Origin of the sequence: Enterococcus termitis (assembly GCF_001730305.1) — a bacterium.
Lineage (GTDB): Bacteria > Bacillota > Bacilli > Lactobacillales > Enterococcaceae > Enterococcus_L > Enterococcus_L termitis.
On record NZ_MIJY01000006.1, the window covers coordinates 1 to 98309 of the forward strand.

The following is a 98309-nucleotide window of genomic DNA, read 5'->3' on the forward strand; positions in this document are numbered from 1 at the left end:
TGGAAAAGGGACAATTGATGACTACATGAAGATGGCGAAATCTAACTTTAGTAAGGGCAGTGGCGCTGTTGATGATGTGGCTAAGAAAGCCAGTGGAGCTGTGGATGATATTCCTAAATTGCCAGAAATTGAAGTTAAGTTTAAAAGGAATGCTAACCATGATTCAGAAGAATTTATTCGTCAATTGAAAAAACAACAAGATGGTATGAATCAATTAACAGTTGAAGAATACTTGAAAAATCGACAACAATATTTAGATAAGGGAAGAGTACCAGAAGCTTCGGTAGCACAACAGACAGCTAGACAAGAGGCTTTAGCTGATAAAATTGCGGAATTAAGAAATCAAGGAATGTCTAGAGCAGAAGCCAAAACACAAGCAGAGGGCTGGATGAAGGATCAAGCTGCTTTACATGACCCCGACATGATTGCTGGCGGAAATCCAACAAATATACAAGGGTTAGGTGATTCTAAAATTAACTCTTCTTTAGGAAGTCAGTGGCGAACTAGAATTAGTGAAGTAGATAGACAAATTCAGGAAATAGCAAAGAATATGACTCCTGAACAATTGAAAGAAATTCGAATAAACGTTAAATTAACTGAATAGGAAGTGAAAAATTGGAAAATATAATTGAAGATTTTAAAAAGCAATCAGATGTTGAAGATAGAATTATAAAAAAATATCAAGATAAAGTTCCCAAAGAAATTATTGAATTCTGGAGGGAATATGGTTTTGGAACTTTTTTTGGTGGTTATCTAAAATCTGTTAATCCAGAAAATTTTGAAGAAACATTGAAATTAGGAAGTCAACGTTTTCATGATGGTATTGTACTATTCGCCACAGGGATGGGTGATTTAATTATCTGGTCAGATAATTATGTTAGGATTTTAAATTTTAGACATGGAATCATCGATACTATAATGTCAGGATTTACTTTTTTCTTTGATGATATATTTGATGTTGACTTTAGAGTAGAAGAGTTGAAATGGCTACCTTATCCACAAGCTACAGAATTATTAGGATTTCCTGAATATGACGAGTGTTTTGGATATGTTCCTATACTGGGGATTGGAGGGGAGGAAAAGGTTGAGAACCTTGAAAAGGTTAAGCTAATGGAATATTTACAGATTATTATTGAATTTATGGGACCAATAGCTTAAATAATCTGTTCCTGTTATAAATAATAGAATTTAGAAATAGAATTAAATAAAAAAGGCACTTTACTATCTGATTGGAGTCGGATAGTAAATCCTTGAATAGTAAGCTAGAACTCACTAATCAAGTTGCCAGTAGCTAACAAAAGCTAGCTGTATTTATTGTACAAAAATTCAAGAGACTTTTCTATTTATTTTGAATGTTTATTAATTGTACAGTAATTTCAGCTAGACAATGTGAAATTTATTGAAACGGTATTAGTGAGCAAACAACAGCTGATACCGCTTTTTCGTGTATCAAAATTGGAAGGATTTTTCAAAAATGAATTTCCGATAAAAAGAAATATTTAGGTGAGTTAGTGAATAATATTAACGGATTTGGTTCCTTATCAATGATAGATATTTTATCTTTAGAAGAAAAATTTGATATTGTATTTCCAGATGACTATAAAGAGTTTTTAGAAAATTATAACGGAGGGTTACCTAAGAAAAATTATTTAACCACTCATTTAGCCAATACAGGAGAAAAAATAGTTTTGGGTTCATTGCTTGGAATAGTTGAAAAGGAAAATTTTGATTTAGGAACTTGTTTTTTGAATATGAAGATGAACTTCCATCTTTTGGTCAATTAAAGGATTAAAATATGGAGATGACGTAGTTAAAGCAGTTGCGACAAAACTAAAAAATATTCCAGTCCCACTCATGGATGAAATCGCCCTTGCAGGTGGAGGAAGCGTTAAAGTTCTTGGAAAAGGGACAGTTGATGACTACATGAAGATGGCGAAATCTAACTTTAGTAAGGGCAGTGGACTTGCGGATGATGTGGCTAAGAAAGCTAGTGGGGCTGAAAGTAGTCTAAAATATAAACATGCAACTTTTGAAGGAAGTTCAAAAGTTGGTGGTGTTCAAAAAGGTATAAGTGGAAAAGTTTATTTATTATCAAATATTGATTCCACTATGGTTTACTAAGTAACTGAATTGACAAATTTAGAGTTTATGAAAAAAGGGAGAGCGCCTATTTAGATATAACAATAAAATGGTAGGAGGAATTTGTTTATGAAAGAATTATTACCAATTGGTTCCGTAGTAATGTTAGACGGTGCTACAAAACGGCTTATGATATGTGGAAGAATTCAAGAGGAAGTTGAATCAGGAGTTACGTATGATTATTCTGCTTGTTATTTTCCAGAGGGAATTATTAATCCAGACCAACTATTCTTATTTAATAATGATGCTATAGATATGGTGTATTTTGTCGGGTTACAAGATGTAGAAGAATTTGAATATAGAACTTACATTAATAAAAAATTGGAAGAGAAATCCAATGATAACAAATAGACTTATCCAAACTAAAGCTAATTTTGGAAAAATGTATGAACTAACAGAAGCCAATAGAATTGTAGGTACAACTAAAATACCAATTAACTTAAGAACACAGATTAATGTTTCAATAGCAAATAAAAATTTTAAATTACAATTTTCTATCATTAAAGATGCATTGAGTCGTTTCAATTATTCTAAAAACGTGAAATTACTCCCCTTTCAAATATACAATGAAAATAATGTGTTAATAGGTTCATTATGTGAAAGAAGAACAAGATGGTTGTTTGGTTATACTTTTTTTGAATTAAATTACAACGATGAAACGTATTATTTCTATGCAATAGGACTAGGTAAAAAAGGGTTAAAAATACCATTGTACGATTCTAACGATATTCAAGTGGGTCTGATTGAAAAAGACAATGTATCTTACGATAATAAGAGCACCTATACAATATATACATTAAACAGGCATTATCAAATGTTGGCATTCCTCTTTGCAGTTTATTACGATAATGCGTACTATTCTCCAAATGAAGTTGCGTACAAATCAAAAGAGGTTAATTATGAGTATACGTTAAATAAAGAATTGAAAAGCAAATACAATCCAAAATTTATAGAATGAAGGTTTTGATATGAAGAATAAGTATAAAGTTTTTATTTTAGCCTGTATAACTCTTATTATTATGGTGGGGTGTTCAGGATCAAAAGAGATTCAGAAAAACTGGAAAGCTGAAGATGCGGCAGGTAGTGCGTATTCATTAGAAATTAAGGATAAGGAAATTACTATATCAAATAACAAGGATACTGACAAATTGGACTACAAACAAAATGCCGTAGGGACTTCAAATGGAGTTAAATATTATGGGTTAATGATTGATAATGAGAAATATTCTATAATATTTCCAGAAAAGGGGAATACCGAACTAGCATTATTTTTGAAGATAGATAGTGATGACTATCTAAATGGCACTTTAGTTTATGCTATGAACATCAAAGAACAACCAAGTTACAAAGATTATGCAAAAAAATATTTAATAAAGTAAATGAGAATTTTTTTCTTAATCACCTGAAGAAATAAGTTAAAAAGAGAGGCGCAGTAGTGTTTCTCTTTTTTAGATAGTTAAAGTGATAGACCTCTTATTGTGGCCTTACGGTGAAATTCCAGGGAATGAACCTATTTTGATTTCTAATATGATGATCAAACGAGTGATTGCGGAAAGTCTGACAAATGAACATGAAGAAGCGTTTGCTTTCGATGGTTTACGTGCGACTCAGGTAACAAAACAACAAGTTTCAACAGCGTACATGAAACCTGAAGATACAATTGCTTATTTTGAAGTGTTGTCTGAGCTTTCAGAACAAAAGTAATAGGATAAACGCATGGAAAGGAGTGTATTATGGGATTTTATGTTGATACAGCAGAAATGAAGAAAGCAGTAGAAGAGTATCAAAAGCTTTCTAAGACAGCGCAAAGTCAATTAAATACTGCAAAAAACGCAATGAATGGTATAATTAACAGTAACGCCATGTCTGGTAAAGTAAGACAAGCTATATCAGCGGATATCAATAATAACCAGAATGCCGTACTTGTTGGGTTGAAAAGTAGTTATCTAGCTGTTGAAATGGAGTTACACCAAGCATATCAGGATTTTAAAGGGACAACAGGCGAATCATCCGATTCAGCGGTCCTTAGCGAAGAAGTTCTAATCAAAGCAAAATCAGATATTGACAAGATGAAACAAACCTATCAAGAACAAGTGAAAAGTTTCCAGTCAGTGTATAGCAGTATTTCTGATTTAATTTCATTATCCGCCTCAAAAAGTGACTTTAATCAAGTAGCGGATGCGACGAAGAAGTATGCGGATGAAATCATAAAAAAAGTCAATCAGTTCGACAGTAAGCAAGGCAATTCGGCTAATGAAGACATGATTCAGTCTTTAAACATACAAATTAAATCAGCACAGAAAGTCGGAGGATTAAGCTATACCGATCCTCGTTTCTTGGCTTTTGCGAATAGTACTGCCTTAGCAGACAATGTTCAAGCGTTTCAAAAAAATGTGACCGAAGCAGATAAATGATATTAACAGAGGGGTTACTTTTACAGCATTAGGGAGTGTATTGCAGACATCAGGTACTACAATAGCTGGAGAACATTTGGAGAAAGGTGTTCAAAAAGTTGGGTCTATGTATGGAGAAAAGGTATCAAATTCTATTTGGGCCAATAGATACTCAATAACGATGCCGGACGGACGAATTATGGGGCAGACCTCTGGGGCAACATTAGCTGCTCGAGAAGCGGCAGAAAGTACAGCTAACAGTATTGCCAAACATGCGGGAAAAGGTTTAACTGAAGTGGCTGGCACATTCGTTGGTGTAGGGATAGATATGTGGCAAGGAGATACTGCAGAAGAATCTTTGGGTAAAGAAATTACAACTGGGATTGTGACAGGAATTGGTGTAGCTATTCTAGGAGCAACTCCGATTGGTGCGGGTATTGGAGTGACGATTGGTGTGGGTGTAATTGTAGGTATGGGTAATGATTGGCTACGGGACAATTTTGATGGAGTAAAGGAATTTGAAGATAATGTTGGGAGCGCTATTGTATCAGGATGGAATACTGTATCAAATGGCGTAAGCGACTTCTTTGGAGGTGTATTTTCTTGATAAAGAGTATTGAGGGTAAATTATATAACCTGACATTTGAAACTAACAAAATTATTCGTGGGTTTTGGTTGTTAATAGACGATGAAGGGGAAGAATTCATTATACAACAAAATTTTTTCTTATTTGGTTTTAAGCAGTTTAAGTTTAATAGAAAAGTTTATCAAGCTACAGATTCACTTAAGAAATACTCGATATCTGGAAAAGAATTAATAATAAAAACAAAAGAAAAATCTGATAAAAGTTATCTAGGTTTGGCTTTAGTAATTCCTTTAATGGCTATTTTTCGAAATGTAATACCATTAGATTTATTGTGGGGTGCAAGTAACTTGCCCATTAGTTATTTAACTGGAATACTGAATCTTATTTTATTTTGGTTGGTATCATTTTCTTTACTCAAAATAACTTTCTCTTTGAGAAAATCCAAATTCCAAAAAAAATTAAAGAAACTTAATATTGAGCTACATGAAGTTGGACAAGGGTACAGTAAAAATCCATTACAAACTACCCAAGAATTTTTGAAGTGGTGGTGAGCGTAGTGAAGATGATCTCAGGAGTTAAATCCATCATAACATTTATAGGATTAAGTATATTCTTAGTGATTTTCACGGTAATTATACCATTTATCGTGCAAGAGAGATTAATGATTTTGTTGACTTTTATTTTTTTAATTTTAACTATATTCAACGGGAAAATTAACTCAAATCAAAAAATTAAGTACAATATAACCCTTAGGAAAGATGAATAATAGTCATTATGATGTTACTATTCGTTTTATTGGTACTTTTTCAGGAGTGTATCGAAAAAGAAAATTTATGATAAACATAAAGAAAATTAAAAATAGGAAATTGAATCTGATTGGTGTTGATATGAAAGAAATAAAGAATGGAAATCTCTATTCAAAAAATAATTGAATATACAGTAATAAGACAGAAGAAATGTTATGGACAAGACAAGTTTATTACCAATAGGAAGTGTAGTTTATTTAAATGAGGGCATTATACCTTTAATGATTGTTGCAAGACAACCAATAATTCGCATTGATAATGAAGAATGCTATCTAGATTATGCTGCTATAAATCAAATGACTGGTTTAATAAACGTACAGGAATTTGCGTACTTTAATAATGAAGATATTAGAGATGTTGTATATACAGGGTATGTAGGAGAAAATGAAGAAAGAACCTTAGCTGCTTTAAAAGAATGGGTAATGAAGAATAAAAATGTCTCTAAAGGAAAGGTTTCTGATGTTATTGCTAACTGATTTATTTATCAATTATTGTTCATTTTTAATCTCTGTAACAGAACCATAGTTGAAAGTATGATTGTATATCTATTTATGTATATTTAGGTACAAAAATATTACATTCAAATTACAAGGTCATAGAAATAGTCAGGAAATTGATTTTGCAGATAATTATGAAAAGAACATAGAAACAATTACTTATCCAAAACTAGTTGTTGAAGATTAAAATAAGTTTTAATGAAAGGCGCATATTGGGGAATAGTCCAATATACGCCCTTGTTGTAGTGTGTATTGTGTTCTCTTTATTTGAATATTTCCGTTTTACCAATAAATGGTACCGCGCCTACTGCTTCCTCTATGGGAGCTGTCTATGCTTGAGCAGTGGAGCAGCAGGTTTTGTTGTTGGAAATGTATTAAACTCAGTTTGGGATGAATTAGCTCATTCTAAAGATAATAAGTTTTTCAGTTGGGGTACACTTTTTGGTAATTAACTATAACCGTTAATATTTAAGATTGGAGTCTTTTTCTATGAGAAGATATATTTGGTTGGGAGATAGTAAATATGGTGGAAGCGTATATTGGGATAAAAAAAGAGATGTCGCAGTTAGAGACGGAAGTATAAAAGTATCTGCAAAGAAAAGCAAATCAAATAGCTATCTAATTGGTGGAATATTTGTTTGTCTTATTATATTTAGAGTGATTACTTCAATTTTTAAAATGAAATTTATTAGTAATGAGATTAATAGTATTAGTATAATAGTGTTTACTATCTTTTTTGCAACTACATTAACGTTATTCATCAATCATATGATGTATGGAAACAGCCAAAGTTATACTGATACTAGCATTGAAGATGCGATGCATGCAATTAGAAGTACTGGATATTTGAAGAATCCATTGATTTTTATGCTCTTAGACAAAAGGCTTCATTACATGGTGTTAGTTTTAGTTATATTGTTTATTTTTTGGGGACTATCTCAAGTGATTCCTGATCTTAATAGCTTACAAGAATTTATTCGTATACCAACTATGATTTTATTTATCAGTATACCCGTTTATATGGTCTACCTTGTAAATTTTAAGAAAGACAATAGGTTGAAATTATGATTATAATAAAAGAACTTTTTCTTTCCCTAATTTTAGGAGTAGCAATCGCAGGATTATTAACTGTAATTTTAGTGAATAATCCAAAAATATGGTATAAAACAGCTAAAAAAATCAAAAGAAAACAGAAAGACAAATAAAAATGAAGTCTTAAATTATCGAGTGAGGAGAAATTAGTATGAATAATAAGATTTTACCATTAGGTACAATAGTGAAACTAAAAGATGGAGACAACTCTGAACTAATGATAATAGCAAGAGGAAGTCTTATCGAAGATAAAGGAAAAGAAGTCTATTTTGATTATGGTGCTGTATTGATTCCACAAGGAATGCTAGCTCCAGAGGCCGTTTATTTTTTCAACAAGGAGAATGTTGAAACAGTAGTTTTCGAAGGGTTCAGAAATGAAAAAGAAGAAGAATTTGAAGAGCAATATGATAACATGATTCAAAATTCAAGTTATCATAAAGGGTCTATATAATTCAATAGCTAACAAAATTTAATTAATAAGAGAGTTTTTTTGTTTGTCGTAGTATTATAAATAATATATTAAGTATTTTGAAATATATATAATAAAAATTATATTACAACAAAAAGCAGCGTAAGTACCGTTAAAGTCTCTACTCCATATAATAAACTGGCAAGCAAAGAAATGCTTTAGGAGCACGCTAAAAGAGAAAGTAAATCGTAGTAGTCACTAGTCACGTTCTGGTGATTGCTATTTATTTGAAGAAGGTATATGAAAAGCAACGAAAAACGAAAGAAAAAGATCTGAACTCGATGACGCCATCAGAAATGATTGCGAAGTATGGGGTGGATGATCCAGATGTGAAGAAACGGATAAATGATATTAATAGAGGGGTTAGCTACACGGCTTTAGATAATTCAGTTAAAGGATTGGATTACGGTCACGCATTAAGTGAGGGCGTTTTTCAAGGACTTAAAATGACTGGTAAAAACATGAGAGTTGATGCCTTACAAATGGGAAGCAGAAGTATATCTCCTAATGAATTATCGCGAATAGGCAAACGAGCACGGGTCTTAGAAAGTGCGGGAGATGACCTAATAACTGTCTCTAATACTGTTACTGGTAGCAAAATTTGGAAAGGTTTAGGAATTTCTGGAACAGTAGCAGGGGCAGCGTTTGACTATAATGATCAAATGACAAAATATAATGATGAGGGAAGGGCAATAAAAAATACAATAGCTCATTCGGCAATCGGAGCAGGAGGAGCTGCCGTTGGTGGGCAAATTGGTGCTGTGTTAGGGACTGCAATTCCTATACCTGTAGTAGGAACTATAATTGGAGCCGGTGCTGGTATGTTGATTGGCTCACTTGGATCTAAAGCGTATGATTGGGTAGAATCTGGAGCTGCTAAAAAAAGTTTTGATAAAAAGGCGGAAAAAATATCAGAGACAATCAATAATGTCAAAGAAAATGCAAGTAAATGGTTTTCTAATGTTGGAAAATCATTAGGAGGAGCTTTTAATTGAAAAATAAAACAGTACCGTTATTAAAGATTGATTCTGATAAAACTGTCTACTTTGACTTATCTACACGTGAACTATTCATTCAAGAATTCGTAGGTCCATACACTGAAAAAGCAGGGAAAAGTTATTCCAAATCAAATACCTGGATAATAAGTATGCTAGGAGGAGTATTGATAATTCCGCTAATGGCTAAACAATTTAATCTAATCCCTTTTCTTCCAGCTTATTTAATAGTTCTTTGTCTTTTTGGAGTGGGATGGGTTTTAGGAAAAATTTTAGCTAATTTGTTGGTAGAGAAGTCTAAAGGAAAACGGATAAAAAAAACTTTTAAAAAAGAAGAAGTAACTAAGGTAGTTAAAAACTCAAAAAATTTGAAACTATTGGCTTGGGTAGAGATGATATTTTTAATTGGATACTGTATGTTTTTTTTGTACTCATTTCTTATTGAGAAAATTTCAACACAAGATTCAATAGAATTGCTTATATTAGGGTTTATAACTAGTCTTATGCATCATTCAGTTTATCCAATTGCACAACAAAAAGCATTTAGAATTTTAAAAAAGCAAATGAAAGCAGGTATGTATGATGAGTGAGAACAAGATATATTGCCAATTGCTTCTATCGTAAGCTTAAAAAAAGAAGATATTCTTTTAATGATTGTTGGTAGAGCTCAACTCTTCAATCAAAATAGTAAAATAGGATACTTTGATTATTCAGCAACATTATACCCACAAGGAATAGATGGAAGCCAAGAATTTGTTTTCTTAATATAGAAGATAGTGATGAAGTAATATTTGAAGGTTATAGAAACAGTCAGGAAATTGATTTTGCAGATAATTATGAAAAGAACATAGAAATAATTACTTATCCAAAACTAGTTGTTGAAGATTAAAATAAGTTTTAAAGCCTCTTTGTCAACTAATGGAGGTAAAGAAAAAGTTTAATTAAGTGGAATTTTATTAAATAAACAGAATAGAGAACCACGTTTAAAGCAGATATAAAAGTAAAAATGGCGAAATTGTTTTATAACAAAAGAACAAATTCAATTAGAAAAAAATAGCTGATGGGGTTGTTCTTTTTTACTTGTCGTTATATGCTATATAAGTAAGAATTATCGATTCTTTGGTTAATGATATCAAACAGAAAATATGTAGTATAAGAACAATCGATTAGGGAGCAATTTATGCAACTCAAAAAGCAAGTATTCTAAAATTAAAAAAAGGGAATCACTAAAAGGAGAGAATAGCAAATGAATGAAAAAAAAGTTCAACGTAAATGGGCATTAGTAGTGGCAGTATTATTAACATTGGCTGCAATCAACCAATTAATAAAAGGAATGGATCTATCTGATTCTTATGGTGCAGGAAGCCTTGTAAGCTTAATAGTATTTCCAGCACTATTTTACTATCTAGCTTTTAAAAAGAAAAAGGAAAAATAATAAAGTTGATAAACTAAAAGAATGATCCAATCAGAAAAATAGGGCTCTTTGCCAACTAATACTGGCGAAGAAAACCCAAAGAATTAAAGCATTTCACTTGATTCCTAGAGGAAATTTCCTCTAGTTTTTTCTGTTTGCTTGAAAAAGAATCGTGCTAAAACATAAAGAAATTTTAAAATTGAAATTGTAAAAATTATAAAAGTCATAAGCAGTTCTTCTCAACACTTTAATATAGTTATTTAAACAGTCCAATGGTCTATATATTAGAATATGGTAATTCTAGTGCATTTTTAAGTTCGTTTCGACTCTTTTTTTAGTAGAAGTGGTTGTGATGAAGAAAGGCGTTTCTTTTCTGGATATGGTATTTTAAAAAGATCCGACTAATGAGTTGTATAATATGAAAGCGATCGAGAATAATCCGCACGCTTGGAAATAGTTTTTGACGAGAGAAAATAGAGCATATATATCATAAACATGTTGAATGGTTTTAGTCGACTTAATTCTAAAGGATATCGAGGTGTCTTTTCTATTATTTGGTATTAAAAAAGATGCTGGTGATTTCTCGCCAACATCAGAAAGTATAGAGCCTGAATACTCTGTTCTTTTTTAATTTTCCTTCTATTATCGAACTATTGAGCATTTCTTTATAAATTAGGCATTCTCCTTTATTAAACAGTTGAAATTAGGTATAATGAAGGTCAGTATTAGTCAAGGGAAAAGGATGAGTGCTATGAGTAATCAAAATACTTCAGATTTAATTGAAGCTTATTTAAAGAAAATTCTTGAAGAAAGCAGTAAGATTGAAATTCGCAGAGCGGAGATGGCCCATTTATTCAATTGTGTTCCTTCCCAGATTAATTATGTAATCAACACTCGTTTTACGATTCAACGTGGATATTCCGTTGAAAGTAAGCGTGGCGGTGGGGGCTATATCAGAATTGCTAAGGTACAAATTTCCGATAGTGACCAGCTGCTAAAACAAATGGCTCAATTTACTGGGAACGAACTTTCAGAAAAAGATGCGCTGATTTTTATACAAAAGCTATATGAAGAAAAAGTTATTACGAAAAGAGAAGGAAATCTGATGTTGTCTGTACTTGGAAAACAGGTTTTAGGCAAAGCAGGACCAGATGAAGATTATTTACGTGCTCAATTGATGCATTCGTTTTTAGAACGTTTGAGTTACGAGGAGGAATGATAGTATGGATGAATTATTTACAGAAAGTGCCAAGGCAGTTTTAGCCATTGCACAAGAAGAAGCAAAATATTTTAGGCATCAGTCTGTAGGCTCAGAGCATTTGCTTTTAGCATTAGTCTTGGAACCAAACGGAATTGCTGGGAAGTCGTTGCGACAGCTGAATGCAAATAAAACAGATATTCGTGAAGAAATCGAACAATTAACGGGATATGGAACAGTTAAATCATATCCTAAAGGAACGTATTTACCATATTCTCCTCGTGCAAAACAGGTTTTTGCGTATGCTGGAGATGAAGCGAAACGCTTAGGAGCACCTAATATAGGTACAGAACATATTTTATTAGGTTTACTTAGAGATGAAGATATCTTAGCCTCTCGTATTTTATTGAACTTAGGGTTAAGTTTATCCAAAATGCGTCAGCTATTAATGAAAAAAATAGGGATTACAGATCCGCAAATGAGTGGAAATGTTGGACGTCGCCGAAATAATCAAGCGCAAAAAGCTGCCCCTAAAGGAACACCGACTTTGGATTCTTTAGCGCGTGATCTGACTAAATTAGCACGTGAAAATGACTTAGATCCTGTCGTTGGTCGTTCTCAAGAGGTAAGACGGTTGATTCAAATCCTTAGTCGTCGTACAAAAAACAATCCAGTTTTAGTCGGGGAGCCAGGTGTCGGTAAAACGGCAATCGCTGAAGGATTAGCTCAAAAGATCGTTAATGGTGAAGTACCTGAAGATATGCAGCAAAAACGTTTGATGATGCTTGACATGGGCGCACTAGTTGCAGGTACAAAATATCGTGGCGAGTTTGAAGATCGTCTGAAAAAAGTGATCGATGAAATTTACCAAGACGGTGAAGTGATTCTATTTATTGATGAGTTACATACATTGATTGGTGCAGGTGGAGCAGAAGGTGCTATCGATGCTTCTAATATTTTAAAACCAGCGCTTGCTAGAGGTGAGTTGCAAACAATCGGTGCGACTACATTGGATGAGTATCAAAAATATATTGAAAAAGATTCTGCTTTAGAAAGACGTTTTGCTCGTGTTCAAGTGGATGAACCGACACCAGAAGAGGCAGAAGAGATTTTGAAAGGGTTACGTTCTCGATATGAGGAGCACCATGGTGTTGAGATTACGGATGATGCGTTGCATGCTGCAGTTCAGTTATCTGTCCGTTATATCAATTCTCGTCAATTACCAGACAAGGCGATTGATTTGATGGATGAATCGGCAGCTAAAGTACGTTTAGATTTAGCTGATGAGCCTTCTGAGATCAATGATCTACGTTTGGAGTTGGCTCGTTTGGTTCAAGAAAAAGAAGAAGCGATCCAATCACAATCTTTTGAGAGCGCAGCAAGATTACGTCAAAAAGAGAAAAAATTAGCTAGAAAACTAGAAAACATTTTATTATTAGAGCAAAAAGAAGCTTCTGGCTATGCAAATCGAGTGACAGAACAAGATGTCGCCAATGTTGTTTCACAATGGACAGGAGTTCCGTTGCAGCAATTAGAGAAAAAAGAAAGTGAACGTCTACTTGAATTAGAAAATATTTTGCATCATAGAGTAGTCGGTCAAAACGAAGCAGTACAAGCTGTTTCTCGTGCCATTCGAAGAGCCCGCAGCGGCTTAAAAGACCCTAACAGACCAATTGGATCGTTCATGTTCTTAGGACCAACAGGAGTAGGGAAAACAGAGTTAGCAAAAGCATTGGCTGAAACGATGTTTGGCAGTGAAGATGCCCTTGTCCGAGTAGATATGTCTGAATTTATGGAAAAATACAGTACAAGTCGCTTGATTGGTTCGCCTCCAGGTTATGTTGGCTATGAAGAAGGTGGTCAATTAACTGAAAAGATTCGTCAAAAACCATACTCAGTAATTTTACTTGATGAAGTAGAAAAAGCACATCCAGATGTATTCAATATTTTGTTACAAGTATTAGATGATGGGCATTTAACCGATTCTAAAGGTCGGAAAGTGGACTTTAGAAATACAATCTTAATCATGACTTCCAATATCGGTGCGACAGCTATTCGTGAAGAAAAAAATGTTGGCTTTAATGTAACAGACCTATCAAAAGACTATAATGCGATGCAAAAACGAATTATGGAAGAATTGAAAAAGGCGTTCCGTCCAGAGTTCTTGAATCGTGTAGATGAAACAGTTGTTTTCCGTTCGTTAGATCAAGCCGAGATTCATGAGATCGTCAAAATCATGAGTAAGTCGATCGTTCAACGCTTGAAAGAACAAGATGTGAATGTGAAAATCACGCCAGCAGCTATTGAAGTGATTGGTAAGGTCGGTTTTGATCCTGAATATGGTGCTCGCCCAATTCGCCGCGCGTTACAAAAAGAAGTAGAAGACCGCTTGAGCGAAGCGTTACTTTCTGGTCAGATTCATTTAGGCGATAAAGTAACTATCGGTGCAAGTAAAGGCAAGATCACACTGAATGTGAAAGCATCTAAGCCAGAGCAGGTATTACAAGAAGTATAAAGATAAATGTCAAGATACCGAGACGTTGTTTCAAGACACGTTTCGGTATTTTTACTTTGGGCTGAGTACTATTTATTTTGTGAAAAATCAGCGTTAAAATGAAGAGAGGCTATTGGAAAGTTTGTGAACCTGTGCTACTATAAAACAGTTGTTAGAAGAATATATAACAATACATAAAAGGATTTAATAGGTGATTTTAGGAGAATAAGAACTGTTCAGCTTTTAGATTGTCCAGCTTCATGGGCTAGCCCTTTAGAAAAAAGATAAAAATGGTATGCGGCCAAAAGCGCCACCTTCCATTTTTCCTATTTTTCAGTCAGGGCTAAATGAGCCCATTCAGCTTTTAAATTATCCAGCTTCATGAACCAGCCTCTCGGAAAAAAGATAAAATTAGTCTGTGACAAAAAACGTCACATAAAAATTTTCCTATTTTTCATTCGATGCTAACCGGGTTCATTCAGCTTTTATAAGGAGGAAACAATATGATTGAACTTATTGCGACGGCTGAGTCTGTAGCGCAGGCGGAGGCTTTATTGGCAGTAGGCGTGGATACTTTATATATAGGAGAAGAAGCGTTTGGCTTACGTTTGCCGACCTCTTTTTCACGGGATGAGCAGCGATCGATTACTGAAATGGCTCATAAAATGGGAAGAAAAGTAACGGTTGCACTTAATGGGATCATGCATCCTGAAAAAATGAAAAAAGTTCCTGAGTATCTAGCATTTTTAAAAGAAATTGCAGTGGACCAATTAACGGTTGGAGATCCTGGTGTTGTTTTTGTTATGCAGCGGGATGGGATTGATATTCCTTATATCTATGATGGGGAAACATTAGTGACAAGTTCTCGTCAAATTAATTTTTGGGCGAAACGAGGTTCAGTCGGTGCAGTGTTAGCGAGAGAGGTTCCTTTTGAAGAGATGAAGGCAATGAAAGATAATTTGATGGTACCTGCAGAAGTTCTAGTTTATGGTGCAACGTGTATCCATCAATCTAAGCGGCCTTTGTTGCAGAATTACTATAATTTTACTAAAAATAATGAATCTGCCTCCAAAGAACGCGGCTTGTTTATATCTGAGCCTAAAAAAGAAGAAACACATTATTCAATTTATGAAGATAGCCATGGTACTCATATTTTTGCTGACAATGATGTTAATCTGGTGGGAGAGCTAGATAAGTTATATGAAAATGACTATATAAAATGGAAGCTGGATGGTATCTATGCGCCAGGAGAAAATTTTGTAAAAACAGCAGAAATATTCGTAGATGCAAAAGAGAAAATTAAAGCAGGTAATTGGTCCAATGACCACGCTCAAAAAGCGATTGAGCAAATTGAACAACTGCATCCTGAAAATCGTGGTTTAGATATCGGATTTTTTGATTTAGATCCAGATGAGATAAAATAAGGAGAAAAGAAAAATGACAAACGAACGAACATTGAAGCGTCCCGAGGTCTTAGCACCAGCAGGGACGCTAGAAAAATTGAAAACAGCGATCCATTACGGCGCAGATGCCGTTTATATTGGCGGAAATGCGTATGGTTTACGAAGTCGAGCAGGTAATTTTACCAAAGAAGATATGATCGAAGGCGTTGCTTTTGCGAAAGAGCATGGTGCTAAGGTGTATGTGGCCGCAAATATGGTCACTCATGAAGGAAATCAAGAAGGAGCTGGAGACTTTTTCAGAGAAATCCGTGACGTTGGTATTTCTGCGGTAATCGTTTCAGATCCGGCATTGATTGAAATTTGTGCATCAGAGGCTCCTGGTTTGCCGATCCATTTATCGACTCAAGCATCTGCGACAAACTATGAAACATTGGAATTCTGGAAAAATGAAGGATTAGAACGTGTTGTCTTGGCTCGTGAAGTTTCAATGGAAGAAGTGGCAGAAATTCGTAAAAATACGGATGTCGAGATCGAGGCATTTATTCATGGGGCGATGTGTATTTCATATTCTGGTCGCTGTACACTATCAAATCATATGTCTATGCGTGATGCGAACCGTGGTGGATGTTCACAATCTTGTCGCTGGAAATATGAATTGTATGATATGCCTTTTGGTGGGGAACGTACGAGTTTGACAGATAAAGGTGAGGTTGAAGAAGAATTTTCAATGAGCGCAGTGGATATGGCGATGATTCAGCATATTCCTGAGTTGATTCAAAATGGTGTAGATAGCTTCAAAATCGAAGGTCGGATGAAATCGATCCACTATGTTTCAACTGTGGCAAATGTTTATAAAAAAGCAGTGGATACATACATGGAAGATCCTGAAAACTATGAATGTAAACAAGAATGGATCGATGAATTGTGGAAAGTAGCACAACGAGAGCTTTCAACTGGTTTTTACTACCATGTGCCGACAGATGAAGAACAATTATTCGGCGAACGTCGTAAGATTCCTCAATATAAATTTATTGGTGAAGTCATGGCATATGATGAAGCAACAAAAGTAGCGACGATCCGCCAAAGAAATCATTTTAGCGTCGGTGATGAGATTGAATTTTATGGCCCTGGGTTCAATCACTTCCACCAAACTGTAGAAGTTATGTATAATGAAGAGGGCGAATCTATCGATCGTGCACCAAACCCAATGATGATTCTAACAATGCCCGTGGCACAACCTGTGGCTGTTGGGGATATGATTCGTAAGAAAAAATAAATACTGATAACTAAGAGTGTGCAGCAAAACTGTTTTTCGTTTTGAACACACTCTTTCATTAAAGTATTCGATGAGAGGAGTTTTTGAGTTTATGGTAAAGCAATATGATTACATAGTGATTGGCGGTGGCAGCGGCGGTATTGCTTCTGCAAATCGTGCTGGTATGTACGGAGCGAAAGTTTTATTGATCGAAGCAGGAGAGATTGGCGGAACGTGTGTCAATGTGGGCTGTGTGCCTAAGAAAGTTATGTGGCAAGCGAGTTCAATGATGGAAATGATGCAACGTGATGCTGCTGGTTATGGTTTTGATGTAGATGTCAAAGCTTTAGATTTTAAAAAATTGGTTCAAAATCGTGAATCTTATATTGATTTTCTTCATGGAGCCTATTACCGTGGTTTAGATAGTAACAAGGTAGAAGTTTTGTCTGAATATGCGACGTTTATTGATGAACAAACAATCAAAGCCGGAGATGAAACATACACAGCTCCGCATATTTTGATTGCAACAGGTGGTCGCCCGAAAAAACTAGGTATTCCAGGTGAAGAGTATGCAATTGATTCTAATGGATTTTTTGCTTTGGATGAATTACCAAAAAGAGTCATTTTTGTTGGCGCTGGCTATATTGCTGCAGAGCTTGCAGGTACAATTCATGGATTAGGTGCTGAAACGCATTGGGCTTTCAGAAGAGAACGACCATTACGTGATTTTGACGAGATGCTTTCAGATAAAGTTGTCGAACACTATCAACAAGATGGGATGCATATTTATCCCAACTCAACACCTAAAGCGATTGAAAAACAAGCAACAGGAGAATTGGTAATCACGTTTGAAAATGGCACAGCGATCACAGCGGACAGTATTGTTTTTGGAACAGGTCGTCAACCGAATACAGAAAAACTTGGACTGGAAAATACACAGATCGAATTAACAGAAAAAGGCTACGTAAAAGTAGATAAATTCCAAAATACAACACAATCTGGTGTATATGCTGTGGGTGATGTGATCGGTAAGATCGATCTAACACCAGTGGCGATTGCGGCTGGTAGACGATTATCAGAGCGTTTATTTAATGGCAAAGAAAATGAATATTTAGACTATGAAACGATCCCCACAGTTGTGTTCACTCATCCGCCGATTGCAACAATTGGTTTGACTGAAAAAGAAGCGATCAATAAATATGGTGAAGAAAATATCAAGGTTTATAAATCTACCTTTACGCCGATGTATTTTGCACTGGGAGAGTATCGTCAAAAATGTGATATGAAGTTAGTGTGTGCTGGTGAAGAGGAAAAAATCGTTGGACTTCATGGAATTGGTCTTGGTGTGGATGAAATGCTACAAGGCTTTGCTGTAGCGATCAAAATGGGCGCAACGAAAAAGGATTTCGATAATACAGTCGCAATCCATCCAACAGGCTCAGAAGAGTTCGTAACGATGAGATAAGAGAACTAGGAAGGGACAGCACGTTTGTTTAATAGAAAAACGAGAGTAATTGTCTTTGCAACTTTTTAAGATATAGATAACAATAGATTATGATAGAAAAAAATAGAGTAGGTCAATCACAATGGAATGGATTGAACTACTCTATTTTTAGTTTGTTCTTGCTAAAATTGCTTGTGTAATCGATAGTAGTTGCTGTTTAGCATCTGTAGTGTCAGGTAATCGATCAATCCCTTTCAGGGCTTGCTGTGTATATTTTTCTGCAAGTTTCTGCGCTTTGGCTACACCACCAAAAGAATGTACCAGTTCGTAGATTTTATCGGTTTCACTGTTGGTCAATGCTTCTCCCTTTTCTAGATAAGGCAGTAATGTATCTCGTCCTTCTTCTAGGGCATATAGCAATGGTAAGGAATAAACCCCTTGTCGAACATCTTCAAGCACCGGTTTACCGATCTGTTCAGGGCTTTGAGTGTAATCCAAAACATCATCTATGATTTGAAAAGCGATACCGATGCTTTCGCCGATTTTTCCGCAATTTTTTGCGAATCGTTCAGACGTGCCGCTTTCGTAAGCGCCCACGAAGCAACTTAATGAAAAAAGTTCCGCAGTTTTTCCAGAAATATTTTCTAAATATTTCTCGATCGTCATGTCAACATTGTAACGGTTATCCATTTGACCTAATTCACCGCTTAGAATTTTTTCCATGCTTCTAGAGTTCAGTTGAATACTTTTTAATGAAGAGGAGTAGTCTGCTAAGAGTTTGAAACAGCTGACAAATAGATAATCACCCGCATAGACAGCAGTGCTATTGCCAAACTGTGAGCGAATAGTCGGCAAGCTACGTCTGATATCCGCTTCATCTACGATATCATCATGAATCAAGGTTGCCGTGTGTAATAGCTCGATAGCTGCGGCTAAAGCTACAGCTTTTTTAGGGTCTCTTTGTTCACCGAAACGGGAGAAGAGCAATTGATAGGCTGGACGCAGTAATTTTCCTCCAGAGTGAATCATGGACATGACTGCCTGTTCAACGTCTTTGTTTTTTAGATTGACGGTACTTTCCATCAATTTTAAGGTGTTGTTTAATTCTTTTGCTAGTTCAGGGTATTTTCCCCACATTGGATGAATGTTCATAAGATGACTCCTTTGATTGTACTCAGTCAGAACAAATTGTTATTGGAAGTATTGACTCCATTTATGTTTGGTTGTTGATTCATAGTTTAATTGAAATTGGCGTAATGTCTGTACATGACGCAGTAAATAATTGGCTGCGATACCAATGGCGATTCCAGATAAAAGCCCGATAAATGAAAGAAATGGCAGGTAAAGCATTGGACTCCAAGATTGAGCGAAAAAACAAGTCGTTAATAATTGACCGACATTGTGTAAGAACCCGCCTGCAGCACTGATTCCGATGATACTGACACGTTTTGGTCCCAGCTGCATGATGATTAGCATACCCAAATAACTAAGCAAGGCGCCACTTGCGCTATAAAAGAACGTAGATATTGTTCCGCCAAGTAACGTTGTCAAAATCAACCGCATGCAAACAAGAAAGAAACTGTCTCTTTTTCTCATTGTGAAAATGGCGATGATCGTAATCAAGTTGGCTAAACCAAGTTTTGCGCCTGGTGCAAAAGCAAAAGGATAGGGAATCATATTTTCAATCAGTCCGATGATTACACCTTGGGCAACGAGCATGGAAATGTAAATATTTTTCTGTAATTTATTCATAATTTCGCGACAGCGATCAATAAATCAAACTGCCATCTTCACTCCCATCAGAAGCCTCTACAGTGATAAATAAATTATGTGGCAAACAAGCAATCGGTGTTTCTCCTGCTTTAGATATCCAACCTCGTTGGACACAGATTTGATCGCCGCAATTTGTTTCCACTATCCGGATTTTATCACCGCTGACCTCAATTAAGTTATAATCACCATCTGCTGCTTCATATTTGTATGTATAAGTAGGGCCGTCTTCCTTTAAATCGAAAACTTTGATTACTTCACCATCTACTTTTAATATCGCTTGTTTTGTTGCATCTTCTTGTGCAGTATTTTGTATACCAAAAACAACAAGGGGCAAGAAAGAACTGAGAGTTAAAAGGACAATAATGATAATATCCCAAGGACGCAAATAGCTATTTTTAATAAATTCTTTTACATTCAACTCTTCCCTCTCCTTTATAGTTTTTAGTTGCTTTCATTTTAGCATAATGATAAAAGAAAGCCCTAGGAGTAAACCTAGAACTCTCTTAGATTTTGTTATAGTTGTTATAAAAGTTTATTTACTACCGTATCTGGACTTAGGCGTTCCGTACCACCATTTACCTAGAGTGCGTTGTAACCAAGGGATAACCCAGCGGTCTAAACCAAGTGCACGACCAGAGCCGTTCATCAAGGCGAAGGCAACAAAGATAAACCAGATGTTGACCCAGTAGAACATACCTGATAAACAGAATGCTACAGTTAAACCAATTGTTGCGGCACTACTTAACCAAGTGAATAATCCAGCGATCAAGGCCAAAGCAATCAAGACTTCGACGATCGTCATGAATTTTTGCATAAACAATGCGACATCTTGGTTTGGCATCATGAATTTCATTACACTTTCAAACCATTTTGGCATATGATCGAAGACTTGCATTGGTTCTTCACCATAAGCGTAGCTTAAGCCAAAGTGCGCTGCTTGCGTAGCTGCTTCACCAGTTGCTTCGGCACCTGCACCACTTGCGGCAGTTGTTGTTTCAGCTGCTGCAGAAGCGCCAGTCGTTACTTGTTCTTGTAACCATGGGAATGGGAAGACAACTTTATCTGTGAACCATGAACCATCACCAAACCATGTACTAGGTTTTAAGTAGTCACCAGTTCCGACGATTTTCTTCATGGATTCTACTAACCAAACCATACCGTAGAATACACGTAATGGTACGCTCCATAAAACATTGCCATAACGAGAAGAATGTCCGCGTGTGACATTACGATCATCTTTGATATGGAAGAATTCGTGCATGATATATTGGAACATATAATAACCAGAACGAATGTCAAAGAAATATTTCAAGTTGACGATGTGTTTCATGATAATTGCTAAGAAACCGCTAAGATGAATCTTATCAAATAAGTTAGCAACGCCCCATTTAGAGCCAACAGAAACCATGAATCCTTGATAATTACCTTTAAATGCGTGTTTTTCGCCGCCTTTAATATCTGCAACGATGTTTGCAGCAGCAGTATGACCTGTTTGCTCAGCTGCTTGTACGATTTGAGGTGTAGGTGTATTTGGTGTTTCTTCATAATAAACCAAGTCACCCACGATATAAATATTTTTATCTTCGTAGCCTTTTGCTTGCATAAATTCATTCGCAACTAAGCGATTTCCACGTGCCGCTTCTAACCCGAAATCAGCAGCGTCAGAGGTTGCTTTTACACCAGCAGTCCAAATCAATGTATGTGTAGGAACAGTAGATCCATCTTTTAATTTGATATGATCTGCAGCTACTTCAACGATTGGCGCATTAAGCAACAATTTCACATTTTTCTTCTCTAAATAACGTTCAGCTTTAGCTGCGTCGTTACGAGATAACATGTTTAAGATTGTCGGCATTGCTTCAACGACCATTAATGTAAACTCATTAGGATCAAGTTTGAAGTCTTTAGCAAGACGATCTTTCCAGTCAATCAGTTCACCGATCATTTCGATACCAGTAAATCCTGAACCGCAGACTACAAAAGTAAGCATTGCTTTGCGGATTTCTGGATCTGGCTCAATCGCTGCCTTTTCAACAGTTTCCAAAATATGTTCGCGAATTTTCAGAGAGTTTTCAAAAGACCACAGAGTAAATCCGTGTTCTTTAACACCTGGAGTACCAAAATCATTTGGCTCGCCGCCCATACCGATGATCAATTGGTCAAATTCGTAAGAACCTAACTTTGTTTGAACGACTTTTTTGTCTTTATCGATACCAGTTACAGTGTCTGTTACAAGTGTAACGTTCTTTTTGCGTGAAAATAAACGTTGTAAATCGTATTGAATCGCTGACGGTTCAACACGTCCTCCTGCTACTTCATGCAACTCAGTCATCATGGTGTGGTAAGAATGACGATCGATTAAAGTAATCTCAACGTCAGAGTCTTTTTTTAATTTTTTTGCTAAAAATTTAGTTGCTGAAACTCCAGCATACCCAGCTCCCACAACGACAATTTTTTGCTTTGTCATTGATAATCCGCTCCTTAAAAAATGAAATGAAAATGATAATAATTACACAATCGATTTCATTATATAGCCTGTTTGCGGTTTTGTCTAATACCAATTCCTAAATATAGGAAATAAATTTTTCTTTATTAAAATCTTGTGAAAAAGGAGTAAAAAAAATTCTTTCTTTTATCACTTTAATTGACATAAGTATAATTTTATATAGAATGTAAATTATATCACAAACAAAAATTTGTGGAACGTTATAAGAAAAGGAAAAGGTGAACTAAAATGAAAATGAGTAAAATTGTTAAGGGATTTACAGCTATTGCACTTTCATCACTTTTATTAGCAGCTTGTGGTTCAGATGATAAGAAAGATACAGCAAAATCATCCGATTCAGAAACATCAAAAACTGCTGAATCTTCTACAGCAGCAGAAAAAGAAGCTGGTGCAGATTTACAAGACGGTACGTATAAGCTAGAAGAAAAGAACGAAAAAAATGGGTATCGTGCAACATTTGAAATGACTGTTAAAGACGGTAAAATCACAGAATCTAAATACGATAACATCAATGCTGATGGCAAATCAAAAACTGAAGATAAAGATTACGAAACAAACATGAAAGATAAAACTGGCGTTGGCCCAGCTGAATTCATTCCTGAATTAAACGAATCTTTCGTGAAAGCTCAAAGCGCGAGCGGTGTTGAAGTTGTAACAGGTGCGACTCACTCTAGTGAATCATTCCAAAACTATGCACAACAATTGATCCAAGCTGCACAAGCTGGTGACACTAAAACAATCGAAATCGACAATGGTGCTGACCTTAAAGACGGTACGTATTCATTAACAGAAAAAAATAACTCAAATGGTTACCATACAACATTCTCAATCGTTGTTAAAGATGGTAAAGTAACTGAATCTAACTACGATAACGTAAATGACGAAGGCAAATCTAAAAAAGATGATGCTGACTACAACAAAAACATGAAAGAAAAATCTGGTACAGATCCAGAAACATACATCCCAGCATTAAATGAAGAATTCGTTAAAGCAATGGGCGAAGACGGCGGATCAGCTGCAGATGTAGAAGTGGTAACTGGAGCAACACACAGTACACATTCATTCGTAATGTACGCACAACAATTAATCAATGCTGCTGAAAAAGGCAACACTGATGAAATCGTTGTTGACAACATCGTAATGAAAAAATAATTCTTTCACAGAATTAAAATCATGAAACAAATACGTGCAGAATTCAGAGATTAAGTCTGAATTCTGCATTTTTGCTGCAAATACACTTCGCTTTAAGCACTATACTCACTAGATGATTAAGACTTTATAAGGCGTTATCGAGATAAAGGATGAGTACACTCAAGAGAGACATAAAGACCCTGTGAGGATAAAACGCAGTAAAAAGTGATGACTTTCACAAAAAAGAAACGAGAGTGAACCGTCAAAATACATAAATAAAAAGAAAATCCTTTTCATTGTTCAAAAAAAGCGCTACTATAAATGAGAAAATTTTTTCTATTTAGAAAGAGGGATACGATGAAAAACAAAAAGGCATTACGCATCTTATTTACTGGACTATTTCTAATCTTTTTAGCAGGCTGTAACTCGAAAACGGAAACAGCTAAAATAAATAAAGAACCTTATTCAGATCAACAATCTTTACTTGGCACGTATGTTCAAGTGCGGATTTATGATGACGGCAAAAAGGATGTTTTGGAAAAAGCATTTGCTCGGGTAAAAGAACTTGGAGATAAAATCACCGTCAATGAAAAAGGGTCAGAAATCGATGCAGTTAATGAACAAGCAGGAATCAAGCCTGTCAAAGTTTCAGATGACGTATATCCGTTAATAAAACGCGCATATGAGTACAGTGAAGACTCCTCAGGTGGTTTTGATATGGCAATTGGTCCAATCACCCAGCTGTGGCATATCGGCTTTGACGATGCACGTAAACCGTCTCAAGAAGAAATCGATCAAGCGTTAAAATTAGTTGATTATCATAAAGTGAAACTAAATGATAAGGATCAGACAGTTTACCTTGAAGAAAAAGGAATGGAACTGGATCTAGGTGCAATTGCTAAAGGGTATATTACAGATGAAGTAGTGAAAGTTCTTAAAGATAATGGAGTAACTACAGCGATTGTCGATTTAGGTGGGAATGTATTTGTTCTCGGTCATAGTCCTCGCGGCAAAGATATGGACTGGAATGTAGGGATTCAAGACCCAAATAAAGCACGTAACACAGTGATCGGAACGATTCAAGAAAGTAATAAAACTCTTGTGACTTCTGGAATTTATGAACGTTATTTAAAAGTTGATGGAAAAACATATCATCATTTATTCGATCCAAAAACAGGCTATCCCTTTGATAACGATATTGCTGGTGTGACAGTCATTACTGATAAATCAATCGATGGAGATGGTTTATCGACAGCAGTCTTTTCAATGGGTGTAAAAAAAGGACTAGAATTTGCGGAAGGCTTGAAAGATGTTGATGTGATTTTTGTAACAAAAGAAGACAAAGTCTATGTAAGTAAAGATATTGAAGATATTTTTGAGTTAGGAAAAGAGTCAGGTTACACGATGGGTGATCGTAAGGATCTGAAATAAGGAGAACGAATATGTCGTTGAAAGTATTTTTGCAAGTAGTGGAGATTCAGACGAAATTGGCTAGTCTGTTTCCATTTGCAGTTGGGGTGCTATTTTCTGTAGCGTATTTTCATCAGTTTCATTTAGGGCACACATTACTGTTTTTTATTGGTATGGTTATTTTTGATATGGCAACAACTGCTATTAATAATTATATGGATTTTCATAAAGCAAAGTCTCAAAAGTACAAATATGAAGAGAACATCATAGGTAGTTCAGGCGTTGCGCCGATGCTTGTTAGAAACATGATTTTTGGCATGATTAGTTGTACTTGCGCTATCGGTGTTTTTCTAACTGTTAAAACAGGTTGGTTATTTTTAGTGATGGGCGGAATTTGTTGTTTTATTGGTATTTTTTACACCTTTGGGCCGATTCCGTTATCAAGAATGCCTTTGGGCGAAGTTTTCAGCGGTTTTACGATGGGGTTAGGCATATTTGTGATGACCATTTATTTGAATGTTTTGATTAATCCTCCGTTTTATTTACAACTGGACTGGACAAAGGGACTCTTTGCTTTGACGGGCAGTTTATGGTCAGTTTTTGCGATTATTTGGGCATCTCTGCCGATGGTTTTTACGATTGCCAATATCATGCTGGCAAATAACTTACGAGATCTAGATACAGATATTGAAAATCATCGTTATACGTTGGTCTACTATATTGGTCGTGAGCATGGCGTGGTTTTATTTCAAGGGTTGATGCTAGCTTGTTATGCAGTTATCTTGATTGGCTTGCCATTTGGGCTATATCATTGGCCTATATTACTGGTATTTTTATCGTTACCACAGGTTTTGAAAAATCTTACATCATTTAAAAAAGAATTGCCGCATCCAAAAAGTTTCGGTTATTCAATCAAAAACTTGATAGCCTTTAATGTCAGTTATTTAGCAGGTTTGCTAGCAACAATTCTATTGGAAAGCATCAAATAAGATGGGTTTGAGAAATAAAAATAAAGAGTGGAACAGAAGCGACCTTGAGTAATACGCTTCTGTTCCACCTTTTTTATGATAATAAATTATTTACTCTTTTTTTCTTGTTTACTTTTGATGAATAAAAACAATGTAATTAATAATAGAATGGCAATCCCTGCGATTGAATAGTAAATCGTTTTTCTCTCACCAGTGTTCGGGAATAATCCTTTTTTCTTCTCTTCTTTCTTTTCAGCGGAAGATGCTGTCGTGCTAGTAGAAGTTGAATTTTCAGTTGCAGCCGCTCCAGCAAAAGCTTTGTCATCTAATGTATAGACATGAGAATAATCTCCAGATTGAGGAGTAAAAGCTGCGAAACTAAAGCCATCTTCATAGGCAAGTGTGAAATACCCTTCAGCATCTGTTGTTACTGAACGACTAGGATCAATCAAAGGATATAGCTCTTTGATGGTTGTAACAGTCAGTCCCAACCGGCTAGGTACACTATAACCATAGATAGAAACTCCAGCGGCTGTTCCTCCATTAAGGGCTGTAACTTTTCCTTTCACTTCTTTGCTATCTGAATCATAAGAGACAAATTGAACATCATAGGTAGGTGCTTCTGGAATGACTAGGTAACTCATGTCTAACGTTACCGCTTGCTTCTCGCCTTTGCCTTCCTCTAAAGGATAGACCATAAAACGAACTTTAACTACATTTTTACCGAGTGTTTTCGTTGAAGGTTCTTCTAAAAGTTTCAAATCTCTGAGAGCTGCTCCGTGAGAAGAAGCGTCATCATGAAGCATATCTGCCGTCACAGTATCGCCTTGATAAACGACTAATGTTGAATCGAGATGATCCCCATAAGCGGTTTGTGTCGAGCTTGATGTTTCAGTTGCTCTAGAATCTTCTGTTAGGGAAAAACTACTATCAGCGGTTTTTGTGAGTTCATTCTCTGTACTTTGAGAAGACTCAGCGATCGATGAGCTTTCAACAGTGCTCTCCGTGGCAGTCGATGAGTCCTCTGCAAAACCAACAGTGGGGAATAAAAGTGATAAGGCAACAAAATAAAAAACAGCTTTTTTCATAAACATTCTCCTTTTTGTAACATACGTATTGTTCTCGATATGAATGTAACATAAATGAAATAAATGACAACGTATTAAAAGGAGACTTTATATTTTCTTAAGGTTTTCTTAATGTTTAGAAAAGGCATAGATTTTATTTAATCATTGTTAAACTAATTTCACCTGAAGAAAGAATTTTTTCAGCGCCGTTTGAAAGCTTGACGATCAGTTCGCCGCGTTCGTTAATTGCTATGGCTGTTCCTTCATATTCAGTGCCAGCTTGTGTAAAGTATACTTTTTTATCTAAAACAAAAGATTTTTGCCGATATTCGTCTAAAAAGTCTTCTGAGGGTAATTGTCCCACTATTTGATAAAACTGATTCCAAATCGCTGCAATCAGTTCATTCCGTGTGCATGTAGGTGAACTGCTGGCAAAAAGAGAGGTTGCTTTCTCTTGTAGTTCCTTTGGAAACTCATTTTGGCTAAGAGAAAAATTGATGCCCATGCCGATGATTACATTTGAAATTTGCCCAGATTCTACGTCACTCATCGCTTCAGACAAAATACCACCGATTTTCTTTCCGTTTAAATAAATATCATTGACCCATTTGATTTCAGTTGTTACTTGAGCTAATTCATCAATTGCTCGAGCAGCTGCTACAGCCATGATAACTGTGTATTGAGCCATTTCTTCAAAGCGCTGGTTTGGCCGTAAGAGCATACTCATATAGATACCGCTGCCTGCTTTTGAAAAGAAGGGTCTGCCAAAACGCCCTTTTGGCGCTTCTTGGATATCGGCTACGATCAATGTGTTATTGGGGGCACCATTTATAGCAGCTAGCTTTGCGTCTTTCATCGTTGATTCAGAAGAATCAAGTACAGTGATGGAAAGAGAAGGTACAGCTGAGTCCAAAGCGAGATGAATACCTTCGGCAGATAAAAGATCAGATCGTTCATAGCGGTATCCTTTGTTTCGGCTGCTGACAATGAGATGCCCCTCTTTTTTTAATTCATTGATAGCTTTCCAAATAGCTGTCCGTGATAAGGAGAGTTCTTGAGCCATTTCTTCTCCAGAAAGAAAAGCTGGTGCTTGTTTCATTAATAAGGTTAGTACCTGACTTTTAGTAGACATAGTTTTCGCTCCTTTATAGTGATTTCATTGTATCTGATGTAGAAGAAGCCGGTCAACCACAATCCGCCTGTAAGAGGAGGAAAATATCCTTCTTAAGATGTATGATTTCTTGAGAAAAGCTTGCTATACTAAAAGGGTAGAGCAGGATGAAGCATTGTTTCTGCTAAAAGTTACTGGAAATTATAGAGATGGAGTGGAAAAAGAATGGAAAAGCAACAATATGTTTGTGATAAATGTGGGAATATGCATTATGTTTCTGATCAATTTCAGGCAACAGGAGGAAACTTTGCCAAAATATTTGATGTTCAAAACAAGAAATTTATTACAATTAGCTGTACACAGTGTGGCTTCACTGAACTGTATCGTGGTCAAACCTCTGATGGTTGGAATATACTAGACTTCTTGATTGGTGGTTAACCTACAGAGAAGAAGGTAGTTGAGCAAATAAATCTAGGTGTCATCTGAAATAGATGACAGCTGGATTTTTTTTGTTTAAACCAATACTGTTTTAAGTGATTCTGGGGTTTCGGGCAAGCTGAAAAATATTGTTTACTCCTGTGTTGCTTTATAGCTCTGTATATGTTTTCTATGGAAAGACAAAAATCCCCCTCGTAAAGTACTTTATAAGTCTTGCCCATAGAAACATCAAAGACAAGTACATAAGTCATTTTCTCATCTTCTTTCTTTTTTTTGAAAAGTTCTTCACTGTGTCATTTCGTTCCTAATTTCCTAAACACGAGCTCGAAGCCCCGACATACTTGACCCAGATTTTAAAATGATAGTAAAGGAGACTGCTTTTTTGTAGGGATTAGAAGTCCAAGAGAGCATGATCTCCCTTTCTCTTCTTAATCTATCCCCCTAAAAAGGAAAATAGAGGGTAAACTTATCGACGGATTAGTTTACCTTCTAATATTAATATATTTTTTATATTAGATAACAGTTTAGAGAATGGTCAGCTTTTTAGCTAAAATCTCCCATTCCCGCTCTAAAGGAACACTGGAGAACTTAAAAAAGGTACAGCCGATGTCCGATGAAGGCAGAGGAAAGTTACAAATACAAATATCGATATCCAGTCGTTCGATTAAATTATTGTCGATAGGCTGGTTGAATACAAACGACAGCTCCGCTGTTTTCGGTACATATTTATGCGCTAAATATTTATAGTAGGCTGTTTCAGCAGAAGTTCCGCTTAGCGCAAAGAGTATTTTACTGCTGCGATTCACCTTTGCTTCGGTTAAGGAAGCCAAACTGATCGCTAAGTCTTCTTTATATAAGAAATCATGATTATCTTTCAGGATAGACGTCCAAGTAGCAATTGTTTTTGGGTATTTCTTTTCCATCAGGGCTTTGAATTTAGAATCGTTTTTTTGAAATAATGGTGACAGTTCCTGCAACGCTTTTTCATTGACTAAAAAAGCTTTGATAATCGCTTTTAGCTCGACATTCATTGGATAGCTTAAGCCGGAAAGCTGGAAAAAGCTAGTCACTAAATGCTCAAAATCCTCTGTTGCCTGTAAAAAGCTAGTTGGTAAAAAATGACTCTTTTCATCATAAACGATTGTGTCTAATGAAATTAAAAAGGCAAAAATAATCTCTGAATCGGTGATCAAATTAAATGAATCTGGGTGTACTGCTTTTTTTGCGGCTGTTTTTAGCATTAGAAATGTATCTCTGTGACGATATTCCTCTAAAATATGAGCGTCGAGATAGACTAATTTTTGCTGTCTAATTCTTTGTTCACTAACGGTCATCCAGCGAACAAAACGATGATAATCAACATTAAGGACTAATCCATAATTGTGCAGCAGGTTTCTTAAGATTGCGTACAAGTCCATATGTATACTTTTTAGATAAGAATGTTGATTGTATTCAGCTACTTGTTCAAAGAAATGAAAATAAAAATACCTGATATTGACTTCGTCGCCAAGTATTTCGAGTGGCGAAAGGTTTAATGTTAAATCAAAATCCTCTAAAACGTCCTTTAAAACAGATAAATATTTGCGGAGAGTAGATTCTGCAATGAAAAATTTCTCAGATAAATAATCGATCGTCTCACTTCGGCCGTAAAAGGTATCTTCCACGATAGAAAATAAAATATTGTTCTTCACTTCATCTTCGATATAACTCAAAATCGGATTCATATCAGTAGAGATATTTAGAATCAAGGAAGAGTTTTCTAGAATCATTGAGTCTGGAAACAGCTTGCTCAAGGTTTGAATATCTCTTCTTAACGTTTTTTGAGAAACTTCACACGCTTCTGCCAATTCCGAAATTAGAATGGGCAAATCTGACTCTAATAATAAATTCAAAATGGTAATCTTTCGTTTTGTAGATGTATCCAATAATAATTGATAACCTATTTCATTCATATTAATTCCTCCAACATCATCATATTCTAGAATCATAACAAAAAAAATAAGGCGAATTTTATCTGAAATTTCTCCTATTGTAGAAAAACCATAAAAATAATTCTCATTTTTATATTAAAAAAATGAATTTAAATTAAATAATAATTAAAAAATGGTGAATTTTCGGTTTGGTTGGGCTATTTTAGGTTGTTTAGCTTTGTCCTTGAAGTAGACAAACCTAATTTGTGAAAAAAATGAGAATATAATATATTTCTTGTGCACAAATAAAAGAAAGGAGAAATTAATTTATGTATAATTTGGCCATTTTTAATACCAGAGATTATTCTATACCACCATCTACCCAAATACGTGATTGTTATTTTTCTGATGAAAACCAACTTTTGGAGCATTTAGATAGTCTTCATGGTGTGCTGATCTATAGTTCAGAAGACAGTCAAAGTCAAGTTCTTGAATTGATCTTGTCTCTCAAAAAGCAATCTTTGCTACCGATCTGGGTAAAATCGAAAACAGAAAATGAAATTAGCAAAAAAATTAATCTGGAACTCGGTGTGTTAGGTAACCTAGACAAAAATATATCTGATGATGAGTTGTTTGTCATTATTGAAAATACGTTAAAGCTGATTCACAAATCAGACAGAGAAAACATAAACGGACGAAACACCAGCAATGAGTTAGAACTTAACTCTCTAAATTGTAGCATGAAACTACCGAATAAGTCCGAAGTCAGCCTTACACGCTTGGAGTATAGGATGGTGTCTTTATTAGCAAGCAGAGTCAACCAGGCATTTACATATGAAGAGATTTCTAATCATGTTTGGGAAGGAAATGAGAATGTAGATTTTTCCATGAAAACCTATCGTGTAGCCAATGTAGCTTTCCATATCAGAAACAAGTTAAAACAAGGCGGTGTAGATCCTAAAATTTTACGTACTGTTCGTTCCGTGGGTTATCTTCTTGACTCGAGTCGGGGAAGCAATCTTTTAAAGGAGGTGATTGCGTATAATAGCTAATATTTTAAGAAATAGGGAGGGAAAATGAATGAAATGAACAGAAAAAAAAGACTAACGTATAGCATTATTTTAACGGTGTCACTATTGTGTTCAATTACAGTTGGTTATTTCTACGTCTCTGCTACTAAGCTCTTTGCTAGTACAGAAGAAATAGAGGAGTTAGTTGATCCGAATGAAGCTGTTCGGCTAGATCTAACTAATGAAGATGAAGCGTTAGAACAAATCTCAGAAGTAGAATTACCGAATACGTTTATTGAAGAAACTGAAAATGATTTGACTGAAGAACCTGAATCAACTGTTTTTATTGGAGCAACAGCTGAAGTTTCAACTTTTGAAGAATTACGATTGGCTGTAGCAAACTCAGAAGTCGGACAAATCGAAGTTCAAAACGATTTAGTTCGTAGTGGGACAGGTGCAGCAACTGCAATAGGGACTCTAAATAGAAATTTGCTAATCAAAGGAAATGGATTTTCAATCAACTTTGGTGCTGACAACGGAAGTTTAACTCTAGGCAACTTAGCAGCTGAGCAGGAAGCTCTTTTACGAGTGGAAAATGCTTCATTAGTAAAAACAGGAGCAACCTCCATTTTTAATGCGAGTGGGACCGGAGCAGGTTGGCATTTGGAACTTGAAAGTGTCAGTACAGCGACAGGTAACGCGGCTAGGTTAGCTTTAATTCCAGAAGGACGCTTAACGTTCACCGGAGGAACGAATATATTTGCGCAAACATTGACAAATGTATTTGTTCAAACAAAAGAAGTCTATGTCAATAACCAAGCCGAGGTAACGATTACTCGAGGAAACTCAGCAGTTTTCTTTTCAGCTGCAACAGTTGCTGATTCAAAAATTGTGATTAGTGAGAATGCGAATGTTTCAATTACAGTGGCTAGTGGAACTGCTAATGTGATTGACATGAGAGGTCCAAATCCTTCAGTTGTCGTTTCAGAGGAGTCCACGCTGCTAATAAATGCACCAGGAACAACAGCTTCACCGTCGAATACGGCAAATAATGCGATTATTATGACGGGGACACAATCGACTTTAGAAGTGCTTGGTAATTCTAAGCTGACGTTGACAACAACTAATGCGAAACGAGCGATTGGTTTAGTCGCTGCTGAAGCCAAAATAACAATCGACTCGAGTGAGTTAACTGTGAATGCTGCGACCGGACGAAGTATTAATGTGGCAGGAACAACTCCTCAAGTTTTAATCAATAATAAAAGCTCATTAAACTTGGTTAGTACTGGAAACGGACAACAGATTGTTTTGGATGGAGCAAATTCACTGTTCCATCTAGGTTCACAATCAACAGCAAATTTAACCACTGGATCAGGTAATGCACAAACGGTAGTAATAGGAAGTTCAGCTGCTAATCCGACATTACGAGTTGATGGAGGTTCTAGTTTTGAAATGACTAGCCCGGGTGCAACTACGGGAAGCGCTTCTGCTACAGCAAACAATGGGATTATATTGACTGGGACTACACCTAGTGTGGAAATTAAAGACGGTTCAAAAGTTAGATTGGGAACGACAGGAACTAAAAGAGCACTATTTCTTAATGGTATTTCAGCTAATTTACAAGTAGAGAGTTCAACCATTGATGTAACTACTGGTAGTGGTATGGGCATTCATTTGTCAGGTAATGATAGTAATGTAGATATAAATAGCAAATCTACTGCTAATATTGTTTCCGGAGCTGCGAATGGCCTAACTCTCCACGGAGAAAGACCAAGTTTAAGAGTCGCTGACCTTGGAACGGAGCTAACTGCAAGGAGTACAGTAAGTGCTGGATATGTCAATGCGGTGATCTATCTTGGATCAGCAACAGCAAATTCACTTACCTTAGGTGCTCGTGTAGAGATTACTGATGGCGCTCAAGTTCAAGCGACTAGTAATGTATCTTCTGCAATGGGGATTCAAAGTCGAGACGGAAATTTCCTTTTGTCTGATGATGCTAGCCTGAAGCTAAATAGTGGTGCTTCAACAGGTGAAGCAGCAGTGCTACGTTTCTTATATTTTGGAAGTTATAAATTCACCATTGATAATGCGTTGTTAGAAATTAGTAAAAGTGGTGGGAATTCTCCAGGAATTCGTATGTACGGCGGGAATAATCACATAGAGGTTAAAAATGGCGGGATGTTTCGGATAAATAATCCTGGTAATGGTACTGCCAATGATAATGCGAATCAAGGAGTCCTTTACACAGTTAATAATGCACCGAATTCTTTTACCGTTAGTGATCCCGGCTCATCCGTTATCATTAATGCTACGACTGGCCCGTCTATTGATATGGGTACTGCCGCAGGAACAATTGATGTATTGAATCAAGGATACTTTCAGGCGTCAGGACGAACAAGTAGCGCAAGTGGTGGAATTTTTAATGCTGGTAACTTGAGAGTGACATTTGATAATCCATTGTATATGAATTTCCGGAATAATCGTCCCTCTGGAGGAAATATCTTTAATGTGTCTAATGGCTCGACGTTAACTGCTACAAATAGTGATTTGGCAGTTTGGCGCAATGGGGCGGACTTAGATGGCGATCCGAATATTAACTATCGGACACTTGACTATTCGTTTAGCGGTCAGAATTTCAATACATTAGCTTCTACCAATAATCCGGATATTTTAAACACAGCGAATTTTGGAACTACTGGTTTAACAGCATACTCTCGTTTAAGTTCAAATAATGCTCGTTGGGCAATCGCTGATGAATTACGAGTTCCAACGAATGCGGATAAGAAAATTTATGGGCATATTAGTATACCAGTAGGGCTCTACGAATCGCGCTCAGCTTGGGATGATGAAGCAGAAGTATCTGTTGAAGTGACAAAGTCTAATGGTTCTAGTCAAATTTATAGAGCAAAATCTGTGGGTCATACTGACGAGGATCCTGGAATCAGCATTTATGGTGAAGAGCGCAGAGGGGGATTATTTGAAATTACCCTAAATGACTATTTAGAAGCGGGAGATAAGGTTGAAATAAAAGAGGTTCGCTTGACCAGTGGAGAGTTAACACCTGGGTTTGAGAATACTATTTTAAGTGACCCTAAAGTTACGTTTCCAATAGTTCCGCCGACACCTGCAGTATTTGACAATGAAATAGTGCTAAGTACAGCTTCCACGATTAAAGGCTATTCTGAAAATAGAGATGCTGTAGTTACTGCAACTCATAATGGACAAGCTATTGATACTTCAGATGTATCGATTGATAGTTCAGGGAACTTCGAAATCTCACTAAATGGGCTAACATTGTCTGAAAATGATGAAATACAAGTGTTTTTAAGAGATAAAGCCGGTCTAGCAGAAACTGCTGGAGTCGTTAATCCACCTGCCACCAACAATGAGATTGGTAATATCAATCCCGCAGAAGAGTTGGTGTTTCATGATGCGACATTTAGTCAGGCAACTGTTCTAACGGTAACAGAACTGGTAGATGCTGTCTTAACTGTAGAATTTACTAATGAGCTTGGGCAAATACTTCCCGGATATACGATTACAATTGATGGTTTGATTGGGGATGAAATTGATTTAACGAAAGAAGAACGTGTAGTTAAACAGTTAGAAGAATTAATGAATGCTGGATATGAAATCGCTGAACGTCCTGCAAATGAAACAATGGTCATTTTAGATAGTACCGAAGTAACTGTTCAATATAAACTTCAAGGGATATTAAGCTTAGCATCAGCACCAAACGCGCTTGATTTTGGTTCACTAGCATATAATGCAACAACTAAGCGAGTGGAAGACCCGTCCATTGATCAACCATTAATCGTGACCGATACACGTGCAGATACTGCTAATGGATGGACGCTAACTGCATCTTTATCCAGTCCTATGCGAAATAGTGACGGACAAGAATTGGTTAATGCTTTACGTTATGTATACAAAGGGCAGGAGACGATTTTAGATGCTAATGACCAGACTGTTTACTTAAATACGAATGGCTCAGCTGGAAGTTTTGAAGTGAGTGATAGCTGGGGGAACCAGTCAGGTACTGATGGTGTGAAACTTCAAATAGGTTCATCGGATACGATTCATACAGGAAATTATGTTGGTGTGATTACGTGGAAAGTAATGGCTGGTCAGCCATAAAAGGAGAGAAAAAAATGAAGAATAACAAAATAATCATTCTATTCTGCTCCTTGATGGCGCTAGTCAGTTTAGCGATATCACCACTAATGGTCCATGGAACAGAAGGAACAGGCGGACAAGTTAACACAGGTGGGAAAATTTCATTTTATGAAAAAGAAACAACACCTGAAGAAACAACTCCAATAGTACCGAATAAACCAGAATTACCTGCTGACAAAGATACAGGCACAGCAGAAAAACCAGCTGGGAACTTACCAAGTACTGGGGAATTGATTGGTAATTTCTGTTTTATCGGAATTGGCTTAGTGATGCTTTTCCTTCTTCTGATTGTATTACGCAGATGGACAAAGGAGGAGAAATAGATGAAGCGACAAAGTATCAAAGTTGTAAATAGCATTCTCCTTATGTTAGCAGGAATGACTCTTTTTAGTCCCACAGCTAAAGCAACTGCGGATTCCTTAGGGCAATCAGGTACTGTTAGTGTTGAAGGAAGTTCCATTTCAAATCCAATTGATCCAGAAAATCCGGATGATATCGCTGATCCAGGAGAAGGTCCGTCAACAGAAGGACCGTTACGAATAGATTATGTATCATCTCTTGATTTTGGACAAGCACAGCTATCGGATACCAACCGTACCTACACAGCACTAGCGCAACAATTTTTAGGTGAAACTGGACCAAGAGGTAGTTATATCCAGATTACGGATCAACGAACAATTTCAACTGGCTGGACTCTTCAAGTGAAGCAAAACCACCAGTTTCGAAACACGGTGATTCAAGAAGCCAGTGAACAAGAACTAAGCGGTGCTGTCCTTTCCTTGGATAAAGCCTGGGCAAACAGTAATAGCATCAGTGGTTCACCAACAGTAACTCGAGAAACGATTGCGTTAAATTCGATTGATACAGCTTACGAATTAGCCACAGCAACAGCTGGAAATGGCCGCGGAGTTTGGACGATTGCCTTCGGTGCTTCTGAAACCAACAGCAACGATATGGAAAATACTTTGTCACCAGTGGTAGATGCAGCAGGAAATGCTGTGAAGGATGAGTTTTCCGGCAAACCGGCCTACCATAACTCAGCAATCAGTTTAATGATTCCAACTGCAACAAAAATCTACCCGGTACAATACGCCACAGAAATAACTTGGATATTAGCCGAGTTACCTTAAACTTGTGATACTTCTGGATTCGTCCAGGTTATCAAATAAATTATAGACAAACATACTAGGAGGAAATATACTATGAAATTCACAACATTATCATCAGCAGCGATCGTCGCTGCCCTAACAATCGGAGCATTAGCACCGACAGTCGCATTAGCAGATACAACAGAACTAGATTCGACTGGTACAGTAAAAGTTGAAGAAGGTGGAGACGAAGAAAGCCCAGGCATTATCGATCCAGAAAACCCAGATGAAATCTTACCGCCAGTTAATCCAGAACCAGGTGAAGTTGTAAACCCAGATTTAGGTGCATTGATGATTGAACGTACATCAAACTTAGATTTTGGTACGATCAAAACATCAGCAAACGAAGTAACAGCATTCGCTGCACCAGCAAGTTTTGGTGAAGGTGAAGAGGCGACAACACGTGGCGCTTATGTTCAATGGCGTGATATCCGTGCCGGAGGGATTTTTGGTTATACTGTAACAGCAGAATTGAGCCAACAATTTACAGGAACTGGGACAAATAAATTAACAGGTGCAACTATTGATTTCAGTAACGGATTTGTAGCAGCACAAGGCGATAATACAAATTCAATTCCATCAAATACAGCAACAGCTTTCCAATTAACTGAAAGCAGTGGCGCATTCGATGTTATTACTGCGGATCAAGAAGAAGGAAAAGGTCGTTTCCTTATGGCTTTTGGTAAAAATGAAGATGGAACCGACGGCAACTCTGTGAAATTGACAATTCCTGCTGCAACAGCATCAAACATGGCTGAAGATGACTACGTAGCAAAAGTAACATGGAAAGTTGTAGCAGCACCTTCTGATACCCCAGAAGAAACTCCAGAAGTATAATTTTTTATTTCAGCTATACTGAAAGTAAGCTGACGAGATTTCTCGCCAGCTTACTTTTAAAAAAATAAATGCTCACATACATAGAAAAAACTAAAAAGACATGAGGTTAAAAATATGAGAAAAAGAATAAACGTAATAGGAATTGTTTCATTGATTGTATTGATGCTTTTACCGAGTGTCCTTTTTACAACGCCAGCGCATGCTGATGATAATGATGATCTGGCCGGAGCAACAGGTTTTACTTATAGAGTACATTTTCCCGACAATCAAATGGAAGACAATATTGGCTATTACAAACTAAAAATGTCAAAAGGACAAGAACAAACTGTAAATGTGACATTGACCAACCCGAGTGCAGAGAAATTAACAGTCAATGTGGGTTTGAACGGTGCTGTGACTAATCAAAACGGGGTGATTGAATATGGTGATTCAGATATTGAGAATGATGCTTCACTGAAGTTTGATTTTGCGGATATTGTAACTGGACCGGAATCTGTTGACTTAGAAGCGGGTGAAACAAAAACACTCGAACTAAAAATTCAAATGCCGGAAACTGGAATCGAAGGTGTGATTGCAGGGGGTATCCAATTAATGAAAGCGAATCAAGAGGATAATATCTCGAACGAAGGCGGCTCACGAATTATTAATCAATACGCCTATGTTATTGCGATGTTACTTCAAGAATCAGCAGGTACGTTAACACCAGATTTGAAATTAAATCAAGTATTTGCTGGACAAAGCAATTACCGTAACGCGATTTTCATTGATTTTTCCAACATCATCCCCGCATTTTTAAATGATATGACAGTAGAAACCCAAATTAATGCAAAGGGAAATGAAGCTGTTTTATATGAACGTAAACAAACGGCAATGCGCATGGCACCAAATTCCTTTATCCAATTTCCAATCAGTATGAACGGAGAAAGAATGATTTCTGGTACCTATATAGCCAATATTTTAGTGACTTCTGGTGATCAAAAGTGGGCATGGAAAGAAGAGTTCGAAATCACACAGGAAGACGCAGACAAATTTAATGAACGGGATGTCGGTTTAGTACAGGAAAAAGGCTTTAACTGGCAGTTGATTGTAATGATTGTTGGTGCTGTCTTAGCATTAGGTGGGGTAGTTTACGGATTGATCGTATTTCTACGTAAAAAGCAACAAAAGAAAGAGCAAGCAGAAAAACAAGCACGAAAAAAGAAAAAAGCGAACGGAACCAAGAGTAAAAAGCGACCGCTAGATGAATAGGGGCTGAGGCAAATGTCTATTTGGGAAACTATATTTATAGGAGGAGTTGCAGCAGCAATTTTGGCACTTATCGGCAGCCTCCTCTTCTTGCTTCAGTACTTTACACAGAAGAAAAAAATTGCCAAACTACCAAAGAAAAAATTTAAAAGCAAAAAGAAAAACAAAAAAATTGTAGGACAAAGAAAACTCCTTCAAAAAAAGAAAAAACGCAGCTTGAAACTAATGATTTTCTTAATAATCGTAAGTGTGGCGTTTGCAAGTGCTTCGGGCTATCTTTCTTACTATCAATCAATGAATCTAACCACAGATGACTCTGATTCTGTTGTCAAAGGCTATTATTTGCTTCGAGACTTTGAAGAGCAGCTGATTTTAGCAAGAGATCAAGGCGATGAAGAAGAAAAGCTGCAGCAAAATATCCGTTATCTTGCTACAGCCATGGCTAGTTATGGAACGAAAAAAGCTAGTACGGTCAATTCTCAAGAAGGTCAGCTGATGTTGAATCGTTATTACAATGCCACAAAACAATTAGGGATGAATGCAAGCACACAAACGAAGAATTTTTATAACAATCCTACATTAGTCGAAGAATTTTTGAAGGATATTGCTAAAGCACAAGAATATGAGCAAGCTGCATTTGCCTATTACAAGGTCAACGAAGACGCATTTTCAGAAGAAAAATGATTTGAGTTGTTTGCGATGAAAAAAAGAAATAGTGAAGAGAACAAACAAAAAAAGAAAGAAACATTAGCCAAATCTAATAAGAAAAAACGAACTTCAGATAGTTTTACTAAACGAAAGAAGAAAAGCAAGGGCTCCATTCAAAAAAAGAAAATACAGAGAAGAAAGCAGATATTACGAGATACAATCTTAACCGCAGTGATCACACTTCTGATGACAGTAGTGATCGGTTCATTTTTTTTCAAAGTAATTACCGTTCAAGGGTTTGGCATGATTCCTACTTTAAGAAATGGAGATATTCTACTTGTTCAAAAGAATAATGAGTTTCAGCGGTTTGATCTTGCTGTGTTTGTTAATGAAAAAAATAAGACTCAGGTTCGTCGAATCATTGGCTTACCGGGTGAGAAAATTGCTTATAAGGAGGATATCTTATATGTGAATGACCAGCCGATAGATGAAAAATTTATTGTTGATGAAGTGAATGAAAGTCAGCGCAACGGGAAAAATTTTACTGAAGATTTTACGAGCGAAGACCTAACTTCGACAAAAATAATTCCAGATGGCTATTACTTAGTCCTTGGAGATAATCGATCATATGCGACGGATAGTCGAGTGTATGGGTTGATTTCCCTGGAAAATATGATTGGAAAGATATACAGCTGATGAAGTTTTTAAGATGTTTAATAGATAAAAATGTTAGGGTTGTGATTTGTTAGAAAAGAGACTCTTATTCCAGCAATAACTGAAGAAGTAACTACTGGAATTGATGAACAGCGAAGCTTGACCCCAAAATTAAAGATATAATGGACTTATGCCGTTTGTATAAGTCTTTTTTCTTTTGATAGAGTTTCTTAGAGTATTAAAATGTAAGTGCAATACTAAAAGGGAGGGGCAAACAGTTTCTTCTGATGATGTTGATGAATGATCTTTATTAGATGGTATTCATTTAAAAATATTGGAAGAGGAGATGCTATCGTTGACAATTTTGAGTGCATCACCTATACTAAGAATTGTAACAACGACTACAATCGTAGTTGTTAAATTCTTCCACAACATTTGCTTGGAAAATAATTATAGTAAGTTTGAATGCTGAGTGACAGTTGATAGGTGTTATTTGTTGAGATGTTTGTAAGAAATGAACACATATAAAAATAATAATGGAAATTGCAGTGAGCAGATTCTTAAAATAGCTGTGGTTAGAGTGGTAATTGTTCATTTTCTTCTGAAAAAGGCGGAAGCATTTCAGACGGAAGGTCAGAGGAACATCTGAATTTTTGCTAAACTAGTACACATTTGCAGTTGAGTTAGTGCAGTCACTCGGAATTTACTAAAAGGAAAGAAGGAGTCAAATATGAGCAAAAAGGATAGTAAAAAAATGGATCATTCACATCACAACATGAATGATCACTCTGAGCATTCGGAAAAAGAGATGGCAGGCATGGATCACTCTATGCATATGGGGAATTTTAAACAAAAATTTTGGTTATCATTGGTGCTGGCAATACCGATTGTCCTAATGTCTCCAATGATGGGAATGGAGTTACCTTTTCAGTTTACGTTTAATGGGTCTGAGTGGGTTGTTTTAGTCTTAGCGACGATTCTTTTTTTCTATGGCGGTCAACCATTTTTGAGTGGTGCGAAAATGGAGCTGAAGATGAAAAGTCCGGCAATGATGACGTTAATTGCTATGGGGATTTCGGTGGCGTACTTCTATAGTCTGTATTCTTTTGTTGCGAATGAATTTCTTGGAGATCACGTGATGAATTTCTTTTGGGAGTTAGCAACGCTTATTGTTATCATGCTTTTAGGTCATTGGATAGAAATGAATGCTGTATCAAATGCTAGTGATGCCCTACAAAAATTAGCAGAATTACTGCCAGACGAAGTGACACGGATTGACGAGAATGGAAAAGAAAAAAGAGTCTCTCTACAAGATGTTCGTGAAGGCGACCACTTGATTGTTCGTGCCGGAGATAAAATGCCGACAGATGGCGTGATTGAAAAAGGAACATCAACTGTTGATGAATCTGCAGTTACAGGTGAATCACGAGGTGTTGTAAAAAAAGTTGGTGATAAAGTTATTGGCGGATCTGTCAATGGCAATGGGACGATTTATGTCCTTGTGACGGGGACTGGAGAGAGCGGCTATCTTGCAAAAGTAATGGAGATGGTACGTAATGCTCAGGCAGAAAAATCTAAACTAGAAGCATTATCTGATACAGTTGCAAAGTGGCTCTTTTATGTTGCTCTTGTCGCAGGTATCGTAACGTTTGTGGCATGGCTGTTTTTAGCTGATTTGCCTCAAGCTCTTGAACGGATGGTGACAGTCTTTATTATTGCATGTCCGCATGCTTTAGGTTTGGCCATTCCTTTAGTTATTGCCCGTTCAACATCGATTGCAGCGAAAAATGGCTTATTATTGAAAAATCGTAATGCCTTAGAAAATGCACATCGTTTGGATATGATTTTTCTAGACAAAACAGGAACCTTAACACAAGGAACTTTCACTGTTACAGGAGTGGAATCTTTAAAAACAGATGTCGACGAGCAAGAAATTTTACGTTATATTGGCTCTTTGGAAGCCAATGCTAACCATCCGATTGCAACAGGTATTATGAAGTATTTGAAGGACCAAGGGATTTCACCTTATAAGGCTGAAGAAGTAAAGAATGTTACAGGCGTAGGTCTAGAAGGGGAAGTTGACGGCAAAAAAGTTCAAATCATCAATGCTAAAGCATTAGAAGAGCTAGATTTACACGTTGAAAAAAGTAAAATCACCCGTTATCAGGAACAAGGAAATACAATCAGCTATCTTATTATTGATAACGAACTAAGCGGCCTGATTGCTTTGGGGGATAAGATTAAACCAGAAGCAAAAGCATTTCTTGCTGCATTGAGAGAAAGAGGAATTATACCTGCGATGCTAACGGGCGATAATGAGGAGGCGGCAGCGAATGTGGCGAAGTATCTTGGAATCGATCAGTATTATGCTGCCTTGTTGCCTGATGGCAAAGAAAAAATTATTGCTCAAGCAATAAATGAAGGGCACCAAGTAGCTATGGTTGGAGATGGTATCAATGATGCGCCAAGTTTAGCACGTGCGACTATAGGAATCGCTATTGGTGCCGGCACGGATGTTGCGATTGATTCAGCAGATGTGGTATTAACTAATAGTAACCCTCACGATATTATCCATTTTCTTGATTTGGCTAAACAAACACGGAAAAAAATGGTTCAAAACCTATGGTGGGGAGCAGGTTACAATATCGTAGCTATTCCTTTGGCAGCAGGAGTATTAGCGCCTATCGGTATTATTTTAGATCCGGCTGTAGGTGCGGTGCTGATGTCATTGAGTACTGTGATTGTGGCTTTGAATGCTATGACCTTAAAAATCAGAAAATAGAGTAGTAGTTAGTGGATTGATTTTAAAAAGAACGAAAAAAAGTACGGGACAAAACGAAAATCGGTTTTGTTCCGTACTTTAAAACGTAATAGACGGTGGCCGAAAGTCAGGTTCTTCGGTAATTTCGTAAAAATCGAGCAATACAAAAAGCGTATTGTTCGATTTTTGTATTGCTTGAACCTAATCGACTGTTGTTTCAATCTTGTTTTTTTGAAACCTAGCTTTTAAACAATAGTTGATGGTTAAAGAGAAAAGGATACTATACCAACAATAATTGGTCATCTTTCAATTCTGTTCCACTATTTTTATGGAACATGTCCATCAGTTCATTTACTGTTAAATTCTTTTTCTGTTCAGCTGGAACATCAACAACGACCTGTCCCTGATGCAACATAATAAGGCGATTGCCGTAGCGAATAGCATCTTCCATATCATGGGTCACCATAAAGGCAGTCAGCTTGTTCTCTTGGATCAGTTTTTCTGTTAGTTCCATAACTGTAATTGATGTTTTAGGATCCAGCGCCGCGGTGTGTTCATCCAGTAAAATCAGTTCTGGTCGGATCAAGGTAGCCATTAATAAGGTAATGGCCTGACGTTGTCCGCCGGAAAGTAATCCGATTTCAGCAGTTAAGCGATTTTCTAACCCTAAATTTAAACTTGCTAGCTGCTCTTTAAAGAACGTGCGGTCATTTTTTCGAACGCCATTTCCTAGTCCGCGTTTTTTTCCACGTTTCATCGCAAGCGCCATGTTTTCTTCTACTGTTAAACGGACGGCTGTGCCCATCTTAGGATCTTGGAACACACGACTGATTTGTTTGGAGCGAGCGACAACTCGTTGTTTGGTGATATCTTTTCCTTGCAAGGTTAAGTGCCCTTCTTCGATCGGTAGGGTTCCGGCAATACTGTTTAGTAATGTCGATTTACCCGCGCCGTTTCCGCCGATGATCGTAATAAACTCACCTTGATTAATGGTCAGATCAATGCCTTTTAAGACATGATTTTCGTTGACCGTACCACGTTCAAAATATTGATGTAAATTCTTGATCGTTAAAACTGGCTGCATTAGCTTATGCCCCCTTTGCGTTTTTTGAGTTTAGAGAAGCCTAATTTTTTTTGGATCAATGGAGAAGAAAGGCAGATCACTAAAATAATTGCTGAGAATAGTTTTAAGTCTGCTGGGTCGACGCGTAATTCCAGTACACAGGCAAGAATAAAGCGATAAAGAATTGCACCAATCACGATCGTTACTAGACGTAGACCGAGAGATTTATTTTTAAACAGAACTTCGGCGATGATGATTGAGGCAAGGCCAATGACAATCGTTCCGATCCCAGAATTTAAATCAGCAAAATTATTATTTTGAACCAATAAAGCGCCAGCTAATGCAATACAACCGTTTGAAAGCATATAGCCGATGATCTTCATATTATCCGTATTGATGCCGTTCGCCTCACTCATATCGATATTGTCGCCGGTTGCCCGAGTAGCAAGTCCAACTTCTGTTCTAAAGAATAAAACAAGCAAAATAATGACTAAAATAACAATAATCGAACCGACAAAAATTGTACTGTTAACCTTGGTAAAGCCTAATGATTGGGCATGAGAGAAAATTGAGTCTGTTCCGATCAAGGAGATGTTTGGCGCCCCCATGATGCGGGAGTTGATACTGTACAGGCCAGTCATCGTGATAATCCCAGCGAGTAAAGCAGGGATTTTTAACTTTGTATGCAATAAGCCGGAAACAAGTCCAGCCAACATTCCAGCAAGAAAAGCAATAACTAAAGCTGTGATTGGCGCCATCATGGAATGTAGATTAAACAATGTTTGAAATGGTGCTGGCCATGAGGCAGGCTCCTTCGCTAAAATCACTGCAGCTACCGCACCGCCTAGAGGGAAACTCCCTTCTGTGGTTAAATCAGCAATGTCTAAAATACGGTATGTCAGAAAAACACCTATTGCCAGCAGTGACCATAAAAGACCCTGCGAGGTCGAGGAAAGTAATATGTCTATCAATACAATCAGCTTCTTTCAATAATTTTTATGTAGCGTGGTGATGCAAAAAAGGAAAGAATTCGCATCACCAAATGCTCTTTTTTTATCTGTAGATTAAGGTGCTTTGATTGAATCTGGATCGATATCCAGTGCTTTGGCCATCTCTTTGTTTACAAAAAGCTCTAAGTCTTTGGCTTTTTCAACAGGCATATCTGCTGGCTCAGCTTCCCCTTTTAGAATTTTAGCAGCCATAACGCCAGTCTGTTTTCCTAAAGATTTGTAGTTGATCCCAACAGTTGCAAGACCGCCTTCTTCTATTTGTTCGATCGAACCAGCAATTACAGGAATCTTATGTTCTTTTGCCACTTCTCCAATTACGGCAGCAGCAGAAGCAAAGGTGTTGTCTGTCGGAACATAAATAGCATCAACATCTTTTGCCAAGCTAGTTGTCACTTGTTGAACATCGTTGGTGGAGTTGGCTGTTAAAATTTTTGTTTTGATGCCTTTATCTTTTAGTGCTTTTTCAGCCATATCTGCTTGGATTTTTGAATTTGATTCACCAGCGTTGTACATGATTCCAACCGTTTTTGCATCGGGCACGATGCTTAGTAATAGAGCAATTTGTTTGTCGATAGGTACGATGTCAGTTGTTCCGGTTACGTTTCCGCCAGGTTTTTCATCAGATTTTACTAATTTCGCCTCAACTAAATCGGTCACTGCAGTTACAACGATGGGGATATCCGTTGTTTCGTTAAGTAGTGACTGGGCAGCAGGTGTTGCAATGCCTAATAATAAATCAGGTTTTTCTTTCACCAATTTTTCACTCATGCTTTTTAATTGGGCTTGATCATTTTGAGCATTCGTGAATTCGATGGTTAAATTTTCGCCTTCTTTAAAGCCGTTTTCCGCTAAGCCTTCCTTGAAGCCTTCAAAGGCAGCATCTAATGAGCCGTGTTCGACCGGCTGTAAAACACCGATTCGTTTAGTGTCACTATTGGCACCAGAATCTGCCTTCTTTTCATTGCCGCAAGCTCCAAGTGTCAATAAAGCAACTGCTGATACGATACTTAGTCCTAATAATTTCTTTTTCATTGCGATTCCTCCAGTATGATTGATAAAACAAAAAATCCATTCAGACAATATGCCTAAATGGATTGATAAAAGTCGTTAGTTCATTACTTTTGTTAGCCACTTAGGATTGTCTACGTGGCTGTTTGTTCAGTACAAAGTGCTCTAGCCATCATAGATACAAAAACAGTCTTTTGCTGTTTGTATCCATGATTCATGAATACAAACCTATCTAAAATAGCTAAAGTAAGCATTATTCAGTTGTGGGTTGATCAAATAAGTCATGGTAATCCCTCCGCAATTTGAATTGTAATTAGTATAAATGAAAAGATAGAAGATTGTCAACGGATTATTTAAAATTTTCTGACAATTCCTTTTTTATCTAAAAGAAGCAAATATTTTTTATTTTATTCTATTCATGCTAAAATTCTATTGGAGTAAAAATTAAAAAAGACTAGGAGAATTGTTATGATTTCAAAAAAATTGATTACTTTAGGTACATTAGCAGCAACTGTATTAGTATTGGGAGCATGTAATAGTGATAGTAATGATACGAAAGCTAGTTCATCAGACAGCAAAACAGAAGCAACTTCAACAAGTTCAAGCATGGACGCTGTAAGTTCTGCCTCTGTTAGTGATAAACCAGAAGTACTTGAAAAAGCTTTAGGTGAAGATGGGAACTGGATCGTTGCAGCTACAGCAGACGTGACATTTGATAGCGATGTAACTGTTGCTGGAGAATTCCATGATAAAGGAGATTCTTCTGCAGATATCTATAGAAAATTAGCGTTATATGCACAAGATGCTGATCGTAAAGTAACCGCTGAATATACAATGACTGTTCCAGAATTAGTTGTTGAATCAGAAAACTTCAACATTGTTAATGGTACGGTTAAAGGAAACATTTTAGTCAAAGCAAACGGATTTGTTTTAAACGGTGCGAAAGTTGAAGGAAATGTAACGTTTGAAAAAGAAGAGTACAAAACATCTGCAACACTTGATAAAGAAGATGCAGAAGTAACTGGTGACATTACTGTTCAATAAGTAAACCAAAAGGCATTCAATCAGTTGATTGGATGCTTTTTTCTGCACTAAAATTATCTTTGAAACCCCTTGACTTTTACTATAGAAGGAAGTAGAATGTATAGATGCAAAAACTATCTGAAAAATGACGAAGCAGGAGCGAAATATTGTCCGTTCCGGTTTTTAATAGGGAAACAAAAGTAGAAACGCACGAGAAATTTTCAAGAGCACATTCTATTTTTGGTTTTTTTTTGCCTAAAAACTGCAAAAAATGCTCAATATTACATATATTTAATATTTGTAATATTAATGAAATGTTTTCGGTTAGTGTTTTGATAGACTTTTAATTAGAGGAGTGAAGAGCTTGGCTGGACACGTAGTAAAATACGGAAAACACCGCGAACGTAGAAGTTTCGCCCGGATCAGTGAAGTGTTAGAATTACCTAACTTGATCGAGATTCAAACAGACTCTTACCAATGGTTTTTAGATGAAGGATTAAGAGAAATGTTTGAAGACATTTTACCAATCGATGATTTCCAAGGGAATTTATCATTGGAATTTGTGGACTATGAATTAAAAGAACCTAAGTATACTGTAGAAGAAGCGCGTTCACACGATGCGAATTATTCTGCACCTTTACATGTCACTCTAAGATTAACAAACCGTGAATCTGGAGAAATCAAATCACAAGAAGTGTTCTTCGGTGATTTCCCTCTAATGACTGAAATGGGTACATTCATCATCAACGGAGCAGAACGTGTTATCGTTTCTCAATTAGTTCGTTCTCCAGGTGTGTATTTCCATGGAAAAGTAGATAAAAATGGGAAAGAAGGCTTTGGCTCAACAGTGATTCCTAACCGTGGCGCATGGTTGGAAATGGAAACAGATGCTAAAGATATTTCTTATGTACGTATCGACCGTACACGTAAAATTCCTTTAACTGTATTAGTTCGTGCATTAGGTTTTGGCTCTGACGATACAATTTTTGAAATTTTCGGCGAAAGCTTAAGCTTACGCAACACGATTGAAAAAGATTTACACAAAAACGCTAGCGATTCTCGTACCGAAGAAGGCTTGAAAGATATTTATGAGCGTCTTCGCCCAGGAGAACCAAAAACAGCAGATAGTTCTCGTAACTTGCTGAATGCGCGTTTCTTCGATCCAAAACGTTATGACTTAGCAAATGTTGGTCGTTATAAAGTCAACAAAAAATTAGATTTAAAAACACGTCTATTGAACCTAACTTTAGGAGAAACATTGATCGATCCTGAAACAGGAGAAATTCTTGTTGAAAAAGGCACTGTTTTGACGCACCAAGTAATGGAAACATTAGGTGAACATATCGATAATGGCTTAAACAGTGTAACGTATTACCCAAGTGAAGATGGTGTAGTTACTGAACCAATGACGGTTCAAGTAATCAAGGTTCTTTCTCCAAAAGATCCAGAACGCATCGTTAACGTAATCGGTAATGGCTATCCTGATACAAGTGTGAAAACAGTTCGTCCAGCAGATATCGTAGCTTCAATGAGTTATTTCTTTAACTTACAAGAAGATATCGGTAATGTAGATGATATCGATCACTTAGGTAACCGTCGTATTCGTTCAGTTGGTGAATTACTACAAAACCAATTCCGTATTGGTTTAGCTCGTATGGAGCGTGTGGTTCGTGAAAGAATGTCTATCCAAGACACTGAAACATTGACACCACAACAACTGATCAATATCCGTCCAGTAGTGGCAAGTATCAAAGAATTCTTTGGTTCTTCTCAGTTATCACAGTTCATGGACCAAACAAATCCTCTAGGTGAGTTGACACACAAACGTCGTCTATCTGCCTTAGGACCTGGTGGTTTGACTCGTGACCGTGCCGGCTATGAAGTTCGAGACGTTCACTATTCCCACTATGGCCGTATGTGTCCGATCGAAACGCCTGAGGGTCCGAATATCGGGTTGATCAACAGCTTGTCGAGTTATGCCAAAGTCAATAAATTTGGCTTTATCGAAACACCGTATCGTCGTGTGGATCGTGCCACAGGAAAAGTAACCGATCAAGTAGATTACTTAACTGCTGACACAGAGGATCACTACATCGTAGCCCAAGCAAACTCACGCTTAAATGAAGATGGAACATTCGCTGAAGAACTAGTAATGGCTCGTCTACAAAGTGAAAACCTTGAAGTAACGATCGATAGAGTCGACTACATGGACGTTTCACCTAAACAGGTAGTAGCAGTTGCGACAGCATGTATTCCTTTCTTGGAAAACGATGACTCCAACCGTGCCTTGATGGGTGCCAACATGCAGCGTCAAGCAGTGCCTTTGATCCAACCTCGTTCACCACTTGTGGGAACTGGTATGGAATACAAATCAGCACATGACTCGGGTGCCGCTTTACTATGTAAACATGATGGTGTCGTTGAATACGTGGATGCATCAGAAGTACGCGTTCGCCGTGACAATGGCGCATTAGATAAATATATGGTAACAAAATTCCGTCGTTCAAATTCTGGTACAAGTTACAACCAACGTCCAATCGTTCTTTTAGGCGAAAAAGTTGAAAAAGGTGATACATTAGCAGATGGACCTTCTATGGAAGAAGGCGAAATGGCTTTAGGACAAAACGTCCTTGTCGGATTTATGACATGGGAAGGGTACAACTACGAGGATGCGATCATCATGAGCCGTCGTTTGGTGAAAGATGATGTCTATACTTCTATTCATATCGAAGAATATGAATCAGAAGCTCGTGATACAAAATTAGGCCCTGAAGAAATTACTCGTGAAATTCCAAACGTTGGGGAAGACGCATTGAAAGACCTTGACGAAATGGGGATTATCCGTATCGGTGCTGAAGTTAAAGATGGCGACCTATTAGTAGGTAAAGTAACGCCTAAAGGGGTAACTGAGTTATCCGCAGAAGAGCGTTTATTACATGCGATCTTTGGTGAAAAAGCCCGCGAAGTTCGTGATACGTCTCTACGTGTGCCTCACGGCGGCGGCGGAATCGTTCACGATGTGAAAATCTTTACCCGCGAAGCTGGAGATGAATTATCTCCAGGTGTAAATATGCTGGTTCGTGTTTATATCGTTCAAAAACGTAAAATCCATGAAGGAGATAAAATGGCCGGTCGTCACGGTAATAAAGGGGTTGTATCCCGTATTATGCCGGAAGAAGATATGCCGTTTCTACCAGATGGAACACCGATCGATATCATGCTGAACCCATTAGGGGTACCATCACGTATGAATATCGGACAAGTACTAGAATTGCATTTAGGGATGGCTGCTCGTCAGTTAGGTATCCACATTGCAACACCAGTCTTTGATGGTGCAAACGATGATGACGTATGGGAAACTGTTCGTGAAGCTGGTATGGCTAGCGATGCGAAAACAGTTCTATATGATGGGCGTACGGGTGAACCATTTGATAACCGTATCTCTGTCGGTGTGATGTACATGATCAAATTGGCCCACATGGTCGATGATAAATTGCATGCCCGTTCTATTGGACCATACTCACTTGTTACCCAACAACCACTTGGAGGTAAAGCTCAATTTGGTGGACAACGTTTTGGGGAAATGGAAGTATGGGCACTGGAAGCATATGGTGCAGCTTATACATTACAAGAAATTTTAACGTACAAATCTGATGACGTAGTCGGTCGTGTGAAAACATACGAAGCAATCGTCAAAGGTGAACCAATTCCAAAACCAGGCGTACCAGAATCATTCCGCGTATTGGTAAAAGAATTACAATCACTTGGATTAGATATGCGCGTATTGGACATCGAAGAACAAGAAATCGAATTGCGTGATATGGACGATGATGATGATGACTTGATCACCGTTGATGCCCTAACAAAATTCGCAGAACAACAATCAGCGAAACAATTAGAAAAAGAAGCAGCGGAAGCAAAGGAAGCAGCTGATGCAGTGCTTGAACAAGAAATAGAAACTGCTGAAGATACAAAAGACTAATTGTTTTACATTTTGTATAAAGTGCCAATGAAATCCGTTAGTTTGGGGCTGGAAAGATCAATCATTTTTCTAGTTCCCAACCGCGGTGAATAGCTCACTCAGCTTTTCTAACTAATTGAATGGAGGGAATCCCTTTTGATCGATGTAAATAAATTCGAAAGTATGCAAATAGGTTTGGCTTCTCCAGAAAAGATCAGAAGCTGGTCTTACGGTGAAGTAAAGAAACCTGAAACGATTAACTACCGTACGTTAAAACCTGAACGTGAAGGGTTGTTCTGTGAACGTATTTTCGGTCCAACTAAAGACTGGGAATGTGCGTGTGGAAAATATAAACGTATTCGTTATAAAGGTATCGTTTGTGACCGTTGTGGTGTAGAGGTGACTCGTTCTAAAGTACGTCGTGAACGTATGGGACACATCGAGTTAGCAGCGCCAGTTTCACATATCTGGTACTTTAAAGGCATTCCATCTCGTATGGGTCTTGTTTTAGACATGAGTCCACGTGCGTTGGAAGAAATCATTTACTTTGCCTCTTATGTAGTAATTGATGCCGGAGATACTTCTCTAGAGAAAAAACAATTATTGACTGAACGTGAATATCGTGATAAACGTGATCAATACGGTCAAGGCTTTACTGCAGCAATGGGTGCAGAAGCGGTTAAACAATTACTAGATAACGTTGATTTAGACGGTGAAGTAGCTCAACTAAAAGAAGAGCTAAAATCTGCGCAAGGTCAAAAAAGAACACGTGCGATCCGCCGTTTGGATATTTTAGAAGCATTCCGTGCTTCTGGAAACTTGCCAAGCTGGATGGTTATGGATGTTATCCCTGTTATCCCGCCTGATTTACGTCCGATGGTTCAATTAGAAGGTGGTCGTTTTGCGACTTCTGACTTGAATGATTTATACCGTCGTGTAATCAACCGTAACAACCGTTTGAAACGTTTATTAGACTTGAATGCACCAAGTATTATTGTGCAAAATGAAAAACGTATGCTTCAAGAAGCCGTTGATGCATTGATCGATAATGGTCGTCGCGGCCGTCCAGTTACTGGACCAGGTAACCGTCCATTAAAATCTCTTTCTCATATGTTGAAAGGGAAACAAGGTCGTTTCCGTCAAAACTTATTGGGTAAACGTGTGGATTACTCTGGTCGTTCAGTTATCGTCGTAGGACCTAACTTGAAGATGTACCAATGCGGCTTACCAAAAGAAATGGCAATCGAACTATTCAAACCATTCGTTATGCGTGAATTGGTTCAACGTGAAATTGCTACAAACATCAAAAATGCTAAGCGTAAAATCGAACGTGGCGAAGATGAAGTTTGGGATATCTTAGAAGAGGTTATCCAAGAACACCCAGTTTTACTTAACCGGGCACCTACGCTGCATAGATTAGGTATCCAAGCATTCGAACCAGTTCTTGTTGAAGGTCGTGCGATTCGTCTTCACCCATTAGTATGTGAAGCGTACAATGCCGATTTCGATGGAGACCAAATGGCCGTTCACGTTCCGTTGAATGAAGAAGCGCAAGCAGAAGCACGTATGCTGATGTTAGCGGCTCAAAACATCTTGAACCCTAAAGATGGTAAGCCAGTTGTTACACCATCTCAAGATATGGTCTTGGGTAACTACTACCTAACAATGGAAGAAGAAGATCGTGAAGGGGAAGGTATGATCTTCCGTGACATGAACGAAGCTGTTTTAGCTTGGCGTAATGGCTATGTTCATTTACACTCACGTATTGGTGTTCAAACAACATTACTTGGCGACAAACCGTTTACGGATTGGCAAAAAGAACGTATTTTGATCACAACTGTAGGTAAGATTATCTTTAATGAAATCATGCCTGTAGAATTCCCTTACTTGAATGAACCAACCGACTACAATTTAACGGTACAAACACCGGATAAATATTTTGTAGAAGCGGGTACAGACATTCCAACACATATTAAAGCACAGGAATTAGTCTTACCGTTCAAGAAGAAAAACTTAGGAAATATCATCGCAGAAGTCTTCAAGAGATTCCATATCACTGAAACTTCTAAGATGCTAGATAGAATGAAAGACTTAGGGTATAAACATTCAACTCATGCGGGTATGACCGTTGGTATCGCAGATATCATGGTTTTACATGAGAAACAAGAAATCATCGACAATGCCCACAAACAAGTAGAAAATATTACCAAACAATTCCGTCGTGGTCTGATCACAGATGACGAACGTTATGAACGTGTTATCGGCGTATGGAATGCTGCCAAAGACGAAATCCAGCAAAAACTGATCGAAAGTATGGATGCAAAAAATCCAATCTTCATGATGTCAGATTCTGGAGCCCGTGGTAACATCTCCAACTTTACTCAGCTTGCTGGTATGCGTGGATTGATGGCCGCTCCAAACGGACGTATCATGGAATTACCGATCATCTCTAACTTCCGTGAAGGACTTTCTGTCTTGGAAATGTTTATCTCTACTCACGGAGCGCGTAAAGGAATGACCGATACAGCCTTGAAGACAGCCGATTCAGGTTACTTGACTCGTCGTTTAGTTGACGTAGCACAAGATGTAATCATTCGTGAAGACGATTGTGGTACTGACCGCGGTTTAGTGATTCAAGCGATTCGTGAAGGAAACGAAATCATTGAAACACTTGAAGAGCGTCTATTGGGACGTTATACGCGTAAATCAGTGGTCCATCCTGAAACAGGTAAAGTGATTATTGGTGAAGACCAATTGATCTCAGAAGATCTAGCGAAAGAAATCGTGGATGCAGGAATTGAAACAGTAACGATTCGTTCCGTATTCACATGTAATACAAAACACGGTGTATGTAAACACTGTTATGGACGTAACTTAGCAACTGGTTCAGGTGTTGAAGTTGGTGAAGCTGTAGGTACAATTGCCGCTCAATCAATCGGAGAACCTGGTACACAGTTAACCATGCGTACGTTCCATACCGGCGGGGTTGCCGGAGACGATATCACTCAAGGTCTTCCCCGTGTCCAAGAAATCTTTGAAGCGCGTAATCCGAAAGGGCAAGCAGTTATCACAGAAGTTACCGGTGAAGTGATCGATATTTCTGAAGACCCTGCAACACGCCAAAAAGAAGTAACGATCAAAGGGAAAACAGATACACGTACGTATACTGTTCCTTATACAGCTCGTATGAAAGTAGCTGAAGGCGATACGATCCATCGTGGTGAGCCGTTGACAGAAGGTTCGATCGATCCTAAACAATTGTTACAAGTTCGTGATGTATTATCTGTTGAAAACTACCTATTGCGTGAAGTACAACGTGTGTACCGTATGCAAGGGGTGGAAATCGGCGATAAACATATCGAGGTAATGGTTCGTCAAATGCTTCGTAAAGTTCGTGTCATGGATCCAGGTGATACTGAAATCTTACCAGGTACATTACTTGATATTGCTGAATTTAAAGATCGTAACTACGACACATTAGTTGCTGGTGGTGTTCCTGCAACAAGTCGTCCAGTCTTACTAGGAATTACAAAAGCATCATTAGAAACAAACAGTTTCTTATCTGCTGCGTCATTCCAAGAAACAACTCGTGTGTTAACAGACGCTGCGATCCGTGGCAAGAAAGATCCATTACTTGGATTGAAAGAAAATGTTATCATCGGTAAAATCATCCCAGCTGGTACTGGTATGGCTCGTTACCGTAACATGGAACCAAAAGAAGTCGGCGTAGCAAGCGAAAATGTTTACAGTATCTCTGATATTGAAGCACAAATGGCTGCTGAAGATGCGTTGAATGAACTGAATAAATAAAATAAAAGAGCTAGTATCTTTACAGATTCTAGCTCTTTTATTGTTTAATTATAATTAAGTTCTGAAGCAGCTTCTTCATCTAAAATAATTGTTAGATTAGGATGCACTTGTAGTAAAGAAGCAGGCACATCGTTCGTTACTGGGCCGAAAAAGGCTTGCTTGATGATACTGGCTTTTTTCTTACCTGTGGCAAACAATACGATTTCTTTGGCTTGCATCACACTTTTTGGTCCCATAGTGACATAAAAATCTGGACGTTCTGTTTCGTCGCCGCCAACTTCGCTAAGTAAGATATCTTTCATATTCTCAGTGGCATTTTCATCTACCACAGAAGTTAAATCTTCAAATGTAGTAGTTCCAGGTAGATTTCCACAATAATGTCCATCTGCTCCGATACCAAGCAAAATTAAGTCTAATCCGCCATCTTGCTCCAGTCTTGAATCTTGGGTTTTATAATTTTTTTCGTCTAGTGGATGGATATGCGCTGTATCGATTTCTGCTGGTTCAAAAAATAGTTTGTTTAGATTTGACATGGTGACACCATAGCCTTGTTTTTTCTTAAAAGGAATTTCATCGAAATTATAATAGTGAACATTATCAAAGTAAGGTTTATTTTTGACATCTTCTACTAGATATTCATACATTTTCACTGGTGTGGAACCCGCTGTAATTGCTAGATTTACTCGTTTGTTTTGGTACATTTTGCCTAATAGTACATTTGCAGCCACTCGGCTCATTTTTTCATAATTTTTTTCTACAATAATTTTCATATAGATTCACGTCCTTTTTTTCTTTAATGTATCATATGGGAACCATCCCATGTCAATGGAGTAAGCAAATCAATATCATTATTCTATTATTCCGCTTATGATAGAAAAAAGAGGTGAAGCAAAATGGAATCAACATATGAAAAAGCAATTTTTGCTGGTGGCTGCTTCTGGTGCATGGTAAAACCTTTCGATAGCCAGCCGGGAATCATTTCGGTTGTTTCAGGATATACAGGTGGTCACGTAGAAAATCCAACCTATGAGCAAGTCACAACTGGAACGACAGGTCACACAGAGGCAGTGGAAATTACGTATGACCCAACAATAATCTCCTATAAAGATTTGGTGGAGACCTATTGGCAGCAAACAGATCCTACAGATGCTTTAGGTCAATTCGCCGATCGAGGAGATTCCTATCGTCCTGTAATTTTTTATGCAAATGAAGAACAAAAAGAAATTGCAGAAAAATCTAAAGCCGATTTGCAGGCTAGTGGTCGGTTTACACAGCCAATCGTAACGAAAATAGAACCTACACAAACATTTTACCCAGCAGAAGAGTACCATCAGGACTATTATAAAAAACACAGTGTGCATTACAATTTATACAGAGAAGGTTCTGGACGAGCTGGATTTATTCGAAAGAATTGGAAAAACAATCAGTAGTAAACGATCTGTAGGTTTTTTGAACTAAAAGTTGTGATTGTGTTACAGTTGCTGTATAATCAAAATATTGGTTATACAGCATTTTTGGGATGGTGACGTAATGGATATAAAATTAGAATTAGGGAAAAAAATTCGGATGTTTCGTGAAGAAAAGAAATTAAGCAGGGAAGCTTTTTGTGATGATGAATTAGAATTGACCGTTAGACAACTGTCTCGGATTGAGTCAGGGGAATCGCTGCCTACACTTCCTAAACTTACCTACATATCGAAACAACTCTCTGTTCCCATCTCACACTTGATAAATGAAAATCAAATCACCTTACCAAAACGTTATATGCAGTTGAAAATGAATTTGTTCAAACGTCCGCCGCAATATAATGATGTTATGACGAAAATGGTTGATGATACGTTTGAAGAAATATATAACGACTATTATGAGACATTACCAGAAGAAGAACAGCTTTTAATAGATACTGCACAAGCTCAAAATGATGTCACTTTTTCAGACAAAATCGATTTTGGTGAGGGCATCCTACAAGACTATTTTTTTCAGATTCAACATAAACAAGAGTATTCAGAAAACGAATTGCTGATTATTCATTTATATTTTGATTGTTGCCTTTACCAACCTTATGATGAGCAAGAGTTTGAAGTTTTGGTGGAGAAGGTATTAGAACAAGTGAATTATAGCTCCGAATTTGGATTGATTATTCTAAATAGATTGTTGGGATCAATAGCGGGCGTGTATGTTACTTTTGATAAGTATGATAGGCTTTTAACAATCGTGAAAATTTCGAATACTATAATGAGAATGACTCAGGATTTTCATCGAAAACCGATTGTTGACATGATAGAAGGAAAATACTGGCTGTATTTTGATGAACTAGACAAGGCGAATAAAAAGTACAACGATGCAATCTTACTTGCTCAACTACATGGTGAGGACCAGTTAGCTGAGCGGATCAAGCAAGAATGGGAAGAAGATTTAAGTAACCAATCATAGACTATAAAGACATGAATTATGTCTTTATAGTCTATTTTTTGTTTAACAAATAGAAGAGTAATGGCAACTGGACAAAGATGTCCTGTTGAAAAAATGGATAAGACGGTAAAGTAATACCTGTAAAGAGGACATACAAGAAAATGAACGATTCATCTTATAATACACTCTCGCAAGGACGTTATAAGAAGGATGACAAAGATGTCCTGTTGGAAAAAAGGATAAAACAGTAAAGTAATACATGTAAGAAAGACACAGAACAATCAAGAAAGGAGGACGACAAAATGGGAGGCTTCGATATCTTTGGAATATGGTGGGTGCAATAAAAGTGTAATGGAACAAATATAAGGTCATAGACAATAGGGCATTATAAGAAATAGACATAGGTAAATTTGTTAACTAGAAGAGGTGATAGAGTCATGAAAAAGATAAAATACTTCGTTGAGGATCAAGAAATTATACATAAAAAGCTAGTTATTGTAAATGACAATAATGAAGACAAGTTGTTGAAAGTACTCAATAAAGGGGAATTGTTAAAAATTATCATGATTCCTCAAAAAAATGAAAAAGAATTATTCTTTGAGCATTTGAATATAGAAGATATTGAAGTACTAGAAATAGAATGAAAAAGCCGATTTAAATAATAGGAGTGATCAGAATGCAGGAAATTAAGGGAAATGATTATTTATTAAAAACAACGAACTTAGTAAAAAAATACAAAGAATATCAAGCAGTTAATGAGGTTTCAATGACTATTAACAAGGGCGATATTTATGGATTTATTGGAAGAAATGGTGCAGGGAAGACGACGTTTATCCGATTAGTGACAAGATTGATCGAAAAAAGCTCAGGAACATTGGCTTACAATTCGAAAAAAAATATGAAAATGGGCGCAGTTATTGAAGGTCCAGCTTGTTATCCGTATTTGTCTGCGAGAGACAATTTAAAGTATTATGCAATCCAAAAAAATATCAAAAATAAAAAGCGTGTTGATGAAGTATTGGAATTTGTAGGCTTGGATCAGGTAGATGGGAAAAAACTATTTAAGGATTATTCATTAGGAATGAAACAGAGATTAGGAATTGGTTTAGCAATCTTGGAGCAGCCGGAATTTCTTATTTTAGACGAGCCGATCAACGGTTTAGATCCTCAGGGAATTGTCGAAATCAGAGAAATTATTCATCGTTTAAACAAAGAATACGGCACAACAATTTTAATTTCAAGTCATATATTAACTGAGCTTTCGTTAGTTGCATCTAGGTATGGAATTATAAATGAAGGAAAACTAATCAAAGAATTGACAAAAGATGAACTGGAAGATGAATGCGGTCAGTATATCGTTTTAGCGAGTTCAGATAATCAGCAGGCAAAAAAAATACTTAGTGATTCTCAGTTTAATGTAGAAAGTAATGGTACGGAACTTTATATCAAAACAGAAAAAAATCAAATGGAAAAAGTTGCTCAGCTATTATTTAAGCAGGGAATTTATCCAACAAATTATTACTATAAAGAAGAAAATCTAGAAGAGTATTACTTAAACTTGATTGCTGGGGGAGTGTAAGATGATTAATTTATTGAAATCAGATGGCTATAGAATCGTAAAAAGTTCATTGTGTTTTTATTCAATTTCCGGATTGATTCTATTAGGTGCATTCTTTGGATTTTTAGGATCATCAAGTACTGATACAGCTAAGGATCTAATAGAGTCAGGACTATCTAATGGATCAATGCTTATCCCTATTTTCCTAACCAATATTTTTATGGTTTGCTGGGGACACGATTTTAATTATCGTGTGGTAAATAATTCATTGATTGCAGGGGTGAGTAGAAAAACCTTCTTTTTAAGCAAAGTAGTCTTAACGTTTTTATTAACCTTATTATTTGTTAGCGTGTATGCCGTAAGTTTAATGGTAACCACCATCCTCTTAAAAGGCGGGTTTCCTTTAGACGTTGCTATCAAACCATTTTTAGTGCAGCTTCCATTATATTTAGCCGCAAGTTGTTTGGGTATTTGTTTATTCAATGTATTTCAAGCTTCATATACGTCAGTTGCGGCATTTATTGCCATTGCATTTATTGGAGATACGATTTTATCAAATATCATTTCCAACTATTTTGAAAAATTCGATGTTCTGTTGGATACGTTGTTCTTTTCTAATTTACGCAGTATTACTGATTTAACTGTATTCACAAGTGAGCAGCTACAAACGGCACTGTTGAGTAGTTTGATTTATGGTCTTATCGCTTTAGCTGTTAGTTTTAATGTATTTCGTAATCGAGAATTTAAATAACGGGGTGAAAAGAATGAAAAAAAAGTTTTTTTATGGAACATTATTAGTTGTTTTTCTTATAAGCAGTGTATTTTCTGCAACTAAAGCCTACTCATTAAGTCGTGAAGTAGAAAGTAAAGAAGAAGCATTGATCATTTCAAAAAGTAATTATCCTGAGGTATACGATTATATTGATGCACTGACCGTGGACTCGTTTGAGAAAAGAATGAACCAGCAAGATAGTTTTTATGTTTATGTAGGACGACCAACTTGTGGGGACTGTAATGACTTTGAACCCAAATTGATCAAATTGATTAAAGACTATGATCTTCACGATCAACTACAGTATTTAAATGTTGCCAAATTAAGGACTCAGGAAAAATCGTGGGTAAATTTTAAAGAGACTTATAACTTGGTTTATACACCCACACTAGCAAAGATTGAACAAGGAAAGCTAGTCAGTAAGGTCGAATGGACACCAGAGGCGGGAATTTCAATTTCAGATGTTGAAGAATGGATTGAACTGAACATGATAAAAAATACTGATGAAAAGTGAGAAACGACCTAAAGTAATTGGAGGGATGAGTAATGAAAAAGAAAATTATGGTTCTTGTAATCGGTCTGATAGTTGCAATTGGATTTTATATAAACTATGTAAATGAAGAAAATATAAAGGTAAGCCAACAATGGGATTTAACAGATGAACAAATGTCTGATATCTCATTAAAAGGAATTAGTCAAGATGTATTGGTAGTGCTAGAACAAGGAGATAAAAACAGCGTCAGTATCACTGGAGAAATTCCCAAATCGTTTGGGGAAAAATTAAAAGAGATTCAGCCAAACAAAAATAAAATGCTGATTTCATTTGTTACAGATATAGGTGTAAGCGTAGCTAAAAACAGCAAGGAAAAATTGATTGTAACAGTCCAAAGTAAAAATACTGACGTGTTGAAAAAGCTTAATATTCAGATGAATAAAGGCAATGTGGTCGTAAAAGTCCCTAACAATTTTGAGCGAAATTATGATTTGGTGACTAATCAGGGACAGGTAAATAATTCAAAGCAGAATAAGCAGACGTCAACTGGGCAGATCAAGGTAGAACTAGGATTTGGCAATATCGATATTATAGAATAAAAGGAGCTGAACTAAATGTATGCACATATTATGCAGGATATGGTCAATGATTGTGGTATCGCTACGATTCAAACGATGCTCAAGCAACTAAAAGTAAAAAATAGCGTAATAGATTTTGACCAGCAAGCGGATACTTTGGAACAAGGGCTATCCTTGCTAGATATACAGGAAGTCTTGGAAAAGAACGGTGTGATGAGTGAGGCATATCAAGTGACGGATCTTAAAGAGCTGTTTACACAACGATTTCCCTTGATCTGTGTGACTCATCGAGAAGGAATGCCGCACTATATTGTGATTCATGATGTACAAAGCAATCTAGTCACATTTTCAGATCCAGCGGAGCCTAAAATCATCACCGAGCAAATCGAAATTTTTTCAGAAAAATTTATGGGCTATGCGCTTTGTGTGGAGACCATTCAAGAGATGAAGAAAGAAAAAGGGAAGCGAATCCAAGAACTTTATGAAGAAATTATAGGGAATGTTGAAATAAAGACTAAATGTGAAATCTTCTTTCTAACGTTGTTAAAATATATACTGCCACTGAGCGTGACATTTTTTATGCAGTATATCATGATCTTTCAAATGGAAAATATAACTATGCCTTATTTCTTTGCGGCAGTCGTCTTTTTTCTCTCGCTAATGGGCGCTTATTATTTTGTAAATCAAAAGGATATTCAGTTAAAAACAACCTTAGAAAACCAATTTCAGCAGAAAGTATTATTTGAATATTATCAGCAAAAAACAAATAATTTTGTAGAAAAACGAAACATGGATAATATCATGGGACATTTTTGGAATTTACTGTTATCCGTTACAGGAATCCTGCATAAATTGTATTTAAAATTTGATAGTGTCTTTATTCTATTCTTATTTGGACTTTTATCGAGTATCAATTTATTTCTCGCGATTATCATGTGCTTTTGGACAGTCATTTATATCATTCTAGTAATGAAAGAGGCTGGGAAAATTAGAAATTTTGAAAAGGCATTAGTTACTAGCTCAAATAGTTTGTCTTCAACGATTGAAGAGCAAGTAAGTCATTCTTTGGATATCCGTTTATTCAAAAAAGATGAAGTTGCACAAGAAAAAGTATTGAAAAAGATGTCTGATTATTTTGATAAGAAAATGATTAGTTATGAGTTGTCTGCAAAAATAGATTCTTTGTTTGAACTGATTAGTTCTTGTATGCTGCTGAGTGCTTTTGGACTGTTCATTTATTCTTACGTTTTTGGAAAAGACCAATCAATGTCTGAATTGATTCTTAGCGTATTTATCATTTCGATCGTCATTTCAAAGCTTAAACCGATTATTCAAACATGGCTAAAAGTTCAGAAAAGTGAAATGGCAGTCTCTTATATCCAAAATAGTACTACGGATAGTGAGATCGATCGAGAAGTAAATTCTTTAGACCTTTCTAAAGAATTTAACAAGGTAGAACTAAAAAATATTTCATTTTCATATGAAAATAGCGCAGCAGTGGTATCCAATTTTAATTTGTGCTTAAACAAAGGAAACCTTGTAGGGATATCTGGTGGCAATGGCTCAGGCAAAACGACTTTAATAAAGATATTGTTAGGAATTTTGGAAGCAGATACTGGAGAAATAAGTATCGACGGACAAAGCTTCTCTTCTCTGACCAATACAGATATTACAGACTATATCAATGTATATTTCCCTGAAATGTCAGTATTTAAAAATTCGATTGGCAATAATATTCAATTTAATTTAGAGGAGAAAGGTGTTCCTCTAAGTAATAAGCTTGCTGAATATCAAAAGCGGTTGAATCTTGAACTGCCGATTAATCATGTGATCTTTTCTCAGGGAGGAAATCTATCCCAGGGACAAATACAAAAAATATTATTGCTTAGAACCTTAGCAGAAGAAAAACCATTGTATATATTTGATGAGCCTACAACGAATTTAGATAGACATTCAACGAAAGAATTTTTCCAAATTATCAAAGAACTATCAAAAAATAAAATAGTCCTCTTAATTACTCATGATCAGAATTTACTAGAACAATGCGATGAAATTGTTTCGATGGATGAGGGAGAGAGACGATGAAAAAAAAGAAATTTATGTTGTTGCTGTTGTTTTTGATGCTTATAACAGGAAGCTTCTGTTTTACCCAACTCTCTTTTTCCAAGGATAAAGAAAAACTGGAATCAATAACTGAAGAGAAGATAATGACAGCAATAAATGAAAAACGAGATTTAATTGTTTATTACGGAAAAGACTCATGCGGAGCCTGTCGTGTGTTTCAACCTGTATTGACAGAAGCAATAAAGACAACACAGAAAAAAGTATATTTTTTAGATGGTGATAATTTTTCAACGAAAAAATTCAGCGAAAAATATAATATAACTGGAACGCCTACAATGATTGTTATAAAAAATGGCGAAGTCTTAAGATTTGAGGGGGTGATGGGAAAAGAAGAAACGATAGAGACTTTAGAAATAATAAAATAATATGGGTAAAAAATTCTTTGTAGCAAATCATGCGAGGGATTTGATATATAAATAATTAGAAAAGAGGAAATACACATGAAAAAAATGACAAGAACAGAGAAAACCGAAGTAAAAGCAGGCTGGGTCTGTGTATTATGGGGAGCCGTATGTTGGGGCTAAACTAAAAAGGAGGAAACACACATGAAAAAATGACAAGAACAGAGAAAACCGAAGTAAAAGCAGGCTGGGTCTGTGTATTATGGGGAGCCGTATGCTGGGGCTAAACTAAAAAGGAGGAAGCACACATGAAAAAAATGACAAGAATAGAGAAAACCGAAGTAAAAGCAGGCTGGGTCTGCGTATTATGGGGAGCCGTATGTTGGGGCTAAACTAAAAAGGAGGAAACACACATGAAAAAAATGACAAGAACAGAAAAAACCGAAGTAAAAGCAGGCTGGGTCTGCGTATTATGGGGAGCCGTATGTTGGGGCTAAACTAAAAAGGAGGAAACACACATGAAAAAAATGACAAGAACAGAAAAAACCGAAGTAAAAGCAGGCTGGGTCTGCGTATTATGGGGAGCCGTATGTTGGGGCTAAACTAAAAAGGAGGAAACACACATGAAAAAAATGACAAGAACAGAAAAAACCGAAGTAAAAGCAGGCTGGGTCTGTGTATTATGGGGAGCTGTATGCTGGGGCTAGGTTAACAGCAGAGGGAGACAAGAAAAAGGTGAGAAATCTGAACTCATTCAGAATTCTCACCTTTTTTTATAAATGGTAATTCATATGAAAATAATACATAATAAACCGATATTTAGAAATGGAACAAAAGGAAGCTGCTGTATTTTTTTATTTAAAAAAAAGTGGCAAAATAGTAAAAATAATAGCGCACAGCTACTTGCAATAAATAGTAAAAAAATCAATGCTCTATTTCCAAGTAAAACGCCCCATAAGCTCACCAAAAGAATATCGCCGCCTCCGATAGATTTTGGAAAAACATAAGTGAAGGAAATCAGAGTGATAAATACGCATATGCCTGTAACCATATGAAGTGGTAGTCCAAAGAAATAGTGACATACGCACAATAGTATCCCAAAGGGATAAAAAAATTTAGGCTCAACAATCAAATAAAAAATATCCGTTAAAGTCAGTGTAAAAGTAGTTAATAGAAAGAAAAGTGTATAGACGGAGTACCAATCTGTAAAGGTCGTTGCTACGAACAACAGCCCACAAACAAGCTCACTAAATAGATAACTGATTGATAATCTATGGTGACAATAACGACAACGAAATCTTAGTAGTATAATAGAAATGATCGGAAGAAGATCATAAAAACGTAGATTTGTTTTACAATACACACACTGCGATGCTGGAGAGATGATCGAACCTCCAATTGGTACTCGCTCAGCAGCTAAGCAGATAAATGAACCGACGATACATCCGATAATAAACTGAATGATTAACATAAATTTCCTCCTCTAATATAAAAATACGCAAATAAATTACTTTTTAACTAGACAAATATTTTTTTATTAGGAATAATTAAAAGAAGGGGAGAGGAGCGAGGCAATGAAAAAAATAGCGATCGGTGTAGATATTGGAACGACACAAACAAAAGCAGTTGGATTTAATGAAGATGGCTCTGTTCAAACTTCTGCCTATGTTCGTTACCCATTGATTCAGGAGACTGAAGGAATGGCTGAACAGGACGTGGAGCAAATTTTTAATGCTGTGGTTTCATGTATTGGACAAGTAGTTGCAGCAGTTCACCCATTAGAAATCTCAGTAGTTTCGTTTTCAACCGCTATGCATGGTTTGATTGTGATGGATAAAGAGAATCAGCCGTTGACCCGAGTGATTACTTGGGCAGACAATCGAGCTGAAAAATATGCTGAAGCGCTTAAAGATACGGCATTTGGACAGACGATGTATCAAAATACAGGGTTGCCGATGCATCCAATGACTCCGTTTCACAAGATTCGTTGGTTAAAAGACCAAGTTCCAGCTGTTTTTGACCAAGCAAAGAAATTTATTGGTATAAAGGAATATGTTTTTTATCGTCTTTTCAATCTATATATCACAGATTTTAGTACAGCTTCTGGGACTGGATTTTTAAATATTCATACTCTTGAATGGGATCAACTGGCTTTGGCACAAATGCAGATTAGCCAGGAGCAACTACCCATATTGGTTCCACCTACTCATCAAATGGTAGGATTAGATAAAAAATGGTCTGATAAATTAGGGTTGAATGAACAAACAATTTTTGTACTGGGCGGCGCAGATGGACCATTGTCTAATTTGGGATTAGGAGCTATGGCAACAGGCACAGCTACTCTAACTGTAGGAACTAGTGGTGCGTTACGTTACATTGTAGACCGACCACATACGCATCCACAGGCAGAGACATTTTGCTGTGTACTTGATGAAAAACATTGGGTAATCGGTGGTGCGACAAGTAATGGTGCGGGTATTTTTGATTGGGCCTGTGAAAATTTACTTAAAGAAATCCAAACAGAAGCTCGTTTAGCTGGTAAGAATTCTTATGATGTGGTTATGGAGCAAGTAAAAAAAGTACCTGCAGGGGCCAAAGGCTTGCTTTTTCACCCCTATTTATTAGGTGAACGAGCGCCATTATGGGATGCTGAAGCTGCAGGAAGCTTTATTGGCTTGAAGCGAAATCATGATGATCAGATTATGATGCGTGCAGTAGTCGAAGGGATTTGTCTAAACTTTAAGCGAATCTTGACCGAATTAGAAGAGCTGGGTGGTGCTGTAAAAGAGATCCGAGCAACGGGCGGATTTGCGGATTCAGAGGTTTTTAAGGAAATAATGGCGGATGTCTTAGGTTATGAATTATCACTGACTGAAAGTATTGAAGCCTCCGCTTTAGGAGCTGTTTTGTTAGGCTGGCAAAGTATAGGAAAAATTGGTGATTTAGAGACGGCATGTAACCACGTAAAAATTTATGAAACTGTAAAACCATCAGTGGTAAAACAACAAATCTATCAGCAACTCTATCCTTTGTATTTATCTACGCAACAGCAGCTATCAGCGAGCTATCATCAGTTGGCAAAGTTGAGAACGGATCTTGAATAACATTTAATTAGTATACAAAAGAATAGAGGAAAGAAAATGAAAAAATTATGGCTTGCTCCATTGATTTTAGGCATGTTGCTTCTAACAAGCTGCGGTTCTAAAGGGATTCCTGCAGAAGAAGCTGGTGAACTATTGATCGATCAGCTCATTTTTCAAAAAGAAGGAAATAAATTTACTAAAGAGTTTCGTGATGGTGACCAAGCTAAAAGTGATCTGGCTGAGAATAGTAAGATGTTCGAGGAAAATTTTGCTGAAGGACTATCTTCTACTGGAGCGAAAGTTAAAGAAAAACAATCAAGTCAATTGACGCAGGAACTGTTGCAGCAAGCGAGAGAAAAAACATCGTATAAAGTTGTTCAGATAGATGAAAATAAAAAAGGGGCAACGATCTCGTATTATGTTACAGGTTTGGATTTAGTTAGTGCTATGCAGGAAATGACGAGACAATTAGTAAAAGAAACAATGGAAAATCCTGAACTTGCAGACGATGAACAAAAAACATTAGATGCGACCTTTTCGATTCTAGAGGAGCGCGTACAAACCATCAAAATCAAAACAGATCCAGTAGAGCTCAACATTCGTTTGGAAAAAGAAAAAGGAAAGTGGTTTGTGCCGAAAGATCAGAAAGAAGCTGTTTTTAATTTATTTATGGCGTTTATCTCAGGCGTTGAAAGTGCTGATGCGATGAATGAAGAATTACAAGATGCGATGAACGAAGTTGCTAAAGAGATCATCAATTCGCTCGATTCTTTACCTGTTATGGATAATGATTGATTTAAATTAGAATTATTATTAAATAAAAAATATTATAAAAATGAAAGATTTTAGTGTACTTTTTTGGCATTTCGTACTACAATAGTAGATGTAGATAAAATATTAGGAGGATGATGTATAATGAAATTTGAACAAACAAAAGAAGTCTTGAACCAATTAGTTGCGGATCTAAGCCAATTTTCAGTAGTGATTCACCAAACACACTGGTATATGCGTGGACCAGAATTTTTAACACTACACCCAAAAATGGATGAGTACATGGATCAAATCAACGATCAGTTAGACGTTATTTCTGAACGTTTGATCACATTAGACGGTGCTCCATATTCAACATTGCAAGAATTTGCTGATCATACTGGTATTGAAGATGAGATCGGTACTTATGAACGTACAATTCCAGAACGTATGGAAAAATTAGTTGAAGGCTATCGTTACTTAGCAGATTTATATCAAAAAGGAATCGACGTTTCTGGTGATGAAGGCGACGATTCTACACAAGATATCTTTATCGCTAACAAAACAGATATCGAAAAAAATATCTGGATGTTGCAAGCAAAATTAGGTAAAGCACCTGGTATCGATGCAGATTCACGTGCAAAAACTCGTTAATTAGATAATTAAGAGCGTTACAAAATAGCTAGCTATTTTGTAACGCTCTTTTGATGTTCTTCTTTTAATGTTGCTTTTCCTCGCTCAATTGCTGCTTTTACTTGATCAAAACCTGTTCCGCCAAACGAGTGACGGCGTTCAATCGCTGTTTTTGACGCTAATGTTTGATAAATATCTGCTTCAATCAGTGGTGTGATCTCTTGATACTCTTCTAAAGAGATATCTTGTAAATAAATTCCTTTTTTTGTACATTCCAAAACTAATTTCCCTACGATTTCGTGTGCTTGGCGAAATGGCAAACCTTTATTGGCAAGATAATCTGCAAGCTCAGTGGCGTTGGAAAAATCTTTTTCAGTGGCGTTCTCCATGATATCTTTATTCAAAGTCATTGATTCGATCATACCAGCCATGATGTCTAAACTAGTCAGGATCGTGTGAGAGGTGTCAAACATCCCCTCTTTATCTTCTTGGAGGTCTTTGTTATACGCTAAAGGCAAACCTTTTAAAACCGTTAAGAGGCTGAATAAATTGCCATATACGCGACCTGATTTTCCACGGATCAATTCTGCCATGTCTGGATTTTTTTTCTGCGGCATAATCGAGCTACCAGTAGAAAACGTATCTGTCAATTCAATAAACTGAAACTCATAACTACACCATAAAATGATTTCCTCACATAAACGGGAAAGATGCATCATCAAAATCGAGCTATCGCTGAGAAACTCTAAGATAAAATCGCGATCACTGACACCGTCTAAACTGTTTTCGTAAATCGAAGAAAATCCCAATAATTCAGCTGAATAAGCACGGTCGATCGGAAAGGTCGTTCCAGCTAATGCGGCACAACCTAACGGAGAAATATCGATTCGTTTCAAGCTTTCATTAAAACGCTCCTGATCACGAGTTAACATCCCATAATAAGCCATCATATGATGCGCAAATGAGATCGGCTGAGCATGTTGCAGGTGTGTATAGCCAGGCATGATTGTGTCAATGTTTTCTTCTGCTTTTTGGAGTAAAACCTGGCGGAATAGTTGGATTTTTTTGATGACCTCTTGCACCGTTTCTTTTAGATATAAGTGCATATCTGTCGCCACTTGATCATTACGACTGCGCCCGGTGTGAAGTTTTCCAGCAACAGGACCAATTTCATCGTGTAAATGCTTTTCGATATTTAAGTGGATATCTTCATTTTCGATGGTAAATGTCAGTATACCCGCGGCTAATTTGTCTTTAATACTGTTCAAACCAAAGATGATTTGTTCAGCTTCTGTTTCAGTTAAGATACCTGTTTTGGCTAACATTTTTACATGAGCTAAGCTGCCGGTAATATCTTGCTGAGCTAATTGATGGTCGAAAGGAATAGAGGCACCGAATGCATCGATCCATGCTTCACTTTTTCCTTCAAAACGACCGCCCCATAACTTTTCCATGTGTTCACCTCATTTATGAATGAATATGCATTGTTAGTATTTGTTGCAATATTTTGCAGAAAACTATCGACTTACTGGTTTCCTTATTTTGAACCGCAGATCAAAAAGAAACTCTCTTAAAATAAGTCAATAATAGGCTTGGATCGGATACGTTTATTTACGGTCCTCGTAAATGTACCTCACTGTGTGATCCAGTTTATGAAAAGCATAAATGCTATTCGTCATTTTTGTGTAAAGAAGCCTGAACTTCCGCATGTACTTTTGTTGGCAGCCCCCAAAGTTTGATAAAGCCAACAGCAGCATCTTGATCGAAGGTATCGGCAGATGTATAGGTTGCCAGATTTTCATTGTATAAACTATTATCCGATTTACGACCTTCTACAATCGCATGGCCTTTAAAGAGTTTTACACGAACAACACCGTTTACATATTTTTGTGTGGACTTCAAGAAAGCGATTAGTGCATCTGTCAGTGGATTGAACCATAGTCCGTTATAAATGATTTGCGATAATTGATTTTCAATCATCGGTTTAAAATGAGCAACTTCACGAACAAAAGTTAAGTCTTCAAGTTCCTTATGTGCTGCCATCAATGTGATTGCTGCAGGGCATTCATATACTTCACGAGATTTGATGCCGACCAATCGATTTTCCACATGATCGATGCGTCCAATCCCATGTTTTCCAGCTAAGTCATTCAGTTCTAAAATCAAATCAGATAATAACATTTCCTTACTATTGATCGCTGTTGGTACCCCTTCAACAAAAGTCAGTTCGATAATATCTGGTGTATTTGGCGCATCTTCCAAGCTAACAGTCAATTCGTAAGCTCCTTCAGGCGGTGTTGCCCAAGGATCTTCTAAAATGCCACATTCATTGGCACGCCCCCAAAGATTTTGATCAACAGAATAAGGATTGTCTAAATCAGCAGGTACGGGAACACCTTTTTCTTTGGCATAATTGATTTCTTCTTCTCTTGACCATTTCCATTCACGGACAGGCGCAATAACCTTAAGCTCAGGTGCAAGGGCATTGATCGCTACTTCAAAACGCACTTGATCATTCCCTTTTCCTGTACAGCCATGAGCAATGGTTGTAGCACCCGTTTCATGAGCCAACTCAACCAGTTTTTTTGCGATTAGCGGACGAGAAAGAGCTGAGACTAGTGGATAAGACTGCTCATAAAATGTGTGCCCCTGCAAAGCAATCAATGCGAATTCCTGTGCGAATTCTTCTTTGGCATCGATGGTATATGAAGCAGAGGCGCCAACTTCTAATGCCTTATTTTTTATAAAGTCTAAATCTTTCTTCTCACCAACATCTAAACAACAAGCGATCACGTCATATCCTTCATCAACCAACCATTTAACTGCAACAGAGGTATCTAAACCCCCGGAATAAGCTAAAACAACTTTTTCCTTCATCCGAAACACTCCTTCATATCTGATAGTCTTTTTTGATTGTTCTCATCATAGCACCTAAAAATACAAAAATCAACTGTTTTTATAAATAAATATACATTATTTTGTTTTAAAAAGGAAAAATATGCATAAAATGAGTTGGGTAGTACGTAATAGATACTACGCAGATTTTCGATCATTTCATTTTTAAATAAGAATTATTTTTTTGGGGAGAAAAAAGAGTAATCAAAATAGTGGGAAAACTGCAGAAATCCATTGACTTTACGAGTGATAGAGGGTATTATGTTAAATGGTATTGTTTGCCCCACAATGAGCCCCGGAAACTCAAGTGTATGTCAAACATCGAATAGAAAATTGGAGGAAAAAAACGTGCGTACAACATATATGGCCAAAGCTGGCGAAGTAGAACGTAAATGGTACGTAGTAGATGCAACTGATGTTCCTTTAGGACGTCTTTCAGCTGTTGTTGCTTCTATCCTACGTGGAAAAAATAAACCAACATTCACACCTCATGTGGATACTGGAGATTTTGTAATTGTAATTAATGCTGACCAAGTTAAATTGACTGGAAACAAAGCAACTGACAAAATTTATTACCGTCACAGCCAATACCCAGGTGGATTGAAATCTGTTACTGCTGGTGAATTGCGTGATAAAAACTCTCGCCGTTTGATCGAAAACTCAATCAAAGGCATGCTTCCTAAAAACACTTTAGGACGTAAGCAATTTACTAAATTGAACGTTTATGGTGGAGCTGAGCATCCACATGCTGCACAACAACCAGAAGTATTAGATATCACTAACCTAATTTAAGGAGGGAAATTCATTGGCACAAGTACAATATAGCGGCACTGGCCGTCGTAAAAAATCTGTTGCCCGCGTACGTTTAGTACCAGGTACTGGTAAAATTACTGTAAATAAAAAAGACGTTGAAGAATATATTCCACACGCTGACTTGCGTGAAGTTATTAACCAACCATTTGGTGTAACTGAAACTAAAGGCGCTTATGATGTTATCGTAAACGTAAACGGTGGAGGCTACTCTGGTCAATCAGGTGCGATCCGTCACGGTATCGCTCGTGCATTGTTAGAAGTAGATCCTGACTTCCGCGGAGCTTTAAAACGCGCTGGACTTCTTACTCGTGATGCCCGTATGGTAGAACGTAAAAAACCAGGTCTTAAAAAAGCCCGTAAAGCTTCACAATTCTCTAAGCGTTAAAAACATCTATATATCAATGTTTTCAAGAGGTGCCAAGAAATTGGCGTCTCTTGTTTTTTTTAAAATAGAGAAGACTTTACAGGCGTAGACTTCTTTAAAAAAGGAAGGAACACTAAATTAGATAGGTTCCCTCCACACCTTAGTGTTATTTTATTCAGCTTCTCGTACTTCATTTAATCGTCTCTCAAACGCTTCATGAGTAGAAAGATTGACCACATTTGACGTATTTACATAAATTTCTGTTGTCTTAATATCTGAATGGGTCAAAGCTTGTGATACCTCTGCCATAGTTGCACCGCCTTCTTTTGCTAAGGTCGCAAATGTATGTCTTAGCTTGTGAGGCGTTGCATGTGCAAGTTCAGGATGTCTTCGTTGAATACTCTTCATTCGATAGTTCAAATAGTCAATATGAACTGGGACATTCATTTCATTTTTACGATTTGTATAAGTAAATAGAAATTGGTCAGAAGAAGTCCGAATGTTTATTTGGCTTAACATATCTTTTTGTTGTTCTTGCCATTCTTTTAGTAAAGGAAGTAAAGAAGGTGGTAGTTGAAATACTGTTCTCTTTTTCCCTTTTGTTAAGGTTATATTGCTTTCTTTATCTAATGTTTGAACCAAAGAAATGGTTTGTTTTTCAAAATCAATGTGTTTCCATTGCAGTGCATAAGTTTCGCTTTTGCGATCTCCTAGGTTAATTGTAAGAAGTAACAGTAAATAATCTTGTAAAGAGAGCGTATCACGCTCAAAATCATTGTGAATGGCATTCAACCATTCCACAAGTTCTTCTGCCGTTAATGCCTCACCTTTTAGGATTCGTTGTCTTTTTAATTGCTCTTTTTTTGGTTGTCCTACATATTGAATGACTTTAGTCAAACGATTGTATTCAATGTATTCTAAAAGTTCTGCTACTTCAAACAATTGATTAAAGTAACTTTTCAATGCTTTGATATTTGAATAATCATTCGATTTTTTTACAAAAGTTCTCAAGACTAAATTTTTGTTGTCATTCAAATAATTAAGAGAATACTCTCCAAACATTTTTAACAAATGATTTTTGAACAAATGTTGTGTAGCTGTTTGAGTAGATTGGCTAGGAATACCTCTACTTCGTCCACTAGCACCAGATATATACATTTCCCACCAAATTGTTTCATAGAAATTTTTAAAGGTGATTACGCCTAATGATTCTAATGAACGAGCATTTTTATCTTCCAATACTTGATTGATTTTTTTGAGAATTTCTTTTTCGTCTTTTTTTGCTAACTCCTTTGTCTTGAAAGTTTTTGTGTATTTCTTTGAGGTGATGTTAGAAATTTGCCGAAATTCTTTGGGATAAAAAACCTCTACTTTGTAACTCCCATTTTTTGTTTGTCTGATTGCCATTTAATTGTCACGTCCTTTAAAAAGCAAACCAGTATGCAGAAACCTACATACTGATTATACGTTTATCTTTCAAAATTTCCAAGTAACCATTGATCGATTGCTTGCTTATTAAAGCGTGTAATGCCTGCTAAACTAACTTTAGGAAGCCCAGCTTCAATAAATTTATCAAGTATATTGTTTGAAACATGAAGGTAGATACATGTTTCTTTTTTCGTCATATATACCTGTTCTAATCTACAGTCTTCTCTTGCGCGTTCTATCTCCTCTTTTATGTGTAGGTAGACAGTAGCTTGTAACTCATTCAATTGCTCATCTGATAATGAAATAGATACAGCGTTCATACCGAATACCTCCTTAACCTACTTTCCTTCTTTTTCTAAGATAATCTTCTCTGCTTTGTAATACATAGGATTCCCAGCCATAGAGACTTCTAAATTTTCAAAGCGACATTTTACACTTTCTGATTTCATAATCGTCTCGTTTGTTATAATAAGCTCTGTTCCTAAAACGGTTACCTGCGTCGCTTTTTTTCGAAATTGTCCATCTAAGATAGTGACAGAATACTTGTATCCGATAATGGTCTCTGTATCAAATTTTCGTGGTCGTCCATCAGAACCTAAGATGACCTCTCCTGTTTTGCCATTTGTTCGTTCTTCTTGTTCAAATTTTGGCATGACTTCATCTAATTCAAATCGTTCTCCGATGTGTGATAAATCAAAATCTCGTTGTGCTAACATTTTTGCCATAGTCATTTCCTACTTTCTTTGATATAATATAGTAGATAAGTTTTCCTAGTCACCTGTTCGAAAGGTGGCTTTTTTTGTCATATCGACAATAAGCTCTAATAATTCTGTTCTTCCGTATTGAGTGGCTCTTTTTTGCAGTTCACTTGCTAAATCAGGTGGAAATAGAACCTCTTTTTCCTCGTAACTAATTCGTTCATCATGAGATAGTAAATGGTTCTCAATGCAAAATAGATAAGCGTGGTATACTGCAATTGCTCCATGATGGAAATACCAATCAAATTTCTTTAACAGTCCTGATTTTGTTTTTGGAATAGAGATGGAAAAGGGACGAGATTTTCCAAGAAATTTTACCCAAGCTCTTAAAGGAGTCTTGAATTCATCATCCGTATAAAATTTTACTTTTGCTTTTAAATATCCTTTGACTAAATCTATCAATTCAATATCTAATGCTAAATATTGGCGGACAAATTCATGGGATTTTTCTCTTCGGAAAACAATTTCAGTTCGTATCCAAGGGGGAATATCCTTTTTTCGCACACCTTGTTTTTTTGCTTGTTCTGCCTGTTTGTCATAAAACTTAATGCGGTCATCCGCAGAGGGTGTCTTTAGATAAACAGTCATCCCTTTTTCCTTTGTTTCAAGCCCATATACATCAAAATAGGTGCTTTTTCCATAAATAAATCGTTTTTTCTACAAATCCTCATTAACTGTTGAGGAGTGAAATAAGGAATGGTATTCCAATCATCAATTGCGGGGTCAACTCGAGTAATTTTGAATTGATTTTCATATATCTGAAACAAATTCAGTAGAAAGTCTTTTACTGTCAATTTCATTTGTCCAAGTACTTCTGTTCGATAAAATTCCAGTGCTTCTCCGCTCATTACCAGCATGCAATCCAGTTTTTGTCCAGATGAATCAAAATAAATACGGATGGATCCATATTCTACTACATGATCATAGTCATAATGTTCTAATTTTCCTTGTTTCAAGAAAAAATAGTCACTGGGAATACCTAAAACATTGTGAATAATTGTATCCAGAGAATCATTAATGAATAGCTGAATTTGAATCCAATCAAATAGCGCTCGCAAGTTGTTCTGAGATGCCAAATCATCAATCACCTCCTCGTGAAACTATCGTTGAAAAAAATGAGGGCACTTTTTGCTAAATTTGATTGTCTATAAACGTTGATATAACAGCATTATCCATTGCTTTTAATCTAGTCTAGAGGGTGGTGTTACTATACACCCTCATTGGCGAGAACGTTTGCCAACCCATGACAGCGCTTTTGACCCTGCGTCGCTTTGTGCGCCCTCGGTCAAAATCTGCCTAGGGTGACGCCCGCTCTCGCCAATAGCTTTTTAGTTTTCCCTTACTTTCAAGTGATTGTTGGAAAACTAATCAATGTATTAAGTTCATACGATGAAAGTTTGAAGGTACTTGATTTTCTTAGTGAAGAATTGACAGGATATCCAACTTCTGGTTTTTTTGGTCGTGAATTCAATAATGAGTTAATCACTATTTTTCAATCTATGAGACCTAAACTAATTGAGCTGTATCAAAAACTAGATCAAGATGATTATTATGATTGGTTTGAAAAATAGGTAAGTATATTTTCTGATGTATGGTAAAATATACTGTAAGGGAGAAAACTATAAGTTAGAGGTGAAGAGTTGAAAAAAAAGTTGAGTATAATAATAGGAATTATTCTGATAATTATTTTATTTATAGGAGGGAAACGATATATGGATAAAAAAGCATTAGAAAAAGATTACCAACAAGGAGTCAAATTGATTCAAGAATACGTGACCAACTATTTGGTAGAAAATTATGAAGGTATTGAAAAAATAGAATGGCAAGGTATTGGAGTAGAATGGCGAAATTCCCCTATTTATGGGGCTTCTTTGTTCAGTAACTACGTTGATACCGATGTTAAAATATATGTTTCAGAAGATAACTATTTTACAATGACATTTCAGTTAAGTGATGAAGCAGAGTACAATGATGATTCGCAAAAATATGTTTTAGTAGATTCTTTAAACTCAGAGTGGATAGATGAACTTTTTGAAGTGGAAAAGGGTAACCATCTGTACTCAAACAGCGGAAACAAGGAACTGAAAAAATTAAAAGTCAGTAATGAAGAACAATTAGAGTTTGAGCGAATGAAAAAATCTAACAATGGTAGTTCCGATGCTGAAATACATTATGATTTAAAAATTCATGAATTGAATTATTAGGAGGTCAACTATGAGCAGTGTTGAAATAACAACCGAAGTATTGGCTAAATCAATTGATAAAACTAAAGAAATTGTTCAAAATAAAAATACTGGTGACGCCATCAAAGTTAAAGGATTACCCGGAAATTACCAACTGATAAACAAATCCGCGAGTGACAAAGACAACCAACTGAATTCCATGGCAATTGCGCCAATTGTGGATGGCAAGCCTGATTACAACAATGTGGCGATTGTTTATGCCGGAACAAACACTCCCTTTGAAACAGGAAAAAATGGTTGGTGGACAGCTGCCGGAACCATCAAAGGGGATTTATCTGGTGAGTATAAACTTGCTGAAGATTTCTTAAAGGAAACGAAAGATAAAATCGCTCCGAATAACGGAACCATTACAGATGTCGCAGGGTTTAGTCAATCAGGTGGGTATATGATGAAAATGGCTGCTGAACACGGAAGCGTAGACGGCTTTAAATCAACCAGTTTTGATGATTTTGGGAAAGATCAATTTGACACCTTAAATGAGAAAGAACAAGAATGGCTAAATAATAATCCTAGTTTATTATTACGCTATCAAAATGATTCTTGGGCAGGAAATTCGTTTCGTGACAACGAATATGGAAATGTCCAAGGAATTATAGGGATTGGAGACCACAACACTTTATCCAAATACTTTGACGGAGATGTATTAAATTTAGATCGTTTAGCCAAAGATGGGATTTTTGCACCGAATATGACCAAGCAACAAGTCGAAGAAGCAGCGAAAAATTGGGCGAAGAAAAATGGAGACTGGAACCCTCTTACAAACGATGATTCGGAAGCAAACGCTCGAGTCAAAGAATACTTAAAAATGTACGGAACCTATGCCACCAAGGATTTTGGTGTCCAAATGAATAAACTGAATCGAGTAAAAGCTGTGCTGTTCGCAAGTGGGGGTGGGGTATCTGCCAATGAACAGATTTATTTAGACAGCGAAGAAGCCTTAATTATCGTCGGAAAGGCAAAAACAGATTTCGAAACCGCCACTCAAGCGATTGTCAAAATCTATCAAGATGCGATAAATGAAGCGCAAGACCTATGGCAAGAAGGACTCTCAGAAGCGAGAGGAAAAGGCAGTATGCTAGAAGAATGGGAAATTAAAGACGCTCTTAGCGTATTAGGATTTACAGAATCCAGTATTGTCACGACCCCTTGTGAAAAATATCAAGGGAAACTAACGAAAATCACACAAATGACCGACAGTTTCAACTCTTTAGTCTCTGAAATAAAAACAAAAATTGCTGAAGTCTTACAAACAGATGCTGACTTGGCGCAACAAATTAAAGGGGTGTAAGTCGATGTCTTCTGAAGAACAAGTCCTATCCGACTATCAAGCTAATAGACGTAAGCTAGAAGATGAAGAAGACCTTGTTAAACGTGTTGACCGAAAAGGGCAACATTTGATTGAACAAGCTTTCTACGACCTAGATGTCACGGCAAGGCAATCACAGGCAGACCCGCAAGCTCTTGCATTTATCCGTCAAGAAATCATGCGTGCTCAACAAACCTATGATGAGACAATTGTTACCATAAAAAAACAACTCGCACAAAAAGCAGAAGACAACGAGCTAGCGTACCGAGAAAAAATGAAGCAATATCACTAGAATAAGGGAGGTCTATTCGTGTGTTAGAAGCCGCAGAAAAAGCATTTAAAGAGCTACAAAAGAAATTACAAAAAGTGGATATCATGATGACCGCTAGTAGCAAAAAATCACAGAGCGACAAAAATGAAAAACAAGTAGAATCGTCTGTTGAAAATGAATTAGAGACCACAAAAGATACCTTGAATAACTCGTCAAAAAGTTTGGAACATGCAGTGAAAGGGAAATTTGGTAAAAAGCTGACCGAAACACTAGAAAAACAAAGTACAACGCTTGATACGTTAAAGTAAGGAGTGCGTGCAATGAACGAACAAGAGGTGGAACAACGGAAAGAAGCTCAACGGCAAAAGATTCGAGAGATTGGACAAAATGCTCGAATAAAAAGTTTAGAAAATCAGTTAAAAACTGAAAGGGATGCCAATCAACACTTAGAAAAAATCGGAAAAGCACTTGAAAGTATACAACAAGTGGTAGATACGTGGGATAGTTCCTACGAGAATACACCTGAGAAACGACGGTCGGAATTACATATCGTCAATTCAACGACCGAGGGAGCTAATAAACGAGTTTAGTATCCTTTTGAGCATAAAACCAACTAATTTTGATGGACTTTCTGTCACAACAAAAGGAAAATGAGTGACTCAAACGAAACAGACATTCAAGCAGACGACTAGTAAGTTGGACAATTGTTAAAAAAATTATGTAGATTATTGTTATTTATTTAATGTAGGTTGTATACTGATGCTTTGATTTTTTTAGAGAAGATTTTGGAGATTAAAACAATAAAACGTTATGAATCTTGATAAAATAAGTGGTCGTTTTATTTCTGAATTTACCTTGATAAATCAATGTTATGAAACTATATGAAATGAGCTATCTATTAACCAGGTCTTAAGAAAGCCCGTAAAGCTTCACAATTCTCAAAACGTTAAGAAGAATGCCTATATACCAACGGTTTCAAGCGTTTTTTGGTGTCAGTTGGTGTCAATTTTCAATTTGACAGTGAATTTAAGAGATTTAAAGCATCAGCATCATGCTGATGCTTTTTTTCTGGCATTAATTCTAGATAATAATTTTGTGTGGTTAAAACACTATTATGACCTAATCTTCTTGATACATAGTCAAGGCTAATATTCTCTGAAAAAAGAAAAGAAGCATGAGTATCTCTTAGTCCGTGGAAAGTAGTTTTACTAATGCCTATCTCCTTTAGAAGAGTCTGTAATTGTGCAGATTGATGGAAACCCTCCCAATCAAATAGATAACCATTCTCTTTTGGAGATATTGTTTTTAACAAATCATAGACATCTTTGTTGATTGAAATTTCGCGAAAGGAATGTTTTGTTTTAAGTTGGTTGTCATTAGAAGTAGGGCTGATGGATTGTTCTATTTTTACACCATACTCATATATAGCTTCGGGTGTAATACCCAATAGTTCTCCTCGACGTGCTCCAGTTTCAATTGCGAGTAACACCAAAATATGAAATTCCTTATCTGAATTATCTAGCAAATATTTTCGAAGCAATTTGAGTTCAGTGATAGAGAGTGCTTTATTTCTTTTGGGCAGATCTTTTCCGCGAGTTTTAATCAGATTTGCAAAATCATTATCAAGAAACCCTCGTGCATAAGCATAGCGCAATGCAGTTCGAATCTTCAATAAAACCTCAGTGGTCGTCTTTCGTGAATGAGTTTCCGCATATTCATCTATTTTTAGTTGAACGACAAGGTCATTTAAGTTTTTAAGTTTAATATCTTTAAATAACCGTTTGACGATAGCAACTGTAATCAAATAGTTTTGAAAGGTGGTTTCTCTTACATCTTTTTTCTTCACGATATGAACCCACTGTTCAAAAAAATCTGCAAAAGCTGTTTCTCGTTGTGCGAGATCCTTTCCTTTACCTTTTAGGAGCTCGTTTTCAAGTGTCCAGCGCTTTGCATCAGCTTTTGTTTTAAACGTCTTAGAGAGGCGTTTATATTCCCCATGTTTATAAAGGGAAACAACTGCTCTCCAAGAATTTTTACTGCGTTTTGTTATGGTAGCCATTGACCATCATCCTTTACTTATGAAATTAGGACTGATAGTTTGACAGAATGAATACCTCTTGATCATACATAGATTTTTTCATTCTTGCAAACTTAATTGTCAGTCAAATGATTTTTAACAAAGGAAGTCAATTCATCTATTAAAAATCTCTCTTGTCGTCCTATCATGAATCGTTTTAATTCAGAATGGTTTCGGATGTATTTATCAAACGATTTTGGATCAATGCCTAAAAAAATGGATGCTTGCTCTCGTGTCAGTAATAAAGGATAAATTTTTTCTGTGGTCATTTCATCCTCCAAAAGGAATAGTATGCTCTGTTAAGCTGCTTTACTAAAGCACATAGGAATTTCACCTCTCCGCAGTTTACGCCGAGCTTTACAGAAGTATCATTATATCCTTAATCATCATTGCAGATGCTTTTAGTTTAAGCATATCCTGTCTATTCTTTTTTTCGCTTATTAGATATTTGCTAAGTCATGGCGAGAATAACAGACGGCTCTGATTAGGGTTAACGTTACTCAACAGAGTTATATTTAGTTTTCAATGTACGGTATATCTTGAAAAACTTTAGAAAAGTCTTTACACTATTAAGAACAAGAATTACAGAAGCATTTGAAACTGATTTACAAAAATATTTTTTTATTTTTGTAAATGGCTATCTAAATTGAATTTTTTGACTAGATGCATGAATTCAATCGATAATTCTTGATAACAATCTTCACTAATTAATCCACGATGAGGTTCGGAAAGATAAAAAATTTTACGTTCAAACTTCAGGTACAATAAGAGCATTGCTTCATTATCTCCATTTTGAGCGGATTTAATTAGTGGAACATAATCTTGTTTCATTAATTACGTTCCTCAAAATTAGGTTTATCAGAGAGTAGATTTTTTAATTTTTGAAGTGCCTGTCTTTTCTGCCGAGAAATGTATTGACTGCTTACTTTCAATTCTTGAGCAATTCGAGCATCGGTGCGATCTAGAAATAGCTTTTGCTTCAATATATATTGTTCGCGGTCTGTTAATTGATTGAAAGCTATTGCGATATCTAATTTTTGATGTATGAAATCATCGAGTAGAGAGTAGCTTCCTTTAGGTGTAATGGTATTTCCCATTTCTTCATGCTCTTCTATGGATTCGAAGATGGATCGTTCTTTGCTTTTTCCATACTTAGAATAAAAATTAATTTTTCGCCAGTGCAATGATTGGTTGATATAATGAATAAATTTACCTGTTATTTCTTCGTTAGATAGCATAAAATACTCCCTTCAATTTTTTAATCGATACTGCCAGTAACCACGGTGAGCTCGTTCAACAGGAATAGATGTACTTTCATTTATTCGTCGAAGGACATTATTTGTTAGATTAGTATAGGATATAGTGATTTCATATTCTGCATGTATTCGTTTAAAAAGTTGTTTATTACTCAGAGGGACTTCACTTTGTTTTAGAATAGAAGCAATGGTTCTTGCTATTCTATCGAAAGAAATATAGTGATTACTTTTATTTTGTTGATTATAAGCATCTTGTTGTTTTATTCTCTCTTTTTTTAATAGAGACAATTCAGGTGCAATAGCTATAGTAGAAGTATCACCTGTGGCAAAGTCGAGTTTTTCAAGCTTCTTTTTTAATAAATTGAACTGTTGATTTAACTCCTTTTTTTCCTGCATAATATCAGACATTAATTGATAGATAACTTCTTTTTCTTGAAAATCATTCATTTTTCTTCACCTCCTTATTAATAAGAACAAGAAGAATAGATGTTTTTGAAACCGACGAGGATGTAATTTTATAAGTATTGGATAAAATATAGTCTGTTAAAAAATTCTATTTTCAAAATATGATTAAAGTTTTTAGTATGTAGTGAAGAATAAAAAAACGTCTCTACGTTAAGACATAGAGACGGAATTATATGTTGGTGAATAATGGAAGCAGGTAATTGCACACAATTATTCATATTTTATAAAATTTAAGGTAGGAAAAGATGGATAATAAAGTTAGCGTACATCTCTATATTGAATTAACCAAAATGCAATCAAGAAGAGGACTAACGCCCAAATAAATTGAATGAGCAATCCCTCATAGCCACTTAACAAAGTTGGGACATCTGTTGTAAAAAAAAGATTCATAGTTGCTAAGTCGGGTAAGTATTTTGCTATTTTTGTAATAGACATCAATACTTGACTAAGACCTATAATAAGGGAAAACATAATAGAAATGGGTATGATTTGTGATTTGAAAATTATAGTTAGTGCAACAGTAATGCATGTGATAAAAGTCCAGCTTAGCATGGCGATAGTAACGTTACTCATAAATTTGAGGATTACATGCAATGTTAGAATGCTATCATATTGAATAGCACCGATACCTAAACAAATCAAACTAGATACTATACCTACAACCCATACAACAAATACTAGTAGAATCATTTTAGATAAAGTAAGCTTTGTCCTTGAAGGTACTGCTAATAAGGTTGTACGCAAATAGGAGTGTGAATATTCTTGTCCCCAAAAACTAGCAGAGACTATAACAAGCCCTATCTGACTTAAAAACAAATTTCGTAAACTAGCAGATAAAACTTCGTGAGTCATCAGAGATTGAGAATTACCAGAAAGAGATAGGATTAATGGTGCAATTAAAATGGAGAAAATTGTGCCCCAAATACACCAGTTAGATGAAAAAAATTTACTCCACTCACTTTTAAGAATATTTTTGACCATCAATATTCTCCCCCTACATCACTATGCACAAACGAGTATAGTGCTATCATCAGAGATACTATAATCCATAGAGAAATAATCAATACTCCCTTGATTGGATCATGTGGCATGCTTTTGACTGGAGTAGCAATAATTAAATTTCCTGCTGCTACAGGAAGATATTCTCCAAAAGTCCATTTTTCAGCAAGATAATTCCCAAGATTGTAGATTTGAGGAACTAAAAATACTAGCGGAATAATTGTATTTTTAAAAAGGATACCGATTGTAAATGACAAGACAGTTAGTAGTGTCCAAGTTAATACGGTATAACCTATAAACTGCCACGCAATTTTGCTCAAAATTATTGGATTTAGCCCAGCAGAACCTAATCCAACATGTGTAATGGCTATGGTTATGAACACAGAAGTAAAAGAGACTAGTATTGTAGAAAGTATAATAGATTTTAATTTAGCTAAGAATAGGCTTGCTCGGTTATTATTACATAGCATAGTAGTGCGTAAATTATGATTTCTATATTCACTAGCACCACAAATTCCTCCAAAAATTACTATTGGGAGAATTCCGAACATTGCGGCATCAAAACCAAAATAGTCTAATGGTGGTAGGGATTCTAATAGCTCTGGATGTGTCTCAGGTGTTGCATCTAAACCAATAGAAGCGATCTGAGAAGTTTCTAGTAGCCCAAGCAAGGGTTGAAGAATAATTACTAAGCTAAAAACTATCCACCAGCCTCGGCTAAAAATTAATTTGTAAAGCTCAGATTGAGTTGTTCGGATAAAGCTCATGATTAAATTCCTCCCTCAGTAAGCATGAAGAATACATCTTCTAAAGATTCAATATTTTGCATAACTGTATGGAGTTCACCAGAGGCAATAATTTGTCCATTATTAATGATAACAACATCATCTGCAACAGCTTCAATTTCAGAAAGATAATGAGAAGATAGTAGTACAGTTTTCCCTTCATTAGCTTGTTCACGAATAAAATTCCTAAACCATTTTATTCCCATTGGATCTAAACCGTTTGTAGGTTCATCGAGGACAAGAAATTGCGGATTACCCATTAATGATATGGCGATACCTAACCGCTGCCCTTCCCCTAAAGATAGAGTTCCGAGCTTCGAGTTAGTTTTGCTAGATAAGTTAACAATCTCTAGAACTTCTGAAATACGTTGATTTGGGATATTATTACTTTTCGCAATAATTTTCAGATGGCTCTTAATACTTCTAGATGGAGTGCCAGCAATTCCATCAAATGAAGAACCTACAAATTGCAGGGGAAAAGTGAAATGACGGTATTGTTCACTACCAAAAGTTGCTGTCCCAGATAAAGGTCGATCTAGACCAAGAAGTATTCTTAGAGTAGAACTTTTCCCAGCTCCATTAGGACCAAGAAAAGCTGTAATGCGTCCTGATTTTGCTTCAAAGGATATATTTTTCAATACATCTATTTTCTTATGTTGCTTGCATACATTTGCAATAACAATGTTTTTCTCTATATTTTTCAATTGTAGGACTCCTTATTATTAGTTTGTAGTTTCATTCTGTTTAGAGTATATTACATTTCTCTATCCACAAATTGTTCTTTTGCTAATTCTCGATAAAGTGGGACAGTATCAATCAATTCATTATGACTACCAGAACCAACAACTCTACCGTGTTCAAGGACATAAATAATATCAGAATCAATAACTGTAGATAATCTATGAGCTACTACAATAACAGTTTTTTTTCCTTTTAATTTATCTACTGCTTTTTTCATTCCCATTTCATTTAAACTATCAAGGTTAGATGTTAGCTCATCTAGTAATACAATTTCCGCAGATGACAATAGAGAACGCGCCATAGCTAAGCGTTGTCTTTCACCGCCAGAGAGGCTTGCTCCTGATTCCCCAACCTGCATATCAAGACCTTTAGAATCTCTAGAAAGTAAATGTTGAAGATTAACTTCCTCTAATACTTTAATACAATCAGAATCATTAACTTTGCGATTTCCTAATTGTAGATTGTCACGTAATGTTCCAGATATGACAGGAGAATCTTGTTCAACGTAGGTAATAAGCTTACGAAGTTCTTCTCGACTATAATTTCTATAGTCTTTTTCATGAACGAATATTTGCCCATCATCAGGATCATAGAATCTTTCTATTAATTGTAATATTGTGCTTTTTCCAGCACCAGAAGGTCCTACAATTGCTGTTCTTTTCCCTTTTTCAGCACGTAAAGTTATTTCTTTGAGAATCAAATTCTCTTCTTTTTCTGCAAGCTCGGAACCGAACTTTAGTTTATTATATCCAAAACTAATTTTTTTAAAATAAACTGATGTTCCTTGAGCCATTGGATTTGAGGTAAGAGGTGTTGCCGGTACGACATCATAATCATTTTCTAAAGCAATATCTAATAATTCTCGTATTCTAGAAAAAGCACCTAAAGATTCTCCTATCCCACCAAAAGCATTAAAAATTTGTCCTATTGGACCAATCATTGTGTAGAGTAAAAGAGCAAAAGCAATTAAGTCAGCTATGGACATTAATCCAATGGACACACGGTAGCCACCTACACCTAGAACAATTAAACCAGATAGTTGTAAAGTCATATTTGAAACTGGTGTCATGAATGCTTGGATTTTTGCTAGTCGTATGCCTATATTTTGCAGGCGTTCTGCCTGTAATTTGGATTTCAATTCTTCTTCATTTGTTGCGTTTGTTGCTCTAATAGTTCTAATTGCATGTAAATCACGCTCAATACTTCCACTTAATTTTCCAAGCTCTTTTTGAGCTGAAAAACTAGCTTTTTGTATAGCTTTACTCATAATAATAGTTCCAATAAATGATAAACAAACGCTTGAAAGAGCCATTATGAATAACAATGAATCCTTTAAAAACATTCCTATCGCGGCTCCAATGACAATTAGAAAACCACTACTAAGTGCAATAGTTACTTGTATGAGAGCCATCCTTAGTTTAGAAGAATCACCACTAACCCTGCTTAATAAATCACCTATGCTCTTAGTATCATACTCGCAGATGGGTAGTCTCAATAAATGGCTGATCAATGATTTACGTGCTTCAAAAACCACCCCTTCTCCGATTATCTGTAATAGATAATATTGTATAGCTGTTAAAATAGTTGATAATATCAATACTATAATAAGTAGTCCTAAGCTAGAGGTTATTTTAATACCTGTATCTGACTGATTAATCAAGTCCGCTACAAGATTAGGTTGAACAAGAGTTAAAATTGCGCTAATTATTCCTAAGATTCCAACAAAAATAAATTCCCAATTATGTCCTTTAGCTAATGCGAATAAAGAGCGGATATTTACTGATGGTGCTTGAGCTTCTTGAACAATTTTTTCAGAATCTTTTTGCTTGTTTTTTGAAGTTTCATGATTAAGTTTTTCCAAACGAGACTCCTCTCCAATGATATTTTGGGAATAATGTGGTACACATATAGCTTTAGAATATACTTGGACTTCTTCGGGTTCACCCACAGGATGTTCATTTATTTCTACCCATGCATGCGCTCTGAAGGGTTCTTGTGCATATCCTGTACACCAACTCACTGACCTTCGCTGTAGCCATATCATTAATACAACAGCAAGTGAGCGTCTAAGGCACCCTTCTTGACTTCTACATCTAGAACTTACAAGACATACCGCATTTCGAGCATTTTTCACCTCTTTTTCAGATGCCGTAGGATAGGTTTTCATTAGTCGTAGTAATATATTTTCTATTCTACTAGGAGACATCCAGTTAAGTGGAGCAGATAGTAATAAAGCGAGACGTGCAAGAAAAGTCTCTTTAAACGATGCTGGCTCAATTTCTTCGGGAAAAAGTTGAATATTCATTATGCTAGTTCCATCTCCTTTAGCAAATCGATAAATTCATTAACATCTGTTTTTGCCTGAGCATAATCTATCGAAAAAGTATTTTCCAATTTTTTCACAAGCTCATCCATAGTCATTCCTCTGCTTAGTCCTTCAAGCATAATAACTCCAGCTGCATTCACTTGAAAATAAATTCCTCTGCTTTTATCTAAAACCATAGCTCCGTCATCTTGATTAATAATTTTAAGTTCTCTTTTTACTTTTCTTACCATAAATATCACTCCTAACTGTATTGAAGCCTTTTTTTAATAAATAGCAATTACACTAGTTATTCGTTGGAAGTTTCAATTTTTTTCATTGCAACACGCAGCCATCTTTCGACAGCAGCAAGTCTTTCGAATGATTCAATTCTGCTATGCAAAGCAGTAGGCATTGATAACTCAGAAATTAATATATCAGCATCTACAATTCCCCATTCAACAAGTTTGAATTTTTTAATCTGTTGAGTATAGCCTTTAACGGCTTCTTTATAGCTTTTATACAATCCAGTAGAATAGTCACCTTTGAATCCACGTGTAAAAATATTCTTTGCAACAAGTCCCTTAGTGGCATTGTATAAAATAGGCTTTGTTAAATTGGGGTCTTGTTTGTACCGTGCAGGTATAGATAAAGAGTGATTAATAATTTCTATATCTAAGAAGGGAGCTTGCCAAGCTATACCATTTGTCTCATAAATTTTATTAAGTTGATTTACTAATCGGCGTTGAAAAAGTAAGGATTCAATTATTTGATGGCGAGAACGATCGATATCTAGAGCCCCCGTGGTGTCATGTAGGGCATTTGTTAGTACCTTATAACTTGATTTACGATATGGCTCAGTAAGCCAATTAGGGATAATAATAGGCCCGCACCAATTGAGTGTCGAGTCTGTAATAGATGTGTTATCATAGCCGAAGGCTCTGTCAATTTCTAATTGAAGAGCGTCTTTAAAAGAAACATTATTTATCAGCTCTGAAATGCCAATTGATATTGGAGTTCGGCTGAGTAAACAATATCGCAGTCCTAAATCTACACTGCGGAGTTTATTTTGGCGAACAAGAGACCATGCATTTGAAGGCATGGGTGTAAATAATTCATCTCCCCCAAGTCCCGTAAAATGAGTAGTATGAGCTGGCTTTTCTGCTGATTCTGCTATGGATTCAACGTAGCCTTCTGTATCCGCCCAAAGTAATGGAGAGTCTGGTAGCGTTGAATTCGAGTACTCTATATCAATTTTAAAATTTTTCCCACTACTTCCTAAGGAAGGGAAAGAAGTAAAACTTGTATTAAGATCATTTGATATTAACTTTGCCCATTTTGAATCACTGTTCCATTTACTATCAGCTTCTGCATGATACAATTTTATGTCAGCGTGCAGTGCTTTTAGAATATAGATAATGGTTGCTGAGTCTATACCACCAGAAAGATCAGCAGATAATTCTGAGTAATCAACAATATTTTGGCTGAGTATTTTCAAAAGGCGTTCTCTTATTTTTAGATAAATAGGTTCAACTTCCTTTACCAAAGCTGGCGGACTCCATACTTGAATAGCTTCTAGCTTTTTATCAGCGCTATATTTTAAGATATGAAAGGGTTGAATAGTATTCACATTCTCCCATAAGGAAAGTGTTTGAAATGGATAATAAGGTAAACTATGAATCAAATTTAAAGCAAGAGCTGTTTTAGATATAGGCAAATCGAGGAATAACGCGAGATCTGTAGAAGAATCACTAACAATTAACTCCTCGTCATTTGAAATAATCCATGAAAGGGATGTATCGAACAATGGACCTCCAATGAACAAACTTTCTTCTGCCACTAAAACAAAAATTCCTAGGCTGATATTTTCTTGTAGTTCAACTATCATTTCTGAGGTTTCAAGAAGCTCAAACTTTCTTTCAGTACAGAAATTTTTTGAAAACTCTGTAGTAACACAATAAATTTCAAAATCATTTCCTGCATGTTTAACGTATTCATAGTGAGAAAGAAGCATCAGACTCTCAAATTTAGTATTAATTCTTTTTTGAAAGATAGTCTCTTTCCCTACATGTAGAAATTCGGGCTCATTTTTAATGATAAAGGCACCCCCTTATTATTTTTTTTGTATAAAAATTAGAAAGGTTAGGTAAAGAAGATGATGTATAAAAAAGTCACCGAATTAGCAAATTCGGTGACCGCTCTTGGCATTGTTTTGTAATTACTTATTTTTAATAAAAAATTACAATTTGGAAAAGAGCTCGTCCACCAAATACATCTCTAAATTTACCAGTCCAAAGACCACGCGTAGACTCTTTAAAACTTGCAACTTTTTCAATAGATGGTTTACTGTAATTTTTAGTTTCCATATAGTAGCACCTCCTTTTTATCATTATTTATACTAAATTTTCAGTTGAAAAACTTGAAAATTAGTCACTTGGGCCATTTACTACCTAAAGGCAAGGTGTTTGAGAAATCTAAGGATGAAGAATTACTTTGAACCTTTTCGATTGGAAGAAGTGGTATGTCTAAATTAGTGTATAACTTTTGTACAAAGTTGTTAGAATTCTCACATACATGTAAATTATCCTTCTGGAATGATTCCCATGATAATTGTTTGTCCATAACGAGTTCTCCTTATCTGTGATTTATTGGGTTAAGTATACAATAAGGAAACTATATTGTTATGAGTACATTGTGCAAATGAATTAAAAATAGTATGATGAAATTACAGACTATAATAAATATTTCACAAATAAGGAGTAGTAGGTATGAAATTGATACATGCTGTTTGCTCAAAAATAAAAATGAATCAAACAATAGAGAAGTATAACCGTATCTACTCAATCAATATTCTTGAAACAATGAACTTTGATAAAAGTTTTAGATGGAGTGAGTATTATTGGTATATATCTAAGTTATCTAATACACTAAACTATAATAGTTTTGATGTAATGTATAGTGTAGAATTAATTGGGATAGCAGCTAGAGTGATGGATGATTTATTGGATAATGATACAGAACTAGCCAACAAAATTTGTTCGGAGCATCTTTCTTTATTATCTACAGAATTATTAGTGGAAAGCTTAGAATTAATTGGTGGGCATAAGAACTTTGACTATAACCTTTTAAGAGAGGCTTTAAATGCTGAGTTTTTGGACTATTCTACGGTGGTAGACACAAGTAAATCTATTGATTTTTACTTCCAAAATATCGTACAAAAATCAACTGCAATTTTCCGGCTTATAACTAAGTTGGGAAGTAACAACAATGATTCTCTTGATAAGTTTGCCAATCATTATGGTACATTGCTTCAAATTGAAAATGATATTATTGGGATTCTAAAATCTCCATCTACAGACATATCTGAATTGAAGAGTACATTGCCTTTAATCGCAAGTATAAGTACGCTTAATAGTAGCAATAATAAAAGTTTATTATTGCTGCTTAATAATCCTGAAACCTCAATACAAACTATACAAGGTAAAATAATTGAAACGGGTGCTATAGATTTTTGTAAAGAGTTAGTGCTTTCTGAAAAAATGAAGGCTTTGACTCTGTTAGAAGAATTAGAGTGTACAAATGATATGTTGGAATTTAAAAACTACTTGGAATTGGAGACCTGAATCATGAAACAAAAGCTCATCTATCTCATTTTTTCATTCCTATTATTGCTATCGTCTTTATTTGCGATGCATCATTATCGTTCCTATAATAATGAACATGCACCAATTATAGTCCCAATTATTATTTTTTTATCAATATTCTGTATGATTATCATGCATGTATCAAAAGATGAGAACAATGCTAGATTGTTCACAGGTATTATTTCTCTTATCTTAATTTATTTACTCCTTGATTTATTCCCATTTGCATATTTGGATGTTATTTCATTTGTCATTATTTCATTCCTATCCTATTTCATATATAAGTTTTTTGTCACGTTTAACTCTATTCCTAATTCTCCCATTCTGAAACTGATAGCATCGGGTTTGTTTTCTTATTCCTTAATTACTGTTGCATTATTATTAATAAATTTTGAACAATTCTATCCTCTTATCCTTATAGAAATTCTATTAAGTATACTTGGTTGTACTATCTTATATTGGAAGGAGAAAGATAGGTTAAGTACCAGTACTAGAAAAGAACAAACTTTTATGACGAAATCTTTGATTATAGCACTTAGCCCATTTATCCTCTCCTATTCGCTTTTAAATAATATTATGCCAAGCTTTCTTAAATTTTACTCTCTCTTCTTTATTTTATTAATACCTGTAACAGTAGGGATTATCTTGATAAAGCGCAATGCTATTCGATTAAATAAATCAATTATAATAGCTAATCTTGCTACTCACTTATTTTGCGTAATCCTATTTTTCATTCTATGTAATTATTTTTTTCATGTGTCTATATTTGTCCTGTATTTTATCATTGTGTCCTATTTCATAATTTTATATATTTTTCATCTGAAAAATGAGTATCTAAATAATCTTGAAATAATGAAAGTTAAGCAAGCAAAAAAAGATTACCAGAAAGAAAAGATGGAGCTTACTCAAACAATCACTAAAGAAAAGACGTTATCTTCTATTAGCTCTTTAATTAGTAAACTTTTAATACAAAATTATGGGATTAAGAGTTATTTAGTTGTTTGGAAAGATAAATATAATCCGTATATTATATCAAGTAGAGGAGACTTTTTAGGGATTACATTAACAAGTAAAATTATTGAGGAAATTAAAGTTGATTCTAGAGAATTTCAATATCAGCATAATCAGTTTGATAAATTTGCTTTTTATAAAAGGAATCAAGTGATTGGTTGGTTAGTAGTTAGTAAAGAACATTTCTCTAGGCTGACTGTAGATGAGTATGAATCAATAAATGAGTTAGTGAGTGTTATCGGTGAAATAATTCTTGAAAATGAAAAAATGTATGATATTAAACAAGAGGCAAGGAAAATAGAAAGTTTATCTTATGATGAATACGTGAATTATGAGTATTTAAATAGAGTACAAAATTTCCATAAAGATTTTTCTTTCTTTATACATGATAATGTTTTACAAAATATTTTAGCTCTAAAAAATTTGACAGAATCACTCCAAACGGAACAGATCGAAATAAAAAATTTGATATTAGAAACATTCGAAAATTTAAATAAGGTTTTCAGAGATAAGATATTCGAATTATATCCGTCAACAATTGAAAAAGTCCCTTTATCGCAAAGTATTCGGACTCTGTGTGATAAATTGAATTATGAACAAGACTCAGTTTTTATTCGTCTTTATTGCCCTAACGAGACTTGCTTGAAGAAAGAAGAAAGATTTCATGTTTATAGGATTATACAAGAATTAATAGTTAATGCACTGAAACATTCTCAAGCAACAGAAATTATTGTTGCACTTATTCAAAATGAGACTTATTTTCAAAGTAGTATCGAAGATAATGGAGTAGGATTTGACTATAGTAAAATAAAACTAAGAGAATTTGAGAATAAACATTTTGGTATATTATCCATCAACCAAGAGGTTAATTCCCTAAATGGAAAAATGAAAATTGTCCCTGTGGAACCAAGTGGAACTAAATTTATTATAACGCTACCTATCGCAAAGGAGAATAATAATGAAAGTATACTTACTAGATGATCATTCACTTTTTTCAAAGAGTCTCGAAATTGCATTTCAATCAAAAAGTATTTCAATTAGTAGTTTTATAGAGCCGAGCAGTTTATTTTCCAGAATGGAGAACGTACGACCAGACATAGTTGTATTAGATATTCATATTGGGGAGTTTAATGGATTTGATATTTCTAAAGAAGTACTCGAAAAATTCCCAAGCCAAAAAATAGTATTTTTATCCGGGTTTGATTTGATTGAATATAAAAATGAAGCGATAAAATCTGGAGCATGGGCGATACTAAATAAGAATTTAACGATTGAGGATTTGCATGATAATCTGATTAAAGTATACAGTGGAACGAATTTGCTACCTAAAAGTCTTAATTCGATAGACTTGCTTACTGAAAGAGAAAAGGAGATCTTAAAACTAGCAGCTGAAGGAATCACGCAACAAAAAATAGCTGATTGCCTTCATATCAGCAGAAGGACTGTAAATAATCATCTTTTATCTGTTTACGATAAATTAGATGTGAATTCAACTGTTTCTGCTATTATCCAAGCTATTGAATTAGGAATTATTAGGGTGAAGGGATATTAAATTCAAGATTTGATAAATTACTAATTAGGCTTGAGAGATGGAGTTGACCAGATTAGTTATATTACAGGTCTTCCACAGATATTGTTTCATCAGGATTTTCTGAGATAAGTAAGTGATAAGACATCATTTATATTGATATGGATGATAGTGGTAAGGGTACTTTGAAGAGGTTTAAGAAAAAAGTATTTTGATTGGTAAAAAAAGGATTATCCATACAAATAGTGAAGATTTAAATTGGCAATAAGATAGTATGCTTCAAGCTTGTAATTCGAGGACACTTCCCACTCTGTTTCAAGCATGTTGAGTATAAAAGAAAATGCAGTAAAATAATAGATATTTTTAAAACCGATAGATGGAGTGCCAGTAATTCCATCAAATGAACAACCTACAAATTCCAGGGGCAAAGTGAAATGACCATATTGTTCACTACCAAAAGTTACTGTCCCAAATAAAGGTCGATATAGACCAAGAAGTATTCTTAGAGTAGAACTCTTCACAGCTCCATTAGGACCCGAAAAAAGCTGTAATACGTCCTGATTTTGCCTCAAAGGATATATTTTTTAATACATCTATTTTCTTATGTTGCTTGCAAATGTATGCAAGCAACAATGTTTTTCTCAAAATCAATCATTTGTTATCCCTCTTCCCTTTCTGTTTTTCAAAGCTATAACAATTTCGGTTGCGGTGGCTAGAATCATTGAAAATATAATCCCGATAAACATCATATTACTATTATTTGGCGTTCCTTTAAATTCGTTCCCCACTTTTTGAATATCAAAAATAGTAAAACCCAAAATATTTACACTATATTCAGTTAAAGAAGAACTTTTAACATAAGTATATCCAGTGCGAATTGCCATAAAGCAAACAAAAACTCCTAAAATAATTCCTAAAAAAATAGATACGATAACACGAGTCGTTGAATTGTTAAACTTCTTTTTCATTAGTATAGCCCAACCCTTCCCCAATTTAATTTTTCTTCTTTTGTGTTACAACAAAAATAGCAATTAGGATACATGCTAAGCCTATTCCTAAAATAGTATTCAACACTAAAAAATCTTGAATAAACACTTTTTTTTCAGCCCAAACATCAAAAAAATCATTCATAACATATTTCATTGGGATAAATCTTCCAATTGATTGAAAAGACGTCGGAAGATCTGAAAACGATGAAAATGCACCTGTGAAAATATAAGAACTAAATAACAAGACCATCCCAATCGGCATCAATATCCTCGTATTTTTTACTAGCAATGCAATTATTGCCCCAAAAATAAGTAAAACAAAGTTACAGTATAAGCATTGTACGATATACGACAAGAAATAACCGATGCTTGGAATATGCAGTCCATACATGAAAAAACCAAATAAAATATTGACGATAACACTCAACAAGGTTAATAGCGCGTAGGAGAAAACATCTGAAACAATCATATTGTGTGTGCTTAGTCCAAAATACTCCAGACGTTTATAACTTTGATTTTGAATACTCTCACCTAACCATATAGGAAAACTAATCAAGGAAATTGGCATCATTCCCATACCTGTACTAATTAAAAAATATTTGTCTACAAAATGAAACCCGTTACCTATATCAACATTTCCATATGATGTAACCATCGCAAACATCATAATTAAGGGAAACAATAATGAAAAAAAGATGGATACTGGAATACGAAATTGTAACTTAATACTCGTCCCTAAATACCTCATTATTTTCTCACCTCCGTAATTAATTTGCTTGTAGTTTCAGTCATTGAAAAGGCGACTAAATAGGTTGTGTATATACTTTGTTTAATGACAGTATAATTTATACTGTTCTCTTCAAAAGCTTTTTCCATGTCTATTTGAAGTTCAGGACTTGAACAAATAAATGCTTCACCATCTCCGGTATCAGTGTGATCTACATTCTTAATAGTAGTTTCTTTCAATTTTGAAAAATCATTATAATCAATTTTTACAATAGAATAATGTGTGAACTTTGAGAAAAAATCTACAACTGATCCAAAAAAAATTAATTGTCCTTGTTTTAGCATAAGAATTTTTGTCGCCCAATTTTCAATTTCGTCAAAATAATGTGTTACATTTATAACCGTTTGATTTATTACTTTTCTCTTCATCATAGCTAGTAAAGAAAGTCTTTTTTTATAATCTAAACCTGATGTAAGCTCATCAAAAAAATAGATTGATTTGTTGCTTTCCAACACGAGGCTTAGTGTCAGTCGTTGTCTTTCTCCACCAGAAAGATCTTTAATATACTTTTTCTTTAAGTCTTCCAACTCGCAGTTTTCTAAAAAATGAGATAATTCTTCTTTTTTCAAAGATAGAACAAGCTTTATTAGTTCATTAACTTTTAGCAAATCATTATACGAGTTTTCTTGAAAAACAATTCCACAACTTAGTTTGTCAAAGTTCTTTACTATTTTCCCCTCAAAATTTATTTCTCCTAAAATAGCATTGATTAACGTTGTTTTTCCAGCACCGTTTTCCCCTAAAACTGCTACTTTATCTTTAGGTAGAATTATTATTTCTTGATCTATATCCAATATTACTTTGTTGCTCTTTTCTATTTTTAATTTGTTTAGCGTTAAAATGGAATCCATTTGTATACACCACCTATTAAAAAGGGGGATGAATCCCCTTTCATTTTTTTGCCTTACTCTTTTGTTTCAGTAGCAGTTGAAGCAGAACACGTACATGTACATGTTGAACATGAGCATGTACAACATCCAGCAGCATAATTCATGGCTTCAGCACGAACACCTGTGTTACTATAACCATTCATTGATTAAGACTTGATATTCATATATACACCTCCTCGTATATTATATTAGCATTAGGTCATTTAAACAAGTGACCAATATTCAAACCACATTGTGGCTTAGAATTGTATTAAGCAGATAGAGGTCAGCCGTCACCTCCCTAAAGTTTTAATCTTCCTTATTAGAATCAAAAACAGAGTCCAGATTATCTGTTTCAGTTGAAATTTGATTGTTTACTGCGTCTTCATATTTTTGGACTTCTTCTGTTTCAGCCAGTTCTTTTGGAGTATCAATATTTTTTGTCTGTTTATCAAAAGAAACGGTTGAATTGGCTCCGGATACAAGCAAAGAACCATCGTCTTGGGTATAAGCAGTAAAAATATAAACTTTTCCTGCTTCCGGCAATAGGTCATCTTCAAATATATCGTAGGCAGAACCATCTTCTCGAATACCACCCTGTTTTGCTAACGTAATTTCTTTAGAGGTTACTAGCTTGTTTTTCAGATTAGTAATGACTTCAATCTTATAATTTGTAAAAGCTTCTCCTAGGTACTTAATCGAGCCGTCTTCTTGTTCTAAAGGAGTTTTATTTTTATACGTTGTTCCTGTATTATCTATCACTTTACCAACAAAAACATAATCAGAACCACCGACTACCTCATTAGGATTATTAACATCTAAAGTGTAATCTGCATGAATTGCATATATCGGAACTTCTGTTCCCTTCGCTTTATTTTTATCAAAGTATGTATTCACTATTAAAAAACAAACAATACAAAAAATATTAGCTACTAAAATGATTATTCCAACGTTTGTTTTATTCATATATTGTACTCCTTTTAATATTTTTTATATGCAGCATCATAGGATTTTTTATCATTTGTTGAAAGTGTAGTTTTCGAAGTACTATACATATACATTACATCTGATGAAGCATTATGAGCAAGTCGTAAACAATGACCTAATTCATGAGTTGCTACATTTTGTTTTCCAGCTTTATCTTTTTTATCCATATTTTTTTTATTAAAAATAATTTTACCGTTACTATATGTTGTTGCATTTACATTATTATTAGCAGATGTATCGCTACAGTACACATCTTCAATGATATATGTTGAATCTGGTCTTATAACCCCTTTTTTATAACTATTCCATGTGCCAGCGCCTGACTTAATGTATGACATATATTTAGAGTTTCCATCATAGTCCATATGTTTTCCAGAATCAACTAAATCCCAAGTGTTAATTTTAGCTGCAGCATCTACTCTTATTCCTGGTATCGCTATCGTATATAGACAAATACCGATTAATAAAAACAAATAAGTTCTTTTCAATTTTTATCCCCCTTTTTTTTGTAAAGTTTTTTGGCAAAGAAAAAAACGATACTTACTACTACAAGTATCAAAGAAAAGCTTCCGAACAAATTAACCCATTTGATACTTATTCCTTCATTTCCTGTAAAAAAAGTTTCAACAAAACTATTTCCCTTATCTGTCACGCTAGTTACATTCAACCATTTTAAAGGCCATCCATATAAATATTCATAAAAACTTACCTTATCGCCATCCGCTATTCCAAATGTTGGCGGTATTATAAATAAAGTAGCGATTAATAAGATAGATGATACAAACACTCGATTAACTATTACTTGTACTTTTTTCATCTTATTCCTCCTTTAATATTCTCATAGATACATATTATCATAAAAATATATTAAAAAATGAATGTGAACAAAAATTCACAATATATAAATAACTCGTGAATTAACTTGCAAATAAGAGTCACTCATCTATTATTTCTTCACATATTTTGTTGAATTCGGACTATATCCAATGACACTATTTGGTAATCTGAATTCAAGCTAACGATTTTTAGCTTTTTATTATACGGGCTGAATCACCTTTTTCTTTTCTGTGCAACCGAACTATCACATTTTTTTGTATCCTAGAGAACTGCCTGATTTTACTATAAGTTATATATATATATACCGATGTGATGTTTAATCGAAAGATAGGAGTATATATAAGGAGAACCATTTGGATATCTACGCATATATCGTTTTTATGAAAAAAAGATATATAATTAAAAAGATAAGGTATGATAAATAGAAGAAGGAGAAAGCTATGAAAGGACGTATTATATTAGGTTTATTATTGGTTTGTTTATTAATTTTTGGATTTACTCGTACAAAGAATACTAGGGAAGTATTTGCGAACGAAAATGGTACATTAACGAGCACAACTCTATTGGACAAAAATCAATACCAGTATCCGCTAACCCCCACTCCAAAGTATATCACGAGGGATCAATACATCGAGGATAGCGGGGGAGTCCCGGACGACAGGTACGGCAATTATGGTTTTAGAATGCCATGGAGAGCGTTCAATTTCACTCCAACTGGATTTGACTTCGAGTTCGACTTCAGAACTGCCCCATTATAGACCGTGGACGGTCTATCCTGGTGACGGAGTTACATATTGGAAAAGAACACTTGTACAACTGGAGGTAACCCCTCCGATATATACAAATGGATGGGACAATCTCGAGAGGATAACAGGACACGTAGAAATGCCATTAATGAAAAAATATCCACATTCGTTAGCACATGTGAAACAGAACAGTGCCTCAAAATGGCAGTTCATAGAATTCGCACGTTGGGCATATCCCATCACATGGAATGGCAACGGCGCAAATGGAGGACACATACCGCCAAACGGGACAGTCATAGAAGGAGATCAAATCTATATAGCCGGTTCCCCAACAAGAACAGGGCATAGATTTGAAGGATGGTTTAATACGACATCCCAGAGCGGTGGACATGAATATACAACCGGAGCTTACATGCCACCAGGAAACCTAACGCTGTACGCAAGATGGACGAGAAACAACTACACGCAATCGTTCAACGGAAATGGACACACCGGAGGAACGATACCAGGAACCAGAACAGTAGCATACGATGCCACAAGTACGGTCCCGGCGGGACCAACCCGAACGGGATACACATTTGTTGGCTGGTTCGGTGGAGCGAATGGCGCAT

Annotated in this window: 101 protein-coding genes; 63 read left to right on the forward strand and 38 right to left on the reverse strand. The window is 35.9% G+C overall.

The window, feature by feature from the left end:
* The 23 genes from BCR25_RS05315 to gor all read left to right on the forward strand — a co-directional run.
* The coding region (locus tag BCR25_RS05315; protein WP_211272489.1) for a polymorphic toxin type 15 domain-containing protein at positions 1-604 on the forward strand (604 nt) is incomplete at its 5' end.
* A gap of 11 nt (positions 605-615) precedes the next feature.
* On the forward strand, positions 616-1158 hold the full coding sequence (locus BCR25_RS05320; RefSeq protein ID WP_069662582.1) for a T6SS immunity protein Tdi1 domain-containing protein: 543 nt from the start codon (positions 616-618) through the stop codon (positions 1156-1158).
* Positions 1159-1511: 353 nt separating this feature from the next.
* Entirely contained in the window at positions 1512-1784 is a 273-nt protein-coding gene (locus tag BCR25_RS05325; protein ID WP_069662583.1) for an SMI1/KNR4 family protein, read from the forward strand.
* Positions 1785-1854: 70 nt separating this feature from the next.
* Positions 1855-2121, forward strand: a complete 267-nt coding sequence (locus BCR25_RS05330; RefSeq protein ID WP_069662584.1) for a hypothetical protein — start codon at positions 1855-1857, stop codon at positions 2119-2121.
* Positions 2122-2208: 87 nt separating this feature from the next.
* Complete coding sequence (locus BCR25_RS05335; RefSeq protein ID WP_069662585.1) at positions 2209-2490, forward strand: DUF4176 domain-containing protein; 282 nt, start codon at positions 2209-2211, stop codon at positions 2488-2490.
* A complete protein-coding gene (locus BCR25_RS05340) occupies positions 2477-3097 on the forward strand; it encodes a hypothetical protein (protein WP_069662586.1) in 621 nt (206 codons plus the stop codon). The genes BCR25_RS05335 and BCR25_RS05340 overlap by 14 nt, the downstream gene beginning before the upstream one ends.
* 10 nt (positions 3098-3107) lie before the next feature.
* Positions 3108-3518 carry a hypothetical protein gene (locus tag BCR25_RS05345; RefSeq protein WP_069662587.1) on the forward strand — a complete coding sequence of 137 codons (411 nt, stop codon included), beginning with the start codon at positions 3108-3110 and terminating at the stop codon, positions 3516-3518.
* Between the two features lie 82 nt (positions 3519-3600).
* Entirely contained in the window at positions 3601-3843 is a 243-nt protein-coding gene (locus BCR25_RS05350; protein WP_069662588.1) for a hypothetical protein, read from the forward strand.
* Between the two features lie 29 nt (positions 3844-3872).
* A complete protein-coding gene (locus BCR25_RS05355; protein WP_069662589.1) occupies positions 3873-4553 on the forward strand; it encodes a T7SS effector LXG polymorphic toxin in 681 nt (226 codons plus the stop codon).
* A gap of 40 nt (positions 4554-4593) precedes the next feature.
* Positions 4594-5139 carry a hypothetical protein gene (locus BCR25_RS20090; protein ID WP_069662590.1) on the forward strand — a complete coding sequence of 182 codons (546 nt, stop codon included), beginning with the start codon at positions 4594-4596 and terminating at the stop codon, positions 5137-5139.
* Positions 5136-5669 carry a hypothetical protein gene (locus BCR25_RS05365; RefSeq protein ID WP_245792310.1) on the forward strand — a complete coding sequence of 178 codons (534 nt, stop codon included), beginning with the start codon at positions 5136-5138 and terminating at the stop codon, positions 5667-5669. The genes BCR25_RS20090 and BCR25_RS05365 overlap by 4 nt, the downstream gene beginning before the upstream one ends.
* Positions 5670-6079: 410 nt before the next feature.
* A complete protein-coding gene (locus tag BCR25_RS05375) occupies positions 6080-6400 on the forward strand; it encodes a DUF4176 domain-containing protein (RefSeq protein ID WP_069662592.1) in 321 nt (106 codons plus the stop codon).
* Positions 6401-6910: 510 nt separating this feature from the next.
* Positions 6911-7489, forward strand: a complete 579-nt coding sequence (locus BCR25_RS05380; protein ID WP_069662593.1) for a hypothetical protein — start codon at positions 6911-6913, stop codon at positions 7487-7489.
* Positions 7490-7664: 175 nt separating this feature from the next.
* Positions 7665-7964 (forward strand): DUF4176 domain-containing protein, encoded by a 300-nt coding sequence (locus tag BCR25_RS05385; RefSeq protein ID WP_069662594.1) that lies wholly within the window; start codon positions 7665-7667, stop codon positions 7962-7964.
* A 245-nt stretch (positions 7965-8209) separates the two neighbouring features.
* On the forward strand, positions 8210-8977 hold the full coding sequence (locus tag BCR25_RS05390) for a hypothetical protein (RefSeq protein WP_139124529.1): 768 nt from the start codon (positions 8210-8212) through the stop codon (positions 8975-8977).
* Positions 8974-9567: a hypothetical protein gene (locus tag BCR25_RS05395; protein ID WP_069662596.1), complete on the forward strand. Its 594-nt coding sequence runs from the start codon at positions 8974-8976 to the stop codon at positions 9565-9567. Before BCR25_RS05390 ends, BCR25_RS05395 begins: the two co-directional genes overlap by 4 nt.
* Positions 9568-9627: 60 nt before the next feature.
* Positions 9628-9747, forward strand: coding sequence for a DUF4176 domain-containing protein (locus tag BCR25_RS20645; protein WP_245792319.1), 120 nt, complete (start codon positions 9628-9630; stop codon positions 9745-9747).
* A 476-nt stretch (positions 9748-10223) separates the two neighbouring features.
* The gene (locus BCR25_RS05405) at positions 10224-10412 is read left to right on the forward strand and encodes a hypothetical protein (protein ID WP_010772013.1); all 189 of its coding nucleotides are present in this window, start codon (positions 10224-10226) and stop codon (positions 10410-10412) included.
* A gap of 730 nt (positions 10413-11142) precedes the next feature.
* On the forward strand, positions 11143-11610 hold the full coding sequence (locus BCR25_RS05410; RefSeq protein ID WP_069662597.1) for a CtsR family transcriptional regulator: 468 nt from the start codon (positions 11143-11145) through the stop codon (positions 11608-11610).
* Positions 11611-11614: 4 nt separating this feature from the next.
* Positions 11615-14104, forward strand: coding sequence for an ATP-dependent Clp protease ATP-binding subunit (locus tag BCR25_RS05415; protein WP_069662598.1), 2490 nt, complete (start codon positions 11615-11617; stop codon positions 14102-14104).
* 482 nt (positions 14105-14586) lie between these two features.
* The gene (locus BCR25_RS05420; RefSeq protein ID WP_069662599.1) at positions 14587-15507 is read left to right on the forward strand and encodes a peptidase U32 family protein; all 921 of its coding nucleotides are present in this window, start codon (positions 14587-14589) and stop codon (positions 15505-15507) included.
* A 13-nt stretch (positions 15508-15520) separates the two neighbouring features.
* The gene (locus BCR25_RS05425) at positions 15521-16762 is read left to right on the forward strand and encodes a peptidase U32 family protein (RefSeq protein WP_069662600.1); all 1242 of its coding nucleotides are present in this window, start codon (positions 15521-15523) and stop codon (positions 16760-16762) included.
* Positions 16763-16853: 91 nt separating this feature from the next.
* Positions 16854-18206: a glutathione-disulfide reductase gene (gene gor, locus BCR25_RS05430; RefSeq protein WP_069662601.1), complete on the forward strand. Its 1353-nt coding sequence runs from the start codon at positions 16854-16856 to the stop codon at positions 18204-18206.
* 147 nt (positions 18207-18353) lie between these two features.
* On the opposite strand, the gene BCR25_RS05435 is transcribed toward gor, so the two are convergent.
* The 4 genes from BCR25_RS05435 to BCR25_RS05450 form a co-directional block, all read right to left on the reverse strand.
* A complete protein-coding gene (locus BCR25_RS05435) occupies positions 18354-19337 on the reverse strand; it encodes a polyprenyl synthetase family protein (RefSeq protein ID WP_069662602.1) in 984 nt (327 codons plus the stop codon).
* A gap of 39 nt (positions 19338-19376) precedes the next feature.
* Positions 19377-19937: a Gx transporter family protein gene (locus BCR25_RS05440; protein ID WP_069662603.1), complete on the reverse strand. Its 561-nt coding sequence runs from the start codon at positions 19935-19937 to the stop codon at positions 19377-19379.
* A gap of 16 nt (positions 19938-19953) precedes the next feature.
* Positions 19954-20376 carry a NusG domain II-containing protein gene (locus BCR25_RS05445; RefSeq protein WP_069662604.1) on the reverse strand — a complete coding sequence of 141 codons (423 nt, stop codon included), beginning with the start codon at positions 20374-20376 and terminating at the stop codon, positions 19954-19956.
* Between the two features lie 114 nt (positions 20377-20490).
* Positions 20491-22425 carry an NAD(P)/FAD-dependent oxidoreductase gene (locus BCR25_RS05450; RefSeq protein WP_069662605.1) on the reverse strand — a complete coding sequence of 645 codons (1935 nt, stop codon included), beginning with the start codon at positions 22423-22425 and terminating at the stop codon, positions 20491-20493.
* Positions 22426-22692: 267 nt separating this feature from the next.
* Here BCR25_RS05450 and pplA point away from each other — a divergent pair, with 267 nt between their 5' ends.
* The 3 genes from pplA to menA all read left to right on the forward strand — a co-directional run bounded on the left by pplA (position 22693) and on the right by menA (position 25994).
* The gene (gene pplA / locus BCR25_RS05455) at positions 22693-23616 is read left to right on the forward strand and encodes an extracellular electron transfer flavoprotein PplA (RefSeq protein WP_069662606.1); all 924 of its coding nucleotides are present in this window, start codon (positions 22693-22695) and stop codon (positions 23614-23616) included.
* Positions 23617-23952: 336 nt separating this feature from the next.
* Complete coding sequence (locus BCR25_RS05460; RefSeq protein WP_069662607.1) at positions 23953-25026, forward strand: FAD:protein FMN transferase; 1074 nt, start codon at positions 23953-23955, stop codon at positions 25024-25026.
* A gap of 11 nt (positions 25027-25037) precedes the next feature.
* A complete protein-coding gene (gene menA / locus BCR25_RS05465; RefSeq protein ID WP_069662608.1) occupies positions 25038-25994 on the forward strand; it encodes a 1,4-dihydroxy-2-naphthoate polyprenyltransferase in 957 nt (318 codons plus the stop codon).
* A gap of 86 nt (positions 25995-26080) precedes the next feature.
* Here menA and BCR25_RS05470 read toward each other — a convergent pair whose 3' ends face one another.
* Together BCR25_RS05470 and BCR25_RS05475 are read right to left on the reverse strand one after the other, a co-directional pair.
* Positions 26081-27061, reverse strand: a complete 981-nt coding sequence (locus BCR25_RS05470) for an LPXTG cell wall anchor domain-containing protein (RefSeq protein WP_069662609.1) — start codon at positions 27059-27061, stop codon at positions 26081-26083.
* 133 nt (positions 27062-27194) lie between these two features.
* Positions 27195-28172, reverse strand: coding sequence for a biotin--[acetyl-CoA-carboxylase] ligase (locus tag BCR25_RS05475; protein ID WP_069662610.1), 978 nt, complete (start codon positions 28170-28172; stop codon positions 27195-27197).
* Positions 28173-28376: 204 nt separating this feature from the next.
* Between BCR25_RS05475 and BCR25_RS05480 the strand changes: the two genes are divergently transcribed.
* Positions 28377-28589, forward strand: coding sequence for a zinc ribbon domain-containing protein (locus BCR25_RS05480; protein ID WP_069662611.1), 213 nt, complete (start codon positions 28377-28379; stop codon positions 28587-28589).
* Between the two features lie 524 nt (positions 28590-29113).
* Here BCR25_RS05480 and BCR25_RS05490 read toward each other — a convergent pair.
* Positions 29114-30541, reverse strand: coding sequence for an AcpB/EbpR/MafR family transcriptional regulator (locus BCR25_RS05490; RefSeq protein WP_169818987.1), 1428 nt, complete (start codon positions 30539-30541; stop codon positions 29114-29116).
* A 287-nt stretch (positions 30542-30828) separates the two neighbouring features.
* On the opposite strand from BCR25_RS05490, the gene BCR25_RS05495 reads away from it, so the two are divergent.
* From BCR25_RS05495 to BCR25_RS05535, 9 genes are all read left to right on the forward strand, one after another.
* On the forward strand, positions 30829-31551 hold the full coding sequence (locus tag BCR25_RS05495) for a DNA-binding response regulator (RefSeq protein WP_069662614.1): 723 nt from the start codon (positions 30829-30831) through the stop codon (positions 31549-31551).
* Positions 31552-31575: 24 nt separating this feature from the next.
* Complete coding sequence (locus tag BCR25_RS05500; RefSeq protein ID WP_069662615.1) at positions 31576-35646, forward strand: pectate lyase-like adhesive domain-containing protein; 4071 nt, start codon at positions 31576-31578, stop codon at positions 35644-35646.
* Between the two features lie 14 nt (positions 35647-35660).
* Complete coding sequence (locus BCR25_RS05505; protein ID WP_069662616.1) at positions 35661-36008, forward strand: EF2685/EF0750 family sortase-dependent surface protein; 348 nt, start codon at positions 35661-35663, stop codon at positions 36006-36008.
* Positions 36009-36815: a WxL domain-containing protein gene (locus BCR25_RS05510; RefSeq protein WP_069662617.1), complete on the forward strand. Its 807-nt coding sequence runs from the start codon at positions 36009-36011 to the stop codon at positions 36813-36815.
* Between the two features lie 72 nt (positions 36816-36887).
* A complete protein-coding gene (locus BCR25_RS05515; protein ID WP_069662618.1) occupies positions 36888-37670 on the forward strand; it encodes a WxL domain-containing protein in 783 nt (260 codons plus the stop codon).
* A 114-nt stretch (positions 37671-37784) separates the two neighbouring features.
* The gene (locus BCR25_RS05520; RefSeq protein ID WP_069662619.1) at positions 37785-38918 is read left to right on the forward strand and encodes a WxLIP family cell surface protein; all 1134 of its coding nucleotides are present in this window, start codon (positions 37785-37787) and stop codon (positions 38916-38918) included.
* Positions 38919-38930: 12 nt separating this feature from the next.
* Positions 38931-39599, forward strand: a complete 669-nt coding sequence (locus BCR25_RS05525) for a hypothetical protein (RefSeq protein WP_069662620.1) — start codon at positions 38931-38933, stop codon at positions 39597-39599.
* Positions 39600-39614: 15 nt separating this feature from the next.
* A complete protein-coding gene (gene lepB, locus BCR25_RS05530; protein ID WP_083242590.1) occupies positions 39615-40259 on the forward strand; it encodes a signal peptidase I in 645 nt (214 codons plus the stop codon).
* 688 nt (positions 40260-40947) lie between these two features.
* The gene (locus BCR25_RS05535; protein ID WP_069662621.1) at positions 40948-42999 is read left to right on the forward strand and encodes a heavy metal translocating P-type ATPase; all 2052 of its coding nucleotides are present in this window, start codon (positions 40948-40950) and stop codon (positions 42997-42999) included.
* A gap of 259 nt (positions 43000-43258) precedes the next feature.
* Here BCR25_RS05535 and BCR25_RS05540 read toward each other — a convergent pair whose 3' ends face one another.
* The 3 genes from BCR25_RS05540 to BCR25_RS05550 form a co-directional block, all read right to left on the reverse strand.
* Complete coding sequence (locus BCR25_RS05540; protein ID WP_069662622.1) at positions 43259-44062, reverse strand: ABC transporter ATP-binding protein; 804 nt, start codon at positions 44060-44062, stop codon at positions 43259-43261.
* Positions 44062-45012: an ABC transporter permease gene (locus tag BCR25_RS05545; RefSeq protein ID WP_083242591.1), complete on the reverse strand. Its 951-nt coding sequence runs from the start codon at positions 45010-45012 to the stop codon at positions 44062-44064. Before BCR25_RS05545 ends, BCR25_RS05540 begins: the two co-directional genes overlap by 1 nt.
* A gap of 93 nt (positions 45013-45105) precedes the next feature.
* Positions 45106-46083 carry an ABC transporter substrate-binding protein gene (locus tag BCR25_RS05550; protein ID WP_069662623.1) on the reverse strand — a complete coding sequence of 326 codons (978 nt, stop codon included), beginning with the start codon at positions 46081-46083 and terminating at the stop codon, positions 45106-45108.
* Between the two features lie 444 nt (positions 46084-46527).
* Between BCR25_RS05550 and BCR25_RS05555 the strand changes: the two genes are divergently transcribed.
* The 3 genes from BCR25_RS05555 (at position 46528) to rpoC (ending at position 54853) form a co-directional block, all read left to right on the forward strand.
* Positions 46528-47103: a hypothetical protein gene (locus tag BCR25_RS05555; protein WP_069662624.1), complete on the forward strand. Its 576-nt coding sequence runs from the start codon at positions 46528-46530 to the stop codon at positions 47101-47103.
* Between the two features lie 343 nt (positions 47104-47446).
* Positions 47447-51064 carry a DNA-directed RNA polymerase subunit beta gene (gene rpoB, locus BCR25_RS05560; protein ID WP_069662625.1) on the forward strand — a complete coding sequence of 1206 codons (3618 nt, stop codon included), beginning with the start codon at positions 47447-47449 and terminating at the stop codon, positions 51062-51064.
* Between the two features lie 135 nt (positions 51065-51199).
* Positions 51200-54853 carry a DNA-directed RNA polymerase subunit beta' gene (rpoC, locus tag BCR25_RS05565; RefSeq protein WP_069662626.1) on the forward strand — a complete coding sequence of 1218 codons (3654 nt, stop codon included), beginning with the start codon at positions 51200-51202 and terminating at the stop codon, positions 54851-54853.
* Between the two features lie 44 nt (positions 54854-54897).
* On the opposite strand, the gene BCR25_RS05570 is transcribed toward rpoC, so the two are convergent.
* A complete protein-coding gene (locus BCR25_RS05570; RefSeq protein ID WP_069662627.1) occupies positions 54898-55623 on the reverse strand; it encodes a glucosamine-6-phosphate deaminase in 726 nt (241 codons plus the stop codon).
* Positions 55624-55746: 123 nt separating this feature from the next.
* Here BCR25_RS05570 and msrA point away from each other — a divergent pair, with 123 nt between their 5' ends.
* From msrA to BCR25_RS05615, 9 genes are all read left to right on the forward strand, one after another.
* Positions 55747-56283, forward strand: coding sequence for a peptide-methionine (S)-S-oxide reductase MsrA (gene msrA / locus BCR25_RS05575; protein ID WP_069662628.1), 537 nt, complete (start codon positions 55747-55749; stop codon positions 56281-56283).
* 100 nt (positions 56284-56383) lie between these two features.
* Positions 56384-57286, forward strand: coding sequence for a helix-turn-helix domain-containing protein (locus tag BCR25_RS05580; protein WP_069662629.1), 903 nt, complete (start codon positions 56384-56386; stop codon positions 57284-57286).
* Between the two features lie 416 nt (positions 57287-57702).
* Positions 57703-57909 carry a hypothetical protein gene (locus BCR25_RS05585; protein ID WP_069662630.1) on the forward strand — a complete coding sequence of 69 codons (207 nt, stop codon included), beginning with the start codon at positions 57703-57705 and terminating at the stop codon, positions 57907-57909.
* A 32-nt stretch (positions 57910-57941) separates the two neighbouring features.
* Complete coding sequence (locus BCR25_RS05590; RefSeq protein ID WP_069662631.1) at positions 57942-58844, forward strand: ATP-binding cassette domain-containing protein; 903 nt, start codon at positions 57942-57944, stop codon at positions 58842-58844.
* Position 58845: 1 nt separating this feature from the next.
* The gene (locus tag BCR25_RS05595; RefSeq protein ID WP_069662632.1) at positions 58846-59574 is read left to right on the forward strand and encodes an ABC transporter permease; all 729 of its coding nucleotides are present in this window, start codon (positions 58846-58848) and stop codon (positions 59572-59574) included.
* Between the two features lie 13 nt (positions 59575-59587).
* Positions 59588-60109 carry a thioredoxin family protein gene (locus tag BCR25_RS05600; protein WP_069662633.1) on the forward strand — a complete coding sequence of 174 codons (522 nt, stop codon included), beginning with the start codon at positions 59588-59590 and terminating at the stop codon, positions 60107-60109.
* A 32-nt stretch (positions 60110-60141) separates the two neighbouring features.
* Complete coding sequence (locus tag BCR25_RS05605) at positions 60142-60687, forward strand: hypothetical protein (RefSeq protein WP_069662634.1); 546 nt, start codon at positions 60142-60144, stop codon at positions 60685-60687.
* A 15-nt stretch (positions 60688-60702) separates the two neighbouring features.
* Positions 60703-62751, forward strand: a complete 2049-nt coding sequence (locus tag BCR25_RS05610; protein WP_069662635.1) for an ATP-binding cassette domain-containing protein — start codon at positions 60703-60705, stop codon at positions 62749-62751.
* Positions 62748-63155: a thioredoxin family protein gene (locus BCR25_RS05615; protein ID WP_069662636.1), complete on the forward strand. Its 408-nt coding sequence runs from the start codon at positions 62748-62750 to the stop codon at positions 63153-63155. Before BCR25_RS05610 ends, BCR25_RS05615 begins: the two co-directional genes overlap by 4 nt.
* A 763-nt stretch (positions 63156-63918) precedes the next feature.
* On the opposite strand, the gene BCR25_RS05620 is transcribed toward BCR25_RS05615, so the two are convergent.
* The gene (locus tag BCR25_RS05620; protein ID WP_071879580.1) at positions 63919-64602 is read right to left on the reverse strand and encodes a prepilin peptidase; all 684 of its coding nucleotides are present in this window, start codon (positions 64600-64602) and stop codon (positions 63919-63921) included.
* 103 nt (positions 64603-64705) lie between these two features.
* Between BCR25_RS05620 and BCR25_RS05625 the strand changes: the two genes are divergently transcribed.
* The 3 genes from BCR25_RS05625 (at position 64706) to BCR25_RS05635 (ending at position 67618) form a co-directional block, all read left to right on the forward strand.
* Complete coding sequence (locus BCR25_RS05625; protein WP_069662637.1) at positions 64706-66235, forward strand: gluconokinase; 1530 nt, start codon at positions 64706-64708, stop codon at positions 66233-66235.
* A gap of 36 nt (positions 66236-66271) precedes the next feature.
* Positions 66272-67009: a DUF5105 domain-containing protein gene (locus BCR25_RS05630; RefSeq protein WP_069662638.1), complete on the forward strand. Its 738-nt coding sequence runs from the start codon at positions 66272-66274 to the stop codon at positions 67007-67009.
* Between the two features lie 120 nt (positions 67010-67129).
* Positions 67130-67618 (forward strand): Dps family protein, encoded by a 489-nt coding sequence (locus tag BCR25_RS05635; protein WP_069662639.1) that lies wholly within the window; start codon positions 67130-67132, stop codon positions 67616-67618.
* Between the two features lie 32 nt (positions 67619-67650).
* Here BCR25_RS05635 and argH read toward each other — a convergent pair whose 3' ends face one another.
* Positions 67651-69051 (reverse strand): argininosuccinate lyase, encoded by a 1401-nt coding sequence (gene argH / locus BCR25_RS05640; RefSeq protein WP_069662640.1) that lies wholly within the window; start codon positions 69049-69051, stop codon positions 67651-67653.
* Between the two features lie 214 nt (positions 69052-69265).
* Complete coding sequence (locus BCR25_RS05645; RefSeq protein WP_069662641.1) at positions 69266-70474, reverse strand: argininosuccinate synthase; 1209 nt, start codon at positions 70472-70474, stop codon at positions 69266-69268.
* A 381-nt stretch (positions 70475-70855) separates the two neighbouring features.
* On the opposite strand from BCR25_RS05645, the gene rplM reads away from it, so the two are divergent.
* Entirely contained in the window at positions 70856-71284 is a 429-nt protein-coding gene (gene rplM, locus BCR25_RS05650; protein ID WP_342715918.1) for a 50S ribosomal protein L13, read from the forward strand.
* Between the two features lie 13 nt (positions 71285-71297).
* Positions 71298-71690, forward strand: coding sequence for a 30S ribosomal protein S9 (gene rpsI / locus BCR25_RS05655; RefSeq protein ID WP_069662643.1), 393 nt, complete (start codon positions 71298-71300; stop codon positions 71688-71690).
* 150 nt (positions 71691-71840) lie between these two features.
* Here the strand turns inward: rpsI and BCR25_RS05660 are convergent, their stop codons facing one another.
* The 5 genes from BCR25_RS05660 to BCR25_RS19820 all read right to left on the reverse strand — a co-directional run bounded on the left by BCR25_RS05660 (position 71841) and on the right by BCR25_RS19820 (position 74931).
* Positions 71841-73076, reverse strand: a complete 1236-nt coding sequence (locus BCR25_RS05660; protein WP_069662644.1) for a tyrosine-type recombinase/integrase — start codon at positions 73074-73076, stop codon at positions 71841-71843.
* 62 nt (positions 73077-73138) lie between these two features.
* Complete coding sequence (locus tag BCR25_RS05665; protein ID WP_069662645.1) at positions 73139-73417, reverse strand: MerR family transcriptional regulator; 279 nt, start codon at positions 73415-73417, stop codon at positions 73139-73141.
* Between the two features lie 18 nt (positions 73418-73435).
* Entirely contained in the window at positions 73436-73822 is a 387-nt protein-coding gene (locus BCR25_RS05670; protein WP_069662646.1) for a hypothetical protein, read from the reverse strand.
* A 45-nt stretch (positions 73823-73867) separates the two neighbouring features.
* Positions 73868-74443 (reverse strand): replication initiation factor domain-containing protein, encoded by a 576-nt coding sequence (locus BCR25_RS19815; protein ID WP_083242592.1) that lies wholly within the window; start codon positions 74441-74443, stop codon positions 73868-73870.
* On the reverse strand, positions 74440-74931 hold the full coding sequence (locus BCR25_RS19820; protein WP_083242593.1) for a hypothetical protein: 492 nt from the start codon (positions 74929-74931) through the stop codon (positions 74440-74442). The genes BCR25_RS19815 and BCR25_RS19820 overlap by 4 nt, the downstream gene beginning before the upstream one ends.
* Positions 74932-75252: 321 nt before the next feature.
* Between BCR25_RS19820 and BCR25_RS20300 the strand changes: the two genes are divergently transcribed.
* The 6 genes from BCR25_RS20300 to BCR25_RS05705 all read left to right on the forward strand — a co-directional run bounded on the left by BCR25_RS20300 (position 75253) and on the right by BCR25_RS05705 (position 78265).
* Positions 75253-75426: a hypothetical protein gene (locus tag BCR25_RS20300; RefSeq protein ID WP_169818988.1), complete on the forward strand. Its 174-nt coding sequence runs from the start codon at positions 75253-75255 to the stop codon at positions 75424-75426.
* A 69-nt stretch (positions 75427-75495) separates the two neighbouring features.
* The gene (locus BCR25_RS05685) at positions 75496-76059 is read left to right on the forward strand and encodes a hypothetical protein (RefSeq protein WP_069662648.1); all 564 of its coding nucleotides are present in this window, start codon (positions 75496-75498) and stop codon (positions 76057-76059) included.
* Between the two features lie 10 nt (positions 76060-76069).
* The gene (locus BCR25_RS05690) at positions 76070-77386 is read left to right on the forward strand and encodes a hypothetical protein (protein WP_245792283.1); all 1317 of its coding nucleotides are present in this window, start codon (positions 76070-76072) and stop codon (positions 77384-77386) included.
* A 4-nt stretch (positions 77387-77390) separates the two neighbouring features.
* The gene (locus tag BCR25_RS05695; RefSeq protein WP_069662649.1) at positions 77391-77696 is read left to right on the forward strand and encodes a hypothetical protein; all 306 of its coding nucleotides are present in this window, start codon (positions 77391-77393) and stop codon (positions 77694-77696) included.
* A gap of 20 nt (positions 77697-77716) precedes the next feature.
* The gene (locus tag BCR25_RS05700; protein ID WP_069662650.1) at positions 77717-77983 is read left to right on the forward strand and encodes a hypothetical protein; all 267 of its coding nucleotides are present in this window, start codon (positions 77717-77719) and stop codon (positions 77981-77983) included.
* Positions 77984-77995: 12 nt separating this feature from the next.
* Positions 77996-78265: a hypothetical protein gene (locus BCR25_RS05705; protein ID WP_069662651.1), complete on the forward strand. Its 270-nt coding sequence runs from the start codon at positions 77996-77998 to the stop codon at positions 78263-78265.
* 419 nt (positions 78266-78684) lie between these two features.
* On the opposite strand, the gene BCR25_RS05710 is transcribed toward BCR25_RS05705, so the two are convergent.
* From BCR25_RS05710 to BCR25_RS20100, 12 genes are all read right to left on the reverse strand, one after another.
* Positions 78685-79734 carry a tyrosine-type recombinase/integrase gene (locus BCR25_RS05710; protein WP_069662652.1) on the reverse strand — a complete coding sequence of 350 codons (1050 nt, stop codon included), beginning with the start codon at positions 79732-79734 and terminating at the stop codon, positions 78685-78687.
* Between the two features lie 92 nt (positions 79735-79826).
* Positions 79827-80021: a DNA-binding protein gene (locus tag BCR25_RS05715; protein ID WP_211272490.1), complete on the reverse strand. Its 195-nt coding sequence runs from the start codon at positions 80019-80021 to the stop codon at positions 79827-79829.
* 352 nt (positions 80022-80373) lie between these two features.
* Positions 80374-80583, reverse strand: a complete 210-nt coding sequence (locus BCR25_RS05720; protein ID WP_069662654.1) for a helix-turn-helix domain-containing protein — start codon at positions 80581-80583, stop codon at positions 80374-80376.
* Positions 80583-80990: a sigma factor-like helix-turn-helix DNA-binding protein gene (locus tag BCR25_RS05725; RefSeq protein ID WP_069662655.1), complete on the reverse strand. Its 408-nt coding sequence runs from the start codon at positions 80988-80990 to the stop codon at positions 80583-80585. The genes BCR25_RS05720 and BCR25_RS05725 overlap by 1 nt, the downstream gene beginning before the upstream one ends.
* Positions 80991-81002: 12 nt before the next feature.
* Positions 81003-81455 (reverse strand): hypothetical protein, encoded by a 453-nt coding sequence (locus BCR25_RS05730; protein WP_069662656.1) that lies wholly within the window; start codon positions 81453-81455, stop codon positions 81003-81005.
* A gap of 276 nt (positions 81456-81731) precedes the next feature.
* Positions 81732-82454: an ABC transporter permease gene (locus BCR25_RS05735; RefSeq protein ID WP_069662657.1), complete on the reverse strand. Its 723-nt coding sequence runs from the start codon at positions 82452-82454 to the stop codon at positions 81732-81734.
* Complete coding sequence (locus BCR25_RS05740; protein WP_069662658.1) at positions 82454-83239, reverse strand: ABC transporter permease; 786 nt, start codon at positions 83237-83239, stop codon at positions 82454-82456. Before BCR25_RS05740 ends, BCR25_RS05735 begins: the two co-directional genes overlap by 1 nt.
* Positions 83240-83241: 2 nt before the next feature.
* Complete coding sequence (locus tag BCR25_RS05745) at positions 83242-83952, reverse strand: ABC transporter ATP-binding protein (protein WP_069662677.1); 711 nt, start codon at positions 83950-83952, stop codon at positions 83242-83244.
* 59 nt (positions 83953-84011) lie between these two features.
* On the reverse strand, positions 84012-86303 hold the full coding sequence (locus BCR25_RS05750) for a lasso peptide biosynthesis B2 protein (protein WP_069662659.1): 2292 nt from the start codon (positions 86301-86303) through the stop codon (positions 84012-84014).
* On the reverse strand, positions 86303-86554 hold the full coding sequence (locus BCR25_RS05755) for a PqqD family protein (protein ID WP_069662660.1): 252 nt from the start codon (positions 86552-86554) through the stop codon (positions 86303-86305). Before BCR25_RS05755 ends, BCR25_RS05750 begins: the two co-directional genes overlap by 1 nt.
* Before the next feature lie 56 nt (positions 86555-86610).
* Positions 86611-88314 carry an asparagine synthase-related protein gene (locus BCR25_RS05760; RefSeq protein ID WP_245792285.1) on the reverse strand — a complete coding sequence of 568 codons (1704 nt, stop codon included), beginning with the start codon at positions 88312-88314 and terminating at the stop codon, positions 86611-86613.
* A gap of 214 nt (positions 88315-88528) precedes the next feature.
* Entirely contained in the window at positions 88529-88666 is a 138-nt protein-coding gene (locus BCR25_RS20100; RefSeq protein WP_139124530.1) for a lasso RiPP family leader peptide-containing protein, read from the reverse strand.
* A 402-nt stretch (positions 88667-89068) separates the two neighbouring features.
* Here BCR25_RS20100 and BCR25_RS05770 point away from each other — a divergent pair, with 402 nt between their 5' ends.
* From BCR25_RS05770 to BCR25_RS05780, 3 genes are read left to right on the forward strand one after another with little or no spacing between them, the layout of a single operon-like run.
* Positions 89069-89923, forward strand: a complete 855-nt coding sequence (locus BCR25_RS05770; protein WP_069662662.1) for a polyprenyl synthetase family protein — start codon at positions 89069-89071, stop codon at positions 89921-89923.
* 3 nt (positions 89924-89926) lie between these two features.
* Positions 89927-91936, forward strand: coding sequence for a sensor histidine kinase (locus BCR25_RS05775; RefSeq protein ID WP_069662663.1), 2010 nt, complete (start codon positions 89927-89929; stop codon positions 91934-91936).
* Positions 91914-92507, forward strand: coding sequence for a response regulator transcription factor (locus BCR25_RS05780; RefSeq protein ID WP_069662664.1), 594 nt, complete (start codon positions 91914-91916; stop codon positions 92505-92507). Before BCR25_RS05775 ends, BCR25_RS05780 begins: the two co-directional genes overlap by 23 nt.
* Before the next feature lie 623 nt (positions 92508-93130).
* Here BCR25_RS05780 and BCR25_RS05785 read toward each other — a convergent pair.
* The 7 genes from BCR25_RS05785 to BCR25_RS05810 form a co-directional block, all read right to left on the reverse strand.
* Positions 93131-93451, reverse strand: coding sequence for a DUF5963 family protein (locus tag BCR25_RS05785; RefSeq protein WP_069662679.1), 321 nt, complete (start codon positions 93449-93451; stop codon positions 93131-93133).
* A gap of 25 nt (positions 93452-93476) precedes the next feature.
* Complete coding sequence (locus tag BCR25_RS05790) at positions 93477-94220, reverse strand: ABC transporter permease (RefSeq protein ID WP_069662665.1); 744 nt, start codon at positions 94218-94220, stop codon at positions 93477-93479.
* The gene (locus tag BCR25_RS05795) at positions 94220-95110 is read right to left on the reverse strand and encodes an ATP-binding cassette domain-containing protein (protein WP_069662666.1); all 891 of its coding nucleotides are present in this window, start codon (positions 95108-95110) and stop codon (positions 94220-94222) included. Before BCR25_RS05795 ends, BCR25_RS05790 begins: the two co-directional genes overlap by 1 nt.
* A gap of 53 nt (positions 95111-95163) precedes the next feature.
* Positions 95164-95292, reverse strand: a complete 129-nt coding sequence (locus BCR25_RS20885) for a listeriolysin S family TOMM bacteriocin (RefSeq protein WP_245792287.1) — start codon at positions 95290-95292, stop codon at positions 95164-95166.
* 145 nt (positions 95293-95437) lie between these two features.
* The gene (locus tag BCR25_RS05800) at positions 95438-96094 is read right to left on the reverse strand and encodes a cell surface protein (protein ID WP_069662667.1); all 657 of its coding nucleotides are present in this window, start codon (positions 96092-96094) and stop codon (positions 95438-95440) included.
* A gap of 14 nt (positions 96095-96108) precedes the next feature.
* Positions 96109-96603 (reverse strand): matrixin family metalloprotease, encoded by a 495-nt coding sequence (locus BCR25_RS05805; protein WP_069662668.1) that lies wholly within the window; start codon positions 96601-96603, stop codon positions 96109-96111.
* Positions 96600-96932 carry a hypothetical protein gene (locus tag BCR25_RS05810; RefSeq protein ID WP_069662669.1) on the reverse strand — a complete coding sequence of 111 codons (333 nt, stop codon included), beginning with the start codon at positions 96930-96932 and terminating at the stop codon, positions 96600-96602. The genes BCR25_RS05805 and BCR25_RS05810 overlap by 4 nt, the downstream gene beginning before the upstream one ends.
* A 914-nt stretch (positions 96933-97846) precedes the next feature.
* On the opposite strand from BCR25_RS05810, the gene BCR25_RS05820 reads away from it, so the two are divergent.
* Positions 97847-98309, forward strand: a 463-nt coding sequence (locus BCR25_RS05820) for an InlB B-repeat-containing protein (RefSeq protein WP_211272491.1), incomplete at its 3' end; no start/stop codon positions are given.

Coding starts and splice junctions, on each gene's coding strand:
- BCR25_RS05600 (WP_069662633.1), top strand. CDS start 59,588: ATGAAAAAAAAGTTTTTTTATGGAACATTATTAGTTGTTTTTCTTATA.
- BCR25_RS05470 (WP_069662609.1), bottom strand. CDS start 27,061: ATGAAAAAAGCTGTTTTTTATTTTGTTGCCTTATCACTTTTATTCCCC.
- BCR25_RS05440 (WP_069662603.1), bottom strand. CDS start 19,937: ATGAATAAATTACAGAAAAATATTTACATTTCCATGCTCGTTGCCCAA.
- BCR25_RS05375 (WP_069662592.1), top strand. CDS start 6,080: ATGGACAAGACAAGTTTATTACCAATAGGAAGTGTAGTTTATTTAAAT.
- BCR25_RS05460 (WP_069662607.1), top strand. CDS start 23,953: ATGAAAAACAAAAAGGCATTACGCATCTTATTTACTGGACTATTTCTA.
- pplA (WP_069662606.1), top strand. CDS start 22,693: ATGAAAATGAGTAAAATTGTTAAGGGATTTACAGCTATTGCACTTTCA.
- BCR25_RS05790 (WP_069662665.1), bottom strand. CDS start 94,220: ATGAGGTATTTAGGGACGAGTATTAAGTTACAATTTCGTATTCCAGTA.
- BCR25_RS05450 (WP_069662605.1), bottom strand. CDS start 22,425: ATGACAAAGCAAAAAATTGTCGTTGTGGGAGCTGGGTATGCTGGAGTT.
- BCR25_RS05775 (WP_069662663.1), top strand. CDS start 89,927: ATGAAACAAAAGCTCATCTATCTCATTTTTTCATTCCTATTATTGCTA.
- BCR25_RS05520 (WP_069662619.1), top strand. CDS start 37,785: ATGAGAAAAAGAATAAACGTAATAGGAATTGTTTCATTGATTGTATTG.
- BCR25_RS05785 (WP_069662679.1), bottom strand. CDS start 93,451: ATGAAAAAGAAGTTTAACAATTCAACGACTCGTGTTATCGTATCTATT.
- BCR25_RS05500 (WP_069662615.1), top strand. CDS start 31,576: ATGAATGAAATGAACAGAAAAAAAAGACTAACGTATAGCATTATTTTA.
- BCR25_RS05695 (WP_069662649.1), top strand. CDS start 77,391: ATGTCTTCTGAAGAACAAGTCCTATCCGACTATCAAGCTAATAGACGT.
- BCR25_RS05415 (WP_069662598.1), top strand. CDS start 11,615: ATGGATGAATTATTTACAGAAAGTGCCAAGGCAGTTTTAGCCATTGCA.
- BCR25_RS05660 (WP_069662644.1), bottom strand. CDS start 73,076: ATGGCAATCAGACAAACAAAAAATGGGAGTTACAAAGTAGAGGTTTTT.
- BCR25_RS05340 (WP_069662586.1), top strand. CDS start 2,477: ATGATAACAAATAGACTTATCCAAACTAAAGCTAATTTTGGAAAAATG.
- BCR25_RS05550 (WP_069662623.1), bottom strand. CDS start 46,083: ATGAAAAAGAAATTATTAGGACTAAGTATCGTATCAGCAGTTGCTTTA.
- gor (WP_069662601.1), top strand. CDS start 16,854: ATGGTAAAGCAATATGATTACATAGTGATTGGCGGTGGCAGCGGCGGT.
- BCR25_RS05505 (WP_069662616.1), top strand. CDS start 35,661: ATGAAGAATAACAAAATAATCATTCTATTCTGCTCCTTGATGGCGCTA.
- BCR25_RS05670 (WP_069662646.1), bottom strand. CDS start 73,822: ATGGCAAAAATGTTAGCACAACGAGATTTTGATTTATCACACATCGGA.
- BCR25_RS05475 (WP_069662610.1), bottom strand. CDS start 28,172: ATGTCTACTAAAAGTCAGGTACTAACCTTATTAATGAAACAAGCACCA.
- BCR25_RS05525 (WP_069662620.1), top strand. CDS start 38,931: ATGTCTATTTGGGAAACTATATTTATAGGAGGAGTTGCAGCAGCAATT.
- BCR25_RS05720 (WP_069662654.1), bottom strand. CDS start 80,583: ATGAAACAAGATTATGTTCCACTAATTAAATCCGCTCAAAATGGAGAT.
- BCR25_RS05605 (WP_069662634.1), top strand. CDS start 60,142: ATGAAAAAGAAAATTATGGTTCTTGTAATCGGTCTGATAGTTGCAATT.
- BCR25_RS05725 (WP_069662655.1), bottom strand. CDS start 80,990: ATGCTATCTAACGAAGAAATAACAGGTAAATTTATTCATTATATCAAC.
- BCR25_RS05710 (WP_069662652.1), bottom strand. CDS start 79,734: ATGGCTACCATAACAAAACGCAGTAAAAATTCTTGGAGAGCAGTTGTT.
- BCR25_RS05580 (WP_069662629.1), top strand. CDS start 56,384: ATGGATATAAAATTAGAATTAGGGAAAAAAATTCGGATGTTTCGTGAA.
- BCR25_RS05335 (WP_069662585.1), top strand. CDS start 2,209: ATGAAAGAATTATTACCAATTGGTTCCGTAGTAATGTTAGACGGTGCT.
- BCR25_RS05740 (WP_069662658.1), bottom strand. CDS start 83,239: ATGAGCTTTATCCGAACAACTCAATCTGAGCTTTACAAATTAATTTTT.
- BCR25_RS05715 (WP_211272490.1), bottom strand. CDS start 80,021: ATGACCACAGAAAAAATTTATCCTTTATTACTGACACGAGAGCAAGCA.
- BCR25_RS05770 (WP_069662662.1), top strand. CDS start 89,069: ATGAAATTGATACATGCTGTTTGCTCAAAAATAAAAATGAATCAAACA.
- msrA (WP_069662628.1), top strand. CDS start 55,747: ATGGAATCAACATATGAAAAAGCAATTTTTGCTGGTGGCTGCTTCTGG.
- BCR25_RS05795 (WP_069662666.1), bottom strand. CDS start 95,110: ATGGATTCCATTTTAACGCTAAACAAATTAAAAATAGAAAAGAGCAAC.
- BCR25_RS05625 (WP_069662637.1), top strand. CDS start 64,706: ATGAAAAAAATAGCGATCGGTGTAGATATTGGAACGACACAAACAAAA.
- BCR25_RS05635 (WP_069662639.1), top strand. CDS start 67,130: ATGAAATTTGAACAAACAAAAGAAGTCTTGAACCAATTAGTTGCGGAT.
- BCR25_RS05510 (WP_069662617.1), top strand. CDS start 36,009: ATGAAGCGACAAAGTATCAAAGTTGTAAATAGCATTCTCCTTATGTTA.
- rplM (WP_342715918.1), top strand. CDS start 70,856: ATGGCCAAAGCTGGCGAAGTAGAACGTAAATGGTACGTAGTAGATGCA.
- BCR25_RS05570 (WP_069662627.1), bottom strand. CDS start 55,623: ATGAAAATTATTGTAGAAAAAAATTATGAAAAAATGAGCCGAGTGGCT.
- BCR25_RS20885 (WP_245792287.1), bottom strand. CDS start 95,292: ATGAATGGTTATAGTAACACAGGTGTTCGTGCTGAAGCCATGAATTAT.
- BCR25_RS05425 (WP_069662600.1), top strand. CDS start 15,521: ATGACAAACGAACGAACATTGAAGCGTCCCGAGGTCTTAGCACCAGCA.
- BCR25_RS05620 (WP_071879580.1), bottom strand. CDS start 64,602: ATGTTAATCATTCAGTTTATTATCGGATGTATCGTCGGTTCATTTATC.
- BCR25_RS05515 (WP_069662618.1), top strand. CDS start 36,888: ATGAAATTCACAACATTATCATCAGCAGCGATCGTCGCTGCCCTAACA.
- BCR25_RS05780 (WP_069662664.1), top strand. CDS start 91,914: ATGAAAGTATACTTACTAGATGATCATTCACTTTTTTCAAAGAGTCTC.
- BCR25_RS05380 (WP_069662593.1), top strand. CDS start 6,911: ATGAGAAGATATATTTGGTTGGGAGATAGTAAATATGGTGGAAGCGTA.
- BCR25_RS20645 (WP_245792319.1), top strand. CDS start 9,628: ATGATTGTTGGTAGAGCTCAACTCTTCAATCAAAATAGTAAAATAGGA.
- BCR25_RS05610 (WP_069662635.1), top strand. CDS start 60,703: ATGTATGCACATATTATGCAGGATATGGTCAATGATTGTGGTATCGCT.
- BCR25_RS05645 (WP_069662641.1), bottom strand. CDS start 70,474: ATGAAGGAAAAAGTTGTTTTAGCTTATTCCGGGGGTTTAGATACCTCT.
- BCR25_RS19815 (WP_083242592.1), bottom strand. CDS start 74,443: ATGACTGTTTATCTAAAGACACCCTCTGCGGATGACCGCATTAAGTTT.
- BCR25_RS05435 (WP_069662602.1), bottom strand. CDS start 19,337: ATGAACATTCATCCAATGTGGGGAAAATACCCTGAACTAGCAAAAGAA.
- argH (WP_069662640.1), bottom strand. CDS start 69,051: ATGGAAAAGTTATGGGGCGGTCGTTTTGAAGGAAAAAGTGAAGCATGG.
- lepB (WP_083242590.1), top strand. CDS start 39,615: ATGAAAAAAAGAAATAGTGAAGAGAACAAACAAAAAAAGAAAGAAACA.
- BCR25_RS05495 (WP_069662614.1), top strand. CDS start 30,829: ATGTATAATTTGGCCATTTTTAATACCAGAGATTATTCTATACCACCA.
- BCR25_RS05410 (WP_069662597.1), top strand. CDS start 11,143: ATGAGTAATCAAAATACTTCAGATTTAATTGAAGCTTATTTAAAGAAA.
- BCR25_RS05705 (WP_069662651.1), top strand. CDS start 77,996: ATGAACGAACAAGAGGTGGAACAACGGAAAGAAGCTCAACGGCAAAAG.
- BCR25_RS05540 (WP_069662622.1), bottom strand. CDS start 44,062: ATGCAGCCAGTTTTAACGATCAAGAATTTACATCAATATTTTGAACGT.
- BCR25_RS20100 (WP_139124530.1), bottom strand. CDS start 88,666: ATGGAAACTAAAAATTACAGTAAACCATCTATTGAAAAAGTTGCAAGT.
- BCR25_RS05590 (WP_069662631.1), top strand. CDS start 57,942: ATGCAGGAAATTAAGGGAAATGATTATTTATTAAAAACAACGAACTTA.
- BCR25_RS05595 (WP_069662632.1), top strand. CDS start 58,846: ATGATTAATTTATTGAAATCAGATGGCTATAGAATCGTAAAAAGTTCA.
- BCR25_RS05385 (WP_069662594.1), top strand. CDS start 7,665: ATGAATAATAAGATTTTACCATTAGGTACAATAGTGAAACTAAAAGAT.
- BCR25_RS05750 (WP_069662659.1), bottom strand. CDS start 86,303: ATGAATATTCAACTTTTTCCCGAAGAAATTGAGCCAGCATCGTTTAAA.
- menA (WP_069662608.1), top strand. CDS start 25,038: ATGTCGTTGAAAGTATTTTTGCAAGTAGTGGAGATTCAGACGAAATTG.
- BCR25_RS05630 (WP_069662638.1), top strand. CDS start 66,272: ATGAAAAAATTATGGCTTGCTCCATTGATTTTAGGCATGTTGCTTCTA.
- BCR25_RS05345 (WP_069662587.1), top strand. CDS start 3,108: ATGAAGAATAAGTATAAAGTTTTTATTTTAGCCTGTATAACTCTTATT.
- BCR25_RS05585 (WP_069662630.1), top strand. CDS start 57,703: ATGAAAAAGATAAAATACTTCGTTGAGGATCAAGAAATTATACATAAA.
- BCR25_RS05615 (WP_069662636.1), top strand. CDS start 62,748: ATGAAAAAAAAGAAATTTATGTTGTTGCTGTTGTTTTTGATGCTTATA.
- BCR25_RS05490 (WP_169818987.1), bottom strand. CDS start 30,541: ATGAATGAAATAGGTTATCAATTATTATTGGATACATCTACAAAACGA.
- BCR25_RS05555 (WP_069662624.1), top strand. CDS start 46,528: ATGATTTCAAAAAAATTGATTACTTTAGGTACATTAGCAGCAACTGTA.
- BCR25_RS05330 (WP_069662584.1), top strand. CDS start 1,855: ATGGATGAAATCGCCCTTGCAGGTGGAGGAAGCGTTAAAGTTCTTGGA.
- BCR25_RS05665 (WP_069662645.1), bottom strand. CDS start 73,417: ATGAACGCTGTATCTATTTCATTATCAGATGAGCAATTGAATGAGTTA.
- BCR25_RS05730 (WP_069662656.1), bottom strand. CDS start 81,455: ATGAATGATTTTCAAGAAAAAGAAGTTATCTATCAATTAATGTCTGAT.
- BCR25_RS05760 (WP_245792285.1), bottom strand. CDS start 88,314: ATGCTTCTTTCTCACTATGAATACGTTAAACATGCAGGAAATGATTTT.
- BCR25_RS05735 (WP_069662657.1), bottom strand. CDS start 82,454: ATGGTCAAAAATATTCTTAAAAGTGAGTGGAGTAAATTTTTTTCATCT.
- BCR25_RS05405 (WP_010772013.1), top strand. CDS start 10,224: ATGAATGAAAAAAAAGTTCAACGTAAATGGGCATTAGTAGTGGCAGTA.
- BCR25_RS05420 (WP_069662599.1), top strand. CDS start 14,587: ATGATTGAACTTATTGCGACGGCTGAGTCTGTAGCGCAGGCGGAGGCT.
- BCR25_RS05810 (WP_069662669.1), bottom strand. CDS start 96,932: ATGAAAAAAGTACAAGTAATAGTTAATCGAGTGTTTGTATCATCTATC.
- BCR25_RS05755 (WP_069662660.1), bottom strand. CDS start 86,554: ATGGTAAGAAAAGTAAAAAGAGAACTTAAAATTATTAATCAAGATGAC.
- BCR25_RS05355 (WP_069662589.1), top strand. CDS start 3,873: ATGGGATTTTATGTTGATACAGCAGAAATGAAGAAAGCAGTAGAAGAG.
- BCR25_RS05535 (WP_069662621.1), top strand. CDS start 40,948: ATGAGCAAAAAGGATAGTAAAAAAATGGATCATTCACATCACAACATG.
- BCR25_RS05480 (WP_069662611.1), top strand. CDS start 28,377: ATGGAAAAGCAACAATATGTTTGTGATAAATGTGGGAATATGCATTAT.
- BCR25_RS05800 (WP_069662667.1), bottom strand. CDS start 96,094: ATGAATAAAACAAACGTTGGAATAATCATTTTAGTAGCTAATATTTTT.
- BCR25_RS05690 (WP_245792283.1), top strand. CDS start 76,070: ATGAGCAGTGTTGAAATAACAACCGAAGTATTGGCTAAATCAATTGAT.